101 protein-coding genes, 2 tRNA genes, 3 pseudogenes and 1 riboswitch (1 of these 107 only partly in view) are annotated in these 115,343 nt (G+C 35.6%); of the genes and pseudogenes, 34 read left to right on the top strand and 72 right to left on the bottom strand.

Features of this window, described 5'->3' with window-relative positions; translation table 11 throughout:
• A protein-coding gene (locus tag HMPREF1208_RS02575; RefSeq protein ID WP_016424787.1) for a glycerophosphodiester phosphodiesterase crosses the window boundary here: on the top strand, positions 1 to 331 show its 3' portion. The gene continues 599 nt to the left of window position 1, outside the view; 331 of the gene's 930 nt are visible here — the last part of the coding sequence; the start codon falls outside the window, past its left edge; its stop codon occupies positions 329 to 331.
• A 128-nt stretch (positions 332 to 459) separates the two neighbouring features.
• On the opposite strand, the gene HMPREF1208_RS02570 is transcribed toward HMPREF1208_RS02575, so the two are convergent.
• The 4 genes from HMPREF1208_RS02570 to cyoE all read right to left on the bottom strand — a co-directional run bounded on the left by HMPREF1208_RS02570 (position 460) and on the right by cyoE (position 3,895).
• Complete coding sequence (locus tag HMPREF1208_RS02570; protein WP_037559097.1) at positions 460 to 903, bottom strand: YlbF family regulator; 444 nt, start codon at positions 901 to 903, stop codon at positions 460 to 462.
• Entirely contained in the window at positions 893 to 1,963 is a 1,071-nt protein-coding gene (locus tag HMPREF1208_RS02565) for a CAP-associated domain-containing protein (protein ID WP_016424785.1), read from the bottom strand. The genes HMPREF1208_RS02570 and HMPREF1208_RS02565 overlap by 11 nt, the downstream gene beginning before the upstream one ends.
• 531 nt (positions 1,964 to 2,494) lie before the next feature.
• Complete coding sequence (locus HMPREF1208_RS02560) at positions 2,495 to 2,956, bottom strand: DUF420 domain-containing protein (RefSeq protein WP_016424784.1); 462 nt, start codon at positions 2,954 to 2,956, stop codon at positions 2,495 to 2,497.
• A gap of 27 nt (positions 2,957 to 2,983) precedes the next feature.
• Entirely contained in the window at positions 2,984 to 3,895 is a 912-nt protein-coding gene (cyoE, locus tag HMPREF1208_RS02555) for a heme o synthase (RefSeq protein WP_016424783.1), read from the bottom strand.
• 215 nt (positions 3,896 to 4,110) lie between these two features.
• Between cyoE and HMPREF1208_RS02550 the strand changes: the two genes are divergently transcribed.
• Complete coding sequence (locus HMPREF1208_RS02550) at positions 4,111 to 5,019, top strand: COX15/CtaA family protein (protein WP_037559095.1); 909 nt, start codon at positions 4,111 to 4,113, stop codon at positions 5,017 to 5,019.
• 105 nt (positions 5,020 to 5,124) lie between these two features.
• On the opposite strand, the gene HMPREF1208_RS02545 is transcribed toward HMPREF1208_RS02550, so the two are convergent.
• The 3 genes from HMPREF1208_RS02545 to HMPREF1208_RS02535 form a co-directional block, all read right to left on the bottom strand.
• Positions 5,125 to 8,574 carry a pyruvate carboxylase gene (locus HMPREF1208_RS02545; RefSeq protein ID WP_016424781.1) on the bottom strand — a complete coding sequence of 1,150 codons (3,450 nt, stop codon included), beginning with the start codon at positions 8,572 to 8,574 and terminating at the stop codon, positions 5,125 to 5,127.
• A gap of 345 nt (positions 8,575 to 8,919) precedes the next feature.
• The gene (gene ftsW, locus HMPREF1208_RS02540; RefSeq protein ID WP_016424780.1) at positions 8,920 to 10,140 is read right to left on the bottom strand and encodes a cell division peptidoglycan polymerase FtsW; all 1,221 of its coding nucleotides are present in this window, start codon (positions 10,138 to 10,140) and stop codon (positions 8,920 to 8,922) included.
• 71 nt (positions 10,141 to 10,211) lie between these two features.
• Positions 10,212 to 10,487 carry a YlaN family protein gene (locus tag HMPREF1208_RS02535; protein ID WP_016424779.1) on the bottom strand — a complete coding sequence of 92 codons (276 nt, stop codon included), beginning with the start codon at positions 10,485 to 10,487 and terminating at the stop codon, positions 10,212 to 10,214.
• 136 nt (positions 10,488 to 10,623) lie between these two features.
• Between HMPREF1208_RS02535 and HMPREF1208_RS02530 the strand changes: the two genes are divergently transcribed.
• Positions 10,624 to 11,106: a hypothetical protein gene (locus HMPREF1208_RS02530; protein ID WP_016424778.1), complete on the top strand. Its 483-nt coding sequence runs from the start codon at positions 10,624 to 10,626 to the stop codon at positions 11,104 to 11,106.
• A 1-nt stretch (position 11,107) separates the two neighbouring features.
• Positions 11,108 to 11,293, top strand: a complete 186-nt coding sequence (locus tag HMPREF1208_RS02525) for a DUF2197 domain-containing protein (RefSeq protein WP_037559092.1) — start codon at positions 11,108 to 11,110, stop codon at positions 11,291 to 11,293.
• A 42-nt stretch (positions 11,294 to 11,335) separates the two neighbouring features.
• On the opposite strand, the gene HMPREF1208_RS11730 is transcribed toward HMPREF1208_RS02525, so the two are convergent.
• The 3 genes from HMPREF1208_RS11730 to typA all read right to left on the bottom strand — a co-directional run bounded on the left by HMPREF1208_RS11730 (position 11,336) and on the right by typA (position 15,529).
• Positions 11,336 to 11,995 carry a transposase gene (locus HMPREF1208_RS11730; RefSeq protein ID WP_016424777.1) on the bottom strand — a complete coding sequence of 220 codons (660 nt, stop codon included), beginning with the start codon at positions 11,993 to 11,995 and terminating at the stop codon, positions 11,336 to 11,338.
• A gap of 291 nt (positions 11,996 to 12,286) precedes the next feature.
• Positions 12,287 to 13,414, bottom strand: a complete 1,128-nt coding sequence (locus HMPREF1208_RS02515; protein WP_016424776.1) for an NADH-dependent flavin oxidoreductase — start codon at positions 13,412 to 13,414, stop codon at positions 12,287 to 12,289.
• A 264-nt stretch (positions 13,415 to 13,678) separates the two neighbouring features.
• Positions 13,679 to 15,529 (bottom strand): translational GTPase TypA, encoded by a 1,851-nt coding sequence (gene typA / locus HMPREF1208_RS02510; RefSeq protein WP_016424775.1) that lies wholly within the window; start codon positions 15,527 to 15,529, stop codon positions 13,679 to 13,681.
• A gap of 92 nt (positions 15,530 to 15,621) precedes the next feature.
• Here typA and HMPREF1208_RS02505 point away from each other — a divergent pair, with 92 nt between their 5' ends.
• Positions 15,622 to 15,813, top strand: a complete 192-nt coding sequence (locus HMPREF1208_RS02505) for a DUF5325 family protein (protein WP_228480309.1) — start codon at positions 15,622 to 15,624, stop codon at positions 15,811 to 15,813.
• Positions 15,814 to 15,891: 78 nt separating this feature from the next.
• Here the strand turns inward: HMPREF1208_RS02505 and HMPREF1208_RS02500 are convergent, their stop codons facing one another.
• Positions 15,892 to 16,710: an inositol monophosphatase family protein gene (locus HMPREF1208_RS02500; protein ID WP_016424773.1), complete on the bottom strand. Its 819-nt coding sequence runs from the start codon at positions 16,708 to 16,710 to the stop codon at positions 15,892 to 15,894.
• A 115-nt stretch (positions 16,711 to 16,825) separates the two neighbouring features.
• Here HMPREF1208_RS02500 and HMPREF1208_RS02495 point away from each other — a divergent pair, with 115 nt between their 5' ends.
• On the top strand, positions 16,826 to 17,437 hold the full coding sequence (locus HMPREF1208_RS02495; protein ID WP_016424772.1) for a YktB family protein: 612 nt from the start codon (positions 16,826 to 16,828) through the stop codon (positions 17,435 to 17,437).
• A 56-nt stretch (positions 17,438 to 17,493) separates the two neighbouring features.
• Here HMPREF1208_RS02495 and HMPREF1208_RS02490 read toward each other — a convergent pair whose 3' ends face one another.
• The 13 genes from HMPREF1208_RS02490 to HMPREF1208_RS02430 all read right to left on the bottom strand — a co-directional run bounded on the left by HMPREF1208_RS02490 (position 17,494) and on the right by HMPREF1208_RS02430 (position 30,280).
• Positions 17,494 to 18,156 carry a DUF4064 domain-containing protein gene (locus HMPREF1208_RS02490; protein ID WP_016424771.1) on the bottom strand — a complete coding sequence of 221 codons (663 nt, stop codon included), beginning with the start codon at positions 18,154 to 18,156 and terminating at the stop codon, positions 17,494 to 17,496.
• Between the two features lie 466 nt (positions 18,157 to 18,622).
• Positions 18,623 to 19,660 (bottom strand): lipoteichoic acid stability factor AuxB, encoded by a 1,038-nt coding sequence (auxB, locus tag HMPREF1208_RS02485; RefSeq protein ID WP_016424770.1) that lies wholly within the window; start codon positions 19,658 to 19,660, stop codon positions 18,623 to 18,625.
• A gap of 65 nt (positions 19,661 to 19,725) precedes the next feature.
• Complete coding sequence (locus HMPREF1208_RS02480) at positions 19,726 to 20,799, bottom strand: ABC transporter substrate-binding protein (protein WP_016424769.1); 1,074 nt, start codon at positions 20,797 to 20,799, stop codon at positions 19,726 to 19,728.
• On the bottom strand, positions 20,796 to 21,608 hold the full coding sequence (locus HMPREF1208_RS02475) for an ABC transporter permease (protein WP_016424768.1): 813 nt from the start codon (positions 21,606 to 21,608) through the stop codon (positions 20,796 to 20,798). The genes HMPREF1208_RS02480 and HMPREF1208_RS02475 overlap by 4 nt, the downstream gene beginning before the upstream one ends.
• Positions 21,605 to 22,411 (bottom strand): ABC transporter permease, encoded by an 807-nt coding sequence (locus tag HMPREF1208_RS02470; protein WP_016424767.1) that lies wholly within the window; start codon positions 22,409 to 22,411, stop codon positions 21,605 to 21,607. The genes HMPREF1208_RS02475 and HMPREF1208_RS02470 overlap by 4 nt, the downstream gene beginning before the upstream one ends.
• The gene (locus HMPREF1208_RS02465; RefSeq protein ID WP_016424766.1) at positions 22,398 to 23,498 is read right to left on the bottom strand and encodes an ABC transporter ATP-binding protein; all 1,101 of its coding nucleotides are present in this window, start codon (positions 23,496 to 23,498) and stop codon (positions 22,398 to 22,400) included. Before HMPREF1208_RS02465 ends, HMPREF1208_RS02470 begins: the two co-directional genes overlap by 14 nt.
• Positions 23,499 to 23,511: 13 nt before the next feature.
• Positions 23,512 to 24,051, bottom strand: coding sequence for a helix-turn-helix domain-containing protein (locus tag HMPREF1208_RS02460; RefSeq protein WP_016424765.1), 540 nt, complete (start codon positions 24,049 to 24,051; stop codon positions 23,512 to 23,514).
• 101 nt (positions 24,052 to 24,152) lie between these two features.
• Entirely contained in the window at positions 24,153 to 24,425 is a 273-nt protein-coding gene (locus HMPREF1208_RS02455) for a UPF0223 family protein (RefSeq protein ID WP_016424764.1), read from the bottom strand.
• Between the two features lie 123 nt (positions 24,426 to 24,548).
• Positions 24,549 to 25,955: a dihydrolipoyl dehydrogenase gene (lpdA, locus tag HMPREF1208_RS02450; RefSeq protein ID WP_016424763.1), complete on the bottom strand. Its 1,407-nt coding sequence runs from the start codon at positions 25,953 to 25,955 to the stop codon at positions 24,549 to 24,551.
• Between the two features lie 3 nt (positions 25,956 to 25,958).
• Positions 25,959 to 27,260, bottom strand: coding sequence for a dihydrolipoamide acetyltransferase family protein (locus HMPREF1208_RS02445; RefSeq protein WP_016424762.1), 1,302 nt, complete (start codon positions 27,258 to 27,260; stop codon positions 25,959 to 25,961).
• Between the two features lie 134 nt (positions 27,261 to 27,394).
• Entirely contained in the window at positions 27,395 to 28,372 is a 978-nt protein-coding gene (locus HMPREF1208_RS02440) for an alpha-ketoacid dehydrogenase subunit beta (protein ID WP_016424761.1), read from the bottom strand.
• Positions 28,373 to 28,375: 3 nt separating this feature from the next.
• A complete protein-coding gene (pdhA, locus tag HMPREF1208_RS02435) occupies positions 28,376 to 29,488 on the bottom strand; it encodes a pyruvate dehydrogenase (acetyl-transferring) E1 component subunit alpha (RefSeq protein WP_037559090.1) in 1,113 nt (370 codons plus the stop codon).
• A 159-nt stretch (positions 29,489 to 29,647) separates the two neighbouring features.
• Positions 29,648 to 30,280: a YkyA family protein gene (locus HMPREF1208_RS02430; RefSeq protein WP_016424759.1), complete on the bottom strand. Its 633-nt coding sequence runs from the start codon at positions 30,278 to 30,280 to the stop codon at positions 29,648 to 29,650.
• A 459-nt stretch (positions 30,281 to 30,739) separates the two neighbouring features.
• Between HMPREF1208_RS02430 and def the strand changes: the two genes are divergently transcribed.
• On the top strand, positions 30,740 to 31,291 hold the full coding sequence (def, locus tag HMPREF1208_RS02425; RefSeq protein ID WP_016424758.1) for a peptide deformylase: 552 nt from the start codon (positions 30,740 to 30,742) through the stop codon (positions 31,289 to 31,291).
• Between the two features lie 157 nt (positions 31,292 to 31,448).
• Here def and HMPREF1208_RS02420 read toward each other — a convergent pair whose 3' ends face one another.
• Complete coding sequence (locus HMPREF1208_RS02420) at positions 31,449 to 31,718, bottom strand: hypothetical protein (protein WP_016424757.1); 270 nt, start codon at positions 31,716 to 31,718, stop codon at positions 31,449 to 31,451.
• Between the two features lie 342 nt (positions 31,719 to 32,060).
• Between HMPREF1208_RS02420 and HMPREF1208_RS02415 the strand changes: the two genes are divergently transcribed.
• Together HMPREF1208_RS02415 and rnjA are read left to right on the top strand one after the other, a co-directional pair.
• Positions 32,061 to 32,276 carry a DNA-dependent RNA polymerase subunit epsilon gene (locus HMPREF1208_RS02415; RefSeq protein WP_016424756.1) on the top strand — a complete coding sequence of 72 codons (216 nt, stop codon included), beginning with the start codon at positions 32,061 to 32,063 and terminating at the stop codon, positions 32,274 to 32,276.
• Positions 32,276 to 33,961, top strand: coding sequence for a ribonuclease J1 (gene rnjA / locus HMPREF1208_RS02410; RefSeq protein ID WP_016424755.1), 1,686 nt, complete (start codon positions 32,276 to 32,278; stop codon positions 33,959 to 33,961). The genes HMPREF1208_RS02415 and rnjA overlap by 1 nt, the downstream gene beginning before the upstream one ends.
• 160 nt (positions 33,962 to 34,121) lie before the next feature.
• Here the strand turns inward: rnjA and HMPREF1208_RS02405 are convergent, their stop codons facing one another.
• The 3 genes from HMPREF1208_RS02405 to HMPREF1208_RS02395 all read right to left on the bottom strand — a co-directional run bounded on the left by HMPREF1208_RS02405 (position 34,122) and on the right by HMPREF1208_RS02395 (position 37,483).
• Positions 34,122 to 34,781: a potassium channel family protein gene (locus HMPREF1208_RS02405; protein ID WP_016424754.1), complete on the bottom strand. Its 660-nt coding sequence runs from the start codon at positions 34,779 to 34,781 to the stop codon at positions 34,122 to 34,124.
• Between the two features lie 327 nt (positions 34,782 to 35,108).
• Positions 35,109 to 36,137, bottom strand: coding sequence for a cytochrome d ubiquinol oxidase subunit II (locus tag HMPREF1208_RS02400; protein WP_037559220.1), 1,029 nt, complete (start codon positions 36,135 to 36,137; stop codon positions 35,109 to 35,111).
• Positions 36,137 to 37,483 (bottom strand): cytochrome ubiquinol oxidase subunit I, encoded by a 1,347-nt coding sequence (locus HMPREF1208_RS02395; protein ID WP_016424752.1) that lies wholly within the window; start codon positions 37,481 to 37,483, stop codon positions 36,137 to 36,139. Before HMPREF1208_RS02395 ends, HMPREF1208_RS02400 begins: the two co-directional genes overlap by 1 nt.
• Positions 37,484 to 37,687: 204 nt before the next feature.
• On the opposite strand from HMPREF1208_RS02395, the gene HMPREF1208_RS02390 reads away from it, so the two are divergent.
• Positions 37,688 to 37,924: a glutaredoxin family protein gene (locus HMPREF1208_RS02390; protein WP_016424751.1), complete on the top strand. Its 237-nt coding sequence runs from the start codon at positions 37,688 to 37,690 to the stop codon at positions 37,922 to 37,924.
• Positions 37,925 to 38,048: 124 nt separating this feature from the next.
• Here HMPREF1208_RS02390 and ptsP read toward each other — a convergent pair whose 3' ends face one another.
• The 5 genes from ptsP to auxA all read right to left on the bottom strand — a co-directional run bounded on the left by ptsP (position 38,049) and on the right by auxA (position 43,599).
• A complete protein-coding gene (gene ptsP / locus HMPREF1208_RS02385) occupies positions 38,049 to 39,770 on the bottom strand; it encodes a phosphoenolpyruvate--protein phosphotransferase (protein ID WP_016424750.1) in 1,722 nt (573 codons plus the stop codon).
• Positions 39,770 to 40,036, bottom strand: a complete 267-nt coding sequence (locus tag HMPREF1208_RS02380) for a phosphocarrier protein HPr (RefSeq protein WP_016424749.1) — start codon at positions 40,034 to 40,036, stop codon at positions 39,770 to 39,772. Before HMPREF1208_RS02380 ends, ptsP begins: the two co-directional genes overlap by 1 nt.
• Before the next feature lie 166 nt (positions 40,037 to 40,202).
• Positions 40,203 to 40,733: a hypothetical protein gene (locus HMPREF1208_RS02375; protein ID WP_037559087.1), complete on the bottom strand. Its 531-nt coding sequence runs from the start codon at positions 40,731 to 40,733 to the stop codon at positions 40,203 to 40,205.
• A gap of 58 nt (positions 40,734 to 40,791) precedes the next feature.
• Positions 40,792 to 41,961: a class I SAM-dependent rRNA methyltransferase gene (locus HMPREF1208_RS02370; RefSeq protein ID WP_016424747.1), complete on the bottom strand. Its 1,170-nt coding sequence runs from the start codon at positions 41,959 to 41,961 to the stop codon at positions 40,792 to 40,794.
• A 306-nt stretch (positions 41,962 to 42,267) separates the two neighbouring features.
• Positions 42,268 to 43,599, bottom strand: a complete 1,332-nt coding sequence (auxA, locus tag HMPREF1208_RS02365; protein ID WP_016424746.1) for a lipoteichoic acid stability factor AuxA — start codon at positions 43,597 to 43,599, stop codon at positions 42,268 to 42,270.
• Positions 43,600 to 44,097: 498 nt separating this feature from the next.
• Between auxA and graF the strand changes: the two genes are divergently transcribed.
• The 4 genes from graF to HMPREF1208_RS02350 all read left to right on the top strand — a co-directional run bounded on the left by graF (position 44,098) and on the right by HMPREF1208_RS02350 (position 47,465).
• On the top strand, positions 44,098 to 44,229 hold the full coding sequence (gene graF, locus HMPREF1208_RS12165) for a glycopeptide resistance-associated protein GraF (RefSeq protein ID WP_016424745.1): 132 nt from the start codon (positions 44,098 to 44,100) through the stop codon (positions 44,227 to 44,229).
• 220 nt (positions 44,230 to 44,449) lie between these two features.
• Positions 44,450 to 44,549: riboswitch (TPP riboswitch) on the top strand.
• Between the two features lie 133 nt (positions 44,550 to 44,682).
• On the top strand, positions 44,683 to 45,258 hold the full coding sequence (locus HMPREF1208_RS02360; RefSeq protein WP_016424744.1) for an ECF transporter S component: 576 nt from the start codon (positions 44,683 to 44,685) through the stop codon (positions 45,256 to 45,258).
• A 12-nt stretch (positions 45,259 to 45,270) separates the two neighbouring features.
• Entirely contained in the window at positions 45,271 to 46,677 is a 1,407-nt protein-coding gene (locus HMPREF1208_RS02355; protein WP_016424743.1) for an ABC transporter ATP-binding protein, read from the top strand.
• On the top strand, positions 46,674 to 47,465 hold the full coding sequence (locus HMPREF1208_RS02350) for an energy-coupling factor transporter transmembrane component T family protein (RefSeq protein ID WP_016424742.1): 792 nt from the start codon (positions 46,674 to 46,676) through the stop codon (positions 47,463 to 47,465). Before HMPREF1208_RS02355 ends, HMPREF1208_RS02350 begins: the two co-directional genes overlap by 4 nt.
• Before the next feature lie 526 nt (positions 47,466 to 47,991).
• Here HMPREF1208_RS02350 and purD read toward each other — a convergent pair.
• The 11 genes from purD to purE are packed head-to-tail and all read right to left on the bottom strand — an operon-like array spanning position 47,992 to position 59,167.
• Positions 47,992 to 49,233, bottom strand: a complete 1,242-nt coding sequence (gene purD / locus HMPREF1208_RS02345) for a phosphoribosylamine--glycine ligase (RefSeq protein WP_016424741.1) — start codon at positions 49,231 to 49,233, stop codon at positions 47,992 to 47,994.
• A gap of 19 nt (positions 49,234 to 49,252) precedes the next feature.
• Positions 49,253 to 50,731: a bifunctional phosphoribosylaminoimidazolecarboxamide formyltransferase/IMP cyclohydrolase gene (gene purH, locus HMPREF1208_RS02340; RefSeq protein ID WP_016424740.1), complete on the bottom strand. Its 1,479-nt coding sequence runs from the start codon at positions 50,729 to 50,731 to the stop codon at positions 49,253 to 49,255.
• Between the two features lie 16 nt (positions 50,732 to 50,747).
• The gene (gene purN / locus HMPREF1208_RS02335; RefSeq protein WP_016424739.1) at positions 50,748 to 51,314 is read right to left on the bottom strand and encodes a phosphoribosylglycinamide formyltransferase; all 567 of its coding nucleotides are present in this window, start codon (positions 51,312 to 51,314) and stop codon (positions 50,748 to 50,750) included.
• Positions 51,311 to 52,345 carry a phosphoribosylformylglycinamidine cyclo-ligase gene (gene purM / locus HMPREF1208_RS02330; RefSeq protein ID WP_016424738.1) on the bottom strand — a complete coding sequence of 345 codons (1,035 nt, stop codon included), beginning with the start codon at positions 52,343 to 52,345 and terminating at the stop codon, positions 51,311 to 51,313. Before purM ends, purN begins: the two co-directional genes overlap by 4 nt.
• 3 nt (positions 52,346 to 52,348) lie before the next feature.
• A complete protein-coding gene (purF, locus tag HMPREF1208_RS02325) occupies positions 52,349 to 53,770 on the bottom strand; it encodes an amidophosphoribosyltransferase (protein ID WP_016424737.1) in 1,422 nt (473 codons plus the stop codon).
• Positions 53,749 to 55,938, bottom strand: coding sequence for a phosphoribosylformylglycinamidine synthase subunit PurL (gene purL / locus HMPREF1208_RS02320; protein WP_016424736.1), 2,190 nt, complete (start codon positions 55,936 to 55,938; stop codon positions 53,749 to 53,751). The genes purF and purL overlap by 22 nt, the downstream gene beginning before the upstream one ends.
• A complete protein-coding gene (purQ, locus tag HMPREF1208_RS02315) occupies positions 55,931 to 56,602 on the bottom strand; it encodes a phosphoribosylformylglycinamidine synthase I (RefSeq protein WP_016424735.1) in 672 nt (223 codons plus the stop codon). Before purQ ends, purL begins: the two co-directional genes overlap by 8 nt.
• Position 56,603: 1 nt before the next feature.
• Positions 56,604 to 56,864, bottom strand: coding sequence for a phosphoribosylformylglycinamidine synthase subunit PurS (gene purS, locus HMPREF1208_RS02310; RefSeq protein ID WP_016424734.1), 261 nt, complete (start codon positions 56,862 to 56,864; stop codon positions 56,604 to 56,606).
• 2 nt (positions 56,865 to 56,866) lie between these two features.
• Positions 56,867 to 57,568, bottom strand: coding sequence for a phosphoribosylaminoimidazolesuccinocarboxamide synthase (gene purC, locus HMPREF1208_RS02305; RefSeq protein ID WP_016424733.1), 702 nt, complete (start codon positions 57,566 to 57,568; stop codon positions 56,867 to 56,869).
• Entirely contained in the window at positions 57,565 to 58,698 is a 1,134-nt protein-coding gene (gene purK, locus HMPREF1208_RS02300; RefSeq protein ID WP_016424732.1) for a 5-(carboxyamino)imidazole ribonucleotide synthase, read from the bottom strand. Before purK ends, purC begins: the two co-directional genes overlap by 4 nt.
• Complete coding sequence (purE, locus tag HMPREF1208_RS02295) at positions 58,685 to 59,167, bottom strand: 5-(carboxyamino)imidazole ribonucleotide mutase (RefSeq protein ID WP_037559084.1); 483 nt, start codon at positions 59,165 to 59,167, stop codon at positions 58,685 to 58,687. The genes purK and purE overlap by 14 nt, the downstream gene beginning before the upstream one ends.
• A 207-nt stretch (positions 59,168 to 59,374) precedes the next feature.
• On the opposite strand from purE, the gene folD reads away from it, so the two are divergent.
• A complete protein-coding gene (folD, locus tag HMPREF1208_RS02290; protein WP_016424730.1) occupies positions 59,375 to 60,232 on the top strand; it encodes a bifunctional methylenetetrahydrofolate dehydrogenase/methenyltetrahydrofolate cyclohydrolase FolD in 858 nt (285 codons plus the stop codon).
• 724 nt (positions 60,233 to 60,956) lie between these two features.
• The gene (locus HMPREF1208_RS02285) at positions 60,957 to 62,474 is read left to right on the top strand and encodes a glycosyltransferase (protein ID WP_016424729.1); all 1,518 of its coding nucleotides are present in this window, start codon (positions 60,957 to 60,959) and stop codon (positions 62,472 to 62,474) included.
• Positions 62,475 to 62,579: 105 nt separating this feature from the next.
• On the opposite strand, the gene HMPREF1208_RS02280 is transcribed toward HMPREF1208_RS02285, so the two are convergent.
• Positions 62,580 to 63,725 carry a globin domain-containing protein gene (locus tag HMPREF1208_RS02280; protein ID WP_016424728.1) on the bottom strand — a complete coding sequence of 382 codons (1,146 nt, stop codon included), beginning with the start codon at positions 63,723 to 63,725 and terminating at the stop codon, positions 62,580 to 62,582.
• A gap of 224 nt (positions 63,726 to 63,949) precedes the next feature.
• Here HMPREF1208_RS02280 and HMPREF1208_RS02275 point away from each other — a divergent pair, with 224 nt between their 5' ends.
• The 6 genes from HMPREF1208_RS02275 (at position 63,950) to rihC (ending at position 69,767) form a co-directional block, all read left to right on the top strand.
• Complete coding sequence (locus HMPREF1208_RS02275; protein ID WP_016424727.1) at positions 63,950 to 64,282, top strand: DUF5011 domain-containing protein; 333 nt, start codon at positions 63,950 to 63,952, stop codon at positions 64,280 to 64,282.
• Positions 64,283 to 64,804: 522 nt separating this feature from the next.
• The gene (gene qoxA / locus HMPREF1208_RS02270; RefSeq protein WP_016424726.1) at positions 64,805 to 65,905 is read left to right on the top strand and encodes a cytochrome aa3 quinol oxidase subunit II; all 1,101 of its coding nucleotides are present in this window, start codon (positions 64,805 to 64,807) and stop codon (positions 65,903 to 65,905) included.
• 2 nt (positions 65,906 to 65,907) lie between these two features.
• Positions 65,908 to 67,893 (top strand): cytochrome aa3 quinol oxidase subunit I, encoded by a 1,986-nt coding sequence (qoxB, locus tag HMPREF1208_RS02265; RefSeq protein WP_037559218.1) that lies wholly within the window; start codon positions 65,908 to 65,910, stop codon positions 67,891 to 67,893.
• Complete coding sequence (gene qoxC / locus HMPREF1208_RS02260; RefSeq protein WP_016424724.1) at positions 67,886 to 68,494, top strand: cytochrome aa3 quinol oxidase subunit III; 609 nt, start codon at positions 67,886 to 67,888, stop codon at positions 68,492 to 68,494. The genes qoxB and qoxC overlap by 8 nt, the downstream gene beginning before the upstream one ends.
• On the top strand, positions 68,491 to 68,781 hold the full coding sequence (gene qoxD, locus HMPREF1208_RS02255; RefSeq protein WP_016424723.1) for a cytochrome aa3 quinol oxidase subunit IV: 291 nt from the start codon (positions 68,491 to 68,493) through the stop codon (positions 68,779 to 68,781). Before qoxC ends, qoxD begins: the two co-directional genes overlap by 4 nt.
• Before the next feature lie 80 nt (positions 68,782 to 68,861).
• On the top strand, positions 68,862 to 69,767 hold the full coding sequence (gene rihC / locus HMPREF1208_RS02250) for a ribonucleoside hydrolase RihC (protein WP_016424722.1): 906 nt from the start codon (positions 68,862 to 68,864) through the stop codon (positions 69,765 to 69,767).
• A 352-nt stretch (positions 69,768 to 70,119) separates the two neighbouring features.
• On the opposite strand, the gene HMPREF1208_RS02245 is transcribed toward rihC, so the two are convergent.
• The 13 genes from HMPREF1208_RS02245 to HMPREF1208_RS02185 form a co-directional block, all read right to left on the bottom strand.
• On the bottom strand, positions 70,120 to 70,716 hold the full coding sequence (locus tag HMPREF1208_RS02245) for a PepSY domain-containing protein (RefSeq protein WP_016424721.1): 597 nt from the start codon (positions 70,714 to 70,716) through the stop codon (positions 70,120 to 70,122).
• Between the two features lie 127 nt (positions 70,717 to 70,843).
• Entirely contained in the window at positions 70,844 to 72,181 is a 1,338-nt protein-coding gene (locus HMPREF1208_RS02240) for a glycosyltransferase (protein WP_016424720.1), read from the bottom strand.
• Positions 72,182 to 72,230: 49 nt separating this feature from the next.
• Positions 72,231 to 73,142 carry an ABC transporter ATP-binding protein gene (locus tag HMPREF1208_RS02235; protein WP_016424719.1) on the bottom strand — a complete coding sequence of 304 codons (912 nt, stop codon included), beginning with the start codon at positions 73,140 to 73,142 and terminating at the stop codon, positions 72,231 to 72,233.
• Entirely contained in the window at positions 73,139 to 75,157 is a 2,019-nt protein-coding gene (locus HMPREF1208_RS02230) for a hypothetical protein (protein WP_016424718.1), read from the bottom strand. Before HMPREF1208_RS02230 ends, HMPREF1208_RS02235 begins: the two co-directional genes overlap by 4 nt.
• The gene (locus HMPREF1208_RS02225; RefSeq protein WP_016424717.1) at positions 75,154 to 75,873 is read right to left on the bottom strand and encodes a hypothetical protein; all 720 of its coding nucleotides are present in this window, start codon (positions 75,871 to 75,873) and stop codon (positions 75,154 to 75,156) included. Before HMPREF1208_RS02225 ends, HMPREF1208_RS02230 begins: the two co-directional genes overlap by 4 nt.
• Positions 75,874 to 75,888: 15 nt before the next feature.
• Positions 75,889 to 76,248 carry a hypothetical protein gene (locus tag HMPREF1208_RS02220; RefSeq protein WP_016424716.1) on the bottom strand — a complete coding sequence of 120 codons (360 nt, stop codon included), beginning with the start codon at positions 76,246 to 76,248 and terminating at the stop codon, positions 75,889 to 75,891.
• On the bottom strand, positions 76,235 to 77,377 hold the full coding sequence (locus tag HMPREF1208_RS02215; RefSeq protein ID WP_016424715.1) for a glycosyltransferase family 4 protein: 1,143 nt from the start codon (positions 77,375 to 77,377) through the stop codon (positions 76,235 to 76,237). Before HMPREF1208_RS02215 ends, HMPREF1208_RS02220 begins: the two co-directional genes overlap by 14 nt.
• Positions 77,362 to 79,944: a glycosyltransferase gene (locus HMPREF1208_RS02210; protein ID WP_016424714.1), complete on the bottom strand. Its 2,583-nt coding sequence runs from the start codon at positions 79,942 to 79,944 to the stop codon at positions 77,362 to 77,364. The genes HMPREF1208_RS02215 and HMPREF1208_RS02210 overlap by 16 nt, the downstream gene beginning before the upstream one ends.
• Positions 79,941 to 80,513 (bottom strand): hypothetical protein, encoded by a 573-nt coding sequence (locus HMPREF1208_RS02205; RefSeq protein ID WP_016424713.1) that lies wholly within the window; start codon positions 80,511 to 80,513, stop codon positions 79,941 to 79,943. The genes HMPREF1208_RS02210 and HMPREF1208_RS02205 overlap by 4 nt, the downstream gene beginning before the upstream one ends.
• The gene (locus tag HMPREF1208_RS02200) at positions 80,514 to 81,707 is read right to left on the bottom strand and encodes a glycosyltransferase family 4 protein (protein WP_016424712.1); all 1,194 of its coding nucleotides are present in this window, start codon (positions 81,705 to 81,707) and stop codon (positions 80,514 to 80,516) included.
• A gap of 21 nt (positions 81,708 to 81,728) precedes the next feature.
• On the bottom strand, positions 81,729 to 82,541 hold the full coding sequence (locus HMPREF1208_RS02195; protein WP_016424711.1) for an ABC transporter permease: 813 nt from the start codon (positions 82,539 to 82,541) through the stop codon (positions 81,729 to 81,731).
• Between the two features lie 29 nt (positions 82,542 to 82,570).
• On the bottom strand, positions 82,571 to 83,833 hold the full coding sequence (locus tag HMPREF1208_RS02190; protein ID WP_037559217.1) for a nucleotide sugar dehydrogenase: 1,263 nt from the start codon (positions 83,831 to 83,833) through the stop codon (positions 82,571 to 82,573).
• Positions 83,834 to 84,228: 395 nt separating this feature from the next.
• Positions 84,229 to 85,893, bottom strand: coding sequence for a phospho-sugar mutase (locus HMPREF1208_RS02185; RefSeq protein WP_016424709.1), 1,665 nt, complete (start codon positions 85,891 to 85,893; stop codon positions 84,229 to 84,231).
• A 348-nt stretch (positions 85,894 to 86,241) separates the two neighbouring features.
• Between HMPREF1208_RS02185 and HMPREF1208_RS02180 the strand changes: the two genes are divergently transcribed.
• From HMPREF1208_RS02180 to HMPREF1208_RS02165, 4 genes are all read left to right on the top strand, one after another.
• Positions 86,242 to 87,468 carry an LCP family protein gene (locus HMPREF1208_RS02180; RefSeq protein ID WP_016424708.1) on the top strand — a complete coding sequence of 409 codons (1,227 nt, stop codon included), beginning with the start codon at positions 86,242 to 86,244 and terminating at the stop codon, positions 87,466 to 87,468.
• A 17-nt stretch (positions 87,469 to 87,485) separates the two neighbouring features.
• The gene (locus HMPREF1208_RS02175) at positions 87,486 to 87,956 is read left to right on the top strand and encodes a DUF2538 family protein (protein WP_016424707.1); all 471 of its coding nucleotides are present in this window, start codon (positions 87,486 to 87,488) and stop codon (positions 87,954 to 87,956) included.
• Positions 87,957 to 88,266: 310 nt separating this feature from the next.
• Positions 88,267 to 88,689 (top strand): GNAT family N-acetyltransferase, encoded by a 423-nt coding sequence (locus HMPREF1208_RS02170; protein ID WP_016424706.1) that lies wholly within the window; start codon positions 88,267 to 88,269, stop codon positions 88,687 to 88,689.
• A gap of 224 nt (positions 88,690 to 88,913) precedes the next feature.
• A complete protein-coding gene (locus HMPREF1208_RS02165) occupies positions 88,914 to 92,885 on the top strand; it encodes a GW dipeptide domain-containing protein (RefSeq protein ID WP_016424705.1) in 3,972 nt (1,323 codons plus the stop codon).
• Between the two features lie 255 nt (positions 92,886 to 93,140).
• On the opposite strand, the pseudogene HMPREF1208_RS11720 reads toward HMPREF1208_RS02165, so the two are convergent.
• Both HMPREF1208_RS11720 and HMPREF1208_RS02155 read right to left on the bottom strand, forming a co-directional pair.
• Positions 93,141 to 93,377 (bottom strand): annotated as a pseudogene (locus tag HMPREF1208_RS11720) (transposase); the annotation flags it as partial.
• 487 nt (positions 93,378 to 93,864) lie between these two features.
• Positions 93,865 to 95,673: pseudogene (locus HMPREF1208_RS02155) on the bottom strand (acyltransferase family protein).
• A 267-nt stretch (positions 95,674 to 95,940) separates the two neighbouring features.
• Here HMPREF1208_RS02155 and HMPREF1208_RS02150 point away from each other — a divergent pair.
• Together HMPREF1208_RS02150 and HMPREF1208_RS02145 are read left to right on the top strand one after the other, a co-directional pair.
• Positions 95,941 to 96,948 (top strand): acyltransferase family protein, encoded by a 1,008-nt coding sequence (locus HMPREF1208_RS02150; protein ID WP_016424701.1) that lies wholly within the window; start codon positions 95,941 to 95,943, stop codon positions 96,946 to 96,948.
• 123 nt (positions 96,949 to 97,071) lie between these two features.
• Positions 97,072 to 98,247 carry an aminotransferase class I/II-fold pyridoxal phosphate-dependent enzyme gene (locus HMPREF1208_RS02145; protein WP_016424700.1) on the top strand — a complete coding sequence of 392 codons (1,176 nt, stop codon included), beginning with the start codon at positions 97,072 to 97,074 and terminating at the stop codon, positions 98,245 to 98,247.
• A 205-nt stretch (positions 98,248 to 98,452) separates the two neighbouring features.
• On the opposite strand, the gene menB is transcribed toward HMPREF1208_RS02145, so the two are convergent.
• The 4 genes from menB to HMPREF1208_RS02125 are packed head-to-tail and all read right to left on the bottom strand — an operon-like array spanning position 98,453 to position 103,086.
• Entirely contained in the window at positions 98,453 to 99,271 is an 819-nt protein-coding gene (gene menB, locus HMPREF1208_RS02140; RefSeq protein ID WP_016424699.1) for a 1,4-dihydroxy-2-naphthoyl-CoA synthase, read from the bottom strand.
• A 12-nt stretch (positions 99,272 to 99,283) separates the two neighbouring features.
• On the bottom strand, positions 99,284 to 100,078 hold the full coding sequence (gene menH / locus HMPREF1208_RS02135) for a 2-succinyl-6-hydroxy-2,4-cyclohexadiene-1-carboxylate synthase (protein WP_016424698.1): 795 nt from the start codon (positions 100,076 to 100,078) through the stop codon (positions 99,284 to 99,286).
• Positions 100,065 to 101,735, bottom strand: coding sequence for a 2-succinyl-5-enolpyruvyl-6-hydroxy-3-cyclohexene-1-carboxylic-acid synthase (gene menD / locus HMPREF1208_RS02130; RefSeq protein ID WP_016424697.1), 1,671 nt, complete (start codon positions 101,733 to 101,735; stop codon positions 100,065 to 100,067). The genes menH and menD overlap by 14 nt, the downstream gene beginning before the upstream one ends.
• Positions 101,728 to 103,086 (bottom strand): isochorismate synthase, encoded by a 1,359-nt coding sequence (locus tag HMPREF1208_RS02125; protein WP_037559214.1) that lies wholly within the window; start codon positions 103,084 to 103,086, stop codon positions 101,728 to 101,730. The genes menD and HMPREF1208_RS02125 overlap by 8 nt, the downstream gene beginning before the upstream one ends.
• 171 nt (positions 103,087 to 103,257) lie before the next feature.
• Here HMPREF1208_RS02125 and HMPREF1208_RS02120 point away from each other — a divergent pair, with 171 nt between their 5' ends.
• Positions 103,258 to 104,196 (top strand): 1,4-dihydroxy-2-naphthoate polyprenyltransferase, encoded by a 939-nt coding sequence (locus tag HMPREF1208_RS02120; protein WP_016424695.1) that lies wholly within the window; start codon positions 103,258 to 103,260, stop codon positions 104,194 to 104,196.
• Between the two features lie 173 nt (positions 104,197 to 104,369).
• Here the strand turns inward: HMPREF1208_RS02120 and HMPREF1208_RS02115 are convergent, their stop codons facing one another.
• From HMPREF1208_RS02115 to HMPREF1208_RS02105, 3 genes are read right to left on the bottom strand one after another with little or no spacing between them, the layout of a single operon-like run.
• The gene (locus HMPREF1208_RS02115) at positions 104,370 to 105,134 is read right to left on the bottom strand and encodes an ABC transporter permease (protein WP_081635158.1); all 765 of its coding nucleotides are present in this window, start codon (positions 105,132 to 105,134) and stop codon (positions 104,370 to 104,372) included.
• Between the two features lie 2 nt (positions 105,135 to 105,136).
• On the bottom strand, positions 105,137 to 105,781 hold the full coding sequence (locus HMPREF1208_RS02110) for an ABC transporter ATP-binding protein (protein ID WP_016424693.1): 645 nt from the start codon (positions 105,779 to 105,781) through the stop codon (positions 105,137 to 105,139).
• The gene (locus tag HMPREF1208_RS02105; protein WP_016424692.1) at positions 105,774 to 106,349 is read right to left on the bottom strand and encodes a GNAT family N-acetyltransferase; all 576 of its coding nucleotides are present in this window, start codon (positions 106,347 to 106,349) and stop codon (positions 105,774 to 105,776) included. Before HMPREF1208_RS02105 ends, HMPREF1208_RS02110 begins: the two co-directional genes overlap by 8 nt.
• 151 nt (positions 106,350 to 106,500) lie before the next feature.
• Here HMPREF1208_RS02105 and HMPREF1208_RS02100 point away from each other — a divergent pair, with 151 nt between their 5' ends.
• On the top strand, positions 106,501 to 106,911 hold the full coding sequence (locus HMPREF1208_RS02100; RefSeq protein ID WP_016424691.1) for a YolD-like family protein: 411 nt from the start codon (positions 106,501 to 106,503) through the stop codon (positions 106,909 to 106,911).
• A 754-nt stretch (positions 106,912 to 107,665) separates the two neighbouring features.
• Here the strand turns inward: HMPREF1208_RS02100 and HMPREF1208_RS11710 are convergent.
• The 4 genes and pseudogenes from HMPREF1208_RS11710 to HMPREF1208_RS02080 all read right to left on the bottom strand — a co-directional run.
• Positions 107,666 to 107,902 (bottom strand): annotated as a pseudogene (locus tag HMPREF1208_RS11710) (transposase); the annotation flags it as partial.
• Between the two features lie 568 nt (positions 107,903 to 108,470).
• Positions 108,471 to 108,559 (bottom strand) — tRNA-Ser (locus HMPREF1208_RS02090).
• A 1-nt stretch (position 108,560) separates the two neighbouring features.
• Positions 108,561 to 108,635, bottom strand: a tRNA-Asn gene (locus HMPREF1208_RS02085).
• Between the two features lie 315 nt (positions 108,636 to 108,950).
• Positions 108,951 to 109,577 (bottom strand): competence protein ComK, encoded by a 627-nt coding sequence (locus HMPREF1208_RS02080; RefSeq protein ID WP_016424690.1) that lies wholly within the window; start codon positions 109,575 to 109,577, stop codon positions 108,951 to 108,953.
• 238 nt (positions 109,578 to 109,815) lie between these two features.
• Here HMPREF1208_RS02080 and HMPREF1208_RS02075 point away from each other — a divergent pair, with 238 nt between their 5' ends.
• Positions 109,816 to 110,034, top strand: a complete 219-nt coding sequence (locus tag HMPREF1208_RS02075) for an IDEAL domain-containing protein (RefSeq protein ID WP_016424689.1) — start codon at positions 109,816 to 109,818, stop codon at positions 110,032 to 110,034.
• 70 nt (positions 110,035 to 110,104) lie between these two features.
• On the opposite strand, the gene HMPREF1208_RS02070 is transcribed toward HMPREF1208_RS02075, so the two are convergent.
• Entirely contained in the window at positions 110,105 to 111,097 is a 993-nt protein-coding gene (locus tag HMPREF1208_RS02070) for a lipoate--protein ligase (protein ID WP_016424688.1), read from the bottom strand.
• 189 nt (positions 111,098 to 111,286) lie between these two features.
• Between HMPREF1208_RS02070 and HMPREF1208_RS02065 the strand changes: the two genes are divergently transcribed.
• From HMPREF1208_RS02065 to HMPREF1208_RS02055, 3 genes are all read left to right on the top strand, one after another.
• Entirely contained in the window at positions 111,287 to 111,472 is a 186-nt protein-coding gene (locus HMPREF1208_RS02065; RefSeq protein ID WP_016424687.1) for a YkvS family protein, read from the top strand.
• 6 nt (positions 111,473 to 111,478) lie between these two features.
• Positions 111,479 to 112,081, top strand: a complete 603-nt coding sequence (locus tag HMPREF1208_RS02060; RefSeq protein WP_016424686.1) for a CPBP family glutamic-type intramembrane protease — start codon at positions 111,479 to 111,481, stop codon at positions 112,079 to 112,081.
• 412 nt (positions 112,082 to 112,493) lie between these two features.
• Positions 112,494 to 115,343: SdrD B-like domain-containing protein (locus HMPREF1208_RS02055; RefSeq protein WP_016424685.1), on the top strand; the 2,850-nt coding region annotated here is incomplete at its 3' end.

Genomic DNA, 115,343 nt, shown 5'->3' with positions numbered 1-115,343 from the left:
ACGTTTTTACGATATCAGCCGTGGCGAGATTGCAATTGGTGCAAGTCAAGCTGAGGTAACTGACGCAATTTTAAAATTATATTTAGGACTACATGCTTGGTACCGCGGACGCGCACAAACGTTTCAAATGCCTACTGATTTTCATCGCATTCCACTCGTTCAGCCAAAATTGATTAACTGGCTCAACCAATCTCATATTATCCCTGGCTATTATGGAGTCAATAGTGTGGATGCAATGCACGACCTTGTAGAACAAGGTGTGCATACGATTGTTACTGATCGCCCTACGATTGGACGCCAGTTTCTCACTGCTTATCGCTCCAACATCTAGAATTCATCGCACACATCAACCTAACGCAAAAAGCCAATTTAAGCATTAAGAAAAACGAATTTCTTAACATGTTTAAATTGGCTTTTGCTATTGCGCATTATTTGATGCACTTTTTATTTAATACCTACTTAAAGTTGCGGATGACATTGACAGCTTGCACCTGTCGCACAACCGCCTGTAGTCAAAGCTTCAAATAGCGGTGTACCTGCATCAATCTTTACATTTTCTGAAACACTGGTTCCAATAATCGTTACAACTTCATCTAAGAGTTGCTGTAACTCTGTTTCAAATCTTTTAAAATTAACAACACTTTTATGCATTTCGTACGCTTTTTTAAGGCGTCTTGTTTGTCTCATCACTTCTTGATAATCAGGATGATAGCGACCAAAACGTTGAACTTCATCATACTTCACTTTACTTTTTAAAAAATCAGCATATAAGCTTTGCGCAACTTGATCGGATTCCAGAGATGATTTTGCCTTTTGATAAGCATCGAAAGCTTCTGAAGCTTTAATTTTATCAGCCAATTCATCAGCTTGATCTAAAACTGCCATGAGCGCTTCATCGTACACTTTCTTCATCACCTTTCTCTAAAAATATTAATAGATAATATTGTTGTTCGACTTCACCACCCATTTCTTGATATTTTTTACTTAACATCCGGGAGCGGTGAACATCTGAATTAATCCAACTGTGGACGAGTGAAGGGACATCGTTGAAATTATAACCTACATTTTGCGATACAGATTGATAATGTATATCTGTTTTATTAACAAGGTCGTTTAAGTTACTTTCTGTAAATTCTGCATTAGCAGCATCTCCAGAATTAAACAAATCAACAGTTGCAACATCTTCTAAAGTCTGATTCACTTTTAAAGGTTGTCGTCCATTGAGTTTACGAATTTCGTTGGTTAACTCATACAATGTCAATCGTTGGTTCACATTTTGATCTGAAGGCTTATCTTTTGCGTTCTCCTTGTCTGTTTCTTTAGAGCTACTATTGTTTTGGGCATAAGGGTTGATATCTGCTAATGCTTCTTTGTCGAGATAGCGAATACCGATAACTTTATTTCTTTGTTGATCAATAAAGACTTGCGCATAAATATTACCAAATTGAATAAGAGACTGTGTTTTAATGTCTTTATCAGATAACTCATAATGATAATTTTGATTTTTTACGGTAAATTGAGGCTCAGTATTGATTGAATATGAATTAAAAAGGTTCGACGCGGTATCATTGATTTTGATAGGCCCCGTTTCATTTTGAGATTTTGCCCCCGTCACATAAACCGATTTCACTTTATTGTGTTTTGTTAAAAACAACATATAGCGGTCGTCATCTTTAAAAACAAAACATTTATAATCTTTCTGATACGAATAGATACGATCCGCGATACCGTAGCGATCCATTACATGCTGAATTGGCTTACCCATTAGAGTTCCGACGCCAGTCGTTAATTTTGGATTTTCACCTTCATTTTTTTTAATATGCGGCGTCTTTTCTTTCTTTGTCGTAGTAGATTGATTCGGATTTTCTAGAACATCAAATTCTAGCTTTGGCGAATAAAAAAGATACACTAAAAACCCTACTAACAATAAAACTGCAACTACTTTTAAAACTTTACTTTTCATTGTATCCTCCCTTCACCTATGCTTGTCGTCTGAGCAACGAACGTTGTCATTTTGTATAATCCATAATGTTTGAGAAACGCATTCTTAATACTCCAATGATTAATTTGAACTAATTGGGTTCAAAACAAATATGTTAATGAGTTAAGAAACGCCAATATTCATTAGACGTCTGTCACTCTCTAACATATCACTAGAGTCATAAACTTGTATTGATTAACGTATGACTTTACTTCCATTAAATGTATATTAATTTATCATCGCACTTTTTATTCCATCATTTCAATACCTGAGTCGTTTAAAAGTCAATCGTATTTATTTTAACAAAACAATACCCTTTGTGAGAAAAAATTAACCCCGGGTCAATTGCATTACTTGATGCTTGTGTATCAAATTTGAAAATACGTCTCATTCGCCATAGTCTAAATATATGATAAAAAGAGCGGAACAGAAATCTAAAGTCACCAAGTAGATTTCGACGCTCCGCTCTTCTAAAATAACGCGATTGGTCTTAAAGAGGCTCAATCCAAATATTTAAAACCCAAATGTTGCTTTAATCAGAGAAGTTGTTTCTCCACCAGGATAAAGAACATATAAAAGAATATAAACAGCTACACCTGTAATTGCGGTAAAAAACCAAACTACCGATGCAATAGGCCCCACTTTTCTATGTACATTGTATTTGTCTCTTAATCCCGTAATAATTTGTACTAGCCCTAACACACCACCAACTGTGGCAAGTGTAATATGAAAAACTAGAAAAATTGTGTAATAAACTTTGACGGAAGCAGGCCCACCAAAAGCAGTGTTACCGATAAATATCGTACGACTCGCATAAATTAGAAAGAACGTCACTGCAAACACTGCTGCCCATAGCATTGTTTTTTTATGCTGCTCGATGCGACGTTTCCATATCAAGCGCCAACCTATCGCAACTAGTATGGCACTGATAACAATACACGTCGTACTTATTGTAGGTAAAATAGGTACATTCATGATATTCATTCCTCACTCGTAATCTTTTTAAATCATTTTAATTAAAGAGATAACGACAACAAGAGCAAAAAACAGAACGAGGTAATTTAAAGAATAGATAAACATCTTTGTTGCCCATTTTGTTTGATTCGTTGACGTTTTAAAACTTGTCAATCCTAATAATATCCACCCGATATTCAATAATGATGCTAAGACAATAAATACACTACCTAATTCGTGCATTAAGAATGGAAGTGGCAAGAGTAAAACCAACCACAAAAACATACCTAAACGTGTACGCTTAAATCCTTTAACAGATGGCAACATAGGAACTTGAGCCATCACATATTCATCTTTACGCTTAATTGCGAGTGCATAAAAATGAATAGGTTGCCAACAAAATACAACTAAAAATAATGCCCACGCCATCATACTAAGTTCGCCGTTGATTGCAACCCAACCAATTAAAGGTGGTACCGCTCCGGGAAAACTACCAATGACAGTATTCCATGTTGTATGACGTTTTGACCATATAGAATAAAATGACACATAGCCGACAATACCTGTTAAACCAATCACGCCAGCCGGCATATTAATCATAAACAATAAGATTTCACCAACAATCATCATTCCAAAACTTAATAGAAGTAACTGACGGTCTGAAATGCGATCGTTAACGGTCGGTCTATTTTGTTTACTTGGCATCACTTGGTCGATATCTTGGTCATAATAATTGTTAAGTGCACATGCGCCTCCCATTACGAGTGTTGATCCCAACATCATAATAATAATTTGTGGAATAGAAGCTAAAAACGCATGATGAGACATCACAATCGCTAACCAAGCACCCGCAAATGAAGGAATTAAGTTGCCTTGGACAAGACCTAACTTAATGATTTGTTTCAGTTCCTTGTAAGTGATGCGGCCGGAAGTGTGTGATATAACTTCTGACTTTGCCATCAATTCCCCCCCTTTTTCAAATAACATATACACCAATGATATATGAAAGGCGTAAGAATGACCAGTTTAAATAAGAAAAATTTGTGACACTTTATCGACATTCTGAAAAACTTCACTCTAAAAACACATTTTTATGAAAGCTTTTTGATATAATGACAGTAATGTAAATTAATAAAAATGATTTACTATTTTATGTAATAGTGGGGTGTTTGAGATTGTTTAATAAGCGAAACCTAAAGTGGCTAGCTGTCGTATCAACATTGATAATGACTTGGGTTCAACTTGGTGGTGCACTCGTTACAAAAACGGGCTCAGAAGACGGATGTGGATCTGACTGGCCACTATGCCATGGTGCTTTCTTGCCCCAAAATCTACCTATAGATACCATTATTGAATTGAGTCACAGAGCAGTATCTGGTTTATCAGTGATATTTGTGACATGGCTCGTCATTACTGCTTGGAAAAATATCGGTCATATTAAAGAGGTAAAACCTTTAAGTCTTATTAGTATCGGTTTCTTACTTATTCAAGCTTTGGTAGGGGCTGCTGCTGTCGTTTGGCAACAAAATGATTATGTTTTAGCACTACATTTTGGTATTTCGTTAATTAGTTTTTCATCAGTTTTTGTTTTAACATTAATTATTTTTGATTTAGACCAAAAATATGAAGCGAATAAGGTACATATTAAAAAGCCACTTCAAGTATACACTTGGGTGATGACTATCATTATTTATTTAACGATTTATACAGGTGCACTTGTACGACACACAGATTCTAGTCTCGCATACGGTTCATGGCCTGTACCATTTAATGATATTGTCCCACATGATGTACATGATTGGGTACAACTCGCGCATAGATTTATGGCACTGATTGCCTTTATCGCAGTGCTTGTCGCTTACATTCATGCGGTCAAATATTATCCGAATATCCGGACAATCCAATACGGGTACACTGCAAGTTTTATACTGATTATTTTACAAGTAACAACAGGGGCGTTATCTATCGTTACAAATGTTAATTTAATCATTGCATTATTCCACGCCTTATTTATCACGTTGCTCTTTGGACTAATCAGTTATTTCCTACTACTTATACTGCGGTCAAATCGCGGAGAACAATAGCACAAATATGCATCTAATCATTTTATTTAACATAAAAGCTAATTCCCTTTTTAAAAGTTGGGAATTAGCTTTTTTATTGTAGAAATCGCTACAACTCGAATTATTTTATGATTCTGCTTCTATCTCAATAAGTAAGTCTTGAGATTCAATACTGTCATTCGCTGAAACATGAATTTTTTTGATTGTTCCTTTAAAAGGTGCTTGAATCGTTGTTTCCATTTTCATAGCTTCACTAATAATCAATGACTGTCCTGCCTCAACTTGCTCACCTTCAGCTACTTTAACTTCTATAATTGTACCCGGCATCTGTGCACCAATATGTGTTGGATCTGCTTTATCCGCTTTCGGTTTCGCTAGATGAGAAGCTTGAATGTTTTCATCTTTCACTTGAATACGGCGTGCTTGACCATTCATATCAAAGAAGACAGTTCGTACACCATTTTCATCAGGATTTGTAATTGTTTTAAGTTGGATAATTAAAATTTTACCTTTATCAATCTCGATTTCTATTTTTTCATTATCTCTCATACCAAAGAAGAATGTTGGTGTATCTAAAATGGCAACATTACCAAACTGCTCATATGTTTTAACATATTGCTCGTACACTTTTGGATATAACGCATAGCTAATGAGGTCTTGCTCTGTCACCTTTTCTTGTTGCTTTTCCTGCAATTCTTCACGAAGTGCATCAAAATCGATTGGCTCTAAATATTCACCAGGACGCTCAGTGAGTGGCGCTTGTCCTTTCAATATAACACGTTGTAAATCCTTATTGAAGCCGTTAACAGGTTGCCCAATCTCACCTTTAAAAAATGACACAACAGATTCTGGAAAATCTAATTTATGTCCTTGAGCAACAACATCTTTTTCGTCCAATTCATTTTGAACCATATAAAGCGCCATGTCACCGACTACTTTTGAAGATGGCGTTACTTTAACAATATCGCCAAATAAGAAATTCACGCGACGGTACATGTCTTTCACTTCACTAAAACGTTCACCTAAACCTAAGCTTTTAGCTTGTTGACGAAGATTTGAATATTGACCACCTGGCATTTCATGTTGATAGATTTCCGTATGTGGCGATTTCATATCACTTTCAAAATCACTATAGTATGGACGTACTGCATCCCAATAATGAGAAAGTGTTTCATGACCTTCGATGTCCATGCGAATCTTACGCTCAAAACCACTCATTGCGTAGTAGATCGAGTTACTACTTGGTTGACTCGTCAAACCTGACATCGCAGCAACCGCAGTATCGATAATATCTACGCCAGCATCAATAGCTTGCTTGTATGTTAAAATACCGTTACCACTTGTATCATGTGTATGCAAATGAATAGGAAGATTAACTGCTGCTTTCAGTTCACCAATTAACTCGTAGGCAGCTCTCGGTTTTAGTAAGCCGGCCATATCTTTAATGGCTAACATATGGAAACCTTCTCTTTCTAATGTCTGTGCCATCTTCACATAATAATCTAACGTATAAACATCTGAACGTTCTGGGTTTAAAATATCGCCTGTATAACAGATTGTCCCTTCTGAAATTTTACCTGCTTTTTGAACCGCTTCATTCGCAACTTTCATTTGCTCTACCCAGTTAAGTGAGTCAAATATTCTAAACACATCTATACCCGCTGCAGCACTTTCCTCAACAAACTTTTGAATGACATTGTCTGGATAATTTTTATAACCTACAGCATTTGACGCACGTAATAACATTTGAAATAGGACATTCGGTATCGCTTTTCTTAATTTACTTAAACGTTCCCACGGATTTTCTTTCAAAAAGTTATAGGCTACATCAAATGTAGCGCCGCCCCACATTTCAAGTGAAAAATTATCTTTCATCACATTGGCTGTTTCAGGCGCAATTTTCAAAAGATCATGTGTCCGCACCCGTGTCGCTAATAAAGATTGGTGCGCATCTCTAAACGTCGTATCTGTTAAAAGGACTTCATCCTGCGCTTTAACCCAATCCGCAACAGCTTGAGGACCTTTCTCATCTAACAACTGTTTCGTCCCTCTTAACTGAGCAATCGCTTTCGTATCCGTAGTAGGAATATCCGGGTGTTCAAAATTTGGTTTTGGTCGTTTCTCTACATTCGGAAAACCATTTATTGTGACATTTCCGATATATTCTAATGTTTTTGTCCCTCTGTCACGCGAAGGTTGAATCACAAATAACTCTGGTGAAGCCTCAAGAAACTTAGTTGTGTAATCGCCAGAAGCAAATTGAGCATGATTAATGACATTACGCAAAAATGGGATATTCGTTTTTACACCCCTAATACGCATTTCTTGTAATGAGCGCTCCATCTTTTCTCGTGCTTCCTTATAACTGATGGCGTGTGTTGATACTTTAACAAGCAATGAATCATAAAAAGGCGAAATTTCTGCACCTTGGAAGGCATCACCTGCATCTAAACGAACACCAAAACCTCCACTTGAGCGATAAGCTACGATGCGACCCGTATCAGGCATAAAATCTTGAGTAGGATCTTCAGTTGTGATTCGACATTGTATTGCATAACCTAAAGTATGAATCTCGTCTTGGCGTGGCATTGCAATCGCTTCATCATGTAGAGACTCACCGTCAGCAATCAAAATTTGTGTTTTAACGATATCCACACCTGTAATCATTTCAGTAATTGTATGTTCAACTTGTACGCGTGGGTTTACTTCTATAAAGTAAAAATCATCACCAGAAACTAGAAATTCAACGGTTCCTGCATTGACATATTTAATCTTTTTCATTAAATCGACTGCCGCATCACAAATACGCATTCTTAATGCCGTCGGTAAACTTACAGAAGGTGCCACCTCTACCACTTTTTGATGACGACGTTGGACTGAACAGTCTCTTTCATATAAATGAATGATATTGCCCGCTTCATCACCAATAATTTGAACTTCAATGTGTTTTGGATTATCAATAAACTTTTCAATGTAAACTTCACTATTACCAAATGATTTTTCAGCTTCGGATTTGGCACGTGTAAAGGCTTCTTCAAGTTCAGATGCTTCCTTTACAATTCTCATACCTTTACCGCCGCCACCGCTTGTCGCTTTAATCATTAACGGGAACCCTGCTTCTTCTGCAAAAGCTTTAGCTCGTTCAAAATTGTCAACCGGGCCATCCGTTCCCGGTATCACCGGTAGCTCTGCTTTAATGGCTGTTTCACGCGCTTTAACTTTGTCGCCAAACATATCTAAATGTTCGAGGTGCGGTCCAATGAAGATAATATCTTCTTCTGCACATCGTTTTGCAAAATGCATATTTTCACTTAGGAAGCCGTAACCTGGATGAATTGCATCAACATCTGCATCTTTTGCCACTTGAATGATGCGTTCAATATTTAAATAACTTTCTGATGGACCAAGATCTTCGCCAACTAAATACGATTCGTCTGCTTTATATCTATGTAATGAACCCATATCTTCTTTCGAATATATTGCAACCGTCTGAATGCCTAACTCTGTTGCCGCTCGGAAAATGCGAATAGCGATTTCACCACGATTAGCTACTAATAGCTTATTGATGCGTTTCATTTTATAAGCCTCCTAAATAGTTCGAAAATTCTAAAAATACAATATTAATTATAACAAAAATAGCTCGGTATTTTAAAGAAACAAGTTTAAAAATCATTTGTATTTTAAAATCAACTATCAGAATGATGATAAATAAAACTTATCATTTACAATAATTTATACAAATGGATAAAGTCATTTTATCTGTTATCGAGATCGATGTCAAAAAGAAAAGTGATCTCTCATGACGTTTGTCATTGTACAAAGCTGTTCAAGATATAAAAAAAGTGCATAAAAACGAAATTTAAAATAAAAATTCGCTTTTATGCACACAAGCTTTTAAATTTGTGAAATTCTTTGAGATGACTAGATTTTATTTTGTTTTTCATAATAACGTTGCTTGGCATCGTCGTATTTAATTTGTTTTGCAACAATTAAAAGTAATCCCATCGCAGCACTTAAGCTGAGCATAGATGAACCACCAAAACTAATAAATGGAAGTGGCACACCTGTTAAAGGAATTAATCCAGAGATACCACCTAGATTAACAAATGATTGTAAAGCAATATAACTTGCAATACCTACACAAACCAACTTATAGAAATATGATTTTGTTTGTGATGCAAGTTCAAAAGCGCGATAAACGATAAAGAAAATCAAACCGATTACTAAAAAGGCACCCACAAAACCAAGCTCTTCACATATAATTGCGAATATAAAATCAGTATGGGGTTCAGGTAAATAACCTAGTTTCATAATACTATTTCCAAGGCCTCGACCAAACAAGCCACCGTTACCAATTGCTAATAGTGAGTTAGAAAGATGGTAACCTATACCTGATTCATAGTTGAATGGATTTTCTAACGCGCTAAATCGTGCCGTCAAGTACGAAGGTAAAACATTAATTCTAAAAATAACAATAATGATAATGACTACAATTAATGCTCCTAAAGCGTAAGAACCAATCTTAATTAAGTTTTTGACACCGATACCTGAATAAACGATAATACTAAAAAATATAGCACCTGTAAGTAACGTTTGACCTACGTCTTTTTGTAAAAGGACGAGACCTAAACAAAAACCTACAAACAGGATTGGCCATAAAATAACTGAAGGATTGCGCTGAATTTCGAAACGCTTTCTTTCTATAATATACGGAACATATAAAATAATAGCGATTTTTAATAACTCAGAAGCTTGTAAATTCATAAATCCTAAATTCAACCAACTTTTAGAACCGTTAATTTCAGATCCAAATGCAAGTGTCGCAAAAAGTAAGAAGATAATCATCGCCATCATACCGAGCTGTACATTACGTTTTTTCAAGATTTTAACATCCATAATGTAAGCCATGAAGAATACAATACTAAAACCCATCAATACGTAAATAATCTGTCTCGTATAAAAATATGTTCCTGCCACCGGTCTACCGCCTGTTAATGTTCCTCGCGTCGCAGCCACCATACTTGCACTGTACACCATTGTTAATCCAATAAAGCAGAGTACAAGATATGTAATTAATAATGGAAAATCGATATATTTAGAGGATCTCAAAATATATCGAAATAATCTTTTCATATTATTCATATGTTAATTCATCCAATTCCTCGCACTTACAATGCGAAAAACGTGCTACACTTTTGTACCGATAGCAAACGTTAGACACGTGTAAATGCTTCGTGTAATTTTGATAACTCTTTTTCTAAACGTAACATTAGCTTTTTGCCATCTTCTTCACTCACAAGGCCAAGATTGACTGCAAAATCAACTTCTTTTTGTAAGCCGTACATTTGTGTATCTAAAACTTCCTCATATAAAGGACATTGAGGTAATGTTAAATTATCTATTTGAACTTTAATTAGTTGCAAAATACGTTCTGCGTCTTTATTCAACTGTTCATATGCAACATTGCTCATATGTTGTTGCTTACTCATGACAGCGTCCCCCCCATAAATTTTCTTTGATAGTAAAAATTTTATCTTATCGGATATTAAAAAGCAAGTAAATTTAGTATGCCTCATTCCTAAGTATGATAAAATGAAATTAGCTAAATTGAGGGAGTGTTTAACAATGATTCAGATTAAAGGTGCTGTTAAATTTCCAATCACGCTTGATAGTACGACTTGGATTTTTGACGATCGAAAAGTAACATTAGAAGATTTAGAAAAAGGCGTCTTTGAAGGTCAAAAACCGATTCAATTTGATGATAATAGAGAGTGGAATCGAGCTATATTAGAAGGCCAAACGAATCCCCCTACATTAAATTCTGAGATTGACTATAAAAAGCGCGCTGTGTTACAAGGTTCATTTGCTATTAATATGACACCTTTTTTCAAAAATGCAGAGCCGCTTAAAGAGGCTACTATTATTCGTCTGTCTAATGCGGAATCTCATATCGATATCCCTTTTGAATTTCTACCATATCTCTTTTTCCAATTTGCCAAAGAAGGCAAACGTTTATATGAAGATAATGGCGTCGATAGCTTTGTTTATACAGTAGAAGATGGCTATCAATATGAATTCAAGCATGTGACTCATATCGAGGTGCGTTAATTTGTGGAAAGTGAAATGTGTGATATGTGATACTGAAGTTTTATTGGATGAGCATACACGTTTAGCAACACGATTGAAGAACAATCCAATTAAAACATTTATGTGCGATGAATGTAAAAGTCGCTTAGATACACCTAAACAACGACCAATTTCATCACCTCACACGCAATCTTATCATTCAAAATGAAAACAAGAGCTTGAGACAAAATTGTCTCAGGAATCGATGAAATCAGAGGTTTTCGTAAAAAACGAAAAATCTCGGATTTTTTCCTTTTATCATCAGTTTAGCCGCACTAGATGCGACTAATTTCCTTAAATTTAATGCCATGAGGACAAAGCCAAACTCTCGTTTGACCTTATTTATCCCCCGCACGGACATTCGATTGAACACCAAAATAGCTTTCATAAATCTAAAAACGGGTTCTACATCAATTTTTCTTTGATTGTAGATTTTTTGTGTTTCTGGTTTAGAAAGCTTTTGATTAATTTGAGCTTTAAAGTACTCCCAATTATAATTTCTCATGATTTTTTTATTTGCTTTTGAATTAGATTTCATACACTGATTTCGAAGTGGACAAGCTGAACGGTTGATGGTTTTATAGGAAGGTGTTTGACGTTGAGAAAGCCACATCATGCGAAGACTATCATGAAGTAATCTTTCGATCTTACGTCCAGAGAAAACAGATTGTGTGTAGGCATATAGAATGATTTTTAACATCATTTTAGGATGGTAAGCAGTCGAACCACGATGGTGTTTGAATCCCTCGAATTCAATATCTGGTATTGATTCAACGATATCATTGACATGTTGGGATAAATCATTATCAGGAATTAAAATAGATGTTTCTATTGGTAGAGTTAATTGAGACATATTATAATCTTTTTGCATAAGGCACCTCGTTAATTTAGTTTTTGTTGTGATGAATTAAATTATACGAAAGTGCCTTATTTTTTTAAGTATAATGGTGAATGATTACATATATAAGCGAAGTATTTATAGCGAGACTCCTGAGGGAACAGGACGAGCCGAAGACTACAGGCTGAGGCTGTCCCCTCGGAAAGCGAGCCTATATAATACGAAGCATGATAATAAAAAGGAAGCTCGAAGACGATTTTTTTCAAAATCATCTTCGAGCTATTTATTTTGGTATTTATGTTCCAGACTCTTAATTTATATCGTTTAAGCTTCTTCTTTTTTAGGATATGGGTAAAAACCTGAAGCAAATGCTTCCCATAATCTCTCAGGTAATTGGTGTTTATCTTCACGTTCTGGATCGAAATATGAAATGATTTCGTCCGTTTGACCAGATTTAATTTTAGAAATATATGCTGGATCGAATAATAATTCACGTCCAAGGCATACTAACGGAACGCCTGTATTCAACGCATTTACCGCATCATCAGCAGTAAAGATGGCGCCGACACCAATTAATGGCATACGATTGTTAATCCAATCAAGTAATAAGTCGATACGTTTTTGACCTTTATACTTACCTTCGCGTGTTACTGAGTGAATATCCATCAGTGAAACGTGGAGATAATCAAGTGGTTTTTCAATTAACTCACTCACTAAGCGTTGTGTAAGTTCCATTGAAATTCCTGGGTCTTCCGCTTCCTCTGGTGAAAAACGATAACCTACAATAAAGTCATCTGGTGCTTCTTCATTAACGACACGTAATACTTCATTAACTACAGCCATAGGAAAACGAAGAGGCTCGCCCCACTCATCTTCTCGACGATTATAAAATGGAGATACAAACTGATGAATGAGATAGTGATTCGCACCATGAATTTCAACGCCATCAAATCCAGCTTCAATAGCTAGCGAAGCTGCTTTACCATAATCAACAATTGCTTGTTGAATTTCTTCAACAGTCATCGCACGGACTTCGTGTGGCTCTTTGTGACCAAAACCACCTGTTGAAAGTGCACTAGGTGCTTTCACATCGCCATTAGGAACTAATTCTGGCAAAGCTTTAGCGCCCCCGTGGTGAATTTGGATGACTGCTTTAGCGCCTCCTTTTTTCATTGTACACGCAAGTTCTTTCAATCCAGGTAAGTCTTCTTTTTTCGACACTGATGGTTCACCTGGAAATGCTTTACCTTCAATGTTGATATAGCTTGCAGCTGAAATAGCTAAGCCTACATCTTTAGCTCGAGGTTCAATATAACCTAACTCTGTAGAAGACGTTGTCCCATCATCATTTGACAATGTATGTGTTAACGGTGCTAAGACAAAACGATTTCTTAATGTGCTTCCGTTAGGTAATTTTAGTGACTCGAATAATGGCTCAAACTTTTGCTCCATTTTAACTCCTCCTCAAATGTGTTTCGAACACATTTTAATACAAGGCGGATTATAAATAAAATAAACAGCTTATATTAAAACAAATTTACTCTTATTTAAAAAATTCGCTCTTTTCAATTAATCAAGTACATTTAGTTAACAATGCAAACACAATAACGACTGTAAAGAATTTCTGTGGGTGCTTTTAACCTATAATAAAAAGAGCGAGACGTTAAAATCAAATTGATTTTTTGTCTCACTCTTTTAAATGAAAGTCGACTTATATTAATTTTCTTCTGATTCCATCATTTGTTTAATACGTTTAGCTTCTTTTTCACGTTGACCTTTATTTAAAATTTTCTTTCTCAATCTCACGTTTTCAGGTGTTACCTCTACCAATTCATCATCGTTAATAAATTCTAACGCTTCTTCTAACGATAACTTACGAGGTTTTTTCATTGTTTCTGTTTGGTCTTTTGTCGCAGAACGTACGTTAGTTTGATGTTTAACTTTAGTAATATTGACAGTCAAATCATTTTCTCTGTTATTTTGACCTACAATCATTCCTTCGTATACATCTGTTCCAGGTTCCATAAAGTTAATACCACGGTCTTCTAAACCTAAAATCGCATATTCACTTGCAGATCCTTGGTCCATAGAAACTAACACACCGTTACGACGTCCACCAATACGACCTTTAATACGAGGTCTAAACTCATCAAATGTATGGTTAATGATACCGTAACCACGTGTCATAGACATGAATTCAGTTGTATAACCAATTAATCCACGCGCAGGCACGTTAAAGATTAGACGTGTCAATCCATTATCTGTCGTTACCATATCCACCATTTCACCTTTACGTTGTCCTAAAGACTCAATCACTGCACCTGAATATTCTTCTGGCACTTCAGCTTGAACGCGTTCAAATGGTTCATGTAACACACCATCAATATCTTTTAAAATAACTTGTGGTTTTGAAACTTGTAATTCAAAACCTTCACGTCTCATATTTTCGATTAAAATTGATAAGTGAAGCTCCCCACGTCCTGCAACTGTCCATGCATCTGGTGAGTCTGTTGGTGTAACTTTCAATGATACGTCTGTTTCAAGTTGGTTGTCTAAGCGCTCTTGAATTTGTCGTGCTGTTACAAATTGACCTTCTCTACCCGCAAACGGTGAATTATTCACTTTAAAAGTCATTTCAAGTGTTGGTTCATCAATACGTAATACAGGTAATGCATCTTGATGATCTTGTGGTGTGATTGTTTCACCTACGTTAATGTCTTCCATACCTGAGACAGCAATCAAATCACCTGCATAGGCTTCTTGAATTTCTTCTCGTTTTAAACCAAAATAACCAAATATTTTAGTCACACGGAAATTTTTAACTGATCCATCTAATTTTAATAATGATACGCTTTCACCAACACGCATTGTCCCTCTAAATACGCGCCCTATTCCAATACGCCCTACATAGTCATTATAATCAAGCAATGCAGGTTGGAATTGTAAAGGCTCGTCACGATTATCAACTGGTGCTGGAATATATTCTAAAATCGTTTCATATAAGCTTTGCATGTTTTCATCTTGTTTTTCAGGATCAAGGCTTGCAGTACCATTAATCGCTGAAGCATAGACAACAGGAAACTCAAGTTGGTCATCATTTGCATCAAGTTCAATGAATAAATCTAAAACTTCATCCACTACTCCCTCAGGACGTGCTGAAGGTTTATCAATTTTATTCACAACAACAACAGGTTTCAAGTTTTGTTCTAATGCCTTTTTCAAAACAAATCGTGTTTGTGGCATTGTTCCCTCATAGGCATCTACAACTAAAACAACACCGTCTACCATTTTCATAATACGCTCAACTTCTCCTCCGAAGTCAGCATGCCCAGGTGTATCTAAAATATTAATACGTGTGTCTTTATAGTTAACTGCTGTATTTTTCGCTAATATTGTGATCCCACGTTCTCTTTCTAAGTCATTAGAATCCATCGCACGTTCTTCAACATGCTCATTCTCACGAAAAATACCAGATTGTTTTAATAGTTCATCAACCAATGTCGTTTTACCATGGTCTACGTGAGCGATAATCGCAATGTTACGAACATCTTCTCTAAATTTTGTCATACTTTAATTCCTTTCTCGGGTAAATTACCACTTTCTTTTACAACTCGTTTATTATATCATAGAAATGAAATGAAGAAACAGAGTTAGGTGGGATTAAGATGAAAAAATCTCAATCAATTTTTTTATTGCTATCAATTCTTGCAATTTTCTTTTTAACCATGTTTAGCTTTGCAATCGCTGCAACCAATGTATTTTGGATGATCGTCACATTTATTTTAATGGTAGCAACGTTTGGTGTAGGCTTTTCATTAAAAAAGAAATACCGTGAAAACGATTGGCTATAACAACCACGAATGACTACATCTTTTAATAAATTTAAGGGCTGAGACACATTGATGTCCCAGCCTTTGTTTATACCCATTTTACTTATGTTTCAACTTTTCATGCAAAGCGATGAGTGTCTCATCATGCTGACGCAAATAGTCCTGTCGAATTGCTGTGTGTACTTTTTTATTTCCTACGAGAACAGAATTCGGATGCGTCATTGCTAAAGGTTCTCCTAAGAAATTTGTCGCAATCCCATCCACTTCTTCTAGTATAATGATGCCTCCAGCATAGTCCCATGGTTGTAAACGTGGTGTCATATATGCAGCAAGCTGTCCTGTAGCAACGTAAACAATTTCGAGTGCTGCTGATCCATATGCGCGTGCACTTCTTGAGTCACTTACGATAGGTTCTAACATTGTGCCTAATTTAGGTTTTGTGAGCCAATTTGGATTCATACCAATAATACTCTCACTTACGACAGTATCCTCTAAAAGAGGTAAAAGTTCTTCATTCATCAGTGCACCTTTCCCAGCTTTGGCATGGTAAAGTACATCTCTCATCACATCATAGACAAACCCTGCATAAGGCTTCCCTTCTTTAAAGATACCTATTGATATTGCAAAGTTTTCACTTTGATGAATAAAGTTTAACGTACCATCAATCGGGTCAATCACCCAGACAATGCCTTCAGTCGTTTCAATGTCATGGCCGTGGCCTTCTTCACCAATAATGCGATGATTTGGGTAGCTCTCTTGGATTTGACTCACAATAAACTGTTCTGTCTCTTTATCTACATTCGTTACTAAATCATTGGGGTTCGACTTAGCTTCAATTGCAAGTGTGTCACCCATCTTTTTTCTAATATTATTTCCTGCTTCTAAAACTAAACTTTTCGCAAAATCATATAAATGCATTCGACTCACTCCTATTAAATTCATTATACACTAAAATGGGGCAAGATGAATGTTTCGCAGTTCGGTATATGCTACAATGAAATCAGTTTAACACGGATACATAAGGAGGCGTATGATGACAAAATATACGTTTAAACCCAAAGATTTTAAAGTCTTTGAAGTAGAAGGTCTAGATGCAAGAATGGAAGCATTAGAACAACAAATTCGACCTCAATTACACGCACTTGGCGACTATTTTACAGATTATCTTGAAACTTTAACTGGTGATACTTTTTATGCACATGTAGCTAAACATGCTAGACGTACGGTCAATCCGCCCAAAGATACTTGGGTCGCTTTCGCAACGAATAAACGTGGTTATAAAATGATGCCCCATTTTCAAATTGGCTTATTCGAAGATCACTTGTTTGTGATGTATGGACTCATGCATGAAGATAAAAACAAAGCTAAAGATGTTGAAGTATTTGAAAACAAATTAGAAACGCTTCTTGATCTGCCTAACGACTTCCAAATATCTTTAGATCATACACAGCCCGATAAATCTCGTATACAAGATTTATCAAAAGAAGAACTTCAAAAAGGTATCGCACGCGCTAAAAATGTTAAAAAGGGCGAGTTTTTTGTAGCACGAGCGATTCCTCCTCAATCTGAGCATTTGAAAACGGATAAAGCATTTATTGCCTTTTTAGAAGACACATTTAAGCATCTTTTAAAATTTTACAGTTAATGTAAAGCATAGATGCCATAATAAAAAGACTTGGTCATTGCCAAGTCTTTTTATAATTATTTATCATCTCGATCTAAATCATCTAATCTTTTTAGTGATTCATCTCTATTATTTTGATACTGATCTCCGCTATTTTCTGCATGTTGCGTTTGGTTTTGATTAACTTCTCTATCTTGTGGTTCATGTACAACATTTTGTCTCTCCTGATGACGTTGGGCTTCCACATCTTGAGGATTTTCTTGATATTGTTGTGAGCGGTGTTCAGGATTTTGATAAATGTAGTTTCCATTTTTTGGCTTGCGGACAAGTAACATAATACCTGCAATTAACCACAAAATTCCTGAAATCAAACTTGCGCTTAAAAATACACCTGTTGCAGCAGCTATAATTAGTAATATCCCTGCTAAAATAGGCTTTTTAAACAAGAATACGGCCACTAGCGCAACAACTAAAGGAATAAGAAAAGTAATCAATGAAGTTGGGTTAATATTATTCAATTGAGACGCATCTTGACCCGTCATCTCAATTTGTTGTTGAAATTCTGGATTTTTAAAAATAGCAATCGCACCAATAATTAAAACGAACCAAATTGCGTGTAGAACAATTCCTACCCACGTTAAAACTTTCTCTGCTGTACGCTTGAATGGTACTTTTGCATCATTTCTGTTGACGATGCGTTCATCATTTTTATGCTGATTATAAACGTATTGATCTGACATATTAAAACCTCCTTATTGACTGTATTGCCTTTTTTCAAACTTTTAAACGCATAATACTTCATTTTATGTGTATTGCTAAATTTTGAGCATGTCCGCACAAAATGACATCATTTTTACAATAAACCTATAAGTTACATTTTATATTAGTAAAAATAAAATCAATATACTCAACGTGATACACGTGTTAGTATCCAACGTCAAACGGACACCTAAAATCAATGATATATTAAAATAGATAAGATTTAAAGATAATTATATTAAAATTTGAATAAATAGGCTAAACCAATAATTTATCGAGATTTTTATTATCATATTCACTGGCAAGCTTGTGCTATTTTCTACATTATTAAAAGGCACTTATTCCGATGTTCATGTCTAATCTCAAAGCGATACTAAAATCTAACTTTTAATGATTAAAGACATGCACTGAAATAAGTGCCTTTTTTATTTTGCGATTCAAATAACGTTATTGCTTTTCGTCTTCTTGCTCGCTGTCTTCAGCAGACTGTTTTGGTCTATCTTGTTGCAATTTCAAACGATTATCATAATTTTGGCGACGTTGTGTCGATGCACTCACTCTATGCTTTCTTTGTTCTTTTTCATGCGCCTTACGTGCTTTTTTCTCTTCTTTACGTTGTGCTTTGAGTTCTGCTTTCTCTTGCTTACGTTGTGCTTTAAGCGCTTCAGGTGATGTAACCGTATCATCCTCGTCATATTCTTCTGAAGTCGTTACATCATTTTCCACATCTTGTTCAGGCTCAGCTTGGTGAGACATTGTACGACTATCATAAATGAGTGTGTCATCTTCTGCATCATTGATATCATGTGTTGATTGTTCAACCTCATTTTTCTTAATCGGCTTATGATTATACTTTGCAGACCGTGATAATACAACTGGTTCATCATCAGATGGCCCCTCGTTTTCAACATGCGTGTCCTCTTTTTCCGCATTGAAGTGTGTCGATTGCGTATGAGGCAGATCTCCCTCATCTTCATCATACGTATTCTCTCTATATGATGGATAGCCGCCCATGTCTTGGTACATAGGTACAAGTTCATATTTTTCTTTTCTTCCAAACATCATTAGCGCAACAATAAAAAAGAATAATGGAACTAAAATAAAAAATAATGGTAATGTAATAATCGCTACTAACAAAAATAGCAGTCCTGATACAATACGATGATTCATTGAAATCAATGCTAGGAATGAAATCAATAGACATACGATCAAATATACGATAAATGCCCATACACCGTTCTGTAACATAATCACAAGTTGGGTTGCATTTAAATTATTACTTGCTAAAAAATCTTGCAAAGTGGCATTATTGGCAACCCCATTTTCTAGTTTTTGAATTGAATTCTCGTTACTAAAGAGAACCAAGCCAAAAAACATCGCCACAACTGTAGCACCTAATAATAATATCCAACTCAACCAGCCAAGAATCTTCTCAGCAAGACGATTTACAGGACGACTGATTTGTGTATATGCTTCTCCAGTCATGCTTCCACTCCTCTTATTTATCTTACTCACTTAATTATAACTAAACTCAAATGAAATCACTAGAATCATAACGCCATTTTGAAATTTAGGAAACGCTCATTGTATTCATTTAACACATCTGGCCCTAAATCTTTGTACACTTCAAGACGTTTTTGCTCTTCTCGTGTTGGGTAAACACGATGATCGTGACTCATTTCTTTTGGCAATAATTTTCTAGCCGTTTGATTAGGTGTACCATAACCCACCCATTCGGTATTTTGCTTACTCACTTTAGGATCCAACAAAAAGTTAATAAATTGATGTGCACCTTCAACATTTTGTGCCGTTTTAGGAATGACCATATTATCAAACCATAAATTCGAACCTTCTTTTGGCACGACATAGTCAAAATGATCGTTTTCTTGAAACAATGGTGCTGCCGAACCGCTCCAAATGACAGCAACATTCGCCTCATGTTGCTCAAGCATCATTTTAATTTCATCGCCTACAACACCTCGAATATTAGGAGAAAACGTTTTTAAGTTTTGTTCTGCCGATTCTAAATGTGTCTCATTCGTATCATTTAAACTATACCCTAAACTATTGAGAGATAGACCCATAATTTCTCGAGCGCCATCCACCAATAATACATCATTTTTTAACCGTGGATTTTTTAAATCATTCCAACTATTAAAATCGATATCAGGATATTTTTCTTTATTATACAAAATGCCGACTGTCCCAAAGAAATATGGAATCGAATAAGTATTTTTAGGATCAAAAGGCTGATTCATATAATGTGGGTCTAGATGCTTCATGTTTGGAATTTTTTGATGATCAATTGGACGCAATAAATGCGCTTTTCTCATTTTTTCTATCGTGTAATCACTCGGAAAGGCCACATCGTAATGCGTACCGCCATTGCGAATTTTTGCCTCCATCGCTTCGTTAGAATCAAATGTTTCATAAACCACTTGTATCCCTGTTTTCTGTTCAAATTGCTGAATTATTTCAGGATCAATATATTCTCCCCAATTATAGACGTACAGCTTTTCTTGTTGCTTGCCACCAATTTCATCATGGTTAATCCAATACCCGACACCCAAACTGATTAAACCCAGTAAGAGTGCGCCCCCAATGAGTTGTATCAATTGTTTCATATCGTCACACCTCTTTTACTGGATTGCTTCTTCTGTTTATGGCGCTGTATCAGTTGATAGCTGATTAAGCCAACCATAATCAATACAAATAAAATCGTAGAAATAGCATTAATTTCCATACTTACACCACGTCGTGCCATCGCATAGATTTCAACAGATAAAACACTAAAGCCGTTACCTGTCACAAAGAAGCTCACTGTAAAATCATCTAGAGAGTAAGTTAGTGCCATAAAAAAGCCACCAATAATTCCCGGCATGATATGCGGAATGAGCACCTTACTCAATAATTGAAACTCGGTAGCACCTAAATCACGTGCTGCATTCATAATTGAATCGTTCATTTCGTATAATTTTGGTAAAACTATAATGACAACAATAGGAATACAAAAGGCAATATGTGAGATGAGGACAGAGGTAAAACCTAATCCATATCCCGTAAAATGACCTATCGCTGTAAACATAATTAAAAATGAAGCCCCTATTACAACATCGGAAGAAACCATTAAAACGTTATTTAAAGTGAGCAACGACATTTTTAATGTTTGATTCCGAAGTTGGTACAACAACAATGCTCCAAAAACACCAATGATAGTTGCAATACTCGCTGCTAATAATGCAATCGCAATTGTATTAAAAACAACTTGCAAGAGATGTTTATTTTGAAATAAAGCTTGATAATGTTCCCATGTAAAACCTTCAAAATGCGTCATATTCCCCGCACTATTAAACGAATACAACATTAAAAAGAATATCGGCAAATACAAAACGACTAATAAGGTGTACAAATAAGTTTTACCGTACCATTTCATTTTGATGTGCCCCCTTTTTGCTTACTTCGTGTTAATACCATGACAAATGCCATGAATAACACTAAAAATATTGCAATTGTTGAGCCCATACCATAGTTTTGTATCACCAAAAATTGTTCTTCAATCGCTGTACCAATATTAATCACTTTATTACCGGCAATCAATCTCGTAATCATAAATAGAGATAATGCAGGAATAAAAGTCACTTGAATACCTGTTTTCACACCTTCAGCCGTTAACGGTAATAAAACTTTTCTAATCACCGTCGCTCGATTTGCACCTAAGTCTTGTGCTGCAAAAAAGAGCTGCTCAGGAATATCTTTCATACTGTTATAAATTGGAAGTAACATAAACGGAATATAAATATATGCCGAAACAAAGATAAAGGCTGGCGCTGTGAACAGTATAGGCTGTGCTGGAAGATGAAAGGACATCAAAATTTTGTTGATAAATCCATCATGACTGAAAATACCAATAAATGCATATGTCTTAAGTAGTAAATTCATCCATGTAGGTATAATCATGATCAACAACCAAGTGGCTGCATTTTTAGACTGTTGAATAAAATACGCAGCCGGATAACTGACTAAAAGACAAATCAAGGTAATGATAAAGGCATAAATAATAGATTCACCGAGCATCATCATATAATGCGCTGTTAAAAATTGACGATAATTCATCAAAGTAAAGTGTCCATCTTCATTGACGAATGAAAAATAAAGGAGTAACACGACAGGTATGATAATGAAGAAAACCATCCATAGCAAATAAGGAATTGCGAGCCAACGATTAATGTGTTTCATAGCTTAATTCTCCATAACCTTCTATACGTTTATCAAACTCTTCTTCAGTTTCACCTGGCACCATGATATGAATCGCTTCTGGCTCAAAATCGAGTCCTACACGTGCTCCTATATTTGCATTTTTAGTCGATTGAATTGTCCATTCATACCCTTTTCGATCTTCACATATCATTTCGTAATGTACGCCTCTAAATAGCGAACTTGTCACAGTCGCTTTAAAAAGCCCTTTTTCTTCAGGAACAACTGTAATATCTTCTGGTCGAATAACGACATCGACTTGCGTTTGTGGCGGGATATCTTTATCTACACAATCAAAATTTTGACCATAGATATTGACGATATAGTCCTCCACCATAACACCCTCAACAATATTGGATTCACCAATAAAATCTGCCACAAAACGATTGACGGGCTCATCATAAATATCAAGTGGTGTTCCAAATTGTTCAATTTTTCCTTCACGCATTACAAAAATAAAGTCGCTCATCGCTAAAGCTTCTTCTTGATCATGTGTTACAAATACGAAAGTAATCCCAAGACGTTTCTGTAACGCTCTTAATTCGTACTGCATTTCAGTACGCAATTTCAAATCTAATGCGGATAACGATTCATCGAGTAATAAAATCTCTGGTTCATTGACAATTGCACGTGCAATCGCAATACGTTGTTTTTGTCCACCACTTAATGCATGTATAGAACTTTCAATATATTTTTCAAGCTTTACTAATTTAAGTGCTTCTTTTACTTTTTCATCAATTTGTTGCTTATTTAGCTTTTTTAATTTCAAACCAAATGCCACGTTATCATAAACATTTAAATGTGGAAATAAAGCATAATCTTGGAAAACGGTATTGACTTGTCGCTGATTTGCTGGCCATTGATTAATGTTTTTACCTAAATACACAATTTCTCCCGCGTCCGGCGATTCAAATCCCGCAATCAGTCTTAGCATCGTCGTCTTACCACATCCTGATGGCCCAAGTATCGTATAAAAATAACCAGATTCTATCTCTAAATCAACTGCATCTAAAATTGTCGTTTCATCATACTTTTTAGTAATCTTCTTAAAAGATAATAACTCACTCAATTCTAAAACCCTCCTATAAATATGATGATGTAGCAACAATCATCAACTTTGCACAAACATGACCCGCATTAGATAAACGATGTGTGGCATGTGCTTTAAAATAAAGTGCATCCCCCTGTTCAGCAGTATATTGATGATCGCCTAAAGTCAGTGTAACCTTCCCTTCTAAACAATATACAAATGTGTCAGAGACAGAAGGCTGAAAATCTTTATATGACGCATAAGGTTGCAATGTCAGTAATAAAGGTTCCATATCAAACTCATTCGAACGTTTTACTGGCCATTGTAAAAAATACCCTTTTTCATCTTCATCATAAGTCAGTTGCTCATTTTTCGGATAATGTACTTTTGTGACGTATTTCGTATCAAAAAATTCTTTTGGAGAAGTACCTAACACTTCGAGAATATTTAAGAATGTTTCCATGCTTGGAGAAGTTTTATTACTCTCAATTTGAGAAATATAGCCCTTAGATAAATCTGTCCTTTCACCAAGCTCTTCTTGCGTTAAATTTTTTAAGCGTCTCAAGTTTTTAATCTTTTGACCAATCTCCATAAAGTTCCTCCACTCAAAAAAGCGACTTGTTTACTTTTACTAAACATTTTGTTTAATGCTTAATAAAAATAACAAATCGCTCACGAAATTACAATAGTTTTTTACTTGTTTGATAAAATTTCTTGATCTGGATTTTCTTTAGCTTGTTTCATCACAAAATAACTGTCATAGCCACTGTGCTTTCTGAAATCTTCAAAAATACGTTTTTCATCAGCTTTACCCGGAACAACTGCTTTGAAACGACGATAACGTGTCATTAAAACTTCTCTTGCAATGTGTTGTTCATAGTAGGATTCAATCGCATTAAAAAATGTAATGACATCCATGATTTCATCTTTCGACCAGTCCATATCAATTGGATAATGATAATCCATTCGAGCCCCTCCTTAAAGTTGGAATCCATTCCACACATCTCGTTGTTCATTCTAACATTGTTCTGAAATTGAAAAAAGGGACTGAAACAATGATGTTTCGGTCCCTCATTTATATAACTATTATTACATTGTATGGATTGGTAATCCTAAAGCTTTTTCAGCTGCTTCCATGCTCATTTCACCTAAAGTTGGGTGGGCATGTACAGTTAAAGCGATATCTTCAGCATTCATACCTGATTCAATTGCTAAACCAAGTTCAGCGATCACGTCTGATGCACTTGTACCTACCACTTGCGCACCAATTAATGTGTCATCTTCTTTAAGTGTAATCAATTTAACGAATCCGTTTGTATCATCTAATGATAATGCACGGCCGTTTGCTTGATAAGGGAATTTAGAAGCTTTATATTCGATGCCTTCTTCTTTAGCTTGTGCTTCAGTATAACCCACTTGTGCCAATTCAGGCTCAGTGAAACATACTGCTGGCATACCAATGTAATCTACTTCTGCATTTTTTCCAGCAATCGCTTCAGCAGCAACTTTTGCTTCATAGCTTGCTTTATGTGCTAATGGTAATCCTGGAACAATATCACCAATTGCATAGATACTATCAACAGAAGTACGGCTTTGTTTATCGACTTCAATTAAACCACGATCAGTAAGTTTAACGCCTGCTTCTTCTAAACCAAGCTCGTCTGTATTTGGACGACGACCTACAGTTACTAATACGTAGTCAGCTTCGATTGTTTTTTCTTCGCCTTTAACTTCATAAGTCACTTTAACGCCATTTTCAGTTTCTTCAGCAGATTTAGCTAAAGCTTCAGTTTCGATCTTCATACCTTTAGCTTTCATTTCTTTCTTAACTGGTGCAACCATTTGTTTTTCGAAACCGCCTAAGATTTCTTTCGCACCTTCAAGAATTGTTACTTCAGTACCGAAGTTCGCATAAGCAGTACCTAGTTCTGAACCGATATAACCGCCACCAACAACGACTAATTTTTCTGGTACTTCTTGTAAGTTTAATGCACCTGTTGAATCAAGAACGCGACCACCAAATTCAAAATTAGGAATTTGAATTGGGCGTGAACCTGTTGCAACGATAGCATTTTTAAAGTTGTAAGTTTGTGCACTTTTTTCATCCATAACACGTAAACTGTGTGCATCAACGAAATAAGCTTCACCTTTAACGATTTCAACTTTGTTACCTTTTAATAAAGATTCAACGCCGCTTGTTAATTTGTTAACAACTGAACCTTTAAAATTTTGAACTTTACCGAAGTCTAAAGAAACATTTTCTGCTGTAATACCAAGGTCTGAACCGTGTTGAGCTTGTTCAAAGCGGTGAGAAACATTTAATAACGCTTTAGAAGGAATACAACCTACGTTTAAACACACACCACCTAAGTTACCTTTCTCAACGATTGTTACTTTTTGACCTAATTGTGCAGCACGGATCGCTGCAACATAACCACCAGGGCCTGCCCCAATGACAATAGTATCTGTTTCAATTGGAAAATCTCCGACTACCATATTTTACCCCTCCATTAATAATAGTTCTGGATTGTTTAATAAACGTTTGATGTGGTTCATAGCATTTTGACCTGTTGCACCATCGATTTGTCTATGGTCAAAGCTAAGTGATAATGCTAGTACAGGCGCTGCTACAATTTCACCATCTTTTACGATAGGTTTTTGTGCAATACGGCCAATACCTAAAATCGCAACTTCTGGGTGGTTGATAACTGGTGTAAACCATTGACCACCTGCAGAACCAATGTTACTGATTGTACATGTTGCACCTTTCATTTCGTCAGAAGTTAATTTACCATCACGCGCTTTTACAGCAAGTTCATTAATTTCATCTGAAATTTCGAACATTGATTTACGGTCTGCATTTTTAACAACAGGTACTAATAAACCTCTTTCTGTATCTGCTGCAATACCGATGTTCCAGTAATGTTTATGAACAACTTCACCTGCTTCTTCATTAAATGAAGTGTTAAGTGCTGGGTATTTTTTCAATGCAGAAACTAATGCTTTCACAACATATGGTAAGAATGTTAATTTTGTACCTTGTTCAGCAGCAATTTCTTTGAATTTCTTACGGTGATCCCATAATTCTTGAACATCAATTTCATCCATTAATGTTACGTGAGGTGCAGTATGTTTAGAGTTAACCATTGCTTTAGCAATTGCTTTACGCATTGCAGGGATTTTTTCAGTTGTTTCAGGGAATTCACCTTCAGTTGAAACTGTTGATGCTGCTGGTGCTGCAGATTCTTGAGGTGCTTCAGATGCTGATGCACTTTGTGATTCAGGTGCTGCTTGGCCACCACCATTAATGTATGCATTTACATCTTCTTTAGTAATTCTACCATTTTTACCTGTACCATTGACAGCTTTAATGTTGACATTATTATCGCGTGCATATTTACGTACAGATGGCATTGCTTTAACGTGTCTATTTTCATCGACTTCACCAGCTTCTTGAGGTGCTGCAGCTGGTTCAGCTTTTGCTTCTTCTTGAGGTGCTTCTTCTGCTTTATCAGAACCACCGTCGTGACTATGACCGCCTTTGAATTCCATTTCTTCAGCATCAGGTGCGTCAATCATTACAATTGTGTCGCCGACTACTGCAACTGTTCCTTCTTCAACAAGTACTTTTTCTACAGTACCGCTTACAGGTGATGGAATTTCAACAACTGATTTATCATTTTGTACTTCACATAATACGTCATCTTCTTCAATAGTATCTCCAGCTTTAACAAACCACTTTACGATTTCACCTTCGTGGATACCTTCACCAATATCGGGTAATCTAAATTCAAATGCCACGTTGTTTCCTCCTAAAAATCAATTTTTAATAATAAGTTGTCCACACAGATTTAGGAGAAGAAACGGCTGACCGTTTCATTCTCCATTTGTGCCTCTGTGACTTTCTCGTTTAACACATCTTCTCAATTTCTCTATTAAAATTCTAGTGTTGCTTTTGCTTGCTCAATAATATCATTTTTATTTGGTAACCAAACATTTTCTGCTTGTGTAAATGGATAAATCGTATCTGGTGCAGCTACGCGACCAATTGGCGCTTCTAATGATAAGATGGCACGTTGTGATAATTCTGATACCACGTTTGCTCCAACACCTGCTTGTTTTTGAGCTTCTTGAACAACAACCACACGACCTGTTTTTTCAGTTGATGCAACTAAAGTATCAATGTCTAATGGTTGAACTGTACGTAAGTCAATTACTTCAACTGAGTGACCTTCTTTTTCAAGTTCTTCAGCTGCTTTTAATGATTCTTGTACCATTGCACCGTATGCGATAATTGTTAAATCAGTACCTTCGCGTTTAACGTTAGCTTTACCGATTTCAATTGTATATTCTTCTTCTGGTACTTCTTCACGGAATGAACGATATAATTTCATATGTTCAAGATAAACAACAGGATCATTGCTACGGATACTTTCAATTAACAATCCTCTTGCATCATATGGACCTGATGGGATAACAACTTTCAAACCAGGAGATTGTGCTAAAACACCTTCTAAGTTATCAGCGTGCAATTCTGGTGTGTGTACGCCCCCACCAAATGGTGTACGAATTGTAACTGGTGCAGCTTTAGAGTTACCTGTACGGAAACGATGACGTGCAATTTGTCCTGCAACTGAGTCGAATACTTCAAATACGAAACCTAAGAATTGGATTTCCATAATAGGACGGTATCCTTGTGTTGTAAGACCTAACGCTAAACCACCGATTCCTGATTCAGCTAAAGGTGTATCGAATACACGGTCTTCACCGAATTCTTTTTGTAAACCCTCTGTTACACGGAATACACCGCCGTTTACACCAACGTCTTCACCAAATAACAAAGTGTTTTCGTCATTTTTAAGTTCAGTTGCTAGCGCATTATTAATCGCTTGAACCATTGTCATTTGTGCCATGGCTTACTTCGACTCCTTCTCTTTGTAGATTTCGTATTGTTCTTTAAGATTGTAAGGCATATCTTCATACATGATTTCCATTAATGAAGTTACAGTTTGTTTTTCTGTTTTATCTGCTTCTTTAATTGCAGCTTTAATTTCATTTTTAGCTTGTTCGACGACTTCATTTTCTTTGTCTTCTGACCATAAGCCTTTATTTTCTAAGAATTTTCTGAAGCGAACGAGCGGATCTTTTTTCTCCCACTCTGAATCTTCATCAGAAGTTCTATATTTAGTTGGGTCATCCCCAGCCATTGTATGTGGACCATAACGGTAAGTCATTGTTTCAATTAATGTTGGACCTTCACCATTAATTGCGCGTTCACGAGCTTCTTTAGTTGCTTGGTATACTGCTAAAGCATCCATACCGTCAACTTGAATACCAGGGATACCTACTGCAATTGCTTTTTGAGCTAATGATTTAGCTGCAGTTTGTTTATCACGTGGTGTTGAGATTGCGTAGTTGTTATTTTGAATAACAAAAATCGCAGGTACTTTGTATGCTGAAGCAAAGTTAATACCTTCATAGAAGTCACCTTGTGAAGAACCACCGTCACCAGTATAAGTGATAGCTACAGCTTTTTTACCTCGTTTTTTAAGACCTAGTGCCACACCTGCAGTTTGGATGTATTGTGCACCGATAATGATTTGTGGGCTTAACGCATTCACACCTTCAGGCATTTGGTTACCTACAAAGTGTCCACGTGAGAATAAGAATGCTTTAGTCAATGGTAAGCCATGCCAAATTAATTGTGGTACATCACGATATCCAGGAAGAATAAAGTCTTCTTGTTCTAAAGCGTATTGTGAAGCTAATTGTGAAGCTTCTTGACCAGCAGTCGGCGCGTAGAAACCAAGACGACCTTGTCTGTTCAATGAAATTGAACGTTGGTCTAAAATACGTGTCCATACCATTCTTCTCATTAATTCAACTAACTGTTCATCCGATAAATCCGGAAGTAAATCTTCGTTCGTTACATTTCCATCTGCATCTAAGATTTGAACCATCTCAAATTTCGACTCAGTATCTTTCAATACTTGTTCTGCATCGAATTGGGCTTTTAACTTAGCAGCCATGCAATTCACCATACCTTTCCCGTTTATAAATATAATTCAACTTACTTTAGTGTAACACAAAATATAAAAACTGTTAAACAGTTTTATGCAACTTCTGTAACACTTGATATAACAACAGTATAGCCAACTGTTATACTATAGAACTCAAACTGTTATATTCTATTTGTTAGCGATTTCATCAACATCTTGTTTCTCTGTTTGTACTTTTCGAATTGCTTTTGTATAGTTATCAACCTTTTTCTTCATTTCTTTTTGTGCTTTATTTAAAGCTTCTGATCGTTTATCCACTTCTTGTTGAGTACCAGAAGAATTTTTGAAATAACCAAATAAGTCTTTTTCTTTATTAATAATATTTTGATAACCTTTCACAAAATCTTTATGCTTTTTATATTTTTCTTCTAAAGCTTGGTTTAGCTGATCATATTCTTTTTTGTCATCTTTATCTTCAATTTTGTTAGATTCTTTTTTGATATTTTGGAAATCTTTCTCTGATTGCGCCATTGCTTTAGACTCTTTATCAAGTTGCTTTTCTCTTTGTGATGCATTATCTAAGAAAGCTTTAACTTTATCTTGAACTTTGCTGATATCTTTGCCACTTACTTCTTTAGAAATTTTTTCTTTTTCTTTTTCAAGTTTATTCATTTCTTTATTAATGTTTTGAATTGGCGCTTCTGCTTTTTGCATTTTTTCAAGTCCATTATTGTAGTTCTCAAAATGCTCTTTGTCATTGTTACAACCTGCTAGCAATATCGTTGCAGCCATTGCTACACCCATTGTTTTTTTGAATTTCATATTTATGGTCCTCCTTATATTGTCAATGGCTATATTAATGAAATTTCCTTCATAATTCAAATGATGCTTCGTTTTCTGCGTCAATTCATAACTCTATTTTACAAATCCTTACTATTGTAACGATTTTGAATTATTGGTTCATATCCCACTCATTTTTCATTATACCAAAACACATCGTATACAACTCAATATTACGCATTAATATATTGAACTTATCTCAAACTATTAAAAGATGTCTATTTTAAGTTTAAATTAAACTAATATGACTCTCCGTAAAAAGCGTCTTAAACCGTATTAAAAAGTGGCACTTTTTTCAATTTTTGAGATGTTAGCATGATATAGAATAAAATCACAAATTCCTTTTTAATTTTGTCAAATATTTATTGAGTAATTAAGAGTAAACGACTATCACTTTTAAGTCATTTTTTGATATATTAATAAATAAGGAAGGTGTCAAATATGTTAACAATGAAAGATATTATTAGAGATGGACATCCAACACTTCGCCAAAGATCAAAAGAAGTGGAGTTCCCATTAACTGACGAAGAACGTCAAACTTTATTAGATATGCAAACTTTTTTAAGAAATAGTCAAGATCCAGAAATTGCTGAAAAATATCAATTACGTAGTGGTGTAGGTCTTGCTGCACCTCAAATCAATGTACCTAAACGTATGTTTGCCATTTATTTACCAGATGATGGAAATGGCAATTCATATGATATGGGTATCGTCAATCCTAAAATCGTAAGCTATAGCGTACAAGACGGTTATTTACCTACAGGTGAAGGATGTCTAAGCGTTGACGAAGACGTGCCTGGTTTAGTTCACCGTCATTATCGAATCAAATTAAAAGGTTATGATATCGATGGTAACGAAATCAGTTTGAGACTTAAAGGTTATCCTGCCATTGTCGTGCAACATGAGCTCGATCATTTAGATGGCGTTTTATTCTATGATCGTATCGATCACGATAACCCACTCAAACCTAAAGATGGTGCAGTCGAAGTTTAAACATTGTCAATTGATATTCAGTAAATTCTAATTATAAATAGCAAAGCCCCAAATCTCTGATGAATTCAAGTGAGATTTGGGGTTTCGTTAAATGAGCTGATGCCTGAGACGTGGATAGGTTAAATGTATGGTGATATACATCACTGCCCTATTGAGATTATAAAAACACATCTCTTCTTTGTTTGTGTCTAATTCCTTCATCATCCAACGCCTCTTTAAGTAATTGAAAAGTTTCCATGTCTAAAAACTCTGGATCATGATGATGTCTAATAAAGTAGTGGTTATCTTGTGTTGCTTGCTCTTCTTCATATTCAAAAAACATTGTCACTTGTTCGTTTCTGACTTCGAACTGAATCTCAATTAATTTTTTGTCCTCACGATTACGTTCCTCTTTAACTTCTGTTAATAACTGCGCTACACTTTTCATCTTCATCACCTTTTTTCGGGACATTTTAAAGAGATATACCACTTATCTCATTTAGGTACTATTTTAGTTTATCACATTCCGCTTTATTTATTCGATGACTTCATGTAAAATAAAAGCAACTGGGCTGTATTTGAAATACAATACACCTCATCAAGAACGGAAATCAAAATTAGCGATGTACATGCGAGATTAAAGTGAATGAAATGATGAATTGAATGTTATTGAACACATTGTTTAATCATGATTCGGTTCATATTTTTTATTTTAAAATTCAATTTTTAACCCTGTGGCATGTAAATCGATTTATTATAAAGAGATATCCAATTTAGGAGGAACGAATTAATGTCAATTTTTAAAGTATTTTATCAACATAATCGTGATGAAGTGATCGTACGTGAAAATACACAAACGATTTATGTTGAAGCACAAACTGAAGAACAAGTTCGTCGTTATTTAAAAGAACGCAACTACAATATTGAATTCATAACTAAATTAGAGGGCGCACATTTAGAGTATGAAAAACAATCCGATCATTTTAACGTGGAGAAAGCACAATAATGAAACAACTTCAAAAAAATGAAGTGGGCGTCTATGCATTAGGCGGCTTAGGTGAAGTCGGTAAAAATACTTATGCCGTTGAATACAGAGACGAAATCGTAATCATTGATGCAGGTATCAAATTCCCTGACGATAGTTTACTTGGTATCGATTATGTTATACCAGATTATACGTATCTTGAGCAGAATCAAGATAAAATCGTGGGATTAGTAATCACACATGGTCACGAAGACCATATCGGTGGTGTGCCCTACCTGCTTAAAAAGATTAACGTACCAATTTATAGCGGACCGCTTGCATTAGGTCTGATTCGTAATAAATTAGAAGAGCATCATTTGTTACGTCAAGCTAATTTAAACGAAATCACTGAAGATACAGTGATCGAATCTAAACATTTCAAAATTAGTTTCTATCTTACAACACACAGTATTCCAGAAACTTATGGTGTCGTTGTCGATACGCCTGAAGGCAAAGTCGTACACACAGGTGACTTTAAATTTGATTTTACGCCTGTAGGTGCCCCTGCCAATATTGGTAGAATGGCAAAACTAGGTGACGAAGGGGTCCTTTGTTTACTCTCTGACTCCACGAACTCCCTTGTTCCCGATTTCACTTTAAGTGAACGTGAAGTTGGTCAAAATGTCGATAAAATTTTCCGTAATTGTACCGGACGTATTATCTTTGCAACATTTGCATCTAATATATACCGTGTCCAACAAGCGGTTGAAGCTGCTGTAAAGTACAATCGAAAAATCGTGACATTTGGTCGATCAATGGAAAACAATATTAAAATCGGTACTGAACTGGGTTATGTTAAAGCACCACCTGAAACTTTTGTAGAGCCAAGCAAAATTAATAGTATTCCAAAACACGAATTACTTATTTTGTGTACGGGTTCTCAAGGTGAGCCTATGGCCGCTTTATCTCGAATCGCTAACGGTACGCATAAACAAATTAAAATTATTCCTGAGGATACAGTTGTCTTCAGTTCTTCACCAATTCCAGGTAATACAAAAAGTATTAATCGCACGATCAATGCACTTTATCAAGCGGGCGCAGAAGTGATTCATAGTAAAATATCAAATATTCACACTTCTGGACACGGTTCACAAGGTGACCAACAATTAATGTTACGCCTTATTCGACCTAAGTTCTTCTTACCTATTCATGGTGAATATCGTATGCTAATGGCACATGGTCAAACTGGTATTGATTGTGGTGTTAAAGAAGAAAATGTTTTTATTCATGATATTGGTGATGTGCTTGCGCTTACGCGTGATAGTGCGCGTAAAGCGGGTCGTATCCCATCAGGCACAGTCCTTGTCGACGGTAGCGGTATTGGTGACATCGGCAATGTTGTTATTAGAGACCGTAAACTCTTGTCTGAAGAAGGACTTGTTATTGTCGTTGTGAGTATTGATTTTAATACGAACAAACTTTTGTCAGGCCCTGATATTATTTCACGCGGTTTTGTATATATGCGTGAGTCAGGCCAATTAATCTATGATGCACAGAAAAAAATCAAGCAAGATGTAATCAATAAATTGAATAACAATGAAAATATTCAATGGCATCAAGTTAAATCTTCTATTATTGAAACATTGCAACCTTATTTATATGAAAAAACAGCAAGAAAACCGATGATTTTACCAGTCATTATGAAAGTAAATGATAAAACAAAATAATTAAAGTCATGATATAAAAATGATAAAACAGAGGGGCATGCGATAAATCAAATTCGTAAACCCCTCTGTTGTTTTATGCTACAACAATTTTAATGCGCGTTTAAACTCAAAAAGGACGAAGTTGACATTCATGTTCCAACTTCGTCCTTTTATTTTAAAACTAATGTGCCATTTTTTTCTCAAAACGCGTTAAGTCATTATCATGACCGATAATAATTAAAATATCATCAAATTCTAATGCAATGTCTGGATCTGGCGCTACAATAATTTCTTTTCCTCGTTTAATCGCTATAATATTGATACCAAATTGAGCACGCACGTCGAGCTCAATTAATGTTTGGCCCGCCATTGTTTCACTCACTTTAATTTCAACAATAGAATGTTCGTCTGACAGCTCTAGGTAGTCTAACACTGTCGCACTTGCAACATTGTGCGCAATACGACGTCCCATGTCTCTTTCAGGGTGTACGACTGTATCGGCACCTATTTTGTTCAAAATTTTAGCATGATAATCATTTTGTGCCTTTGCCGTTACTTTTTTGACACCCAACTCTTTTAATATAAGTGTTGTCAGTGTACTTGCTTGAATGTTTTCACCAATCGCAACAATGACATGGTCAAAATTACGAATCCCTAAACTTTTCATTACCGCTTCATCCGTCGTATCTGCCACGACAGCATGTGTTGCAATATCACTATATTCATCTACGCGGTTTTCGTCTTTATCTATCGCCATAACATCCATGTCTAACGCATTTAATTCTCTAACAATACTGCCACCAAAACGCCCTAGTCCAATGACTACATATTCTTTATCCATTACAGGCCTCCTGAAGTTGATTTTACGCTAAAATATGTGCGCAATGCATGCGTGGGAAAGGGAGTGAAACAAAATCTAAAACACCTTTTAGACTTTCATTTCACTCCCATTAAAAATCTTTTCAATAGCCCTTTGGTTTACTCGACATAGCGCAAAACAATATTTTCTCAAAGAGCCACTTAATGACTTACATGCATCAATCATACTTGATTATCTCATAATATGCGCACATCAATTAATGATATTCTTATATTACTACAAATCCATGTGTTATGCATGAATGAACTGATTAAAATCAACAATCACATGTTTTTTATTTTGAGTGCGTTAGTAGCCTTTTTTATGACCTCTCACATAGTCTTTGTCAAAAACAAATAACTTCAAAATAAAGTAAAGTGAAGGAATTAAAAGCAACAGACCGCATATAAAAGCGATAGTCAATACAAGTGCCATACTATCATTCGTTACCTCATCATCTATATGAATATAAGGGTAAAGAATGTATGGTAATTTACTGAGACCATAACCGAAAAATGCTGTTCCCATTTGTAACATCACAAATAAGAATGCAATACCATGCGCCTTTTTGAGGTACGTAAGCACCCCAGCAATTAAAAATGATACGAAACTGATTATGAATAACCAGCCGTAATCAAAAACCGCTGCGTTAAAGTGTGCTTTATTTTGTATTCTTAACGATAAAAATACAAATAACGACATCAAAATCATAGGCGCGCCCCACATGAGAAACCATTTACGTAATAGTGCGTAGGCTTTCCAATCTTGAGCACGATGCGCATAGAATGTTAAAAATCCTGATGAAATATATAACACTGAAACGATAGCTAATAAAACAACCGTCCAACCGTATGGACTTAACAACAACTCTGTCCAGTTGAGATCGATACTTCCAGAAGCTGTTTTTTTAAGGAAACCACCTTCTGAAATTGTTAATGCTGTCGATAGTGCTGCAGGGATTAATAATCCTGAAATACCATATATCATTAACCAAGACAACTTACTATCTTGACCGTAGTTTTCAAATGCATAAAATGCGCCTCTTGCAGCAAGTAGAATTAATGCGATTGAACCTGGGATCAGTAAAACTGTACCATAATAGTAAGCTGTATCTGGGAAGAAACCAACAATGCCGACGAAGAAAAAGACAAAGAATACATTGGTAACTTCCCATACTGGGTTAAGATAGCGTTGTATCAAACGGTTAATATAATGAGATTGTCCAAAAAGTTTCGCATGGAGTGAAAAGAAACCCGCACCGAAATCGATAGATGCCACAATGATATAGCCGAATAAAAACAACCACAAAACAGTGATACCAATGATTTCATAACTCATCATAATTCACCTCTACTTCTTGCGATACGTTCAATATCTTCGTATGCCGCTTTATTTTTAAACATTCTTACTAATACGTATGTTGCAGAGAACAAGAGCACGAAATAGAGTATTGCAAAAAGCATAGTCACAAAAACGAGACCATTTGCATTTGTTGCTGCGTCTTGAACTTTTAAGAATCCTCTAACTATCCAAGGTTGTCGACCGAGTTCTGTTAAAAACCAACCGAATTCAATCGCTAACATTGCTGCAGGTCCAGTCAATAAAGTCGCATATAGAATCACCTTATGATGTGGATTTAATTTTTTCACCCACATCGCAATCACGTATGCGAACGAAACGACGAAACAAAAAATACCAAATGTCACCATGAGATCAAAGAAATAATGCACAATCAAAGGGGGTAACTCATCTTTTGGAAAATCGTTTAATCCTTTCACTTTCGTATCAAAGTGACTATCAGATAGAAAACTTAAGGCACCAGGAATGTGGATTGCACCTTTAACTTCCTGAGTAGACTCATCCAACACACCAAATAAAACTAAATCCGCATTAGATTCGGTATTAAAGTGCCATTCATACGCAGCAAGTTTTTCTGGTTGTTCATGGTGTAAAAATTTAGCTGATAAATCGCCTGCTAACATGGATAGCATCGTAAAAAGCAGACCTGCGATCATTGTCACTTTGAGTGCTGCTTGATGATATTGGCGATCTTTTTCCACTTTATTTTTAAGTAACTTAAATGCTGCAATACTTGCTAAAATAAAGGCCATTGTCATTACTGCAGTTGTAACAACATGGAATGAACGAACAAAGAAAGAAGCATTAAACATCGCTTCTATTGGATCAACATTGACCATTCTTCCATCTTTAAATACCATTCCTGCTGGTGTATTCATAAAAGAGTTCACTGACGTAATAAATAAAGCTGAAAACGTACCACCAATAATAACCGGAATACTAATTAAAAAATGTATCCATTGATTTTTAAAACGATTCCAAGTATATAAATAAATACTTAGAAAAATGGCTTCAAAGAAAAAGGCAAAAGTTTCCATAAATAAAGGTAATGCGATGACATGCCCACCAATTCGCATAAATGTAGGCCATAGTAATGATAACTGTAAACCAATAATTGTACCTGTTACTACACCAACGGCCACTGTAATTGTGTAACCTTTCGACCACCGTTGGGCTAATGCTATATGTTGATCACTTTTCTTTTTAATACCGATAAATTCAGCGATTGCAAAGAAAAGTGGCATACCGACGCCTATTGTTGCAAAAATAATGTGGACTGCAAGTGTCATTCCTGTCAAAAACCGACTAATATCCACTGCATCCATTTTGATTCCCTCCTTAGTTTTAAAAGTAAAGTGATTTTTATTATAAGCCCATCTTTCATAGTTTTAATATCTTTTTGTTCACTTCATACGTGACAATTTATTGACAAGACTTAAATTTGTCATTTTTAATCAAACTATAAATTTGCTTTTTGACCATTTTTAACTTATGATGAAGAACAAATTGAAAAGAAAGTTGGCTCAATTATGGCTGAAGTAATTATCTATACACAAAATGACTGTCCGCCTTGTGCGTTTGTTAAAAATTATCTCAACGAAAATCACGTTAATTTTGAAGAGCGCAACATTGCAAATACGCAATTTCGAAATGAAATGATTGACTGGGACGCATTTTCTACACCTTTTATTTTGATTGATCAGGTGCCTATGTTCCAAGTTGATTTAGATCAATTAAATCAAAAATTGGGGATTCCTACTTCATAATAGTGGGAGTCATCTCATATGCAACAGACGTCATATTTTAAGGCGTTATCGTTAATTTGTGTAAAACAAAACAGGAGCGTGCACTTTGAGGTGCATGCTCCTGTTCGTTTTACAGTAAAGTGAACTAAGCCTGACTTGTTTTTGATTTGACTAAATCAACAACTTCATCGACAGTAGCACAATTAATTGCGCGGTCTGCTAATTGTGTCATCTCAGTTTGACTTAAATTTTTAATTTGTCGGCGTGCTTTTAAAATGGATGTCGCGCTCATTGAAAATTCATCGAGCCCTAAACCAATTAATAGTGGAATAGCTGTTTCATCTCCAGCCATTTCACCACACATACCTGTCCATTTACCTTCTTTATGAGATGCTTCAATTACTTGCTTAACTAAGCGTAAAATTGAAGGATTGTAAGGTTGGTAAAGATATGATACACGTTCTGACATACGGTCAGCTGCCATCGTATATTGAATTAAGTCATTCGTTCCAATACTAAAGAAGTCAACTTCTTTAGCAAAAACATCAGCTAAAGCTGCTGTAGATGGAATTTCCACCATAATACCTAACTCAATATCATCGCTAACTTCAACGCCTTCTTGTTTTAAGTTTTCTTTTTCTTCAAGAAGAAGCGCTTTTGCATCGCGGAATTCTTTAATCGTCGCAACCATTGGGAACATAATGTTCAGTTTTCCGTAAGTTGAAGCGCGTAATAACGCTCTTAATTGTGGACGGAAAATTTCAGGTTGATCTAAACAAAGACGAATTGCACGGTATCCAAGGAATGGGTTCATTTCCTTAGGCAAGTTAAGATATGGCAATTCTTTATCTCCGCCGATATCTAACGTACGAACAACTACGCGTTTACCATTCATTTCTTGTAATACTTTTTTATAAGCTTCAAATTGCTCATCTTCTGAAGGCATCGTATCGCGACCCATATATAAGAATTCTGTACGATATAAGCCAATACCTTCTGCACCGTTATCTTTTACACCTGGCAAATCATTAGGTGTCCCAATATTTGCGGCAAGTTCAACATGTTGACCATCTTTTGTTTTTGATGGTTCATCACGTAATTGTTTAAGTGCTTCACGATCAGCAAAGAATGATTCACGTTTATGTTGATACGCTTTTAGTTCATCTTCCGTTGGATCAATGATAACATCTCCAGTTAAACCGTCAATAATCACCATATCACCTTGTTCTACAGATTCAGTAATTGATTTTGTCCCTACAACAGCTGGAATCTCTAATGAACGACTCATAATCGCTGAGTGTGAAGTACGACCACCAATATTTGTAACGAATCCTTGAACATATTGTTTATTTAATTGTGCTGTATCTGATGGCGTCAAATCATGGCCCACAATGACGACGCTTTCATCGATAATACTCGGATTTGGTAATTCAACACCAAGAAGATGTGCTAAAACACGTTTGGACACATCGCGTATATCCGCAGCACGTTCTTTCATGTATTCATTATCCATTGATTCAAAAATTGAAATAAAGTTTTGTGACACTTCAGTTAACGCATGTGGTGCGCTTGCTTTGTCATTCTTTATTTTTTCTTCAATAGGGTTAATCAATTCTGGATCATCAAGTACTAATAAATGCGCATCAAAAATGGCCGCTTTGTCAGCACCCAATTGTTCTTCCGCATTATTGCGAATTTTTGTTAACTCTATTTTAGAATTTTTCAACGCATCGTTGAATTTTTGGATTTCTTGTTCAGGCTGATCTGTTGTCTCTTGACTAAAACTCAAATCAGGTTCAACGAGCAAATACGCTTTGGCAATAGCAACACCATCTGAAGCTGCAATTCCCTTAATTATATTTGACATTATTTTGTTAACCCTTCTTTTGATAAGACTTCAGTAATCGCACTGATTGCTTCTTTTTCGTCACTACCATCAGCATAAATAGTAATTTCTGCGTCTTTTCCGACACCTAAGCTCATAACACCCATGATTGATTTTAAGTTGACTTTTTTAGCGTTGTACTCTAATTGAATATCTGAGTCAAATTTAGAAGCTGTTTGAACAAGCATTGTTGCAGGACGTGCATGAATACCTGTTTCGTCAATAATTACATATGATTGTTGTTCCATCTTACATCTTACTCCTTCAATTTCTAGATTTACTAGCTTAAATTATTACTAACTTTGCTACATAGCTTAACATTACCAAATTCTATATTTAAATTCAATTCGTAAATGCTTTCATCCCTTGATTTTCACAGGATTGGTTCAAAAAATCGTCACGGAATTTTATAAATTATAACAATGCCTTAACAACATTTTCACATTTTTGAATGTGATCTTTTCCTACTTTATTCATAAAGTAATAACTAATTGATGCCGATACCGCTTGTCCTACAAGAGGAAACCAACGTGTTTGTTTAGCCGCTGCACGTTTTGCGACATCTCTCACAACTACTTTTAAAATACCGCTTGATACTTTCTTTCCTATAAATTGACTGCCTTGAATGCCTGCAGCCATCAAGACACGATTTTTCATATCATCGCTCATTTTATTCACTTGTTTGTGATCTAAACCATAAATTTTATTGACATCTTCTATAATGTCACGCATTAATTTCATATCGACGCCAAAATCGAATCCTGGTATTGGAACGATGGTTGCACTCGATGAAAGAAAAGCTTTTTTCTTCACAAGGTTTTCAGCACGTTGACGTCTTTCATTTATTTCTGAAGTCGTGACTGGTAATGTATTTTTTCGTTTTATGTTTTCAATATTTAAGACTTTATTCCCTACTGTTTCGCTAATTTTATTGGAAATACCCATTTCAACTCCACCTTTCAAACCGTTATTACCTTCTTATACCCCGTTTCAATTTCAAATATTACTGAAGTGTCACAAAAATCAATTTAAGATATTTCGACGGTTTAAAATGTGGATGTGTTTTAAAATCTTTAGGCAAACCCATTACCTCATCAATTTGATAAGCGACGCCTTCATGATCTAACGTTTTTTTAACCATATTTTTAAATGCTTTTAATGAATAAGCACTGTGATTTGTACTTAAAATGAGACTGCCCTTCGCATTTAATAATGTTAAAGCACCTTCAATCAATTGCGGGTAATTTTTAGTAACAGAAAAAGTCTTCTTTTTATTGCGGGCAAAGCTTGGTGGATCAATCACGATTGTATCGAATGTCAGCCCATGTCTTTCTGCATATTTATAAAAATCAAACGTATCCATGACAAAAATATTTTGTGATTTCGGATCGATACCATTGAGTCCAAAATTTTCTTCAGTCATGGGACGGGAACGATTCGCTAAGTCTACACTTGTTGTTTTTGCACCGCCTGTCGCAGAAATTACAGAAAACGCACCTGTATAACTAAATAGATTTAAAACCTTTCTGTCTTCTGAATAATAATCTCTTAATTTTTTTCTTGCCTCTTTTTGATCTAAAAATATACCTGTCATCGGTCCATCATCGAGGTGCACATTGTAAAACGTGAAATTTTCCTCAATCACAATTGGAAATTCCGGTTTTTCCCCTTCAACCCATCCACCTTTAATAGATTGATGTTTAAATCTCGTTTTTTCAAAAATTGAACGAAACGGAAAGACCTGTTTGATTGCCCCAAGAATAGAATCACGAAATTGATAAATTCCCACTGAATACCATTGAATCAATAAGTGACCATCATAGGAATCAATCGTTAAACCACCTATTCCATCCCCTTCTCCATTGAATAGACGAAAAGCATTAGTTCCTTCAATTTGATAATAGTATTGGCGTGTTTCTAGAGCTTGTTCAAATAACTGCTCAAAAAAAGCTTGATTAATTTCATCATCTTTTTCATATGATAATATCCAACCTAACCCTTTATGTTGTCGTCCAACGTAGCCGACACCGATAAATGAATTTTTAGATGTTAATAATTGAAATAAATCTCCCTCTTCTAGTCGATCGTGGCGATAGATGTCCTCTTCTTCTATTAAAGGGTATTGATTAAGATATTTATCTTCTTTTCCTTTATTTAATACTGCGGTTTTCATATAATCAGCCTTTCCCTTCTTGTCATTACCACCATCTTAACACGAAAAATATGGGAGTAACATTGTTATCGTAGTACCGATGTGGACTTTCCAACATGAAAATGTTCGCTTTAATTTTGATGTAATCTCACTAGGTCGTGTGATTTCTTTTTTAAGAGGTATTAATACTTTTTTCACGCCTCAACACAGGCATTGCATACGGATTTTTATCATTAAAAGAAAGCGCTAAGACAATTTTCTAGTAAAATCATCTTAGCGCGATTGATTTTGGGATTGGTGTCCCAGTCTCTCCAAGCTAGTATTCAATTATTGCGGTTTTCTTGGTACGGGACCTGGTTGTCTCAATTGTAAGACGAAAGCAATAATAGTCGGAACTAACATTAAAATTAGAATTGGCGTGATGAAAATGGATAATAACAATCCATGTACGACAATGACGATATACTCTGTCAATAATTTAAAGAATAAAATACTAATCATAAATAATTGTAAATAATAATATTTACCTCTTAGCATTCGTGTTACAGACGTTAAAATAAATAAAATAGCAACAATTAAAAGAAGAAATAGACTAATCCACTCGTATACATATTGTGTTTGTGAAAGTTCCCAATCTCCAGATAAAAATAAGGCATTGCGGTTGTTAAATTCTAATAAAATAAAGAACAATAGAATTACACCACAAGCAATGGTTACGTAGCCTTTATTTAGCCATTTTGGACGTTTTTTTAGAAACGTAGGGATATCATCTTCTTCCAATTTAGCCCATTTAAACCATTTTTCTACAATCGCTTCACGCTTAGCACGTAAGCGTTCGATATCAATACTTCTACGTGTACGATGCGAAATATCATGTGTGAATTCAACTGTACGATCTTGGAAATCCTTGAAATGAATTTTAGAGGTGTTCGTAAATTGATACTTTTTACTTCTAGAATATGGATTTTCTTCACCTGTAATCTCTTCTTGCGATACAGGTAGTGAACGACGAAGAAATAAGAAATTCCATATTGCCATTTGTCCAATCAACCATAATACGACGAAAAATGTATTGATACTTAAAACGTCGATTGGTGCTATTTGACGACTTTCAATTCTTGTATAAAGTGCCAATTGTGTAATGATATAACAAATGCCGTAACTAAAAATAATCCATAAATAATGTTCTTTACGATGTAATGGATTCAGCTCATCTTTATACGCAATATAACCAATATGAATTAGAAATGGAATGATGAAAACAAACGCAATCCATCCATACACTTGTGACATAAAAATGAGTGTTAAAACGAAGAAAATGATTCCGATAAGTAAAAATAAAATAGATATGTCGTAATCAAATCGTGTCGTATTTGTGAGTGTTCGACCTATGAAGAGCATTAAAATACCAAAAAGAAGAATAATAACGCCACTTGCTAGCGGGATATCACCAATATACTTACTCATCACGCGGATAATTTCATTGAAAAAGGCCATAATGAAGTCCCATAAATTATCAATCTTAGAAATATGGTGCTTGCCATCCTTTAACTCATGAATGAGTGGAATATTTATAAAAATAATCACACTTAATAAAATTGACAGTGCACCGATAATATAGCTATAAATGACCTCGGTGTATTTGTTAAACAAAGACATCCTCTCACCTCAAAGTTATTATATACGAACTATGAATACCTGTCTGTAAAATTAATCAAATTCAGTCTTTAGAATGAGAATTTTCAATACTTATATCGCATCAAAATTTTAACTCGATTTCCCCACTATTGCGTACAGCAAGCATCCACGTATATACAATTGAAAACTTCAAAAAATACTTGATTGGTTTAGTATACCAAAAGATAGTCAGCACCTTAACCATTTCACTCATGCTTAAAATGACAAACTAACCTTCGTATATCATTCAAATTTTAGCACCGCTTCATCAATACGACTCAAATGATCTGAAAAGAAAAGCACTTTTCAATACATAAGTTTAAAATATCAAACCCCTTGGATGTCTCATCTCCCCCTCATCGCAGCCAAAACACGCATTGATATACATCCTTTAAAATCTTGTTTGAAACAATTATGTTTAGCGTTTTTCAATATGGGTTATGTATTATTATAGCTTTAAACGAAAGGGAGGCGTTTTAAATGTCTGAAAAAGATATTAAAAAAGCTGCAGAACAAGCAAAAGATAAAGAGCAAGAATTAAAAGATAAAAAAGAAGATGCTAAAGAAGGCGCTGAAAAAACAAAAGACGATATTCAAAAAACTTTTGAATAATGCGACCTTTTTATTTGAATGCTGTGCATTTATAGAAGTTTAACAAGGGATTGAACGTTAACATGTTCTAATCCCTTCTTTTGTGTTTGACAGACATCTCATTAGGCATATCATTCAAAGCATAGTATTGAAATTGTCGGCCATCTCGCCATTAAAAAGAATGTTGAAGAGTGTTGACTTTTGAATGGGCTAGGTGTACATTGACATTAACAATTAAATACGCACGCACTAGGGGTGTGAAAGCTGAGATGAGGATAAGCCTCGAACCCTTTGAACCTGAACTAGATGATACTAGCGTAGGAAAGTGTTTCATTTATAATGGATACGCCTTGTTATAGGAGAAAAGCACATGCTTCAATTAAGATGACTTGTATCCCATATAAATTATCACAGCATACGTCTGTCTCTAGTGTAAGAGATATGCGTATTTTTTTAATTTTGGGAGGTATACAGATGAAGAAAGGCTTAACATTATCAGATATTCTGGTCACTGTATTGGTTTCAGTCATTTTTGCAGTGATTTATAATTTATGGTGGATTGTGAATAATACAGTTCAACCTTTAGGATTACATTTAGATCAACTTATGTATGGTATGTGGTTTAGTGCCGCTGTCGTTGCATATCTTATCATTCCAAAAATGGGGATTGCACTTTTAGCTGAATTTGCTGCAGGAGCTGGGGAAACGATTCTCATGGGACGTTTTGATATTCCTACGATTATTTATGCATTGCTACAAGGTCTTGCTTGTGAGATTGTATTTGCTATTTTCAGATATAAATCTCGTGCATTAATGGTAGCTGTTCTTGCAGGTATGGCAGCTGCAATCATTAGTTTACCGATTGACTGGTACTATGGTTACTTAAATGAAGTTGCCACATGGAATCTTATTTTACTTATTTCATTCCGTGTTATCAGTGGTGCAGTTCTAGCGGGTGTATTTCCTTATATCTTAGTCAAAGCCCTGGATCAGACCGGTGTCACTAAACTATTTCGACCTGCATCTAAAGATGATTACGATACATTGTAAGGTGGCTTCATTGTGTTAAAAGTTAAAAATTTACGCTTAAAATATCCAAGCGCACCCTATAAAATTTTTGATGGTATCGATATTGAAATAAAAGATAAAGAAAAAGTACTTTTACTTGGCCCTTCAGGTTCAGGTAAAAGTACATTACTCAATGTATTAAGTGGTATCGTACCGAATTTAATTGATTTACCTATGAAATATGATGAACTGCAAATTGCTGAGCACTCAGGTGTTATTTTTCAAGATCCTGATTCACAATTTTGCATGCCACAAGTGAATGAAGAGCTTGCTTTCATTTTAGAAAATCAGCAAGTCCCCCGTCATGAAATGGATGCAAAAATTCAATGGGCTTTAAAACAAGTGGGCCTTGATATTAATCCTAAACAATTGATCCATCATCTTAGCGGTGGGATGAAACAGAAGCTAGCCATTGCTGGCACTTTATTACAACGTGCAGATACTTTGTTTTTAGATGAGCCCACAGCAATGCTTGATACAGAAGCTACTGAAAATTTATGGACCTTGTTGAAAACGCTATGGCAAGACCAAACGGTATTAATTGTTGAACATAAAGTGGCACATATTTGGGACCATGTTGATCGTGTCATTTTAATGAATCATCAGGGTGAAATCATTCAACAAGGGACACCAAGCGATATTATGAAAAATTATGAATCTCTACTCACTGAATATGGCGTATGGCACCCTAAAGCATGGTCGCATGCCCCTGAACCACAAAAAGCTCCCTTTTCTGAGCAGGCATCATTATTTGAATTGGCGTTTCATCAAGGGGCTGTCCAAAGAAATCGTCAAACTTTATATGAAGTTGAAGACTTGACCATTCGTTCTGGAGAATGGATAACTTTAACTGGGAAAAATGGTACAGGCAAAACGACGCTATTAGAATCGATTATGCAGTTGATTCGTTATAAAGGCAAGATGACTTTTAATGGCAAAAAACTCACTAAAATTAAAGATGCTGCGCAACACATGTATCTGGTTTATCAAAATCCGGAGCTACAATTTATTCAAAATAGTGTATACGATGAAATCTATATTAATTACCACCATATGGATTCTAAAAATGCCAAATCTCGCACGTCTGAGATGCTCGCACTTCTTGATTTAGAGCATGTCTCACAGCAACATCCTTTTGAACTCTCAATGGGACAGAAAAGACGTTTAAGCGTGGCAACAGCTTTAAGTACTGAAGCGGATATCATTCTCTTAGATGAGCCTACATTTGGTTTGGATAGTCACAATACATTTAAACTTATTGAATTGTTTCAAAAACGTGTCGCTCAAGGACAAACGATTTTAATGGTAACCCATGACCCACATATTATTCAACGTTATCCATCAAGACGTTTAGAAGTTAGAGGCAAACAATTACATGAAGTCGAGGTGGTGCGTGAATGATAGAGTCATGGAAAATACGTAATACGTTTATGGATCAAGTGAACATTGTAACGAAGCTATTTTTAGGCATCGCGTTATTCTTTTTCATCATTTTTATTCATAATTTTGATTTTATGATTTACCTCGCCACAATCATGTTTATATTTATGTGGCTTGTTAGTGGAACTAAATGGAAAGTTGTTTTAACCTTTTCGCTTATTGCGACATTTTTTGCGCTGACTTCATCTCTTTTTATGATTTTTTATGGCCATGGGAAGCACGTTTTATTTTCGTTTGGTTTCGTCAAAATAAGTACTGAAAGTTTAGTCAGAGGCCTTCACCTCTCTTTTCGAACAATGACAATCAGTTATTTTGGCTTGTCTATTGCGTTTACTTCGCAAGTCATTATGATTTTTTATAGTTTTATGCAACATCTAAAAGTCAAACCTAAAGTCGCATATGCATTTATGGCTGCGTTTCGTATGATTCCTTTAATGATTGATGCTTTATTCCAATTAAGAAATTCATTAAAGATGCGTTACCAAATGATCGATAATCAAAATTATTCAGGCTTTAAGCGATTGAAACATTTACTCATTCCTTTATTAAGTCAAAATATCCGAAAAGCGCATCGTCTTTCGGTAGCAATGGAGAAAAAAGGCTTTAAAGATGGACCACGCACATATTACTATCATGTGCCGTTCAGTTATAGAGATATCGTTTTAATCGTCATTACATTGGGTATTGTAATGCTGTCTTTCATATTAGCAGGTACGTTACCATTAACTGGAATTACAGATGCGCGCTAACACGAGTCACGCATCTGTTGCGTTTTCATGATCTCGATGATATGAAAAGGCATCGCACAGATTTCCTTTTAATCCCGTTTATAATTCCATCTGCAAAGGAAATCGGCACGTCACTTAAATCACAGAATAACACTGTGATTTAAGTGACGAACCATCGATGATGTAAGGCAGCATTCCCATACAATGCCTTGCCTTTGGCAGAGTAGACGTATATTGACGAAAGTTTTTTATAAAGCTTACGCGCAATATAGTCTGCTTATGCCTCTTTTTTTATGAGGATTTTTTTGCGCTCTGTCGAATCGGACAGTTACGCAAAAAAGAGGTTAAGCCGCATAACATGGCTTAACCTCTTTTTTGGATGAGCTACAATATGAGACGTTATACTCAATTACACATAGATACTCTTTCTTCTAATATAAGAAAATACAACCTCCTCAATTGACGAACGGCGTAATTGGGGAGGTTGTATTTCTGTTTCAATTTCTATCATTGAAGTGACGACGTCTCTTCATGTAAAGTTTATCCATTATGACAATGCTTTATTTGCAATATCATTTCGATAAAATAAGGCATCACTTTCTATTTGAGCTACACGTTGATACGCTTGCGCCTGAGCTGATTCAATAGTTGCGCCTTCACCGATTGCTAAAATCACACGGCCACCAGAAGTCACATATTGCTCATTTTCATATTTTAATCCACTTACAAAATAATGGTCTAAATCATTTTCAAACCCTGCAACAGCTAAACCTTTGTCATAGTCACCTGGGTAACCTTTTGAAGCAAGCATCACGCCGACTACAGCATTTTCTTTCCATTTCATATCAATAGGTTGCTTTTCATCTAATGCAATGATATGTGCCATAAGGTCACTTTCTAGGCGTGTTAATAAAACTTGTGCTTCGGGATCGCCAAAGCGTGCATTAAATTCTATGACTTTAGGACCTTCTTTCGTTAAAATCGCGCCAATATATAATAGACCAAAGAAGTCATAACCTTCTGCCTGCATCGCTTTTGCAATAGGCTGAGCAATCTTTTCATTAGCTTCTTTTAAAACTTGGTCACTGATATGTGGAACTGGGCAGTAAGCACCCATTCCGCCCGTATTAGGACCTTGATCTTGATCGAAAGCACGTTTATGATCTTGCGCAATCGTATCAAAAGGTACGGCATAGTCACCATTAACAAATGTCATGAGTGAAAACTCTTCACCTTCTAAAAACTGTTCAAAAACCACTTTGCTTTCTTTTTCAGGATATAAAATATCAACTGCTTCTTGCGCTTGCTCACGCGTTTCTGCAATAATTACGCCTTTACCAGCTGCTAAACCATCTTTTTTCAAGACCACTGGCAATTCACATGTTTCAATGTAAGCTAAAGCTTCCTCTTTATCATTAATTTCACGATAATCTGCTGTTGGGATATCATATTTTTCCATAAGACGCTTAGCAAAAGATTTTGATCCTTCGATTTGTGCAGCATCTTGATTAGGGCCAAATACTTTGATTTTTTCCGCTCTTAATAAGTCAGCTAATCCCCCAGTTAAAGGTTGCTCTGGTCCAATGATTACCCACTCTACTTGATGGTCTTTTGCAAATTCAACAATGCGATCGTGTTCCGTTTCAGCAATTTCTGAATGCACTTCGGCTACATGATTCATTGCAACATTTCCTGGGATTGCAAAAACTTTTGAAACGAGCTGAGATTGATTTAATTTGTGTGCAAGTGCGTGTTCACGCCCGCCACCACCAACGACCAATACATGCATAGTATGCGTTCCTCCTTCATTAATGTTTGAAATGGCGCATGCCTGTAGTTACCATAGCGATACCATATTGATTCGCCATATCGATTGAATCTTGATCTTTAATAGAACCCCCTGGTTGTATAATGGCTTTAATACCTGCTTTTGCAGCAGTTTCAACTGTATCACTCATAGGGAAGAAACCATCTGACGCTAATACGACTTGATCGTTCATTTCGATTGCACGCTCAATAGCAATTTTAGCAGAACCGACACGATTCATTTGTCCCGCGCCAATCCCCACAGTTTGTTTGTCATTAGCTAATACAATCGCGTTACTTTTCACTGACTTAACAACTTGCCAACCTAACAATAATGCATTCCATTGTTCTTCTGTTGGTTTCGCTTCTGTAACAACGGTCATGTTTTCTTTTTTAACATCGAAGTGATCTTTATCTTGAACAAGATAGCCACCTGAAACAGAGACAAATTCAACTTCATCTTTTTCTTCAGACATTTCAATTTCAAGTAATCGGATGTTTTTCTTTTGTTGCAATACGTCGAGCGCCTCTTTTTCAAATTTTGGCGCAATCACAACTTCTAAGAAAATAGAATGTAAATCTTCAGCAAGCGCTTTTGTAACTGGACGGTTTAATGCAACGATACCACCAAAAATAGATTGACTGTCTGCCTCATATGCATGTTGATACGCTTGATGAATGTCTGAAGCAATACCTACACCACATGGGTTCATATGCTTAACTGCAACTGCAGTCGGTAAATCGAATTTTTTAACAAGTGTTAATGCCGCATCCGCATCTTTAATATTGTTATAGCTCAATTGCTTACCATGCAGTTGTTTTGCACCTGCAATGGTATTCGGAGCTGATGATGTACGAACAAATGACGCAGACTGTTGCGGATTTTCACCATAGCGTAAAGTTTCTTTATTGTCACTGAAAAATTCAACAATCGCTTGGTCATATTCAAATGTATGATTAAAAACTTTAATCATTAATGACTTTCTATAAGCTTCATCTAAAGTACCATTTTGAATACGCTCAATCACTGTGTCATAATCAGTTGGATCCACAATCGTTGTAACATGTTTAAAGTTTTTCGCAGCAGCTCTTAACATTGTCGGCCCACCGATATCAATGTTTTCAATTGCGTCCATTTCTGTCACATCTGGATTTTTTACTGTTTCTTTAAATGGATATAAATTAACAACCACCATATCAATTAAATCAATATTTTGTTTTTTTAATTGTTCTAAATGCTCCGGTTTATCTCTATCAGCGAGAATACCGCCATGAACAGCTGGGTGAAGTGTTTTAACACGTCCATCCATTATTTCCTCAAACTGTGTTAATTCAGACACTGATGCCACTTTCACTCCTGCTTCATCAATTGCACGATATGTGCCACCTGTTGAATATAATGCATAACCTGCATCGACTAATGATTTGGCAAATTTAACAATACCTGTTTTATCAGAAACACTCAAAATTGCTTTTTTCATGGTTTAATTTAACTCCTTATTGAATAATCTTCTTTATTACGGTTGGATATAATTCATATTCTAATGATTTAATACGTTGTTCTAATGTAGATATCGTATCATCTTTATAAATCGGACATGTACGTTGTTCAATAATTTGTCCAGTGTCCATGCCTGCATCAACATAATGTACAGTTGAACCCGTTTGGTCATCGCCACTATTTAATGCTTGTCCGACTGCGTTTTTACCTTTATATTTCGGTAATAATGAAGGATGAATATTAAGCATACGACCTTCATATGCTGATAATAACGTTTCACCAATGAGTCGCATATAACCCGCTAAAACAATCCATTCTGCTTGTTCAGCTTTCAAATGTTTAAGCACATCCGCTTCATACGCCGCTTTATTTTCATACGTTTTAGGTACAAAAGCATGAACGGGTATTCCATGTTGTTGCGCTAGTGCAATACACGCGGCTTCTGGTTGATCTGTATATAGCGCTGTCACTTCTATATTTTGCAATTCACCTTCACGAATGCGTGTCATAATATTATCGAAATTCGTCCCTGAGCCTGAAGCAAAAATCGCAATTTTAATCACAGTGCCGCCTCCGTTAAGCGAATGGCTTCATCTTCTTCAGTAATTGTACCTATTGTGTAAGATTGAACATCCGCTGCTTTTAAAATTTGATGCACTTTTGTTTCATCTTCAGGTCGAACAATAAGTGTAAAACCGATGCCCATATTAAAGATGTGATACATTTCATCACTATCAACTTGTGCTTCTTGTTGTAACCATTCAAATACTTTAGGTGTTGGGAAAGATTCTGTATTAACAACGGCTGTCTTACCTTGTGGAAGTGCTCTAGGAATATTTTCATAGAAGCCACCCCCTGTAATATGTGTCATCGCTTTAATTTGTACTTGTGATTTCACCTCAAGTACAGGTTTAACATATAGTGCAGTCGGTGTTAAAAATACATCTAAGTAGCTTTTCCCTGCTTCAAATTCATCTTCGACATTAATGCCAGATTGTGCAATTAAGCGACGTACTAAACTATAACCATTTGAGTGAATACCATTGGATGCAAGTCCAATGATGACATCTCCTTTTTCAACTTTTGAGCCATCGATATAGTCTTCTTTTTCAACAGCACCTACAGCAAAACCAGCGACATCATATTCACCTTCGTGATACATCTCACCCATTTCAGCCGTTTCGCCACCGATTAACGCTGTATTTGTAGCAACACAACCATCACTAATTCCTTTGACAATTTGCTCAATGACTTCAGGTACGACCTTATTTGTAGCAATGTAATCTAAGAAGTATAATGGCTCTGCACCTGTCGTTAAAATGTCATTGACACACATGGCTACTGCATCAATACCGATGCTGTCATGTTGATTATAGTCAATCGCAAGTTTTAGTTTTGTACCGACGCCATCTGTACCTGATACGAGGACAGGCGCTTTCATGTTCAGTTGTGATAAATCAAAAGTTGCCCCAAAGCCACCTAATCCACCGAGTACTTCTTTGCGCATTGTTCTTTCAACATGACTGGACATACGTTTGACCGCTTCATAACCTGCCTCAATGTCCACCCCAGCTTTTTTATACGATTCAGCCATTTATTACACTCCTCTTCTTTTCATTTCTTTCGCTTCTGGCAATTGATGATCTACAATTTCAATTGGATATTCACCTGTAAAGCAAGCGTTACATTCACCTTTAGAACCGTGCGCTCCGAACACTTCATGCATCCCATCTACAGATAAATACGTTAATGTATCTGCACCAATCATTTTTCGGATTTCTTCGACGCTATGTTGTGCTGCCATCAGTTCAGCATGTGTAGAAACGTCTATCCCGTAATAACATGGATCTTGTAATGGAGGTGAAGAAATACCCATATGCACTTCTTTAGCACCTGCTGATTTTAATGCTTTCACAATGTATTTACTTGTCGTTCCACGCACAATGGAGTCATCTATCACCACGACACGTTTTCCTTCAATCACATCACGAATTGGAGAATGCTTCATTCGGACTTGACGCTCTCTGACTGTTTGATCAGGTGTAATAAAAGTACGGCCAATATATCGATTTTTTAATAATCCTTGTTCATTCGGAATTCCTGTGTATTCAGAAAAACCTTTTGCAGCTTGAAGAGAAGAATCAGGCACACCAATAACGATGTCTGCATCTACTCCCATTTCTTCAGCTAACTTGCGCCCTAAAGCTTTTCTGACATTATAAATAGAATGATTTCGAAATTCAGAATCAGGACGTGCAAAATATACATATTCCATAGAACACATCTTATGATCTACATCAGGCGTATACATATCGTAGTCCACATCATCTTCATTTGAAAATGTGATTAATTCTCCAGGTTCAATATCACGAATATACTCTGCACCAATTGCTGTAAAAGCACATGTTTCACTAGCTACACAATATGCTCCGTCCACTTTACCAAGCATTAAAGGACGTACCCCACGATTATCTCGTGTTACGGTCAATTGCTGTTCATTTAAAATGACACAACTAAAGGCACCTTTCACTTGGTTCAACGCAGCTTTTTGATTCGTCTTAATATTTTTCGATTTACCTTTAATGAGTAAGTGTGCTAAAACTTCTGAATCACTTGTTGTTTGGAATATGCCGCCTTCAGACTCAATCGCTTTACGAATTTGACCTGCATTTGTCAAATTCCCATTATGCGCTAATCCTAAGTCCCCTTTTGAATGTTTAAACAAAAAGGGTTGGACATTTGAAATTTCACTTGCACCCGTTGTCGCATAACGGACATGACCGATAGCGTGCGCATAACCTTGAAGTGAGTTAAGTTGTTGTTCTGAAATCGCTTCGGGAAGTAATCCCATACCACGTGCGCCAAAGAGTTGCTCACCATTCGAACATACAATTCCAGCACCTTCTTGACCACGGTGTTGTAAACTGTGTAAAGCCATGTATGTTAAATGTGCCGCATGTGGATGATTCCAAATTCCAAAAACACCGCATTCTTCATTTAGTCCACGGATGTCATACATGCCTCAATAGCCCCTTCCCAGTTTCTTTTAAGTTCTGATGTACGACGTTCGATTACACTTTCTTTACCTTCTACTTTAAAGTCGTCAGTGTCAGTGAAAGAACCAATTAGTGTTGCATCTTCAATATCAATGCTTTGTCCTTTTTTAACAGCGACAATATAACGCCCTTGTGTCTCACTAAACAACTGTGCATTCGTTAAATCAAATTTTGCATCAATACCTAAGCTGTAATGCGCACTCATTTTAGCTAATGTAAGTAATAAACCGCCTTTACCGACTGTTTGTGTATGTGAAACTTTTCCACTGCGAATCGCTGAACGGATTGCTTCGCCTCTTTGGACTTCTTTAGATAGATCGATATGCGCCTCTTCATGATTGACACCGCCATGTAAAAGTTTCTCAATTTGGCTTCCACCAAAGCTATCTGTCGTTTCACCTACAACATAAAGTGTATCGCCAACAGATGGTTGATATGATTTTAAATAATCGATATCTTCTATTAATCCCACCATACCTACAACAGGTGTTGGGAAAATTGAAGATGTTCGTGTTTCGTTATAAAGTGATACGTTACCAGATACGACAGGTGTTGCTAATACTTCACATGCTTCAGCCATTCCTCTTGTAGAATCAATAAGCTGTTGATAAATGTGTTTTTTCTCAGGAGAACCATAGTTTAAACAGTCCGTCATCGCAAGCGGTTTTGCACCAACTGCGATTAAGTTACGGTATGCTTCTGCAACGACCATTTTTCCACCTTCATACGCATTATTAAATACGTAACGAGCTTCACCATCGATTGTTGATGCAACAGCTTTATTCGTACCTTCGACACGTACAACTGAAGCTTGTAATCCCGGTTTCACAATGGTATTCGCACCGACTTGTTGATCGTATTGATCATACAAGTAATGTTTTGATGCAATTGTAGGATGCGTCAGTAATTGATCGAATACATTTTCAACATCTATATTGTCGTAATTGTTTGCCGGCGCTTCATGTTGAAGTTTCTCTCCCTCTAATACATAAACTGGTGCTTCGTCAGCAAGCGGTTCAACAGGGATATCTGCATAAACTTCACCTTCATATGTGAGAACAAAACGATTGGTATCTGTTACTTCACCAATGACTGCACTATCTAACTCGTGATAATCAAATAAATCTAAGAACTTTTGTTCAGTTCCTTTCTTAACAACGAGTAACATACGCTCTTGTGTTTCTGAAAGCATCATTTCATATGGTGAAATTCCTTTTTCACGTACAGGGACTTTATCTAGTTCTAAATGAATACCGCTGCCCCCTTTTGCAGCCATTTCAGAAGATGAAGATGTCAAACCTGCAGCACCCATATCTTGAATTCCTACTAGTTCTTCAAAAGTGATTGCTTCTAAAGTCGCTTCCATTAACTTTTTACCGACAAATGGGTCACCGATTTGAACAGAAGGACGTTTACTTTCACTTTCTTCTGTTAACTCTTCTGATGCAAAAGTCGCACCGTGAATTCCATCACGTCCTGTTTTTAAGCCAACATAAATGACAGAGTTACCTACGCCTTTAGCAGTTCCTTTTTGAATCATGTCATGATCAATAACACCGACACACATCGCATTGACAAGTGGATTACCATCATAGCGTTCGTCAAATTCAATCTCCCCTGCAGTTGTAGGGATTCCAATACAGTTACCATAGCCACCTATACCTGCAACTACGCCACTTAATAATCGACGGTTCGTTTTTTCAGTCAGTTCGCCAAAGCGTAAACTATTCAATAAATTAATTGGACGTGCACCGATAGATACGATATCACGAATAATGCCACCAACACCTGTTGCTGCGCCTTGATACGGTTCTATTGCTGATGGATGGTTGTGTGATTCAACTTTAAACACGACTGCTTGATTATCACCAATATCCACAACACCTGCCCCCTCACCAGGTCCCATTAATACATGTTCACCTGTAGTTGGGAATTGTTTTAAAAATGGTTTAGAGTGTTTGTAAGAACAGTGTTCACTCCACATTACTGAAAAAATACCTGTTTCAGTAAAATTAGGTGTGCGTCCTAAAATTTCAGTTACTTTTTCGAACTCTGTATCACTTAACCCCATATCACGATACAATTTTTCTGATTTAACTTCTTCCGCAGACGGCTCTAAAAATTTAGGCATTTTGTTCCCTCCAACTATTTACCATAGATTCAAATAATTTCACACCACTATCAGTACCAAGAATTGCTTCTAATGCTCGCTCTGGGTGAGGCATCATGCCACAAACGTTTCCTGCTTTATTCACAATCCCTGCAATATCATCGTGTGAACCATTTGGATTGTCCACATATTTCAAAATAATTTGGTTATTTTCTACTAAGTCTTGATAAATTTCTTCCGTACAATAATAATGACCTTCACCATGTGCAACCGGGTAAACCACTTCTTCACCCTCAGCATAGTTATTTGTAAACGGTGTTTGATGATTTACAATTCTCAAACGTTCGTTGCGACTTACAAATAAGTGTGAGTCATTATGCAACAATGCACCAGGAAGAAGTCCAATTTCTGTTAAAATTTGAAAACCGTTACAAACGCCAAGGACAGGTTTGCCTTCTTCTGCAAGTCTTTTAACTTCTTTAATAACCGGTGCGACACTCGCTACAGCACCTGAGCGCAAATAATCACCAAATGAAAAACCACCAGGAATCAAAACACCGTCGTAGCCATTTAATGACGTTTCACGATAATCCACATAATCAGCTTCTACACCTGATTTGATCGCTGCATTATACATATCACGGTCACAGTTAGACCCTGGGAATCTTAGGACAGCAAACTTCATTTTATGCATTCTCCTTTTCATCCAATACTTTGTAGCTATATTCTTCTATCACTGTATTCGCAAATAACTTTTCGCTTAATGTTGTGATGACATTATGAACCGCTTCATCCGTTGCTTCATCAATTGTCATATATAACACTTTCCCTACACGAATATCATTAACTTGTGGATATCCTAAATCGTGTACTGCACGATTCAACGCTTGTCCTTGTGTATCTAAAACTTGGGGTTGTAAAGTGATGTGTAATTCGATTGTTTTCATAATTAAAGTGCCTCCAATTTATTTAAGAAAGTTTGATAAGTATCGATTAAAGAACCTGTATCTTCTCTATATACATCTTTGTCAAAATTTTCGTGTGTCGTTTTATCCCAAATACGACATGTATCAGGGGAAATTTCATCTGCGAGCACAAGTTTCCCTGATGAATCGTGCCCAAATTCAACCTTAAAATCAACGAGATCAAGTCCCATTTCATCCATTAATTTCACAAGCGCTTGATTCACTTTGAGTGCTTCCGCTTTAAGTGCAGCAATCGTTTCGTCATCTGCAATATGAAGGAGCTTAACATGATCATCTGTAATCAATGGGTCGTTAAGGTCATCATTTTTGTAGAAAAACTCAACGAAAGGATAATCAAAACGATGTCCTTTTTCAAAACCAAGACGTTTTGTAATAGAGCCTGCAGCAATGTTTCTGACTACGACTTCTAGCGGGATGATTTTAACCGCTTTTACTAATTGCTCCGTTTCAGACAATTGACGAATGAAGTGACTTTCAACGCCTTCTTTTTTAATATATTCAAAAATCTTACTTGTAATTTGGTTGTTTAAGCGCCCTTTCCCAACCATTGCATCTTTTTTAGCGCCATTTCCTGCTGTCACTTCATCTTTATATTCGATACGTAATTCATACGGTTGCTCCGTTTCGAATACACGTTTGGCTTTACCTTCATATAGTAGACTCATTTGATTTGGTCTCTCCCTTCAAATTGTTTCAACATAGCTTTTTCAGTTTTTTCAATATCGTCTGTTAAAACGGTCATATGTCCCATCTTACGTTCAGGTTTTCGCACTGTTTTACCATAAATATGCACATGCCATTCTGGATGTTGACTGAATTGATCTTCTAATAAGTCTAAATCTTTACCTAGTAAGTTCATCATGACTGCAGGTTTCAATAACTCGATTTGAGATGGCAATTGTTGCCCCGTCACAGCTAGGATATGTGTATCAAATTGAGAAAAATCACACGCTTCAATTGAATAATGTCCTGAATTATGAGGACGTGGCGCAATCTCATTGACGTATAGTTCATTTTGTTGATCAATAAAAAATTCAACTGTAAATGTCCCTACGAAATGTACTGCTTCTGTAATTTTCGAAACTTCTTGTCGTGCTTCTGCCTCTTTACTTGAACGCGCAGGTACAATTGTTTTAAACAATACTTGATGACGATGTTCATTTTCTTGAAGCGGAAAATAAACTTTTTGTCCATGGTTCCCTATCGTTACAGTTAGTGAAACTTCGAGTACTAAATCCAAAAATTGTTCTGCGACACATTCTTGATTTTCAATTAAAGCTAATGCTTCCTCGAGTTGCACTTCTGATTGTACAAGGATTTGACCTTTACCGTCATAACCTCCAAAACGTGTTTTAAGCATAAAAGGATATCCTAATGTTCGTATTGCCACATTCAAATCTTGTGCTGATGTGACTTGAACAAATGGGACGACCTTTGCGCCTGCATTTTGTAAAGTTTGTTTTTCTGTTAAACGATCTTGAAGAAGTTGGATGGCTTGATAACCTTGAGGAACGTTGTAATTATCTACAAGTTTTTGAAGTTGTTTGCCCGCAATATTTTCAAACTCGTAAGTGATAACGTCTGATTTTTCTCCTAATTGTGTTAATGCTGACATATCATCATAGGCAGCATGTATAAATTCATGTGCAACATAACGGCAAGGACAATTTTCATCTGGATCCAACACGACTACACGATACCCCATTTTTTGTGCAGATTGTGCCATCATCTTTCCAAGTTGTCCGCCACCAATAATGCCAACTGTTTGTCCAAAATGTAACTTATCGAAGGTCATTTTGCATCACCTCTACTTTTTCTACAAGCGATGCTTCATAAGCGGTTAAACGCGCTTGAACTTGTTCATCTGTCATACCTATCATTCTTGCAGCCAAAATCCCTGCATTTTTTGCACCTGCTTTACCAATTGCCGTTGTAGCTACAGGTATTCCGCCAGGCATCTGAACGATAGAAAGTAATGAATCTAAACCTTTTAAACTTTTAGATTCAATAGGTACGCCAATGACGGGCAATGTCGTCATAGAAGCGACCATACCCGGTAAATGTGCAGCACCACCTGCACCTGCAATAATGGCTGAATATCCATTTTGTCGTGCTTGACTTGCAAATTCGACCATCATATGTGGTGTGCGATGTGCTGAAACGACTTTTTTATCATATGGAATTTCAAACTCATCTAACATGACGCAAGCTTCTTTCATTATTTCCCAGTCAGAAGAACTCCCCATTATGACTGCTACCTTCACTATGAACACCCTTTCAAAGATTTGAAATATTAATCTTAATAGTTGTATATTACAGGTATAGCATAACAAGCTCACATGCTTTTTTCAACGTAAAAATCGAACTTTAATACTTTTTTTAAATCTATATTTCGTATTTTGTTCGATTATTGGTATAATTACATTGCAATCATTCGTTATTGTTCGAATTATTATGAGGAGGCTATTTTTATGAGTGCAAAAATTTTAGATGGGAAGCAAATCGCGAAAGATTATAGACAAGGTTTGCAAGATGAAGTAGAAAAATTAAAGGCGCAAGGGTATACACCTAAGCTTTCTGTTATTTTAGTTGGAAATGACGGCGCAAGCCAAAGCTATGTCCGTTCAAAAAAGAAGGCAGCTGAAAAAATTGGCATGATTTCTGAAGTTATTCATTTAGATGAAGATACTTCTGAAGCAGATGTGTTAAAAGAGTTAGATCGCTTAAATCAAGATGACAGCGTAAGTGGGATTTTAGTACAAGTTCCGCTTCCGAAACAAGTGGACGAACAAAAAGTATTAGATGCCATTGACCCAGCCAAAGATGTTGATGGTTTCCACCCTATCAACATTGGTCGTTTATATTTAGATGAAGCAAAATTAATCCCATGTACACCACTTGGCGTGATGGAATTATTGAAACATGCGGATATTGATTTAGAAGGTAAAAACGCAGTAGTTATCGGCCGTAGTCATATTGTGGGTCAACCTGTGGCAAAATTATTAATCCAACAAAACGCAACTGTCACTGTTTTACATTCACGCAGTCAAAATATTAGTGAACATTTAAAACAAGCTGATGTCATTGTAAGTGCGGTAGGTCGTCCTGGCATGGTGACACGTGATGACGTTAAAGACGGTGCTGTAGTGATTGATGTCGGAAATACACCAGATGAAAACGGTAAGCTTAAAGGTGATTTAGAGTATGACGAAGTAAAAGAAATTGCAGGCGCAATCACACCTGTTCCTGGTGGTGTAGGACCGATGACAATCACAATGGTTTTAAATAATACTCTAATTGCTGAAAAAATGCGTCGTGGCTTGGAATAAACTATCAACATTGATGCATGCTAAAGATATGTCTGTTAACGGTATATTTTTTCTTAGTTAGTTACCTAGGACAATTCAAATATTGATATATAAAGAGCCTGAGACAAAATTGTCTCAATAATCGATGAAATCCGAGGTTTTCGTAAAAAACGAAAAATCTCGGATTTTTTCCTTTTATCATCAGTTTAGCCGCACTAGATGCGACTAATTTCCTTAGGCACCTCGTTAATTTAGTTTTTGTTGTGATGAATTAAATTATACGAAAGTGACTTATTTTTTTAAGTATAATGGTGAATGATTACATATATAAGCGAAGTATTTATAGCGAGACTCCTGAGGGAACAGGACGAGCCGAAGACTACAGGCTGAGGCTGTCCCCTCGGAAAGCGAGCCTATATAATACGAAGCATGATAATAAAAGGAAGCTCGAAGATGATTTTGATAAAAATCGTCTTCGAGCTATTTATTTTGGTATTTATGTCCCAGGCTCTTTCTTGTATGTAAAATACATATTATATTTCGTTATAATTATTCAATTCGTTTTATAGTTAATTTAATACCAGTTATTTACTATATAAATATAACATATTAAAAGTCTCCATCATTCAAATATCAAATTAATTTATTACAATTTACTAGAACTATATACATCTAAGCAAATTATAGTTAGAATATTTTCAAGGACATTAATATAATTATTTTAACTAAAGGGGCTTTTCTTAATATGATTTATACAATTACTTCTACTCTACCAAAAGAACATGGTGGTCGTACTAAGTCATTGTTACAAAGAATAAATCTACTCAAACAGCAATTAAACATCGATAATGTAATTTTGACAACAAACTACAATATTGAATATCCAGAAATTCAAAAAACATTTTTCGAAAAAGGCATTCTTGATTCCTCTATTACGCATGAAAACATCTATGATTGGTTATCTGGTTATCGTCTGTATGCCGTTAAACGGAGTCGTTTCAAATCAAGGCCATTCATAAATGAGTCACCTCGAGAAATCGAAGGACTGACATCTAAAGTTTCTAAGAAAGATAATGACATTGTTCGATACTACGATCAAGAACGCTATGTCCTTTATAGAAAATACTATGCAAAATCAAACATCTTAGAATTAGAAGATTTTATGGATGACATCTCCAAGCGTCGCATTGAAAGACGTAAGTACAATCAATACGGCTATATTCATCAAAAAATCGTCTATCATCCTAAGACTTTCGGTAAGCAAGTTGAAACATTTTATGATGGTTTAGGCTACCCATATTGCGTCAAATACTATACTTCAGATGCAAAACCTAAACTAAGTCTCATCAAACTTGTTGATCAAGAAGGTCGACCTTATCGCTTTTTTGATAATGAAAAAGCATTATTTCGTTATTATTTTGAAAGTAAGTTCCAAGACGGTGACATTGTTTTCAATGATGCGCGTTTATTGGACAGACCTTTATTATTCAATAAAAAGAAGACTAAAAACATCCTCGTTTTCCATAATACGCATTTACAAAATGATGATACAAGCGTACTCAAATCTTATCAATTTGCATTAGAAAATAGTAACGCTGTATTCAAATATCTAATCCTTACAAATCACCAAAAAGAAGATATTCAAGCAAAATATGGTATTTCAAATGATAAATTCGTAGTCATCCCTCACTCTATTGACCACACGGATTCCCACAACATTGAACATGCTCGTAAAGACTTTGTTTTTATCGGAAGATTTAGCGTACAGAAACAATTGACGCATCTTATTCGTGCTTACAAATTATTTAAAGATAAGGGCTACGAAGATAAACTTCACCTTTATGGTAAAGATGAAGATGACCAACTAAAAATGATTAAATCTTTGATTAAAGAATTAGATTTAGAAGAAAGTGTCGAAATTAATGGCTTCACATCAAATCCATTAGACGTATTTTCACGTGCAAAAGCTTCTTTACTAACAAGCCTGCACGAGGGATTTGGGCTTACAATTATGGAAAGTATCAAAACAGGATGTCCTGTCGTTTCATATGATGTGAAATATGGACCTAGAGAAATTATTGATCATGAGTCAAATGGTTATCTAGTCACACCACAAAATATAGAAGAATTTGCTTCTAGAATGGAAGATATTGTTAATCAGCCATTACAAAATGTGCAGTTGACAAGTAGATTATATCAATCTACAGCCATTGAAAATTATAAAACCCTTTTTAATTCCCTTGGCTATACGGATAAAAAATAATATAGTTCAATCGCATTAACTCACGATTATTTTTTATTCTTTCTAAAAAAGCGATGAAGAAGCAAGCCACTAAGCCCTTCTTCATCGCTTTTCATTATTTATTATTTATACATTAACACTTAAACGTGGTACAAATGTTTCAAAGTGAATTCGATTTTGGTCTACGCCTAAATCATCTAATGTTTTAATGATGGATTGTAAAAATGGTGTTCCTCCACATACATAAACTTCTGTTTCATCTGTAAGGTAGGTTTTAAGTTCATCCGCTTCTAAATAACCTTCTTTATCTTTAATATGAAGATGAAGATGCGCATGAGACGATTTTGCTGTTAACGCTTCTAATGTGTCTTTAAAAGCAACGTCATTTTCTGTCGCAGCGACATGAATCATTTGTGCTGTACCTTGTGATTCAACCACTTGTCGGTACATAGAGACTAAAGGCGTTACACCTACGCCTGAACCGATAAATAATTGAGGCTTTTCAGAATGATGTACTTTAAATCCTCCCACCGGTGCAGATAATAAAATCGTATCCCCTTCTTTAAATTCTTCATGTAATACCGTCGATACTTCACCCTCATGTGTATCACTCACTTCATGTCTTACCCCAAATGTCAAGAAGTCTTTACCACCATCTACAATAGAATAGTGACGTTTTGCTCTATAAGGTAATCTTTCACTTTCAATATCTACTGTGATGTATTGTCCTGGTACAAACTGACTTAAATCTTGTGTCTCTGAAGTCACTGTAAATGCTTTAATATTATGTGTCACTTGCTCAATATGCGTAATTTTAAATGGTTTGAAACCGTCCCAAGCCATGTTTTCATAGATTTCTTTTTCTACACCGATGAAAGCATCTGCAATCACGCCATATGCTTTTGCCCAAGTTTGAATAACTGGATCATCTTCTTCAAGCCCAACAATTTCTTGAATGGCAGCAAGTAAATTTTCACCTACAATCGGATAATGCTCTGGAAAAACTTGTAAAGCACAATGTTTATAAGCGATTTCTTTAATAATAGGTAAAATCGGTGTAAAGTCCTCAATGTTCATTGCAGCTGCTAAGACAGATTGTGCAAGCGCTGTCGATTGAAATCCTTTCTTTTGGTTCGTTTGATTAAACATATTGCGCAATTCAGGGTGTTGGTTAAACATTCTATTATAGAAATTTGATGTGATTTCTGTTCCTCTCTCTTTTAAAATCGGTACAGTTTGCAAAATAATTCCTTTTTCTTCTTGTGTTAACATAAATCCTCACTCCTGTTTAATATTTGCATAGATTCCTTACTCAAACATTTGGCTTATGTCAAAAGTAAATCAATCGTACATTTTGATACAGCCATTCTAGAAAAATATAACATATTCTCATTGATGATAATTAGGTCCATAGATGGATAGCAAAATTCTCTGAAGAATGTATAATACTTAATGTGAATACCATAACAGTTCAATGAACGGAGGGCCAAAATCTTATGAATAAACTACTTCAATCATTATCAGCTATCGGTGTATCAGCAACACTTGTCACACCACATCTTAATGCAGAGGCTACAACAAACACGATTCCCTCTTTTAAAGGTATAAAAGACTCGGTCATTCAAGTGGGCGAAAAATACAACCCCCTTGAAGGTGTGACCGCTTTTGATAAAGAAGACGGCGACTTAACTGATAAAATTAAAGTGAATGGTCATATCGATACATCTAAACAAGGTACATACGAACTTCAATACCAAGTTGCCGATTCAGACGGTGCGATTGAAACTTCTTCAAGAGTGATTAAAGTTGTAGATGCACCCTTAAAATAACATTTGTATCATTAGTTCCGACCAACCAAAGGAAGCATCAACACTTTTTCCTAATGCAAAATTTATTATGCACTAAAAACAATATTGATGTGCTATGCCATTCCCATAAAGAAGAGAGAGATAAAATAGACACATAAAAACTGTGTTTATAAATCTTTCTCTTTTTTTCATATCAACTACTTCGTATTTTAAACTTTTTTTCACAAATTTTAATTAGCACTTTCCCTACATCTATTCTTCAAATCCCCTTTTTTAAATCCAAAAAAAATAGCTCGAAAAGTTTGTGAAAAAATAAACATTACCTTTTTCTTAATTAAATCTTAATTAAATAAGTAGAAATAGAGACTTTTCACAAAATGTACACATAATTTTAATAATGCCCTGAAGCCCTATCATGCCTTGAATATCAAGGCTTTCATGTTTTTTCATTTATTATTTTTTCAAAATGGCACTTGTAAATATCATATATTATTTTAAAATTAGTATAAGCCCTACAATTGTAGTATTAGGAGGTCAAAAAAAGTGTCAAAATTTAAGTCTTTGCTTCTAGCTTTCGGAACATTGTTTTTGCTTGCGGGCTGTTCTGATGTAGAAGTTCTAAACGCAAAAGGGCCAATGGCCAGCGACCAAAGGTTTTTGATTATTTATTCAATCATCTTTATGGTTGCCATTGTAGCTGTGGTACTTATCCTATTCGCGATATTTACGTTTAAGTATCGTTACAAAAACACAAGCGAATCAGGAAAAATGCACCACAACGTTATTCTTGAGACAGTATGGTTCATCATCCCTGTGATCATTTTAATTGCATTAATGATTCCAACTGTTAGAGCCTTATATGAATATGAGGAGCCACCTAAAGCTGAAGATGACCCAATTGTCATTTATGCAGTGAGTGGTGGATACAAATGGTTCTTTGCTTATCCGGATGAAAAAATTGAAACGGTTAACCACATTAAAATTCCTACTAACCGACCAATTACTTTCAAACTTCAAGCAATGGACACAATGACAAGTTTCTGGGTTCCTCAATTAGGTGGTCAAAAATATGCTATGACTGCCATGACAATGGAGTGGACTTACCAAGCTCACGAAGAAGGTACATATCGTGGACGTAACTCAAACTTTAACGGTGAAGGCTTCTCTCGTCACACATTTAACGTAGAAGCTGTCAGTCAAAGTGAATATGACAAATGGGTAAAAGAAGCGCAATCTGAGAAAAAAATTGATCAAGATACGTTTGATAAACAACTTTTACCTACCACTAAAAATAAAGAACTTACTTTTAGTGGCACACATATGGCATTTGTGGATCCTGCTGCTGATCCAGAATACATTTTCTATGCTTATAAACGATTCAACTACGTACCAAAAGATCCAAACTTCTATGATGATACAAAAGGCGTACTAAGTGAACCGAATAAGCCAGCACGTAAACCACAAATTACAAATGCGAACTACGAACGACATGGTATGAAAGCTGCCATTCTGAAAAACGACGAGCCATATAATCGTGCATTCATGAAAAATGAAAAGCATACTATGGACGAAATGGAATCAATGCATGAAGGTGCCAAAGATGCTGAGGCACATAAAGATCATAAAAGTGGAGGTGGACATTAATGTTGAACTTTCCGTGGAATGAGCTTTTAGTAAACGGTAACTGGATGATTACATTGGCTCAAATTGCAGCACCATTCCTTGTTATTGGTGTTGTTGCTGCCATTACTTACTTTAAGCTCTGGGGATATTTATATAAGGAATGGTTCATGTCAGTCGACCACAAAAAGATTGGTTTAATGTACTTAATCTGTGCTGTTTTAATGTTTGTACGTGGTGGTATTGATGCAATCCTATTACGTATTCAATTAACAGTACCAGATAACCCATTCTTAGAATCAAACCATTATAACGAAATTTTTACAACGCACGGTGTAATCATGATCATCTTCATGGCAATGCCACTTGTTATCGGTTTAATGAACATCATTATTCCATTACAAATTGGTGCACGTGACGTTGCATTCCCATTACTTAACAACATTAGTTTTTGGTTGTTTGTAGCAGGTATGCTTTTATTCAACCTTTCATTTATCGTCGGTGGTTCACCTGCAGCAGGTTGGACAAACTACGCACCACTTGCTGGTGAATTTAGTCCTGGACCAGGTGTAAACTACTACTTAATCGCGATTCAAATTTCAGGTATTGGTACTTTAGCAACAGGTATTAACTTCTTCGTTACTATCATTAAGCTAAAAACACCAAGTATGACATTTATGCAAATGCCAATGTTTGTTGTTACAACGTTTATTACAATGTTAATTATTATCTTGGCATTCCCTGCATTAACAATCGCACTTGCGTTAATGACTGCTGATAGAATCTTTGACACTGCATTCTTTACAGTAGCCAATGGCGGTATGCCGATGTTATGGGCAAACTTCTTCTGGGTATGGGGGCACCCTGAGGTATACATCCTTGTCCTTCCGGCATTCGGTATTTATTCAGAAATTATTCCAACATTTGCACGTAAACGTTTATTCGGACACCAAAGTATGGTGTGGGCAACAGCTGGTATCGCATTCTTGAGTTTCTTAGTTTGGGTTCACCATTTCTACACAATGGGTAATGGTGCATTAGTTAACTCATTCTTCTCAATTACAACAATGTTAATCGCTGTTCCTACAGGTGTGAAAATCTTTAACTGGTTATTCACATTGTACAAAGGCCGAATTACTTTTGAATCACCTATGCTATTCTCATTAGCATTTATCCCTAACTTTACAATTGGTGGGGTTACAGGTGTCATGCTTGCGATGGCATCCGCTGACTTCCAATACCACAACACATATTTCTTAGTGGCCCACTTCCACTACACAATTGTTGCTGGTGTTGTATTCGCATGTTTCGCAGCTATGATTTTCTGGTATCCAAAAGCAATGGGATACAAATTATTTGAGAAACCAAATAAATGGTTCTTCTGGATCTTTATGATTGGTTTCAACGTTACATTCTTACCACAATTCATTTTAGGTCTTGATGGTATGCCACGTCGTCTTTACACTTATATGCCTGAAGATCACTGGTTCTTATTGAACTTTATTTCTTCAATTGGTGCAGCGTTGATGTCTATCGGCTTCTTAATTTTCGTTGGTAACATCATCTACAGTCACATTAAAGCACCACGTGAAGCAACTGGCGATAACTGGGATGGTTTAGGACGTGGTTTAGAGTGGTCAACTGCTTCAGCAATTCCACCTAAATACAACTTTGCCATCACACCAGAGTGGGACGATCTTGATACATTTGTTGAAATGAAACGACAAGGTAGACACTATCTTGACAATCATAATTATAGTGACATTCACATGCCAAATAATACACACATTGGTTTCTGGATGGGTGTCTTGTTCTTCATCGGTGGTTTCTTCTTAGTATTCGAAACATTATTACCTGCGATTTTATCACTTGCTGGTATTTTCGGATTAATGATTTGGAGAAGTTTCCAAGAAGATCACGGTTATATTATTCCTGCAAGTGAAGTCGCTGAAACTGAAGCGCGCTTAAGAAAGGCACGTCAAAAAGAAAGGGAGGCTCTAAATCATGAGTAATAAGGTTGTCGATACTATTGATGCTCGTACACATGAAGGCGAAATAAATAAACTCGGTTTTTGGATCTTCCTTACAGCTGAATTTGCACTTTTTGGTACGCTTTTCGCAACACTATTAACCCTCCAACATGGTGGTAGTTATGGTGGCATGCTTACAACTGATTTGTTTGAATTACCACTCGTATTAATCATGACTTTCTTACTTTTAACAAGTTCTTATACTTGCGGTATCGCGATTTATTACATGCGTAAAGAAAATAAGAATTTATTATTACTTTGGATGATTATTACAGTGTTACTAGGGATCGGATTTGTTGGATTCGAGATTTTCGAGTTCTCGCACTACGTTCATGAAGGTGCAACACCACAAACTGCTTCCTACTGGTCTAGTTTCTTTATTCTATTAGGAACGCACGGTGCCCACGTAACTTTAGGTATTTTCTGGATTATCTGCTTATTAATCCAAGTTGCAATGCGCGGGCTTAATAAATACAACGCACCAAAATTATTTATAGTAAGTTTATACTGGCACTTCTTAGATGTTGTTTGGATTTTCATCTTTACTGCCGTATATATGATAGGGATGGTGTATAGCGGATGAATACAATTGTTAAACATACGATAGGCTTTATTGCCTCAATCATTTTAACGTTACTTGCAGTTTTCGTGACTCTTTACACATCACTGTCTTTTAACGCCAAAGTTACTATTATTTTTGGTTTTGCATTTATCCAAGCGTTCTTACAACTCTTAATGTTCATGCATTTAACTGAAGGTAAAAATGGTCGTATTCAACTTGCAAAAGTACTCTTTGCGATTATCATTACTTTAGTTATTGTTATCGGAACATATTGGGTTATGCAAGGTGGTCACGGTCACCACATCTAAGCAATGCATAACGAAAGCACTAACACGCATGCGTGTTAGTGCTTTTTTTACAATATTATTTTAAAGGAGCGACAATAGAGATGCCTATCCCTATTATTATTGATACAGACCCTGGTATTGATGATGCTGCGGCCATCAGCTTCGCACTTCATCATCCAGAAATCGATGTCAAATTGATTAACACGGTCCATGGTAATGTATCTATAGATAAAACAACACGAAATGCGTTAACACTCGTAGAATACTTCAATAAAGATGTCCCAGTCAGTCGTGGTCAAGCTGTCCCTTTAATTCAGCCTCCAATTTATGCAGAACATGTACACGGGGAAACGGGTATGGATGGCTTTGAATTTCCTCCTCTCACACGAACGGTGAAATCTGACAATGGGGTCGAAGCAATGAAATCCGTCATTGTTGAAAGTCATTCACCTATTACCTTAGTTCCAATTGGTCCTTTAACTAACATCGCATTATTGCTAAAGCATCATCCGGACATCAAACATCAAATCAAAGAAATTGTGTTAATGGGCGGCAGTGCTTCACGAGGAAATGTGACTGTAGCAGCTGAGTTTAATATTTATGCTGATCCAGAAGCTGCTCAAATTGTCTTTGATAGTGGTGTACCTATCACCGTAATTGGTTTAGATGTTGTGCGTACAACGAATCTTCCTTTAGAAAAGTTGCCAAAGATTCAAAATACGAATCAAACTGGCGCGATGCTTGTTGAGCTTTTCCGCCATTATAGAGGTGAAAACTTCCAACAAGGCTTGAATGTATATGATGCCTACACCATCATGTATTTAATCCATCCAAATTTATTTACACTACGTCCAGCTCATGTCGATGTTGAACTCAAAGGTGAACATACACGGGGCATGACCATTATGGATTTCCAACATTCTCAGCCGAATGCGCAAATTGTGATGCAGATTCAATATGAAGATTTTCTTGACTCTTTCTTCTCATTATTATCCTACTGCCCTTAATATAACTTAGACGAACCGCGAAATGTGGATAAAATCATTATAGCGATAGATTGGAAATCAATATTCCGGCTCAAACGAGTGTGAATCCATAATAAGCAATAACAATGATATAAAGAGAGCGCTAAGATGACTTTGATTGAAAAAGTCGTCTTAGCGCTTATTTAGTCTAAAGATAAACAATATGGCTAGAACTGTACAAGCTTTCTAAGTGTAAATAAAACCTATTAGACACTGTTCTTTTATTTAAATTATAGTCAATCGTCTACACTGAATTGGACATATTCTATGGGAATAGATAATGATAATTTAAGTAGGATTAGATGCATACCTAACCTAACTTCAATCACTTATTTTAATTGTCGTGATCTTGTTTAAGCACGTCACCAGACTTCGCATCCAATGTGATTTCTTGTTCACCTTGCTTGCTTGATAATTCGATTTCATAAACAAATTGACCATCGTCTTGGCTCAATTGCCATTGTTTTAATTCACCATCATATTTTTTCTGTGCTTTTTTAACAGCTTCTTTAAATGAAATTGCATCTTGATATTGGATCGCTTTTTCATTATCCATCTCGTGTTCTGATTCTTGTTCTTTGTGTATGACTTTATTATCTTTATCTGATACTTTTATTTCTGCTTCTTTATTTCCTTTGAATAAGCCGATTTCATAAACCCATTCGCCATGGTCGTTTTTATATTCTAATTTTTTAACGTCCCCATCAAATGATTTTTGTGCAGTTTTAATGGCTTCTTCTGGTTGTGTTTTCACTTTATTAACATTTTGAGTCGTCATATTTTGAGATGATGCGTTAGATTGATTGTCTGATTTTTGTTCAGTTTTCTGTGCATGCTCTTGATGGTCATCGTGATCGTCGTGATCATCATGACCACAAGCCGCTAGGACAATCCCTGTTGATAATAATAGTGATAATACTTTGAACCTCATTGTATAACCTCCGAATTTTTAACATAATCTTTACTTAAACTTCACATTCCCTTTATACAGACTTTTATGCAGAAATGCTACAATTTATTGTTTCATATATTAAAAATCCGTCGAGAGATGTAGCTGTCTATCGTAATTGCAATCGATTTTTTATAGCGCCTATAATGTGTGGTGCTTTCTCTAAGTGGTTGTAAACATCTAATAACTTCGATTTTTCATTTTGCCAATTGTAAATGACTTTGGCCTTTTTGGTATTCTCCTTACATTGGGCATAAAAAGACGGATCATCAATCATTTGATTAACAGCTTTTGCGATGTGCTGAGCGTTATGAGGGTCAATTGCAATACCAATCTCATTTTCTACAATAACACGTTTAACTTCAGGAAAATCACACCCAATAACCGGGACATGCGCCATGATATATTCAAATAATTTATTTGAACTGGCTGAATAATGATTAAAACAAACATTTTGTAAAACTTGAAAACCAACGAAAGCTTCGCGTGTAATACTTGGCAGTTCTTGAAATGGGACTTTATCTAAAAAATAAATCCAATCTCGTGCAGAGGATTGTTGCGCTTGTGTTTTCAACGTCTCTGTCAATTTACCGCCTCCGACAAAAACCAATACGCCCTCCTTAATTAAAGGCATCGCTTCAATTAATTTTTCAAGACCTCGACCTTGTTGAAGCCCCCCTTGGTAGAGTAATATTTTTTCATCTGGTTTTAAATTAAGCTTTTGATGTAAATTTATTTTAGGTTTTGTTTCAATATCATACAGCTCAGAATAATTATAAAGTGTTTTCGGATAAAATCCGTAAATGTGTTCATTATATTTTGCTCTCGTATGATTTTCTACTATCATTTCATCAACAAATTGTAATAGAAATCTTTCAATACGCTTAATTAAATCAGGACGATACCCTGTACGATCGGATTGAACTTCGTGACTATCATAGACAAGCGGTTTTGGTTTGAGACGCAACTTCGCACACACAATTCCTTGGGGTAATGTGTTCAAATCGTTTGCATGATAAACGTCTGGATTGAGGCGATAACCTTTAACAATCATTCTTAAAATAATCGCACTATTAATTACCCACTTGCGTAGCCAACGGGATTTCATTGCCCCCATGCTAATTAATAATAATGCTAAATAGCTGCTTAATAACATATAATTCACATAAAACAAGCCGACTGCCACAGCTGTACATACACCTCCGACAACGATTAAAAAGCGTTTGCCATGATCTGAATAAGCTTGCAATAGTGTGGGATAACGTTTTACGCGATGAACGCTAAAACGATCTGAAATCTTTTCATAAGGGTGGATATTGGGATTTTTCGGATCATTAATCGCAATCAAATCAACCTGGTAACCTGCATCTGCTAATGCGGTACATTCACGATGCACACGCGCATCATTTGTAAAGTGATTCCAAACGAACATACCTACTTTTTTCATCTATAACGTCCTTTCTTATATCTTTTAAAATGTAACACTGTCTAAAATATTAAAAACCACCCACTTGCCATATAATTGCGATTAAAAATAAAATGAAACTACCACCTAAAGGTAAAAAGGTATGCCAATGTACAGGTGATAATTCTGACGCTTCAATTGAATCACTTCTCTGTTGTTGTAATCCAAGCATTTTCTTTTTATAAGCAAGTTGTCCTTTTTTATCTCGTGCTTTAAAACCACGAATTAACGTATTATATCGCTTAACAACATGATTGACTTCGCCATATTCAATCATTTCTCCATAGTGAATCCAGATGGCTTTATCGCATAAATTTTTAATTTGAGCTGCTGAATGAGATACAAAAAATATTGTTTTTCCTTGTTGCTGCAATTCTTTCATTTTGGCGATACATTTATTCGCAAACGTTTCATCACCAACTGATAACGCTTCATCCACAATGAGAACATCTGGATTTGTATGAATAGCAATTGAAAAACCTAATCTTGCTTTCATCCCACTCGAATAACTTTTAATGGGCTGATAAATAAATTCATCGAGCTCAGAAAATTTTACGATATCATCGAATATTTGATTAATTTCTTTAGTAGACATACCATGCATTAAACATTTATAACGTATATTCTCTTCACCCGTAAAATCATTTTTCAAGCCTGCTGAAATCGCAATGAGTGAAGCATTACCATTAATCGTTACTTTCCCTCTCGAAGGTTTTAATACTTCTGCGAGAATATTTGATAAAGTTGATTTCCCTGAACCATTTAATCCAATGAGTCCAACTGACGTTCCTTTTTCGACTTCAAATGAAATATCATAAAGCGCATAGTAGGGTTTAGGTTTGTAAAAATAACCAAATGAAAATAAAGAAATCATTTTACTAATTTTACTGTTATTTAAATCATATATTTTTGAGACATTTTCTACCTTTACTTTATAAGTCATGTTATCACCTGATTTAGATGTGAGTTATTTCGTGCGTTTGCTTTAATTTCGCGAAAGCAATTCACGTAATCTTCAAAGTCTCCCATTCGTGTTTTAATAATCGATTGATCTTGATCCATTACACTTCCTTCCTCTGTAAATGCCCAAACCATATTACCGCTGCCTTTATAATCGCTAAGCTTCGAAGGAATATAAGGATTCAACTGTTTAATACCAATCGTATGTGCGTCAAAAATAAGTAAGCCATCGAATAACAAAGTAAGATTTAAAAATTCAAAATAACCTACCAGCGGGTGTAAAATAATATATTCTTTAAAATCACTGTTTTTGTACATATTCAAGACATTACCTCTAATATTTGTAAAACAATGTATTCTAAAGTTTGTTTCCCCTTTAGATTCTAAATATTTGCATACCAATTCAATCTCGTTAAAACCCCTCGTAGCATAAAAATTACCAAAATAACCTAAGTTGATATATTCAGCATCCACTTCATAAGTAGTCATCACTTTATAATAATCGTCTTTTCGAGGGATAGGATGTCTCGATATGACTGCACGGTTTCTAATACTTTCTTTAATATTGTCATCAAATCGCTCAATCATGTACTCCATTTGATTTTCATTTGTAAAAATTAATTCATCTGCATGAGATAAAGCAAGTAACTCACAAACATTAAAGACATTATCGTCAACTAATGACACAAGTTCGGGTCTTAAAGATTTCTTAATTTGATATATATACTGTTCATCTTCAATGGGTGCAAATCTTAAGTCACTTGTTACAGTCGTGTGCAATGGATCTGAAAATTCAGCTCGCCAAAAGATGTGCGGATTTTTAACTTTAATTTCATATCCTAAAAAATGAGATTGTGGAAACATGGCTCGAGAATAGAGGTGCTCGTAAGATTTTGGATTTTCCTCTAACACTTTTAATCCTTCTTCGATAAATCCGCTAATACTTTCCCAACTAGAAAAGGCTTGTTTAACATCAAGTAAGTAATGTGTGTCTACTAAATGTTCAGCTAGCGTATTCAACATCGGATCTTTGTTTCTAATGCGTGACATGTTATTTGATATGATATCTACAATCTCTTCCTGATCTCGAATACGCTTTGCCATGACGTTCCCACTCGTATCAATAAATGGTGGAAAACAATAGGCCACCACTAATGTCTTGGCATGCCCATTATTCAACAAATGATAATTGAAAGGTTGGAAATGTTCCCTGATATACATCATTAATCGCGCATTGACTTCTGAAGATTGCGTTTCCATAAAAGCCTTAAGTTTAACGATTAAATCATTCGCTTCAAAATGATAAGTAACGTCCGTGAGGAGACTCTCTGAATAAATAGCTTGAATCGTTTTTAATGCTTGGTAAGCTTCTGCTGTCGTTTCGATGTTCGTTTTTCGGTTTTGTGTTAAATTCGATACTTCTATTTTGCATTGTGAAGTACCTATATACTCACTACATCTTTCATTAATGTATGACTTTATAAAGCTATCAAGCAGATACTTTAAATAGATATTTTGTATCGCATGTGTCGGATAAAGCCATTCTGAACCGATTAAATAAATCATATCGCGTGATAATGTATGATTAGCAATAGGCAATGTACTGATCATTTCCTCATGAAACAGCGTGATAAGAACATGGCTGTATTCAATCTGTTTTATTGCAAATTCAAACGAAGCGTTAAAGTCATTTTCGAATAAATGACAAAAGATTTGTGAACGCTTTTGAATTGCCATCTCATTAAAATTTAAAAGCTCTTCTTTTGATTTAAATATTAAAATCAATTGGTCATAGCGATTTTGAAGTTGTAGGAAAGTTTCCTGATCTAAGTGATTGTTTAAAAATAAGATATAGGAAATTCCCTTTTTTAACCTTTTGTTATTTTGAACCTCACCACTATTAATCAACGAATTGGCAAAGGAATGAGGTTTTCTTGCAATAGGTTTTTGCATTGCTTCTAATTGTTCCGGTGAATATTGTTCTGGCGATGCATTCATTTTACAACCTCCCTCCAAAACCATTTCATCCCTTTTTTGACATTTTTCTTGTTCACTTTTTTCTGATAAGTAATTGCCTTTTCTAGAAGATCAATCAACCTTTCATGATTTAAATAGATTTTTTTATATTTCCAAGCACTCCGTTTAAAACGATGTAATTCTCTAAATGCATACTGCATCCTTTTATGTTGCTTTATATATTCTGAGTACAAGTCTTGATAGTCATGCTCTAGCTGTGTTAAAGCATTTTTAAGTTGATGTTCATTCACTGTATTTCTGCCTATTTGTTGTTGGATTGCTAGCTTTAATTGTTCAATTAATTGCTGGTTATGCGTAGCAACTAGCGCCTGTGTCCCCTCATTTTCTATAAAATCTATAGATAGAATTTGATGCTTGAAGTTGTAAATGTTAAGCATATACATTTCAGGCATCTGAGATAAGAGGCTAATGATTGTCGTTTCATTTGTCACAAGGACGTGAAATATGCATTTAAATTTCAATACATGCGGTATCTCAGCTAATAACGATTTAAAATTTGCGATTGTGCGCGCATCTATTACTTCATAAAAATGGCACTGAATTTCCGTCACTTTTTCTAAAGCTGTTTTAAATTGCGTTTCACTTCTATGTGTCCAATGATTGTTCTTAAAATGAATTTCGAGTTTATGCGTATTTGTATTAAAATCCCACGAAAAAATACACTTATTTTTAGACATCGCTATCCTCTTTTCTTAGTAGACTCTCATTTCCTTTGATTCTGATACTTTTTGCTGATCATTTTGTTGTACAAAGGCTTTGATTCTATATTTACCGGGTTCTAATTCGAGTTGAAAATGGTTTTGAACTTGATACATGATTTTATCAATCGCTACTGATTCACCCTTTTTATAAATATAGAGCGCATATTTCATTTTTTCTCCCGAACTACATATTGTTACATCAATTTCGCCTTCTTTTTCCTGATGCGTTACGATATCATCGATTTTCAAAGTTGCTGGATTATGATCGAGTAAGTATGCTGTTTCAAGCATGATGTCTTCTAATTGTGATTCTAGATATTCATATGCGGCTTGATAATTAATATTCCCCATTTGTAATCACCTCAAGTTCTTTTTGAAGTACAACATCTGAACCTGTTATACTTTGTATCATTTTGGATGCGTTTCTACTCATTTCTAAAAATACTTTTGGATGTTGAATTAAATAATCAATATAAGCAACCATTTGATCAACATCGTTTCGTGGTGCTAAAAACCCAGATACTGCTTGCTGAATAAAATTGGGGATGCCACCAATCTCATTCGAAATGGGTACTAATCCTGAACTCATGGCTTCATTAATTGATACGCCTTGAGAATCATGGCGACTAGGTCCTAAATATATGCCATGCTCTCGATGGATGCTTGAGATTTCATTTTGCGGAATAAACATCTTATTCAAATTAACATTTTTCTTATTTTGAAGCGGCTTTGTAATTTTTTCAAACAGTGGCCCATCCCCATAGATTGAAAATTTGAGTTTCTTAAAGTATTTCTTTTTAGCTAATTGTTGTATGACTTTTACTGTTAGGTCATTTGCGTAATTTTTAGCAGTAAAGGGGCGTATCGATACAATATGAAAGCGGTCCTCTTCTGTTTTTTCGTGATAAGGAAATAAATCTGCATCAATCATATTCGGTATGATTTCAAAGTTTTCAGGCTCAACACCTACAAATGGATCTACATACAATGTCTTAAATCTTTCAGAGACATAAATAAACTGTACGTTCATATCTTGGCGTGTCATTAACTTTTTCAAAAAAGCTTTTTGAACTGGATAAAAATGCTCTTTTTTCTGTAGTTGCGCTTTTAGTGACCCCGGTGATGATAAGTAATTATAATAACGTGTATACCATGCCTCAGCTTCAAAACCGTGTAACCAGACAACGACATTCGGCTTTACTTTTAAGCGTTCTACTGCGTTAAACATTTTATAATTAATAAAATGGAATAACAGCTTATCGTAACGGTAATATAATAGATGATTGTATAATTGTGCCTCATCCATATACATGATTTTTACACCATCAAAGTATTCATCTCTTTTGATTTTAGTTGTAAAAACAACAACCGTTACATCGAGCCCTTGTGCTAAGTAGCCTTTAACCCTTCGATGAATGAAAGCATTCGCATATATTTTATCTTTGTTTGGATATGCATTGGTTATCAGTAAATACCCCATTCTTTCACCTCGTTCTTCATCATTTCAATTTCATCTACTAATTCCGCATCATACGGACGATCAAAATGTTGATATAAATCAATGATTGCTAAAAATGCTTTCAACACATTTGGATCTTTCTCTGTCGTTCTATTTATCCTTGAAATATACCAATGCTTAACATAGTAATTAAAACGATGATTCATATATGTTGATAAATAGCCATGCTGTTTTAGAAATTTCACCTTTTCCCGCTCAACTAAATAATATTTTCTAAAAAATTGTTCAGAAATTTGATTTGTCATCGAATTGGCAATCCCTGCGTAGTAGACATGCACTGTAGCATCAACCACTTTGATCGCTTGGGCATGATGAATCATTGTTAAAAAGAACAATGAATCTTGTCCTAAAGCACCCGGCACCATTTTAATTTGATGTTTTTTTAATAAAGACTTCCTAACAATGAGCGCTTGAATACTGGCTGTCTTAAGTTTCATATCATGTAAAAATTGGTGAGTCTGTCGCGTCATATCCGCATGCACGACATGAACAAACTGTTGATAATAATCATGTTTTTTCGTTTCAGTTTGGTCTACTTTTAACATGTTGCCAATTACAGCATCAATCTCATCATTTTGTGTTATTTCCTCGAACAAACGGTCAATTCCTTCTCCAATCCATTCATTATCAGGATCTAGAAAAGTGATCAGGTCACTCTTCGCATAATCAATCCCTATATTTCTTGGCGTCGAAGCACTCCCTGAAGCTTCATCTAGATGAATCACTTCAATATTTTTGTACCATTGACTATACATTTTCATTAAGTTGCTAGTGTAACGATCCGTTGACCCATCATCAACAAGAATGACTTCTAGTTTTGGAAACAAAGGATGACTTATGATTGAACGTAAACATTTATGCTCTAAATGTGTACCATTGTTATGGACAGGCACAATCACACTGAGTTCAGGTTTCACAGGTGGAACTGCTTCAATCTGATTCTGACTATCTACAAATGTGATGTCTAATGCAAAACCTCGTTGATTATTGTCATGTTGTTGATTAAATGCTGTTAAATAGCGGCTGTCATAACCACTCACCCATCGATATCCCTCCGTCCTTTTGGTAATAAATCGGACATCGGTATACATAAACGCTGCTGCAAAGTCACTCAAGTATTCGGGATCATAGTTGAAATCAGATGAGAAGAACGTGTAGTAATCTGTATGAATGTCGTCCGTGGAGGAAACACATGTTTTCCATTCATAAGTTTGAGCTTCAAACATTTCCATTGCTTTCGTATCCGCTTCCTCGATAACTACCGTGAGCTCAGGAAGATTTGAGCTTTGACTAGACAATCCAATGAATTGACTGACATCGTTCAACCACTTCAACTGATGCGCTGTTGAAAGCATGACCTTTTGAATACCGATGGATTGTGCTCTTTTAATTAAAACGGAATCTAATCTATTAATTTTCTTCACATCTTGAGGCTCAAAAACCATCTGTACCTGTGGAAAATGTGCATTCACAAATGTGTTATAATTCGATAGCATGAACACGCCCATGCCTTGTAACTCGAAAATTCGGTTCGCACACATAGTCTGGGAATATTTAATAGTATTCACATTAATAGCAAATGGATAGGCACGATGCATTTTCATCGTATTCATATGGTTTAACGGTGCAGCAATATAGGGTAAGAATGCTGCTGGAAACTGATACTTCTTTTTATTTGTCCATAGATTTCGATCATAAATGGTTAAATCCCAGTTATTTTGAATGACGCCTTCCAAAATTGTTTGTATATCCGCCGCACGTTCTTCATATTTATCTAGCCAAGAACCTGCAAAAACAATTTTTTTATCCGCAACATCTCGGCTGGACGCTATCGGATGATGGATTCGAGGATTGATTGGAAACCGCATCTGTTTCACCTTTGCAATGCCTAATTTTTCTTTATAAGCTAACACAAAATCTTGTTCCGTCGTTATCACATGTTCAAACCATTGTGCATGAGATTGAAAGACCTCAAAATTAATAGGATCCTCCTTATTGAAAAATACGATAGGAATTGCTCTATCTTGGAAATTTTTAACAAGCCTTTTCAGTTCTTCATATTTTTCACTATGAACGTTCGTATTGCCTTCCCAATAACCATCTATACCTTTCCAAGTCGATGCAATGATGACAAAATCATAATGTTCATCCTTATGTTTTTCATTAATGTAAATTAAATTACAAGCTCCTTTTAAAGCATCATATAAAAATGTATCTGCGACAATGCCTACTGTTAAAGGCAATTTCTCTTGATTTAATAAAGTTTGTTCTGTCGTGTTCACTAAGTCAAAAGATGCATTTTGATCCCCTTTTCCCACTTGATGATAAGTACGAATATAGTCAACGTAAGGTTTTAACGCATGGGATCGATAGATTTCGTAAAGCCCTTTACCCTCATCTTGTTCTATGACGTCCGCAATATTTTGGAGCGTTGTGAGTTCTTCTTCTTTGAAATCAATCTTTTCTCTCGTCATTCGGAATGGTTTAGGATTGCCAAATAATAAATACTTTATCTCTCTAAAATTCATTTCAGCCTCTCCCACCATTTAATCTGAAGTTTTCCCAATTTTGAATTGCGCAACTTCAAGTATCGATCTTTTAATGTGTTATTTTGTTCCATCAATTGTGCAATCGATTGTCGTTTTTCAATCGTATCTCCGAGCAATTTTTTTACAACATTAAGTTGTTGCTTTCTTTGAATGGCCATGAGGATATTCAAATGATTTGCGATTAAGTACCCTACATCATTGACTTGATAATCAAACGGCTCATCTTGATTTTCAAGGTAAACTTGCTTCCATTTTTGATCAAAATAAGCAAGATGAATCTCATTTAACTGTGAATCAACGTGTAAAAATAACATTAACTGTACATCATTTTTATTCACATAAAGCTCAAGCTCGCTCTGTTTCAAAGCAAGCTTAGTTGACTGTTCATATTCATATAACACTTGATATAACTTTGAGGTTGGGTCATTTAATTCAAATGGTATTGTCATCGCTTCGTCTTGATAGATTGGAACCTTCCCAGACTTTAATCTTACATAAGCACCTTCATACGATGTTTCAGAGATGAATTGTTTAAAACTCGATTCCATTTAACCCCTCCTCAACCTTTGCGTTAACTGTTCGATATTGTTTTCCCATATAAAATCCGCATCTCTTAAACTTTGCGTATTATCGATGGTTTGTTTCAATAATTGTGGATTATTTTTCAGTTCTAAAATATAGTTAACGATTTCTTCCAATGAGGCATTTTCCTTTGAAAAGCCAACGCCACTTTGTTGTATTAAGTCACACACCGTTTCTCCTAAATTACTGACGACCGGTGTACCTGAACATATGCTATCAACAATTTTGCCAGGCATTACATTCATAAATACAGGTGTATTTTTTAAAATAGACAACGAAACATGATGAGTTGAAATCATTGCTAAACATTCTTCTCTTTTTAACGGAGGAATGAGTCGAACATAATGCATACACTCTTGTTTGACAGCACTTCTAAATCGGTCTGCTTTCACACCATAAACAATAGCTGTAAAATGAACTTTTTTTGCGTTAAGCTGTCGCGCAATCGAGATTAATTGTTCCACATCTTGTGCATAACCAATATTACCTGTATAGATGACTGAAAATGCCTCTAATTTATGGGTAGGTTGAACTTCACTTTTTGTAATAGCATTTGGCATATAAATAAAATGCTTATCGTCACCAATCATATTTTTAATATAAGTCTCAAAAAAAGGATTGTTAATCACCACATCATCCGCTTGTTTATACATTTGTTTTTCTAAAAACTTTAGAATTGGCTTTGAATATTTGAGTTTAAACTTCCCAATATCTATAAAACTGTCAGGCCATAAATCTCTAATTTCTAGAAAATATTTCGCTCTCTTATTCTTTTTGAAAAACAGAGTGGCCCAAGCCATAAATATATTAGGACTACTGACAAATATATTTTCAAAACCATCTAATCTTTTAAGATAATACTTTAATTTAACTGTCAACTCGAGATAGTAAAGTAAGCGATAAACTAAATTCGGATGTTGTTTATCAAATCTCATATGGATGCGATGGATTTGTGTGCCTTCAAGTTGATTTAAAGCATCATTATCGAAATAACGCTCGCTTTTAAAGATTTCTCTATTGGGATAAGATGGATCCGTTGTCACAATCATCGGATTAAATCCCCTTTTCTGGAGTTGCTCAAATATATTTTTCATCCTATTAGCTGCTGATCCAAGTTCTGGATAAAAATTTTGACTGATTAATAAAATTTTGTATTTCATACCTGCTCCTTCTGCATTGTGCTATAAAAAATCTAATAATCGGTCTTTAAATCTTTGATGTACTAAAGCCCCTAAAGTTAACATCAACAATGTAAACGTCCAATAATAAAAATGATCTGCCATTGTCCCATATAGCAAATGTGGACTTGTTAAAAAAGCACTTCTATAGACTTCTACTAAATAAGTAAAAGGATTTAACTTAGCTATTTTTTGTAAAATAGGCTGTGCAGAATTGAGACTCCAAAATATAGGTGTCATGAAGAAACCTAATCTCAATATATTTTGTAAAAGGTTTCTTGTGTCTCTGACAACAATGACAAGTGAACTCATCAATAAAGAAATCCCAAAAATTGCTGGAAATGCAGCGAAAATAAAGTAAAGAAATATAAAGTACTTCCAAATCGCAACATAACCATTGACGACCGATATGACAAATAAAATCATGGTCATAAAGCACAGATTAAACAACGTATTGGTGAATGAAATCGATAATAAGACAGAGGATGGAAATTTCATTTTCGTCACTAACTCTAAATTAGATTGAATCGCATTGGCGCCCGAATTAATACTTTGAGAAATGAATAGCCAAGGAAATAAACCAGAAATTAAATGGACGATAAAAGGCACGCCATCCACTAAATGGTTTCCTCCACCTCTTAAACCTAATCCAAAGATTAAATAATAGACGCCGACTTGCATCATAGGTTGTAAAATATTCCAAAACACACCAAGATAGTGATTAGAATACTGAGATTTCATATTATATGCTGCCAATTGAATTATTTTTTGCCAATTTCCAACTTGTTCTTTTAAAATCTTAAATAATATATTCACACTTATAACCTACTATCTTTATAAAGTCTTCACATACTTTCTATTTCGTATAAATTACCGTAGTTGAAGTATTTAACTTCATTAAAAGTGTTCGGTATGACATTTTTTGTATCAAGTATCAACTTATCTTTCATTGAACTAAAGTCTTGGTCTTTAAGTATTTTAAATTCCGAATGATCACTTAAGACAATGACAAGAGATGAGCCCTCTACAGCCTTTGCGATGTCTTTTTCAACAAAGTCCAATTGGACGTGAGGATCATACGCAACAACATCTAATCCTTCGATTGCTTTTAATAATTCATAAATATCAAATGCAGGCGATTCACGTATATCATCCACATCACCTTTATACGTTAAACCAAAAACAGTAACCTTTTGACCGTTCACTGTTTGTAAAATCTTTTTCACATGATCTACGACAAACTGTGGCATCGAACGATTAATTTTACGACCTGTTTGTATTAATGGAGAGTGTTCAGGATCTTTCGCAATAATAAAATAAGGATCTACTGCTAAACAGTGACCACCTACGCCAGGTCCAGGCCAATGAATATTAACTCTTGGATGTTTGTTTGCCATTTCAATGACATCAAGTACGTTAATGTTTAAATGATTGCTAATCTTTGCTAGCTCATTGGCTAATGCAATATTCAAATCACGATACGTATTTTCCATTAGCTTACTCATTTCAGCAGTACGTGCATTTGTTTCAATCATTTCTCCTTGAACAAAAGTGCGGTAAACATTTTTGCCCGCTTCCACACATGCAGGCGTGACGCCCCCTATAATCCGATTATTATGTACAAGTTCTTCTAAAATTTTTCCAGGAAGTACACGTTCAGGACAATGGACTAAATACAAATCCTCACCAATCGTATAGCCTTGTTGCTCAAGAAACGGTTTGACATGGTCATCAATTGTGCGCGGTGCGATTGTTGATTCCACAATCACTGTGTTGCCAGATTTCAAATAAGGCACAATACTTTCAAGTGCACGCATCACAATTGAAATATCACATGATTCATACGTATCATCATTGTTAGGTGTTGGAACCGCAATGATAAAAACATCCGCTTCTTCAGGGGTTTGAGATGCTTTAAAATTCCCTTTTTCCAATACAGCCTCATATGCTTCTTGTAATCCAGGTTCTTCGATATGAATTTGCCCTTGATTTAAACTTGCTACTGCTTGAGGATTAATATCTACACCAAGCACTTCCACCCCGTGTTTTGCAAACATAATAGATGTTGGTAAACCAATATAACCTAAACCAATCGTAGTTAATTTCACGCTCATACACCTTTCTTCTCTATAGTTTAATCATTCCATCACATCTAACTGATTTTTATTTAAATTATTAAATCTATATTAATCTTTAAGTAAATTCGGTCTGATTTCAATTAAAAATACAAATTTATTATTAAATTTACATTATCTTAGACTGGGCTAAAATTCTTTTTAACATTCTTTACATTTCTTTAATATTTTTATAAACAGATCAAATTTTTAAGCACAAAAAAACCTCAAATGAAATAACGATGCGTTATTCCTTTCGAGGTTTATCATTTGTCAATAGATGAGGTGATAAAAGATTAATTATAGCGTTTATAACAACCTTATAAAGGCTAAGGTGCATGTGCGAAATTACGCTACCTTCATCATTTTTCATCTTAAACAACACAATATTATGATTCAGCTAAATACAGCGCTTTAAAGTTGTTGACTAACGCATTAAAATCAGGCACATTAAGTGAAAAATAAATTTTTATTTTTGGTTCTGTCCCTGAAGGTCTTAATGCGATAAAGCCTTCATCAAATGTATAACGAATTAAATCCGCTTGTGGCAACGTGATTGCAGTCTCTTCACCTGTTGAAAGATGTGTTGCCTTTTGCGTTAAATAATCTTCTTTTGTTTTTACTTTTAATCCTGCAATGTGTTCGCTTGTATCATTTCTAAAATGAGCCATCATGGCCTCTATTATTTGTCTACCTTTTGGTCCTTCGTAAGACGGCGAAAGCGTTAAATCTTCATAGCGACCGATTTCTTTATAAATATCTTCAAGTACCGCTTTAAATGTGAGTCCATTTTGATGCAACAGTTGTTTATATTTAACGAGTAAAGGAATAAACTGAATTGCATCTTTATCTCTTGATAAATCTTTCGCTAAATACCCATGACTCTCTTCGAACGCTAACACCAACTGTGCGTCATCATTTTGCTGTTGACGACGTTCTAACTCTTCAGAAATGTATTTAAATCCCGTCAAAACGTTTACAACTTTAATATCTAACGCTGATGCTAATACCTCACTCAAAGCGCCCGTAACGATTGATTTAACCATATAGAACGCATTGCCTGATGTTTGCAGCTGTTGATAGCGTAATTTAAGTAAGATTAAGCCAATTTCATTACCATTAAAATAACGTGTTGAGCCATCTTCATAGCGCTCAACAAACCCGAATCGGTCTGCGTCTGGATCTGTAGCAATGATAAGTGACGCATTTTCTTGTTCTGCTAAACGTTTGCCATATTCAAACGCAGCTTCTTCTTCTGGATTAGCACTTTTAACAGTTGGAAATCTGCCATCAGGTTCTGACTGTGTTGTTTCAATAACATAGTTATCAAACCCAAGCTCTGTGAGTATGTCTGCAGCTATAGGTAAGCTTGTTCCGTGTAAACTTGTTAAAACAACACGTGCATTGTTTTCTTCAATTACGCCAACTAAATCTTTCACGCCTTGCTTATACGCCTCAGTCACTTCAGTAGGCAAAGACGTAATCAATTTTTCTGTTTTTAACGAATTGAAATCACGTGCTTCAATTTCTAATGGAGATTCAATTGCATTAATATATTGGCTCAAGTCTTCTGATGCCTCAGGTAATAATTGTCCACCATCTGCACCATAAATTTTAATACCATTATAATGACTTGGATTATGACTTGCCGTAATCATGACACCTGCTGTTGCTTTTAGCTCGCGTACAGCAAATGACAACTCCGGTGTTGATTTATAAGTATCCGCTAATACGACGCTAGCGCCTTCAGTTGCTAATACACGTGCAATTTCTTGAGAAAATTCTTGTGATAAAAATCGTGTATCAAAGTGAATCACAACTGTTGGATGCTCATTTTTTTGTTTTAAATATTGTGCGAGTCCTAATGCCACTTTACGTATTGTAAACTTGTTTAAACGACCTGGACCGAGACCAAACGTACTCCGAATCCCAGCGGTACCAAAAGTTAAAACATCTTCAAAACCCGCTTCTTGTTCTTCCTTTGTTTGTTCTTCATAAAAGGGTTTAACTAAACTTTCATCAAGATGTGACATCCATTGTGCCTTCAAAAACATCCACCATCCTTATTTTGCTCTTTATCATTGGAAGTGGGACAGGATCAAATCGATTTTACAACCTCAATGTTGCAACAGGATACAACGCTTGAGGAAAGCTATGTATAAAAGTGCACAACTTCCAGTCATCAACAGCGCGTGTATCGATTTTGATACAATCATCAAAAAAGATTATATGATGTCCCACTTCTTTCATTAATTAACTCTATTATACACCAACACGAAGTCCTACACATGAAAAAACAATTTATTTCGAAGCGGTGCATCTGAAATGATTGAAATCTTACAATCAATTGCATTACAATATATAATCATATGTTAAAAATATCTTTTTAGGAGCAATTTATTATGAATAAAGGACTCAAATATCTGTTGTACTTACTTGCTTTAATGCTTGTAATTGTTCCTACAATTTTTGCGTTTATTCTATTTAATTCATCGAAACATGCTTTTGACGACTCATTTTCTCATTCTGATGAGCGTCAATCTAAATTAAGAGATAGTAAAGTCAATGCTGCAAAGGAGCCTGTTTCAATTTTATTTTTAGGTATTGATGACAGTAGTTCACGAAGAGAAAACGGACAAAGTACAGAACATTCACGTACAGATGCAATGATTTTATCCACTTTAAATCCTGATAAACATCAAATCCGTTTACTGAGTATCCCACGTGATACTTTGAGCTACATTCCAAAAGTCGGTTACTTTGACAAGATTACACATGCACATGCATATGGAGGACCAGAATCTTCAATGGATACGGTGGAAACTGAGCTTAATGTCCCTGTTGATTATTATGTTCGTATTAATATGGATGCTTTTGCTGATACAGTTGATGAGCTTGGTGGTATTGAATATAATGTGCCATACGATCTCAACGAACCTAACACTAAAGATAAAGGTCGCATCAAACTGAAAAAAGGTAAGCAAAAATTAAACGGCGACGAAGCACTCGCAATCACACGTACACGTAAACAAGACTCTGACTTAAAACGTGGCGAAAGACAAATGGAAGTTTTAAAAATTCTCTTCCGTAAAGCGCAAGAGACAAATTCTTTACACAAATTAGATGATATTATTGAAATTGTAGGAAAAAATTCTAAACATAACTTAAATTACTCTGAAATTCGTGCACTCGCAACAAACTATTTAGCAAATGATGTCACAATCAAATCTCAACAACTTAAAGGTGAAAATGAATTGCTTAACGGCATTTACTACATTAATCCTGACGTCGATGATTTAATTAAGACATCAAACTTATTACGTGAAGATTTAGAATTAAGACCCATTAAAAATAAAAGTGACTTTCTGATACAACGTGCGAAGTCCTTTTACGGTGAAGTTCCTCCATTAACAGAAATCGATGATCAGCTATTAAAAGGACGCCAAAAATCACAAAAAGATAACACATCATCAGAACAACAAAATGGTGATAGTCAAGCGTCACCAGCAGTTGATCAAAATCAAAATCAGCCCGCTGTTACTGAACAAGCACCAAGTCAACAGCCTGATTCATCACAACAGTCACAAGGGGTTCCAGACCCATCTCAAAATAACAATACATTTTATTAATAAGGAGGTGCCTATACATGCCACGCCCTACACACGACAAAATCATGCAAATCAATGGGATATTCAACATGTTAGAGCAACAAATCATTCACAGTAAAGACATGGCGCATTTTCGACAAGAGTTATTTTATGTGAATCATGCACACCGTGAGAATTATGAAGCACTTCTACTTTATTATTCAGACAGCCAGAATAACCCGGTGATCAATGGTGCGTGTTATATCGTTGCACTTCCTGAAATTTTTGATGCGATTGATGTCTTTGAATCACCCCTCCCATTTTCATGGGTTTATGATGAAAAAGGTTTAACACCAGAGATGCAAAATTTGAGTGTGCCTATTCAATATCTCGTTGCTGCAGCATTAGAAGTAACTGATGTTAACATTTTCACACCTTCTGGCTATACAATGGGAATGAACAATTGGAATATTATTCAAATGCGGATTTTTTGGCAATATACCGCATTAGTACGACAAAATGCAATGTAATTTTAGCGCCTACCAACGCGAAATACGTTGTAATAGCTTCTATTTTATTAGCGCTCAATCCGCAGATTATATAATGATTTTGACTTCATAACGATAAATACAAAAACAGGTTGATGTCTTAAACACATGTTAGACGTCAACCTGTTTTTTGGCATTGTGCTCACGATAGAAAGTATACAATTTGAATCCCCTATTGTTTGCACGTGTCTAAATTGGGATAATACATTTTATATATTTTACTTCATTCTTAGTCTATTCAAAATCATTTATGATAAAATCGATATCATACTGATAAAAAAGGGGTGCAACGATGATCAAAAAAGTAGAAACAGCACGTGAATATGAAGATGTATTAGACATCAGAAAGATCGTTTTTGTAGAAGAACAAGGGGTGTCACTTGAAGAAGAAATTGATGAATTTGAAACAATCGCACAATATATGATTGCCTATAACGATGACCATCAACCCATCGCAACTGCACGCTTTCGAGATGTGAATGGCATTGCGAAAATTGAACGTGTTGCAGTTTTGAAATCTGAAAGAGGTCAAGGGACGGGGAAGGCATTAATGCGCGCACTCGAGCAAGAAGCGCAACGCCAAGGTTTTCGTCATTTCAAATTAGGTGCCCAAACACATGCGATTCCTTTTTATGAATCATTAGGCTATCAAGCGTATGGCGATCAGTTTTTAGATGCGGGTATCCCCCATTATTACATGGAGAAACATCTTTAATTACGAAAGCATTTAATGGAACATCATCATAACTCAGCTTACTTTATATATATTACTTTATTTGAAATAATCTATAATTTCTAATTGTGCATTATCTACATAAAATAACTGGGACAATTATTAAAGTTAAATTACAATCAAGTTAAAATGCACAATTCCTGTATCTTTAATTCTATAATGGCATTAATCAACTTTATATTAACTTATCTAAAAGGAGTAATGAAATGGTTAAAAAATTAGGTTATAAAACACCCACTATCATTGCATTAACATTAGCGGGGTCTGCATTAACTGCGCATGAAGCACATGCAGCTGAACAAACAAAAGCGCAAGAAACACCAACAAATATTTTAGACGAGCATCAACAAGTTCAGCAAGCCAACCAGGCCAAGAACGAAACGAAAGCTCCTACGATTTCTGGAACACAAGCGTATAAAGATCCAAATCAAGTTGAAATTGAAAAACCAACACAACCTAAAGCAGACTCAAGTCTTTTAGAACAAACTTCTGCTTCTTCATCAGCTACGCAACAAGCTACCGAACAAGAAGCAACTTCTCAAAATAACCATGCACAAGCAGACGTAGCTGAACAACCTGTTGCATCACCTTATGCTGCTGAAGAAATCGATCCACATCACGAAGCTGAAGTATCAACTGAAGCGTATCATGCTGCACAAGATCAAAAAACAGATGCACAACAAGAGACACCACAAAATGTCACAAAGTCGCAGCAATCCCCTTCTGAAGCATTACCGAAAGATGATTCACAAAATATCGCTGTACAACAACAAAATAATCAAGTGACAACTGAGCAACCAACAACTCATACGCAACAACCAACTCACAATACGCAACCAACGGCTAAAAAAGTACAATCAAAAGCAACTGCTATTTCCGCACAAGAGAGAGCTGCTGCTACATCTAATCAAGAGAAAAACTTAGCACGTGTCGTTGCACGTTCAGCTGAAAAAACACCAGCTGTAAAACAACAATCTACATCAACGAATGAAAAAGTAGATATCAATGCTAATCCAAATGGACCAACACCGCCTCGCGTTGGAGGTAAAGGTGGGCCTGCAACAGTTAAACTTGAACCTACAAACTATTCAGCTCGTGCAGTAGCCGCTACACCTAAAGCATATCAACCACAAGTCAAATCACAAATTAACGACTACATACGAAAACAAAAATTTAAAGTTCCTAAATATGAAGAAGACTATTCAAGCTTTATTCCACGCTATGGTTATCGCTACGGTGTTGGAAAACCTGAAGGCATCGTTGTTCACGACACAGCTAACGATAATTCAACAATTACAAGTGAAATACAATACATGAAAAATAATTATCAAAGTGCTTTTGTTCACGGATTTATCGATGGTAACCGAATAATTGAAACGCAACCAACTGATTATTTAGCTTGGGGTGCTGGCCCTATTGCGAACCAACGTTTTATTCATATTGAGCTTGTTCATGTGCATGACTATAATTCATTTGCACGTCAAATGAACAACTTTGCTGATTATGCAGCAACTAACTTACAATACTATGGCTTAAAACCTGATAGTGCAGAATATGACGGTAAAGGTACCGTTTGGACACATGACGCTGTTTCTAGATATTTAGGTGGTACAGACCACGTAGACCCACACGGTTATTTAAGAGCACATGGCTATTCTTATGATGAATTGTATGATCTTATAAATGAAAAATACCAAGTGAAAATGGGCTATGCTTCCCCTGCTGGTAGCACTGCAGGTCAATCATCAAAACCTAAACCGCAAAACAACAATTTAAAAGTGACTGACAATACAGGGTATAGCCGTATTTCATCTAAAAACAACGGTTTATACAAAACTGTGTATGACCAATCTGGTGTACGTACAAATCAAACAAATGTGACATTAAAAGTGACTAAAAAAGCAACACTGAATGGTCAATCATTTTATCTTGTATCCACTGCGAAAAACAATGGTTTACTCGGATGGGTACGCAGCAATGATGTCACTTATCAAAGTGCACAACCTGAAAAGAACGTGAAACAATCATACCAAGTTAAACCAGGTACAACTGTTTATGAAGTGCCTTGGGGTACAAAAGCACAAGCTACAGGTACAATTAGCGGTAGCAAAAAACAAACTTTCAAAGCAACTAAAGAACAGAAAGTCGCAAATACAAATTGGCTTTATGGTACAGTTAACAATTTAACAGGTTGGATTGATGCAAGTAACGTTGTAAAAACACCATCTTCATCAACAACTGCACCTTCTTCACCATTAAAAGTAACAGGTGACTCAGGTTTTGGTCGTATTAATAATAAAAATAACGGCTTATATAAAACTGTATACGATGCGAAAGGCCAACCTACATCAGCAACCAATCAAACTTTAAGTGTTCAGAAAAAAGCAACGCTCAATGGAAAATCATTCTATCTCGTATCTGACTATGCGACTGGCACTTATGTTGGATGGGTTCAACAAAAAGATGTTGACTACCGTACAGGTCAAGCAGCTAAAAATGTGAAACAAAACTACACAATCAAACCAGGCGCTACGCTTTACAAAGTCCCTTGGGGTACTAGCGCACAAGTGGCAGGTAAAGTCGCTGGTAAGAACGCACAAAACTTTGCTGCAACAAAATCTCAAAAAGTTGGAAACTTAACATTCGTTTATGGTACTGTTAATCAATTATCTGGATGGATCGACCAATCATTATTAACACAATCACAAGAAAAAGCAACAAAAAATGCCGTACAAAGTGTATCTCAAATCGGTCAATTAAAATCATCAACTGAAGGAATAAGAGCTTCGATTTATGATAAGACAGCTAAAAATGCTGCCCAATTCACTGACCGTACTTATAAAATTGCTAAAACAGCATCTAACCAAAATCACAATTACGTTTTATTACAAAACGCTGACGGCCGCACACCATTAGGATGGTTTAACGCGAATGATGTGATTCTACGTTCACTTGGTACTGAAAAACCAATGCATGGTCAATATAAAGTTAATAACAAAACAGCTGGATTATATTCAATCCCATGGGGTACTGCGAAACAACGTATCGATGCCCTATCTGGCAACGTAAAAGATCGTACATTTAGTGCTGTTAAATCTGTTGTTGCGGGTCCAGACACTTATTTATTCGGTCAAGTGAACCATAAAATGGGCTGGATTAACCTTAAAGATTTAAAACCTGTTGCTTCTGCTTACACAGTTAAGCCGACTTCAGCAACTAAAGCAACAAAATTAAGCCAACCTCAAGATTACTTTGTTTATAACGGAAATGGCTATTACTATGCCAAACCAAATGCACAAGTTTTAGGCTCTTTAAGTCCGTATTATGAAACATTATTTAAAGTGACAAGTACACAAAATGTAAAAGGTGTGACATGGCTTTACGGTACTTTTGAAAATGGCACACAAGGTTGGATTAAATCTGGTGACTTACGCTCATTACTTATTAAATATTACAATGCTAACGCTTCTTTAAAAGAAGCCGTTGATAAACAAATGGCATTGCCATACAAACCACAAGTTCAACATGTACCAGGCAAATGGGAAGATGCAAACCGCCAAGAAGTGCAAGCAGCAATGGATACACAAAACATTAAAAACAGCGCTTCAGGCATTTATCAATTCTTAAAACTCGATCAATATCAAGGCTTAAGTGCAGATGCATTGAACCGATTACTCGCAGGTAAAGGTATCTTAGCTGGCCAAGGTGCTGCGTTTGCAGAAGCGGCAAAAGCAAATAATATTAATGAAATCTACTTAATCTCACACGCATTTTTAGAAACTGGAAACGGTACATCTACATTAGCAAATGGTGGATACGTAGATAAAAACAATAAAGTGATCACTAACGGTCCTAAAAAATTCTACAATATGTTTGGTATCGGGGCAGTTGACTCTGACGCCATTCGCGGTGGTTTTAAAACAGCTGAAAAATATGGCTGGAATACTGTTAAAAAAGCAATCGTCGGCGGTGCGAAATTTATTGGTCAAAATTACATCCACGCAGGTCAAAACACGTTATACCGCATGCGTTGGAATCCACAAAACCCAGCGACACATCAATATGCAACAGATATCGCATGGGCAGACTTTAACGCAAAACGTATGAAACAATTCTATGATCAAATTGGTGAAGTTGGTAAATACTTCGATATCGATTTATATCGTCAAAGTAAATAAGATTGCTCATATTAAAAGCCCCAAAAGTGTGTTTAATACCTCTTTTGGGGTTTGTTTTTTGGGCTGTACACTTTATATGGTGGTTATGTGTCTATAATAATTAAGTCGCAAACTTCCGATTGCTTCTTCGAGTCTCGCTTTCCCAGGCGCCTTACCTCAACTAATTTTGGCTTTTATTGTAGCTCATAAGAAGCCAAAATGGATTTTCGGTTTCGGCTCTATGCCTCGGGAGTCTCGACTCGGTACGCAATCTATTTAAGCAATTTCACTATTGAAAAGTGGCATTGCTTTTTTCTTTGGTCTTTTATACAGTCTAAAAATAATAAAAATGCGATTTTTGAAGTTATAAAAGTTGCGATAGCCATATGAAACTCTTTTAATCAGTTTAACTTTTTGATTAATTCCTTCAATCGCTCCATTATTGAATTGAGGGGTTCCAATCGTATAAGCAATGATATCCTCATACTTTCTGTAGAAGCGTAACACTTTCCATCCATACATTTAAAACATTGTTTTAACAGTTTTAAATACACTGCTATCTCTTGGAATCTTAAAAAAGTAATTCGCGATAAACGTTTTCCGTGTTTGTGTATTCGGTTTGGATTCGAATGATAACAGTGAGGACAAGTCATAGGCTTGTATGAAAGGGTACCAAAGATGACGTTAGATTTCTTACCTCTAATAACTACATCTTCTTCAACTTTAGTGATTTTAATATTATTATCTTTAATTTTTAGTAACTTTAATATATCATTACACATAGGCGCAATATGTCTCCTTTATTTTTGGTTTAGTCACTTAAAATTATAGAGGCATTTGCGCTATTTTTGTACAAAAAAGCAGGATGACTTATATCATCCCACCATAAAAAATGAAGAACCGTTTTTTGTATCAAAAATAGGACCAGTGTTTGAATCACCGGACCTATTTAACACTTATAATATTTACTTTAGATATTCAAATTTGTAATGGTCGTTGTTTATTTATCGCCTTGATTGTCTTTCATTTCTTGATCTAATTCTTTCACGAGACGTTGAATACCTGGATGTTCTAAATGAATACCATCATAAGCAAAGTAATCCGTATGGCCTACGCCGACTTTATTCCAATCCACTAATGTGACATGCTTATGTTTATTAGCGACTTTTTTCATTAACTGATTAACATGATCTTTATAGTCACGTGGCACTGTCGTATTAATTAGGTAAACATCCGCTTTATCAAAATCTTTCACAATTTCTTCTAACTGCGCTTCATTGAAATCACCGTTTGTACCAATTTGAATGACGACTGGTTGCCCTGCTTTATTGTAATCTGTATATTTCTTAGCAACGTTGAGCGCAACACCCATAGAACGCCCGACTTCTGCGTCAATGGTTGGTTTTTGATAATGATCATCTAAATAATAGCCCATTCATACTGTTAATGAATCCCCAATAAATAGAGGTGATTCTTTTTTAGGATCAAAAGATTTTTCATCAGTTGTTTTATCTTGCTTTTCAGGCTCGGGCTTTTTAGGTTTTTCTGTCGATTTATGATTTGTTTTATAAGCCGTTGCTTTTTGCTCTTGTTTTGCATAACCATCAAAATGTCCAGTTAATACAAATGCAGTTAACACAATGGCAGCTAAAACAAGTGGTGTACGAATAATCGAAGTCACTATTTTCTCTTTAAGGAAGAACGTTCTAAAACCATATCTTCTGAATGGCGTTTCAACAAATCGATAAGAAATTTCTGCCATAACAAACGTTAATACGACATCAATAATATACATGTAAAATGGGTACTGACCCGCTACAAAGTGATGGTGTACAAATGTAACGATGACAAAATGCCATAAGTATAAACTATACAATCTTTTCCCTATATATAAGAAAAGTGGATTACCCATAAATCTAGAAAGTAAGCCCGATGGTTGTACTACACTTGCAATAATAACTAAAGTCATTAATGAAATGGCGTAAAAGCCACCGCTATACAGAAAGTACTGTTGCTCATTCACAGCATAGAATAACCATAATAAAGCACCTAATGCGATGATACCAAAAATATCAATCAGATTTCTCCCAAGTTGTGGTGGCTTAGCTTTCAACTTAAATGCTGGCCACACAAATGCAAAGATAACACCTAATAATAGCGTTTGTAATCGTGTATCTGTTCCAAAATATGTACGTGAGTTATTCGCACCTGGTGCGGATAAATAAAACATTAATGCTGCTGAAGCGATAGAAATGATAGCGAATACGACAACGACCCATTTTTTTCGTCTAAATAATTTTAAAAATAACATTAAAATAATAGGATAAAAAATATAAAATTGCTCTTCTACAGCTAAAGACCATAAGTGCTTAAGTGGCATAGGTTTAAATTGATCAAAATAATCAACATCTTGGAAGATATACCACCAATTTGAGATGTAGAGTAAAGCTGCTATCGCATCACCTTTAATTGACTCTAAAAGCTTAGGGTCAAATGCTAAGACGTAGAGTACTGTAAATAAAGTAACAAATAACATTGCTGGGATTAAACGCTTAAACCGTTTAATCCAAAAATTCACTAAATTGATTTCACCGTAATTTTCATATTCGAATAGTAGTAAAGATGTAATTAAATAACCTGAAATAACAAAAAACGTATCTACACCTAAAAAACCACCAGATAGCCATTGAGAATTAAGATGATAAATGATAATCCCTATAACTGAAATCGCACGCAAACCATCTAAACCCGGCAAATATCGTGGAGGATGCTTCAATCGTTTCATTCCAGTAAAATTATTATGAGACATAGCTGATTTCTCCTATTCCATTTTTTTAAGGAACGATTTATAGATATACGCCCTTCAATTTACCACAAAAATAGTAGATTTTAAACCGTGAGTCGATGAGGTTTTGCAAAATAAAATAATCTTATGCTTCAAAGTTCTTTTTTATTTTTGTTTGGGCATTGTATAAAATAAGTATGCTATTAATTTATCATATATACATTTTCATTGCATTTTTGAAGGTATTTATAATACATTAACTATGAGATTGTTAAAAGGAGTCACCTATTTATGACAAATGTGAAAAAAAGAGATGCATTTTTTGATAATGCACGTGCTGTTTTAATATTTCTTGTCGTTTTAGGACATTTAATTAGGCCTTATGTTGATACTCATATTGCGATTAATGCATTATATTTGCTTATTTATAGTTTTCACATGCCCGCCTTTCTATTCATCTCTGGCTATTTCGCCAATAATGTGGGTAAATCTGGTTACATAGAAAAAGTAGGCAAAAAATTGTTAGGTCCATATCTCATCTTTTTTGCGTTCTTTTCAATTTATTACTTTATTACAGGAAAAAATAGTGAGTTAGACTTAGATCCATTTGAACCTGTTTTTGCACTATGGTTTTTATTAACACTGTTTTTCTTTAACGTCATTATCGTGATTGTCCGGCAGTTTAAACCTAAATACGTTTTACCTATCGCCATCATTGTGGCACTATTAGCAGGTTTTTCTTCAAATGTAGGAGACTATTTAAGTTGGTCACGTACACTCGTATTTTTCCCTATATTTTATGTTGGGTATTTATTAAACATTGAATTTAGCCATTTCGTTAAGATGAAACGTTTTATTCCTATCTCTATTTTAGTTTTAGTAGGCTTTTTTGTAATTTATATCGTTCATCCTATCGATGCGGACTGGCTATTAGCAAGTACACCATACAAACACGTGGACGGCATGCATGTACTGATGAGTCCGCTAAAAAGATTATCTTTATATGGTATTATCTTTGTCACGATGTTCTCTTTCTTTAACTTAGTGCCAAGACATCATCATTGGTATACTTATATAGGATCAAGAACAATGTATGTTTATTTATTACATGGCTTATTTATCGGTGCCATTCGAGGCCACCAATTTTATCCTTTTATTGATACGCCAATTTTAGGATTACTTTATAATATAGTACTTTCAGGCTTTATCGTTTGGTTATGGTCGAGTGATTTTGTCGCGAAATGGACGAATCCTATGATTAATTTGCAACGGCCATCAAAGTTTAAACCTTATTTTTAGAGAAGATACCATTTAGAACATAATCATGTGTATGTATCGTTGACTATCATTTTAGATAGCTTCTCATGCGTACACATGTTATTCTAAATGTTAACTTCTCTTTTTTTAGGACGTGATTTAAAAATGAAATTAGAACTCAATACATATGCACAATATTTAAGAGCCCCGAGTATCCGACAATTTTCAAGTCGAATTAATCAGCTAGATGATGTCATTAACCTTACAGTTGGCCAACCTGATTTTAATATGCCCGATATTGTTAAAAAGGCATATCAAACGGCTATTGAAAATAATCAGACGACCTATTCACATAATAAGGGACGATTGGATACACGTGAAGCAGTCTCTCAATACTATCAAACACGTTTCAATATCCATTACGACCCTGAAGAAATCATTATTACTAATGGCGCTTCTGAAGCATTAGACACTGTACTGCGCTGTATCATCAATCCAGGTGATGAAATTCTACTTCCGGGTCCTGTTTATGCTGGCTATATTCCTTTAATTCAGACGCTCGGTGGTAAACCTATATTCATGGATACGCGACAAAGTGGCTTTAAAGTGACACCTGAACGCATCAAACAACATATCACGCCAAAAACACGTGCGATACTGCTCAATTATCCATCTAATCCTACTGGCGCCATACTTTCTGAAGCAGAAGTGACGGCACTCGTCGACACTTTGAAAACATTGCCGATTTTTATTATTAGTGATGAAATCTATGCAGAAAATACATTTCACGCCACACATACGTCGTTTGCACGCTTTGAATCCATTCGGGACCAATTATTGCTGATTAATGGTTTAAGCAAATCACATTCAGCTACAGGCATCCGTATTGGCTTTTTATCTGGCCCTCAATATTTAATAGACCGTTTAACATTTATGCACGCTTATAATTGTATTTGTGCCAATGTTCCGGCTCAAATGGCTACGATTGCTGCATTAACTGAGGCTACAGATGCGCCTCAAACGATGAATGCAGCATATATGAAGCGCCGTGATTTCTTGATTGAATCATTAACAGATATGGGCTTTGAATTAGAAGGGCAACCTGAAGGAGCGTTTTATATCTTTCCTAACATTCAAAACTTTACCGATGATGACTTTGCATTTTGTGTCGATGTTTTAGAAACCGTTGGCGTCGCTATGGTTCCTGGATCTTCTTTTACGGATTATGGAAAAGGTTATGTTCGTATTTCATATGCCTATGATATGAAGTCATTAGAAGAAGGCATGGCGCGCTTAAGACAATACCTACAAAACAAATATGCAGACCGTTTAATCAACTAAAAAAGTCTCCATTATAGACATATCATTAAAATAATGAATAAGCTTGTTTGCTTAAAAATACTTTATTCACTAAAAATCAGAGTGATTTAAGATAATTAAAAACACTCATCTATAATTTCCTTTACAAACTAAAAAAGCCGATGGACACATTGATTACCTCACGTCCATCGGTTTTTATTTTTGATGACTTTTCCTTCTTTTCAACTTATGGGAATTTAGGGAATTGATCGAAATCAGGATCACGTTTTTCTTTAAATGCGTCTCTGCCTTCTTTTGCTTCATCTGTTGTGTAATACAAGAGTGTTGCGTCACCTGCAAATTGTTGCAATCCAGCTAAACCATCTGTATCTGCATTCATTGCTGCTTTTAAGAATCGTAAAGCTGTTGGAGAATGACGCATGATTTCTTTACACCATTTCACTGTTTCATCTTCAACATCTGCTAAAGGAACGACTGTATTCGCCATACCCATGTCAAGTGCTTGTTGTGCATCGTATTGACGACATAAATACCAAATTTCACGTGCTTTTTTGTGTCCTACGATACGTGCAAGGTAGCCTGAACCATAACCTGCGTCAAATGAACCCACTTTTGGTCCAGTTTGTCCAAAACGTGCATTATCTGCAGCAATTGTTAAATCACATACGACTTGAAGAACGTTTCCTCCACCGATAGCATAACCTTTAACCATCGCAATAACCGGTTTTGGAATGACACGAATTAAACGTTGTAAATCTAATACATTCAAACGTGGGATTTGGTCATCTCCAACGTAGCCCCCATGACCGCGTACTTTTTGGTCTCCACCTGAACAAAACGCTTTGTCGCCTTCTCCAGTTAAAATGATGACACCTACACGCTCGTCATCACGCGCACGTGTGAAAGCATCAATCATTTCTTGTACAGTATTAGGTGTAAATGCGTTATGTACATGTGGACGGTTAATTGTAACTTTTGCAATCCCTTCAAAAAATTCGTATTTAATTTCTTTATACTCTTTTAATGTTTCCCATTGTCTTTCCATGGTTGGCCTCCTCTAGTAACCTTTAATAAACTCCAATAATATTGTATCAAATTTGGGTGAATCTTCCACATGAACCGTATGGCCTACGCGTTCTACAATTTCTAAACTCGCATTAGGTAACGCCGCTTTCATTTGATGTGCAATCGATACAAACTTCTCATCCCATTCACCAACAATCAATTGTACAGGTAACTCTAAAGTATTCAACTGATCCCATAAATTCGGCATATGGCCCGTTCCGTAATCTGTTAAAGCTTTAATTAAGCCTGCTGTGTTCTGTGCCATTCTTAACTGACGCACTTGAAGCTGTTTCGATTCAGATATCCATCGTTGTGTCTGAAATAATGGCAACTTCTCCCAATCATTCACAAATACTTCGAGCCCTGCAATCTCAAGGACACGTGCACGTGCTGCATCCACTTGTTGTCGCTCATGACGTGCGACAGGATCTTGAATTCCTGGAGAACCACTTTCGAGTATTAAACCTGACAACAATGAAGCGTGATTGAGTGCATAATAAAGTGCTACCCGCGCCCCCATTGAATAGCCGTGTAAATAAATAGCTTGGCTTTCAAATTGTTGAAGCACCAAATGCAATTCAGAAGTAATCCAATCAAAATCCCATTGAATATCCATGGGAGATTGATCTTGTCCGTGTCCTGGAAGATCGACACAAACTACGTCCGCTTCTCTTGTCAATATCTCGATATGTGAATCAAATGTGCGTTGATCACTGATAAACCCATGTAGCAATACTAAAACCTTGTTGCTCGGTTGTTGTGCCCGATGCCAATTATAATGTAACATTTACAATTTCACTCAATTTCTGATAAAGATTTTGATGGGCGTCATAATTTTTTTCACGATTCGTCATCACTTCAAACAATGTTGGTGTCATCGTCGTCAAATTAGCATATTCAAATGCCTGTAAGTCTTGAATACGCTTAAAATTAAAATCATAAAGTAATGCAGTGTATTCAAAGTTCAACCCTGTAGGTGTTCCGAATAAGCGTTCAAAATGTTGGGAAGCACTCTTTTTCTGTGGTAAATATGAGAAAATACCGCCTCCATCATTATTGAGTAGCACAATATTCATATGAATGTCATTCAATTTAGACATAAGCAGACCATTCATATCATGGTAAAAGGCAATATCCCCAATAAGTAATGTTACTTTTTGATGAACAGCCATACCTAAAGCAGTTGAGACAACCCCATCTATTCCGTTTGCACCTCTATTGGCATAAATACGACCGCGTTGATTAAAATATAAATTATCAATATCACGTATTGGCATACTATTGCTTACAAACAAACAGTCTTCATCCGTTAATTTATCCAGTAACTGACTCACATATGCAGACTCATCATTAGCGTTTTTTTGATGCTCCGTAATCGTTAAACGGGCTTGTTCTTCCATATTTTGCCATTGACTCAGCCACATTTTACGATATGTGCCAGGCACCTCACCTAAAGCTCTAAAAAAGTCATTCGGTGACATTTCAAAAAAGTAATCCGGTTTTTTAGGAAATGCGTCTACGTTTGAACTGTTTTGAACTAAAATTTGATCTGCATCTGTTGTTTTCAACCATTGATTTAATTTTTTAGATACGACCGGCTTTCCTACTCTAATAACAAAATCGGCTTCAATTTCAAGTCCAGCACGCAAAAGTAAATCATAGGTTGCAATCACATTTGGATGTTGTGTGGCACGTATGCCATTTAATGCATCCGCAAGTATCGGTAAATCATACACGGTAGCAAACGTTAAAATTTGTGATATATCTTGATGTTGCATATCACCAACGACAATTAAGCCTTTCGCTTGCTTCAATGTTTTTTCAATACGACTTAAATCTATTGATTTTTGATATTTAGGACGGTCATACGTCTCTGTTTTCAGTAAGTCTAAACGTGATAAGTCGGGTGTAAGGGGCTCGCGAAACGGCAAATTAAAATGGACAGGCCCTTGTTGGGGTCCGTCAAAATATTGACTCGCTTTTTGGATTTGATATGCGTTGAATTCAGTCATATGCACTGTACCATCTGCTATTGGCAAATCGCATTGAAACCGAACATAATTTTGAAACATCCCCACTTGATTAATCGCTTGTGGTGCCCCTACATTTCGAAGCTCATGTGGTCTATCACTCGTTAATACGACAAGTGGCAGACGACTAATATGGCTTTCTGCGATGGCAGGGACATAATTCGCAGCGGCAGTACCAGAAGTACATACGATTGCAACCGGACGTTGACTTCCCTTCATTAATCCTAATGCAAAAAAAGCAGCACTTCTTTCATCTGGATGAATCCATGTTTTAATTTCAGGATGACACTCCAACGCCAAAGCGATTGGTGTCGAACGAGAACCTGGACTAATCACTACTTCTCGCAAGCCATACGCATAGAGCTCAGAAACGAAATGAAAAACTTGTTCTGTTAAATCACTTTGATTAGTCATACTCAGTCACCCCTAGTGCCTCCATCATTGGTTTAAATTTTAAAGCTGTTTCTGCCACTTCTTCAGCTGCATTAGATTCTTGAACAATACCTGCACCAGCAAAAAGCAAGGCTTGATGTCGGTTCATTAACATCGAACGAATCGCCACAATAAACTCACAATCATCATACATATCAATCATGCCTACAGGTGCCCCGTATAAACCACGTGCGCCGAATTCATGCGCTTCAATATAATCTAATGCACGCGCTTTCGGGTAACCCCCAAGTGCAGGTGTTGGATGCAAATCATCTATCAATTCGATATATGATTTTTGTGCAAGTGGGCCACCTATCTCTGTATATAAATGATATAAATGATCATTTTTTAAAATTTTAGGTTCCTTATTATAGTCGACATGCGTCGTAAAAGGTCGTATATCTTCGAGTATGCTTTCGACTACAATTTCATGTTCAACTAAGTTTTTTTCATCTTTCAGAAAAGCTTCGACATGTGCTTGGTCTACTTTTTCATCATGCGTACGACGAATTGTTCCTGCAACGGCTTTCGTAGATAATTCCCCGTTAGTAACTTTAAACAATTGTTCCGGTGTTTGAGATATAAAAACATCTTCTTCGGATTCTAAAACAAATAGATAACTGTTTTTTTCATTTTGTAAAGCCCGATAAAGTATCGTTGGAATACTTAAATCTGCATCAAATTGCACCATACGTCTGCGCGATAACACAATTTTTTCATCATGAGCTAACTGTTCTGTTGTCTTTGCAACTAAAGCTTCCCACTCATCTTTATATATGTCTTCCATACGTTTCACCGGTGGCGGTGTCGTATCTTTTATTTCTATTGTTTCTAAATGATTCAATTGATCGAATAGCGCATTAAATTGATCTATAGAAAACGTTTCTTTTTGTACTGTATAAGTTAAAAACGTTTCATCGTTTACTTGTGATATTAAAACTTCAGGCAAAATAAAGTGATTCACACCAAAACGGCGCCATTCATCCCCCAGACGCTTTGTAGAAAACTGAAACCCCCCACAAATTCGTAAATGATGGCGCTCAGAATCAGGATGGATTAATGCAATGTTGTCTTTAAACTTTTCCCATTCTTTAAAAATAGAGCGTTTATTTGTGAAATCATTTTTAATTTTTGTTGCAACACGGTAACCAAAAAAAGTTGTTTTACTATCATTTAACTGAAAGTAAAAACGATCTCCTGCATCTTCTTTTGACATTTCAAACAACGTAATCGGATCCAATTGCTTTTGCAACTTCACTTCAATCGAAACCCATTGCTGTGTCGTTTGTTTGACCGCATCCATGATTGCCTGTTCACAGACGTCAACAGTCATCTCATTCTCACTTCTTTCATCATAATCAAGTTTCATCCATTACTCCATTCTAACATTTTTAATCGTCGTTGTGTTCGCAAGTGTCTTTCTTATAATATTATTATTGATTTAATAGTAAAATTTATTTATAATAGGCATGTATTATAAATATTATAAAAAGAGGTTATTGATATGGCGACTGAATTTGAAAAACATTCAACATTTCACAAATACTGGTTACTCATGCGCCCACATACACTCACTGCTTCTGTTGTTCCAGTTTTAGTCGGAACTGCAACTGCTAAACTTTTTTTATTAGGCAGCGAAGATCATTTACGCTTTAGTCTATTCTTAGCAATGTTGGTCGCTTGTTTACTCATCCAAGCTGCTACGAACATGTTTAATGAATACTATGACTTTAAAAAAGGTCTAGATGATCATGAGTCAGTTGGTATCGGTGGTGCCATTGTCCGTAACGGCATGACACCTGGACACGTTTTAAGACTCGCACTCATTTTTTACGTCATCGCAGCTTTACTTGGACTATACTTAGCAATCCAAACTTCATTTTGGTTAATACCTGTCGGACTTTTATGTATGGCAGTAGGCTACCTTTATACAGGCGGGCCATTCCCAATCTCATGGACGCCCCTTGGTGAATTATTCTCTGGTGTATTCATGGGGATGATTATTATCGTCATCGCTTTTTACATACAAACAGGCAATCTTCAAAACTATGCTTTTTGGATTAGCATTCCAATTGTAATTACTATCGGCCTCATTAATATGGCTAATAATATTCGTGACCGCGTCAAAGACAAACAAAGCGGTCGTCGTACATTGCCTATTTTATTAGGCAAACGTGGCTCGCTTATTTTTATGGCAACATGCTACATTTTAGCATATCTATTCGTGATTTATACGGCACTTTTCAAAGATGGTGGATCCCTCTTCTATTTACTTGCATTGTTAAGTTTTCCACTGCCAATCAAAGTTTATCGCCGTTTCAAAAAGAACGATACGCCACAAACAATGATGCCGGCAATGGCAGCAGCAGGAAAAACAAATACATTTTTCGGTGTTTTGTATGCATTAGGCATTTATATCAGCGCTTTACTGGGTGGCGTATAAAACCTCCAGTACGCATTCATTTTATGTGATTAATTTTTAAATCATGACGGGTGTGGAAGTACGAAATCTCGCTTCAATGATGAGATGTCACTTCCCACCCTTTTCTTTTTTCAAAAGTCTCTTGTAGACTATCAATTTCATTGTAATGATATATAGCGATATATACAAATGTTTTAATCCGCTTTAATTTGAATTAACTGATGGCGATAATTAAAAAATTGTCGATAGCTTAAATAAGTTGCAACAAGCGCTGAAATGATCGTTGCCGTTGTATGAATAAAAACAACCATGAGTTGAAATTTAATCGCTTGTAAAGGTGGAACACCGGCAATAATAAGCCCAGTCATCATTCCTGGAATAGAGACTAGCCCGTATGTTTTTACTGAGTCGATTGTCGGAACAATTGCTACTTTAATACTCTCACTAATTGCATCTTTTGCAGCTAATGAAGGTCCCGCACCTAACGATAATTTTGCTTCAATAGATTCTGTCTCTTTCGTAAAAATCCGATCTAAATTTTGATAACTCAAATTAATCGCAATCATCCCGTTACTCCCTACCATACCAGCAACCGGAATAATTTCATTCGGCTTAAAGCTTATCGCACCAGTTAACAGAACGCCTCCTAAAGAAAGAACAGCACCTGTCATTATTCCAGCAAACGAAACCCAAAAAACATGGTGCATAATTTTTGAAGCACGTTTTCGTGTATTCGCTGCAGCATTAATCATAATGACTACTATCAAAGCAATAACAATCCATACTTGTTCTAACTTGAAGACAAATTCTAACAAATAACCAATAATGACCAACTGAATCACTGCACGTATCGCAGCAATAATTAAATCTTTTGCGATATGCAATCTTTCTTTAAAAGAAATCAGTATCGGAATCAATAACAATAAAGACGTTAACAACAAAGAAGTTGTACTCATCATAATCATTGTTCCTCCTTTGTGATGGTGCCGTTTGTAATCTCAAGTTGTCGATGAAAATGACGGTGACTTTGCTCTGTATTATGTGTAATCCACATCACAGACATTCCTTCTTTGACTAAATCAAAAATAAACTTTTCGATTTTTTTGCTATTAATATCATCTAGCGCACTCGTCGCTTCATCCAGTAAAAGCAAATCTGGCTTGAACATCAATTGACGCGCAATCGTCACGCGCTGTTTTTCACCGCCCGACATATGATGAACAGAGTCTGAAAGTTTATATTTTTTTAAGCCCATCGCATCTAATAAATATTTCGCACGTGATTTATCAAATCCTTCTTTTCGTGCGTGTGATGGAAAAATGAGATTATCTCGTATTGTATCACCGAAGAGTTCAACCGATTGTGGTAAATAACTAATTTTTTGTCTTAAAGCTTCTGGTTCGTATGTTTCATAAAGCTCATTTTTAAACTGTATCGTTCCTTCCGTTGGACTAATCAAATCAGCTACTATTCTTAATAGCGTACTTTTTCCGCTACCAGAAGGTCCTACAACTGCAATTGCTTCACCTTGATCTACACGGAAACTGACATGATCTAAAATCCGCTGATCATCGATACAGTAACTCACATTTTTTACGTCAAGCATCTACCTTGTTCCCACCTTTATATTTCATATAGCGATAACGATGACCGTACAACATTTTATCTTTTATTGTTTCAAAGCCCATTTTTCGATAGAGTTGGTATGCCTTTTCATTGATATATTCACAATTCAAGCCCCATGTCGCGTGATTATCAGATGATAAAAGGTAGCGCATTAACTGACGCGCAATACCACGTCCTCGAAACTCAGGAAATGTCGCAATTGACTCAATATAAATATCATCTTCATCTGCCTCTAACACAGGTAAAGGCGTCGTATGTTCAAGTTCAATAGGCGTATCAAACTGTAAACGCTCCCATTCTTTCTCATATTGTGCTTCATTTTTCCCAGGATATGCCACAATCATACCTGCTACTTGTTGGTTTACCTCATAGACATGAACATGTGTCAATGCATTTCGATAATGCACATCCGTAATACTTTTCATCAGTGCATGGATAACGGTCGATTTAGCATAACGTTGCACAATTTCCAATTCCATATCTTGCCATATCATGTAGGTCAATTCTGCAATCGCATGTGCGTCTTCATAAGTTGCTTTTCTAATCATAATTCTCCACACCTCTTCTATGTAATCCCTTTATATTTTAGTCGATATAACGCAAGATTTGAAATAAATAATTTAAATTAGCAAATGTACGTTCTAATTTCACTTCACAAAACAGAACATATGTTCTATAATTGGTGTGAGGTGATTTTCAATGAAAGATAAAACACTGCCAACTGCGTATCAATCCGAAACCGATTATCGAAAGATTCCTAGACAATATTTAAATGCGAGCATCCCTCAAGGACGCGGTATTGTGAAATGGGCGCCCTTTGCGACACTACCCGAACAATTTTCAGAGATTAAACAATTCGAAGCCAATCAACTAAAAATAGACCGCCCAGATTTAAGCGAAGATCAAATCAACGAAATCAATCAAATGCTGCATTTTAAAATTGCTAAAAACGCCTTCACTCAAATTAGCTATTGGCGTTCCGGACAGATTCATACCATTCAAGGTTACATTGCAAGCATTAACACATTAGAAAATACATTGGTCATTGCGAATGAACGACGTACCGATCAACTCACAATTGGCTTAAATGAACTTTATGGTGTCGAATAATATAGAATAAAAATAATCCTATCGTTAAGAAAACCATCACGATAGTTCTGACACTCATACATTAAAACGCACGTCATCTCGCGTGTCTTACATTCATATACCCGAAATTTTGACAATTATTTTATTTTCTACATATTTATTACAATAAAAAAAGAAAACATGAAGTACTATATTTGATATCAGGCAGTAGGAAACGCGCACACTATTTTTATAACGCATCTAAAGATAATTTGTATCTTTTAAATGCATTGAAAGATACGATATCGCTAAGTCTTCGTGTAAGAGTGACTAAAAATAGATTTAAAACACTGATAAAACGATTGATTGCTTTTAAATTAACACGTAAAACCCCTATTCTCTTATAAATGTAAAATAGTTTTTCTGGGAAACGATTCAAAAAAACCGTTCATATGTATATGATCGTTTTTTTCGTTAGGCCAAAAGGGACTTCAATTTTTATAATGCCCCTTATACTTTGAATAGCAATATTGTTGTAATAGGTAAGTTTGATAGGTTGTAAGGATTGGACACCTGCATTTAGTCTTATCCTAGCTAAAAACGGCTGTACACTTTATATGGTGGTTATGTGTCTATAATAATTAAGTCGCAAACTTCCGATTGCTTCTTCGAGTCTCGCTTTCCCAGGCGCCTTACCTCAACTAATTTTGGCTTTTATTGTAGCTCATAAGAAGCCAAAATGGATTTTCGGTTTCGGCTCTATGCCTCGGGAGTCTCGACTCGGTACGCAATCTATTTAAGCAATTTCACTATTGAAAAGTGGCATTGCTTTTTTCTTTGGTCTTTTATACAGTCTAAAAATAATAAAAATGCGATTTTTGAAGTTATAAAAGTTGCGATAGCCATATGAAACTCTTTTAATCAGTTTAACTTTTTGATTAATTCCTTCAATCGCTCCATTATTGAATTGAGGGGTTCCAATCGTATAAGCAATGATATCCTCATACTTTCTGTAGAAGCGTAACACTTTCCATCCATACATTTAAAACATTGTTTTAACAGTTTTAAATACACTGCTATCTCTTGGAATCTTAAAAAAGTAATTCGCGATAAACGTTTTCCGTGTTTGTGTATTCGGTTTGGATTCGTATGATAACAGTGAGGACAAGTCATAGGCTTGTATGAAAGGGTACCAAAGATGACGTTAGATTTCTTACCTCTAATAACTACATCTTCTTCAACTTTAGTGATTTTAATATTATTATCTTTAATTTTTAGTAACTTTAATATATCATTACACATAGGCGCAATATGTCTCCTTTATTTTTGGTTTAGTCACTTAAAATTATAGAGGCATTTGCGCTATTTTTGTACAAAAAAGCAGGATGACTTATGTCATCCCACCATAAAAAATGAAGAACCCTAAAAACGAGGTCTAAAATCGGTACATTGAGTTTCCGAAGAGATTAAGTGATGCATGTCAATCTCTTGATATGACTGGTTTTCAATCAAATAAAAAAGTGTCAAAAAAGTAACTTACACTTTTTTGACACTTGCTTTTCAAAAAGCCTATTAAATTAAGGACTTTGAAGTATAATTTACGGAAACGGAGGGATTCGAACCCTCGCGCCGCTTTCGCGACCTACACCCTTAGCAGGGGCGCCTCTTCAGCCAACTTGAGTACGTTTCCATGGCTCCACAGGTAGGACTCGAACCTACGACCGATCGGTTAACAGCCGATAGCTCTACCACTGAGCTACTGTGGATTAATTTTCAATCACAAATACAATTATAGCAACATCAATGAAGAAATCAATAGAAATTTGTAAAAAAGTTAATAGAACATTTACACTATGCGGATAGATATTCTGTAATCTTTACACTTTGTTTAAAAAGTCTCACCCTAATGCACTTTAGCTTAACTTTCCACTTCTAATCAAGCGCTGTTGAAATGCTTAATTTAATCTATTTATTGCGATAACGCTAAAAATCCTGCGTGTTGCTATATAACATGAGTTTAGGCTACTCGGCCACAGTCATTCAGGTTCAAGCAGCCTAAACGAAAAACTATGAGATATGTTCTAAAGATTTAAAAAATGACTATCATTGTCTTTCTTTTCGCTCATTTCTTTTTTTGCTTTTTCTAATAATGCATATTGGGACAAAGCTTCAAAAATATTAAAGCGCTCTTGACTATAATCAATGGGTTTCTCTGGATTATGCGTTTGGACTTGATTCGATCTTCCCATCAAATAAGCGAAATAAATACAATTTAAAAATTGATGCTTAATGCTATGATGAGAAACATTTAAAATAATGGATTGTTCATTCGCAAAAGTAACTTTGCAGCGAGATCCTTTCATCGATTTTAATTTAACTACATAATGCATGTTAATCCAGCAGTTTTCGGGAACTCTATCGGAATGTGTGGAAAAAAAATAAGTTTGATAAATGGGAGTGAGTAAAATCGGTGTTTTATTGGAGATACTTGCAATACGTTTCGCTTGGCCTTTTCTTCCTGCATAGGTTTCACCATAATGCCTACAACTTCTTTCCATGATACGTTGCGTACGATCATGAACAACAAACTGTTCACCATCATATCTGAAAACCTCTGTGCTCATGAGAATACCGTCAGGTCCATCGACAGGTCTAAGAAACATATCTCCTTTACAAATGGCGTAGGCTGAATTAAATTTATGGTTCATACTAGAACCCCTCCTATTCGTCAAAAGGTGTAGGTTCTCTCTTTCTAATACTTATTATATGTTTATCTTAAGGTAAGTCAATGAGAATTCGTTACTAAAAATGTTTTATTACACAAATATGTTAAAATTCTGTCTTAATTACTTTAAAAATTCAGAAAACTTATTGCGTTTTATGTGTTCATTCGTTATACTGTTTAATAACTTAATTCATACTCAATACACAAAGGAGTGACACATCATGGAAAACCAAACAGATGTAAAAAGACATTTTATTGTAAATTCTGTACACACAATTAACCAGCTTGGTGTTGAACTTGTCATTGAAGAAGCTTTAAAAAATCAAAGAAAGCGAGAACTTCAACAATTAATTGACGCTGCACTAATTGATAGAAATGAACAGGCATTTAATATGTATACTCAGGAATATTTGAAGTTGGAGGAAGTTAACGTTGAGTAATTCCATCACACATTCACTTCCAAATTAAACAGGACTATCCATGATTTATCAATGAATAGTCCTGTTATTTTTATACCATTAACTCAATTAATGCTTCTCGTGGAATATCCCCAAAATAATGGTACATATCATAATCTTTTAGCGCCTCTTCAATTGCATCTTTATGATGAGAAACACCTTCAAGCGCATTTTCTAAATCTGTGACGTCTCCCTCACCAAAGAAATCACCAAATATTTTGGCATGCGCAATGCGCCCTTTTTTCACATCTAACTTCAATTGAACAAACCCTTTATCAAACTTATGTTCTCGCTCAAAGTTATATTTAGGATTTTTACCATAATTCCAGTCCCATGTTCGATATTTTTCATTACTTAATTTTTCAATATTTTTCCAATCTTTTTCAGTTAATGGATAGGATTCGACTTCGGCATCACCAAACAGCTTTTTCAAAATGATTGATTTGAACGTTTCAATATCTAATGGCTCATCTAAAAATTCTTGAATATTTGCCACACGTTTTCGAACAGATTTAACACCTTTAGACTGAATTTTAGCCGGATTAACACGCAATGCATTTTGAACTTCATCCAATTCACTGTTTAACATCAAGGTGCCATGACTAAACATGCGGTCCTTAACTTTGACCATTGCATTACCCGATATTTTCGCTTGCCCAACTTGAATATCATTACGCCCTGTTAACTCTGCTGCCACACCTAACTCATTTAATACTTCTACGATAGGCTGTGTAAATTTTTTAAAGTTATGAAAGCTATCTCCATCATCTTTAGTAATAAAACTAAAGTTTAAATTCCCAAAATCATGATAAACCGCGCCACCGCCTGAAATTCGTCTTACCACATCAATATGATGTGCGTCAATATAAGGGTGATGCACTTCTTCTATCGTATTTTGATTTTTCCCTACAATAATAGAAGGTCTATTGATATAAAATAAAAAATAACTGTCGTCTTCGTCCATCGGCACTGTTTTCAACACATACTCTTCCATAGCTAAATTTAAAGTTGGATCTGTATGATTGTTGTTACTAATAAATTTCATAATACGTACACTCCTTTCCCAAAATATGCCCTTATCTCAGTTATGCATGATTCCAATTATTTTTTCCAATAATTCACCTTAAAATTTCTCATAATGTAACTATTTTCGGAAAAATGACGTAAATTGTTTATTTAAAATGTAAATTTTAGTACAATAAATGCTAGTTAATTTCTAAAGGGGGCTACGATAATGACAATCGCTGAAATAGGAGATATTGTAGAATTCTATGATGGTATAAAAGGAAAAGTGGAAAAGATTAACGACAATTCTGTTATTGTTGACTTAACAATTATGGAAAACTTTAATCAATTAGATTTACCAGAAAAAACCGTTATTAACCATAAAAGATATAAAATTATTGAACACAAAGGATAAATTCGTATGAAAAAAATAAATAAGTCGCTACTTTGGTTTATACTCAGTTTTATTGCCTTTCACATTATATTATTTATTATGTGGGGTGAACATGAAGTTTATTGGCAGTTGTATACAGGCATTATGCTGATTGCTGGAATTAGTTATGTTTTTTACCAACGTGATTTTGAATCTAAGCGTTTAACGACGTCGATTATTACAGGACTTATTACAGGTGTTGTCCTTGTCCTAGTCCAAGTCATTTTTTCTTGGATTACAAGTGACTTATCCTATACGTCATTAATTCGACAGTTATCGCGGACAGGCGTTTACTTCAAATGGCAAATGCTCGTCACATTGCTTTTTGTTATGCCTTGCCACGAACTTTATATTCGCTCAATTCTGCAAAAGTCAATCACGCAGTTGACACATCGCGCTTGGCCTGCAATTTTGATAAGCGCATTACTTTCTAGTTCATTTTTTATCTACCTTGATCAATGGTGGATTGTCATCTTTATATTTATTTGTCAGTTAATCCTCAGTTTGAGTTATACGTATACACGCCGTATTGTCACAACGACAGTAGCCCAAATTGTAGCGGTTGTAATTTTGTTAATTTTTCATGGTTAATTTCAACAGCAAATGTTGCCGTTTTACAGGCCATTTGCTGTTTTTTTATACCCGTTTGCCCTATCACGTTCACCCCAAAAATATAGGAGACCATACCTCAATCTATCAAAAAGCCTTATAACATTACGTATATGAAATAAATATAACGCTCATTTCCATCCTTCAACGATTCCGTAAACCACCTATTTTTTAAATCTATTAATTCTGATAAATATATATTTTTTTATTATCAAAAATATCATTACAGTTGTTTAACGTCATTTTTTAAATATCATAAATTTCTATTTAAACATATACGTTTAATTAAAAGCTTTAATTTAAATCTTTGTAATTAACAATCTGTTGTGATAGAATTTTTACACGATTAATTAATCGATTAATCAATAAATTTGAATTTGGAGATGATAGTTTTATGAACAAGCATTACCCAACTAAGGCTAGAACACTTTCTCGTTTTTCGATTAGAAAATGTTCTGTAGGTACCGCCTCATTCTTAATAGGTACCGTTGCATTTTTTGGTATTCATCACGAAGCATTTGCGGCAGAAAATACGCAACAACCTGTGACCGTTAACCAGATACAGTCACAAGATAAAGAAGATGCATCTAGCACGCAAACCGAAACAAATAACGATAGTTCCTCAACTGATGAAAATGCAGCAAAAGAAGCGTCTGCATCACAACCGAAAGATAACGCAAATACTCAGAATGAAAATGCACAGTCTCCTGAAAATCAAGAATCTGTGTCAAAAACAAATCAAACAGAACAAGAAAGTCCAGAAAAAGCATCAACAGAAAGTGAGCAATCTACAAATACATCTTCAACAACAGATTCTGAAAACGCAACAACAGAGAATAAACAACCTACGAATTCAACTGAAAAACAACCTTCAACTGAACAACAGCAAACACAATCTAAAAAATCCCCAGCTTCAACATCTACTGAAAAAGAAGCAACAGATACTCAAAATGTGAAGGAACAACCTACAAATACTGAGACAACTAAAGATCAAAATACAGAGAATCAAAATATAGAGAATCAAACTGCAAAAGAACAAAATCCAAACACGCAAGCGTCTAGCAATCAAAATTCAACAGATCAAAATACAACACCTGAAGAAAACCTTTCAAATTCTAATACACCTCAAACGAATACGACACCATCTACTCAACCTGTTGAATCTTCAAACACAAACACTCAAAGCCCATCTACAGAAAGCTTACGTACCACACAATCACCTAATACATCTTCTGAATTAAAAAAAGTTAAAGGGACAACAAAATTACGTGCTGTAAGTAAAAATGAAGCACAACCAGTCGCAGCCGGTGGTTCAAATGTAAACGATAAAGTCCACGCTACAGACATTTCTACTTCTGAAACATATATTGAACCGAACAACTCAGGAAGTTATTATTTGAGAAGTAAATTTAACGTTGATGGCCAAGTAAAAAGCGGTGACTACTTTACTGTTGAAATGCCAAAAACAGTCAATGTCTATGGGGATACACGATTTGACCCAAATCATCAAGAGAAAATTAAAAATGCAGATGGTCAAGTGATTGCGCTTGGTGATTACGACGTTCAAAATCATCGTATGACCTATACTTTTACTGATGCTGTAAATAATTTAACGAACATCTCAGGTCAGTTTAATTTGACACAGTTTATGGATCGTAAAGTCGCAACAGACTCAAAAGTCTATCCTTTGAACTACAAAGTTGCGGGTGAAAGTTTAGATACACAAATCAATGTGAATTATGGTAAATATTATAACGTTGGCGATTCTAACCTTAAATCAATGATTACACTTGAAGATCCGGATAAAGGCGATTATGAACAATATATTTATGTCAATCCGATGAAACGTACAGCTAAGGGAACAGTTGTGGCACTGCAATCTTACCAAGATGATCCAGCTAAAAGTAATGGTCAATTAGATCCTAAAAATTCTAAAATCCAAATTTTCAAAGTCGGTCCTAATGACAAATTAAATGATAGTTTTGGTGTAGAAGATAGTCAGTATCAAGATGTTACAAACCAATTCAACATTAACTACTATAAAGATGGATTAGCTTATATCAATTTTGGTAATTTAAATGGTGCACGTTACATCGTTAAAGTGACAAGTAAAGAAAAACCTGATTCAAAAGCAGATCTTAACTTACGCTCAACAATGTACACGCAAAACCAATACAACCAATACGATCGTTTGACTTGGGATAATAATATTTTAAAAAGTAGCTCAAGTGGTACAGCAGATGGCTCACAAGCAGTCTACTCTCTCGGCGATAAAGTCTGGGATGATATCAATAAAGATGGTATTCAAGATAGCAATGAACCCGGCATTGCTGGCGTAAAAGTGACTTTGAAAGACAGTAACGGAAATGTCATTGATACGACAGAAACGAATGCAAACGGAAAATACTCTTTTGACAATTTACAAAACGGTAATTATAAAGTGAGTTTTGAAACACCTGCAGATTATACACCTACCAAGTCAGATGCTGGTAACGATGCCCTCGATTCTGACGGTCCAGTAGATGCGATGGCTATTATTAGCGATGGAAATAACTTAACAGTAGACCAAGGGTTCTATAGAACAGAAACACCTAAATATAATGTGGGTGATAAAGTTTGGGAAGACTCAAATAAAGATGGTATTCAAGATAATAACGAGCCTGGTATTGCCAACGTAACCGTTACACTTAAAGATGCAGATGGCAACATCATCGGTACACAAGTGACTGACGAAAATGGTAAATATTTATTTAAAGATGTCGCAGAAGGTGAATATACTATTGACTTTGAAACACCTAATGGTTATACACCAACGCTTACTGGTCAAGGCTTTTTAAATACAGACTCAAATGGTAAAACAGCAAAAATTCTCGTTGATGCTGACGATTATACTATCGACAGTGGCTTCTATAAATCAACGCCTGACCAACCATCACCGGACAATCCAGATAATCCGGACCAACCGTCACCAGACAATCCAAATAATCCGGACCAACCGTCTCCAAATCAACCGGACAACCCAAATCAACCATCACCGAATGAACCAAATCAACCTGGTAATCCGGACCAACCGTCACCGAATGAACCAAACCAACCTGGTAATCCGGATCAACCATCACCAAATGAACCGAACCAACCCGGTAATCCGGATCAACCATCGCCGAATGTACCAAGCCAACCTGGCAACCCAGACCAACCATCACCGAATGTACCAAGCCAACCTGGCAACCCAGATCAACCGTCA

Origin of the sequence: Staphylococcus sp. HGB0015, assembly GCF_000411275.1 — a bacterium.
Taxonomy (GTDB): Bacteria; Bacillota; Bacilli; order Staphylococcales; family Staphylococcaceae; genus Staphylococcus; species Staphylococcus schleiferi.
The sequence above is the reverse complement of the archived record's forward strand: the minus strand, read 5'-3'. Positions and strand labels throughout refer to the sequence as shown.

Excerpts from the sequence above, each read along its gene's own strand:
- HMPREF1208_RS02460 (WP_016424765.1), bottom strand. The coding sequence starts at position 24,051 with ATGGAGATTGGTCAAAAGATTAAAAACTTGAGACGCTTAAAAAATTTA.
- purQ (WP_016424735.1), bottom strand. The coding sequence starts at position 56,602 with ATGAAGTTTGCTGTCCTAAGATTCCCAGGGTCTAACTGTGACCGTGAT.
- HMPREF1208_RS02065 (WP_016424687.1), top strand. The coding sequence starts at position 111,287 with ATGACAATCGCTGAAATAGGAGATATTGTAGAATTCTATGATGGTATA.
- HMPREF1208_RS02110 (WP_016424693.1), bottom strand. The coding sequence starts at position 105,781 with ATGCTTGACGTAAAAAATGTGAGTTACTGTATCGATGATCAGCGGATT.
- HMPREF1208_RS02480 (WP_016424769.1), bottom strand. The coding sequence starts at position 20,799 with ATGAAACAATTGATACAACTCATTGGGGGCGCACTCTTACTGGGTTTA.
- HMPREF1208_RS02380 (WP_016424749.1), bottom strand. The coding sequence starts at position 40,036 with ATGGAACAACAATCATATGTAATTATTGACGAAACAGGTATTCATGCA.
- HMPREF1208_RS02180 (WP_016424708.1), top strand. The coding sequence starts at position 86,242 with ATGAATAAAGGACTCAAATATCTGTTGTACTTACTTGCTTTAATGCTT.
- purC (WP_016424733.1), bottom strand. The coding sequence starts at position 57,568 with ATGAGTCTACTATATGAAGGTAAAGCCAAACGTGTATTCGAAACGGAG.
- HMPREF1208_RS02350 (WP_016424742.1), top strand. The coding sequence starts at position 46,674 with ATGATAGAGTCATGGAAAATACGTAATACGTTTATGGATCAAGTGAAC.
- HMPREF1208_RS02115 (WP_081635158.1), bottom strand. The coding sequence starts at position 105,134 with ATGATGAGTACAACTTCTTTGTTGTTAACGTCTTTATTGTTATTGATT.
- auxB (WP_016424770.1), bottom strand. The coding sequence starts at position 19,660 with ATGACTGGAGAAGCATATACACAAATCAGTCGTCCTGTAAATCGTCTT.
- HMPREF1208_RS02075 (WP_016424689.1), top strand. The coding sequence starts at position 109,816 with ATGGAAAACCAAACAGATGTAAAAAGACATTTTATTGTAAATTCTGTA.
- HMPREF1208_RS02390 (WP_016424751.1), top strand. The coding sequence starts at position 37,688 with ATGGCTGAAGTAATTATCTATACACAAAATGACTGTCCGCCTTGTGCG.
- rihC (WP_016424722.1), top strand. The coding sequence starts at position 68,862 with ATGCCTATCCCTATTATTATTGATACAGACCCTGGTATTGATGATGCT.
- HMPREF1208_RS02080 (WP_016424690.1), bottom strand. The coding sequence starts at position 109,577 with ATGAACCATAAATTTAATTCAGCCTACGCCATTTGTAAAGGAGATATG.
- purM (WP_016424738.1), bottom strand. The coding sequence starts at position 52,345 with ATGGCTGAATCGTATAAAAAAGCTGGGGTGGACATTGAGGCAGGTTAT.
- HMPREF1208_RS02430 (WP_016424759.1), bottom strand. The coding sequence starts at position 30,280 with ATGAAATTCAAAAAAACAATGGGTGTAGCAATGGCTGCAACGATATTG.
- HMPREF1208_RS02415 (WP_016424756.1), top strand. The coding sequence starts at position 32,061 with ATGTCAATTTTTAAAGTATTTTATCAACATAATCGTGATGAAGTGATC.
- HMPREF1208_RS11730 (WP_016424777.1), bottom strand. The coding sequence starts at position 11,995 with ATGCAAAAAGATTATAATATGTCTCAATTAACTCTACCAATAGAAACA.
- qoxC (WP_016424724.1), top strand. The coding sequence starts at position 67,886 with ATGAGTAATAAGGTTGTCGATACTATTGATGCTCGTACACATGAAGGC.
- HMPREF1208_RS02370 (WP_016424747.1), bottom strand. The coding sequence starts at position 41,961 with ATGAAAACCGCAGTATTAAATAAAGGAAAAGAAGATAAATATCTTAAT.
- HMPREF1208_RS02215 (WP_016424715.1), bottom strand. The coding sequence starts at position 77,377 with ATGGGGTATTTACTGATAACCAATGCATATCCAAACAAAGATAAAATA.
- HMPREF1208_RS02230 (WP_016424718.1), bottom strand. The coding sequence starts at position 75,157 with ATGAATGCATCGCCAGAACAATATTCACCGGAACAATTAGAAGCAATG.
- HMPREF1208_RS02175 (WP_016424707.1), top strand. The coding sequence starts at position 87,486 with ATGCCACGCCCTACACACGACAAAATCATGCAAATCAATGGGATATTC.
- HMPREF1208_RS02495 (WP_016424772.1), top strand. The coding sequence starts at position 16,826 with ATGACAAAATATACGTTTAAACCCAAAGATTTTAAAGTCTTTGAAGTA.
- HMPREF1208_RS02165 (WP_016424705.1), top strand. The coding sequence starts at position 88,914 with ATGGTTAAAAAATTAGGTTATAAAACACCCACTATCATTGCATTAACA.
- HMPREF1208_RS02245 (WP_016424721.1), bottom strand. The coding sequence starts at position 70,716 with ATGAGGTTCAAAGTATTATCACTATTATTATCAACAGGGATTGTCCTA.
- rnjA (WP_016424755.1), top strand. The coding sequence starts at position 32,276 with ATGAAACAACTTCAAAAAAATGAAGTGGGCGTCTATGCATTAGGCGGC.
- HMPREF1208_RS02420 (WP_016424757.1), bottom strand. The coding sequence starts at position 31,718 with ATGAAAAGTGTAGCGCAGTTATTAACAGAAGTTAAAGAGGAACGTAAT.
- HMPREF1208_RS02240 (WP_016424720.1), bottom strand. The coding sequence starts at position 72,181 with ATGAAAAAAGTAGGTATGTTCGTTTGGAATCACTTTACAAATGATGCG.
- ptsP (WP_016424750.1), bottom strand. The coding sequence starts at position 39,770 with ATGTCAAATATAATTAAGGGAATTGCAGCTTCAGATGGTGTTGCTATT.
- pdhA (WP_037559090.1), bottom strand. The coding sequence starts at position 29,488 with ATGGCTGCTAAGTTAAAAGCCCAATTCGATGCAGAACAAGTATTGAAA.
- purH (WP_016424740.1), bottom strand. The coding sequence starts at position 50,731 with ATGAAAAAAGCAATTTTGAGTGTTTCTGATAAAACAGGTATTGTTAAA.
- purK (WP_016424732.1), bottom strand. The coding sequence starts at position 58,698 with ATGACCTTCGATAAGTTACATTTTGGACAAACAGTTGGCATTATTGGT.
- purF (WP_016424737.1), bottom strand. The coding sequence starts at position 53,770 with ATGTATGACATCCGTGGACTAAATGAAGAATGCGGTGTTTTTGGAATT.
- lpdA (WP_016424763.1), bottom strand. The coding sequence starts at position 25,955 with ATGGTAGTCGGAGATTTTCCAATTGAAACAGATACTATTGTCATTGGG.
- HMPREF1208_RS02070 (WP_016424688.1), bottom strand. The coding sequence starts at position 111,097 with ATGAAATTTATTAGTAACAACAATCATACAGATCCAACTTTAAATTTA.
- HMPREF1208_RS02150 (WP_016424701.1), top strand. The coding sequence starts at position 95,941 with ATGACAAATGTGAAAAAAAGAGATGCATTTTTTGATAATGCACGTGCT.
- HMPREF1208_RS02360 (WP_016424744.1), top strand. The coding sequence starts at position 44,683 with ATGAAGAAAGGCTTAACATTATCAGATATTCTGGTCACTGTATTGGTT.
- HMPREF1208_RS02220 (WP_016424716.1), bottom strand. The coding sequence starts at position 76,248 with ATGGGGAATATTAATTATCAAGCCGCATATGAATATCTAGAATCACAA.
- HMPREF1208_RS02170 (WP_016424706.1), top strand. The coding sequence starts at position 88,267 with ATGATCAAAAAAGTAGAAACAGCACGTGAATATGAAGATGTATTAGAC.
- menD (WP_016424697.1), bottom strand. The coding sequence starts at position 101,735 with ATGACTAATCAAAGTGATTTAACAGAACAAGTTTTTCATTTCGTTTCT.
- HMPREF1208_RS02200 (WP_016424712.1), bottom strand. The coding sequence starts at position 81,707 with ATGAAATACAAAATTTTATTAATCAGTCAAAATTTTTATCCAGAACTT.
- HMPREF1208_RS02455 (WP_016424764.1), bottom strand. The coding sequence starts at position 24,425 with ATGGATTATCATTATCCAATTGATATGGACTGGTCGAAAGATGAAATC.
- HMPREF1208_RS02470 (WP_016424767.1), bottom strand. The coding sequence starts at position 22,411 with ATGAAACACATTAATCGTTGGCTCGCAATTCCTTATTTGCTATGGATG.
- HMPREF1208_RS02515 (WP_016424776.1), bottom strand. The coding sequence starts at position 13,414 with ATGGAGCAAAAGTTTGAGCCATTATTCGAGTCACTAAAATTACCTAAC.
- HMPREF1208_RS02060 (WP_016424686.1), top strand. The coding sequence starts at position 111,479 with ATGAAAAAAATAAATAAGTCGCTACTTTGGTTTATACTCAGTTTTATT.
- ftsW (WP_016424780.1), bottom strand. The coding sequence starts at position 10,140 with ATGAATAATATGAAAAGATTATTTCGATATATTTTGAGATCCTCTAAA.
- def (WP_016424758.1), top strand. The coding sequence starts at position 30,740 with ATGTTAACAATGAAAGATATTATTAGAGATGGACATCCAACACTTCGC.
- HMPREF1208_RS02400 (WP_037559220.1), bottom strand. The coding sequence starts at position 36,137 with ATGAGTTATGAAATCATTGGTATCACTGTTTTGTGGTTGTTTTTATTC.
- HMPREF1208_RS02530 (WP_016424778.1), top strand. The coding sequence starts at position 10,624 with ATGATTCAGATTAAAGGTGCTGTTAAATTTCCAATCACGCTTGATAGT.
- HMPREF1208_RS02285 (WP_016424729.1), top strand. The coding sequence starts at position 60,957 with ATGATTTATACAATTACTTCTACTCTACCAAAAGAACATGGTGGTCGT.
- purL (WP_016424736.1), bottom strand. The coding sequence starts at position 55,938 with ATGCCTAAATTTTTAGAGCCGTCTGCGGAAGAAGTTAAATCAGAAAAA.
- purD (WP_016424741.1), bottom strand. The coding sequence starts at position 49,233 with ATGCATGTATTGGTCGTTGGTGGTGGCGGGCGTGAACACGCACTTGCA.
- HMPREF1208_RS02100 (WP_016424691.1), top strand. The coding sequence starts at position 106,501 with ATGAAAGATAAAACACTGCCAACTGCGTATCAATCCGAAACCGATTAT.
- HMPREF1208_RS02280 (WP_016424728.1), bottom strand. The coding sequence starts at position 63,725 with ATGTTAACACAAGAAGAAAAAGGAATTATTTTGCAAACTGTACCGATT.
- HMPREF1208_RS02145 (WP_016424700.1), top strand. The coding sequence starts at position 97,072 with ATGAAATTAGAACTCAATACATATGCACAATATTTAAGAGCCCCGAGT.
- HMPREF1208_RS02375 (WP_037559087.1), bottom strand. The coding sequence starts at position 40,733 with ATGGGTATTTCCAATAAAATTAGCGAAACAGTAGGGAATAAAGTCTTA.
- graF (WP_016424745.1), top strand. The coding sequence starts at position 44,098 with ATGTCTGAAAAAGATATTAAAAAAGCTGCAGAACAAGCAAAAGATAAA.
- HMPREF1208_RS02560 (WP_016424784.1), bottom strand. The coding sequence starts at position 2,956 with ATGAATGTACCTATTTTACCTACAATAAGTACGACGTGTATTGTTATC.
- menH (WP_016424698.1), bottom strand. The coding sequence starts at position 100,078 with ATGTTACATTATAATTGGCATCGGGCACAACAACCGAGCAACAAGGTT.
- HMPREF1208_RS02440 (WP_016424761.1), bottom strand. The coding sequence starts at position 28,372 with ATGGCACAAATGACAATGGTTCAAGCGATTAATAATGCGCTAGCAACT.
- HMPREF1208_RS02545 (WP_016424781.1), bottom strand. The coding sequence starts at position 8,574 with ATGAAACGCATCAATAAGCTATTAGTAGCTAATCGTGGTGAAATCGCT.
- qoxD (WP_016424723.1), top strand. The coding sequence starts at position 68,491 with ATGAATACAATTGTTAAACATACGATAGGCTTTATTGCCTCAATCATT.
- menB (WP_016424699.1), bottom strand. The coding sequence starts at position 99,271 with ATGGAAAGACAATGGGAAACATTAAAAGAGTATAAAGAAATTAAATAC.
- HMPREF1208_RS02235 (WP_016424719.1), bottom strand. The coding sequence starts at position 73,142 with ATGACTTATAAAGTAAAGGTAGAAAATGTCTCAAAAATATATGATTTA.
- cyoE (WP_016424783.1), bottom strand. The coding sequence starts at position 3,895 with ATGGCAAAGTCAGAAGTTATATCACACACTTCCGGCCGCATCACTTAC.
- HMPREF1208_RS02205 (WP_016424713.1), bottom strand. The coding sequence starts at position 80,513 with ATGGAATCGAGTTTTAAACAATTCATCTCTGAAACATCGTATGAAGGT.
- HMPREF1208_RS02565 (WP_016424785.1), bottom strand. The coding sequence starts at position 1,963 with ATGAAAAGTAAAGTTTTAAAAGTAGTTGCAGTTTTATTGTTAGTAGGG.
- folD (WP_016424730.1), top strand. The coding sequence starts at position 59,375 with ATGAGTGCAAAAATTTTAGATGGGAAGCAAATCGCGAAAGATTATAGA.
- HMPREF1208_RS02210 (WP_016424714.1), bottom strand. The coding sequence starts at position 79,944 with ATGAATTTTAGAGAGATAAAGTATTTATTATTTGGCAATCCTAAACCA.
- typA (WP_016424775.1), bottom strand. The coding sequence starts at position 15,529 with ATGACAAAATTTAGAGAAGATGTTCGTAACATTGCGATTATCGCTCAC.
- HMPREF1208_RS02535 (WP_016424779.1), bottom strand. The coding sequence starts at position 10,487 with ATGAGTAAGCAACAACATATGAGCAATGTTGCATATGAACAGTTGAAT.
- HMPREF1208_RS02405 (WP_016424754.1), bottom strand. The coding sequence starts at position 34,781 with ATGGATAAAGAATATGTAGTCATTGGACTAGGGCGTTTTGGTGGCAGT.
- auxA (WP_016424746.1), bottom strand. The coding sequence starts at position 43,599 with ATGTCTTTGTTTAACAAATACACCGAGGTCATTTATAGCTATATTATC.
- HMPREF1208_RS02490 (WP_016424771.1), bottom strand. The coding sequence starts at position 18,156 with ATGTCAGATCAATACGTTTATAATCAGCATAAAAATGATGAACGCATC.
- HMPREF1208_RS02125 (WP_037559214.1), bottom strand. The coding sequence starts at position 103,086 with ATGACTGTTGACGTCTGTGAACAGGCAATCATGGATGCGGTCAAACAA.
- HMPREF1208_RS02185 (WP_016424709.1), bottom strand. The coding sequence starts at position 85,893 with ATGTTTTTGAAGGCACAATGGATGTCACATCTTGATGAAAGTTTAGTT.
- HMPREF1208_RS02225 (WP_016424717.1), bottom strand. The coding sequence starts at position 75,873 with ATGTCTAAAAATAAGTGTATTTTTTCGTGGGATTTTAATACAAATACG.
- HMPREF1208_RS02395 (WP_016424752.1), bottom strand. The coding sequence starts at position 37,483 with ATGGATGCAGTGGATATTAGTCGGTTTTTGACAGGAATGACACTTGCA.
- HMPREF1208_RS02120 (WP_016424695.1), top strand. The coding sequence starts at position 103,258 with ATGGCGACTGAATTTGAAAAACATTCAACATTTCACAAATACTGGTTA.
- HMPREF1208_RS02275 (WP_016424727.1), top strand. The coding sequence starts at position 63,950 with ATGAATAAACTACTTCAATCATTATCAGCTATCGGTGTATCAGCAACA.
- HMPREF1208_RS02500 (WP_016424773.1), bottom strand. The coding sequence starts at position 16,710 with ATGCATTTATATGATTTTGCGAAAAGTTTAGTTTTAGAAGCAGGAAAT.
- HMPREF1208_RS02475 (WP_016424768.1), bottom strand. The coding sequence starts at position 21,608 with ATGAAATGGTACGGTAAAACTTATTTGTACACCTTATTAGTCGTTTTG.
- purS (WP_016424734.1), bottom strand. The coding sequence starts at position 56,864 with ATGAAAACAATCGAATTACACATCACTTTACAACCCCAAGTTTTAGAT.
- HMPREF1208_RS02105 (WP_016424692.1), bottom strand. The coding sequence starts at position 106,349 with ATGATTAGAAAAGCAACTTATGAAGACGCACATGCGATTGCAGAATTG.